At 59.5% G+C, this 115,343-nt stretch carries 103 protein-coding genes and 1 riboswitch (2 of these 104 running past the window's edge); of the genes, 48 read left to right on the top strand and 55 right to left on the bottom strand.

Annotated features, from left to right (window positions below):
- Both AAAX31_RS01080 and AAAX31_RS01075 read left to right on the top strand, forming a co-directional pair.
- Positions 1-1,053, top strand: partial view of a phosphoribosylformylglycinamidine synthase gene (locus tag AAAX31_RS01080; protein ID WP_349075882.1) — the end only. The gene continues 2,694 nt to the left of window position 1, outside the view; the window shows 1,053 of its 3,747 coding nt (coding positions 2,695-3,747); its start codon lies beyond the left edge, outside the window; it ends in the stop codon at positions 1,051-1,053.
- Positions 1,054-1,152: 99 nt separating this feature from the next.
- Complete coding sequence (locus AAAX31_RS01075; protein ID WP_117769797.1) at positions 1,153-2,088, top strand: DMT family transporter; 936 nt, start codon at positions 1,153-1,155, stop codon at positions 2,086-2,088.
- A gap of 189 nt (positions 2,089-2,277) precedes the next feature.
- Here the strand turns inward: AAAX31_RS01075 and AAAX31_RS01070 are convergent, their stop codons facing one another.
- The 4 genes from AAAX31_RS01070 to AAAX31_RS01055 all read right to left on the bottom strand — a co-directional run bounded on the left by AAAX31_RS01070 (position 2,278) and on the right by AAAX31_RS01055 (position 5,752).
- The gene (locus AAAX31_RS01070; RefSeq protein ID WP_117769798.1) at positions 2,278-3,420 is read right to left on the bottom strand and encodes a GGDEF domain-containing protein; all 1,143 of its coding nucleotides are present in this window, start codon (positions 3,418-3,420) and stop codon (positions 2,278-2,280) included.
- 189 nt (positions 3,421-3,609) lie between these two features.
- Positions 3,610-4,632, bottom strand: a complete 1,023-nt coding sequence (locus tag AAAX31_RS01065) for a 2-keto-3-deoxygluconate permease (RefSeq protein WP_117769799.1) — start codon at positions 4,630-4,632, stop codon at positions 3,610-3,612.
- 150 nt (positions 4,633-4,782) lie between these two features.
- The gene (locus AAAX31_RS01060) at positions 4,783-5,106 is read right to left on the bottom strand and encodes an AzlD domain-containing protein (RefSeq protein ID WP_117769800.1); all 324 of its coding nucleotides are present in this window, start codon (positions 5,104-5,106) and stop codon (positions 4,783-4,785) included.
- A complete protein-coding gene (locus AAAX31_RS01055) occupies positions 5,096-5,752 on the bottom strand; it encodes an AzlC family ABC transporter permease (RefSeq protein WP_255413486.1) in 657 nt (218 codons plus the stop codon). Before AAAX31_RS01055 ends, AAAX31_RS01060 begins: the two co-directional genes overlap by 11 nt.
- Positions 5,753-5,914: 162 nt before the next feature.
- On the opposite strand from AAAX31_RS01055, the gene AAAX31_RS01050 reads away from it, so the two are divergent.
- Positions 5,915-6,727, top strand: coding sequence for an HD domain-containing protein (locus tag AAAX31_RS01050; RefSeq protein WP_117769802.1), 813 nt, complete (start codon positions 5,915-5,917; stop codon positions 6,725-6,727).
- Here the strand turns inward: AAAX31_RS01050 and AAAX31_RS01045 are convergent.
- Genes AAAX31_RS01045 through AAAX31_RS01035 form a run of 3 tightly spaced genes read right to left on the bottom strand, consistent with a single transcriptional unit; the run spans position 6,724 to position 10,349 of the window.
- Complete coding sequence (locus AAAX31_RS01045; RefSeq protein WP_117769803.1) at positions 6,724-7,929, bottom strand: electron transfer flavoprotein subunit alpha; 1,206 nt, start codon at positions 7,927-7,929, stop codon at positions 6,724-6,726. The two genes, AAAX31_RS01050 and AAAX31_RS01045, sit on opposite strands and share 4 nt — an antisense overlap.
- Positions 7,930-8,745 (bottom strand): electron transfer flavoprotein subunit beta/FixA family protein, encoded by an 816-nt coding sequence (locus tag AAAX31_RS01040; protein WP_117769804.1) that lies wholly within the window; start codon positions 8,743-8,745, stop codon positions 7,930-7,932. It abuts the gene before it with no gap.
- 2 nt (positions 8,746-8,747) lie between these two features.
- A complete protein-coding gene (locus AAAX31_RS01035) occupies positions 8,748-10,349 on the bottom strand; it encodes an FAD-binding oxidoreductase (protein ID WP_117769805.1) in 1,602 nt (533 codons plus the stop codon).
- Between the two features lie 345 nt (positions 10,350-10,694).
- On the opposite strand from AAAX31_RS01035, the gene AAAX31_RS01030 reads away from it, so the two are divergent.
- The 9 genes from AAAX31_RS01030 (at position 10,695) to AAAX31_RS00990 (ending at position 20,442) form a co-directional block, all read left to right on the top strand.
- Positions 10,695-10,991: a hypothetical protein gene (locus tag AAAX31_RS01030; RefSeq protein WP_035137058.1), complete on the top strand. Its 297-nt coding sequence runs from the start codon at positions 10,695-10,697 to the stop codon at positions 10,989-10,991.
- Positions 10,988-11,497: a hypothetical protein gene (locus AAAX31_RS01025; RefSeq protein WP_117769806.1), complete on the top strand. Its 510-nt coding sequence runs from the start codon at positions 10,988-10,990 to the stop codon at positions 11,495-11,497. Before AAAX31_RS01030 ends, AAAX31_RS01025 begins: the two co-directional genes overlap by 4 nt.
- 89 nt (positions 11,498-11,586) lie before the next feature.
- Positions 11,587-12,186, top strand: a complete 600-nt coding sequence (locus AAAX31_RS01020; protein ID WP_117769807.1) for a hypothetical protein — start codon at positions 11,587-11,589, stop codon at positions 12,184-12,186.
- Positions 12,170-12,451, top strand: a complete 282-nt coding sequence (locus AAAX31_RS01015; protein ID WP_035137055.1) for a hypothetical protein — start codon at positions 12,170-12,172, stop codon at positions 12,449-12,451. The genes AAAX31_RS01020 and AAAX31_RS01015 overlap by 17 nt, the downstream gene beginning before the upstream one ends.
- 18 nt (positions 12,452-12,469) lie before the next feature.
- On the top strand, positions 12,470-13,900 hold the full coding sequence (locus AAAX31_RS01010) for a hypothetical protein (RefSeq protein WP_117769808.1): 1,431 nt from the start codon (positions 12,470-12,472) through the stop codon (positions 13,898-13,900).
- 118 nt (positions 13,901-14,018) lie between these two features.
- Positions 14,019-14,735, top strand: a complete 717-nt coding sequence (locus tag AAAX31_RS01005) for a DUF554 domain-containing protein (RefSeq protein WP_195363187.1) — start codon at positions 14,019-14,021, stop codon at positions 14,733-14,735.
- A gap of 88 nt (positions 14,736-14,823) precedes the next feature.
- Positions 14,824-16,584 carry a TerB N-terminal domain-containing protein gene (locus tag AAAX31_RS01000; protein WP_233504605.1) on the top strand — a complete coding sequence of 587 codons (1,761 nt, stop codon included), beginning with the start codon at positions 14,824-14,826 and terminating at the stop codon, positions 16,582-16,584.
- Complete coding sequence (locus AAAX31_RS00995; protein WP_349075876.1) at positions 16,577-17,881, top strand: ATP-binding protein; 1,305 nt, start codon at positions 16,577-16,579, stop codon at positions 17,879-17,881. Before AAAX31_RS01000 ends, AAAX31_RS00995 begins: the two co-directional genes overlap by 8 nt.
- A gap of 116 nt (positions 17,882-17,997) precedes the next feature.
- Positions 17,998-20,442: a DEAD/DEAH box helicase gene (locus AAAX31_RS00990; protein ID WP_271737579.1), complete on the top strand. Its 2,445-nt coding sequence runs from the start codon at positions 17,998-18,000 to the stop codon at positions 20,440-20,442.
- Positions 20,443-20,544: 102 nt separating this feature from the next.
- Here AAAX31_RS00990 and AAAX31_RS00985 read toward each other — a convergent pair whose 3' ends face one another.
- From AAAX31_RS00985 to AAAX31_RS00970, 4 genes are all read right to left on the bottom strand, one after another.
- Positions 20,545-21,420: a fused MFS/spermidine synthase gene (locus AAAX31_RS00985; RefSeq protein ID WP_117769811.1), complete on the bottom strand. Its 876-nt coding sequence runs from the start codon at positions 21,418-21,420 to the stop codon at positions 20,545-20,547.
- Positions 21,421-23,328 carry a tRNA uridine(34) 5-carboxymethylaminomethyl modification radical SAM/GNAT enzyme Elp3 gene (locus tag AAAX31_RS00980; RefSeq protein WP_349075874.1) on the bottom strand — a complete coding sequence of 636 codons (1,908 nt, stop codon included), beginning with the start codon at positions 23,326-23,328 and terminating at the stop codon, positions 21,421-21,423.
- A gap of 99 nt (positions 23,329-23,427) precedes the next feature.
- Positions 23,428-24,327: a DUF4097 family beta strand repeat-containing protein gene (locus AAAX31_RS00975; protein ID WP_117769813.1), complete on the bottom strand. Its 900-nt coding sequence runs from the start codon at positions 24,325-24,327 to the stop codon at positions 23,428-23,430.
- Positions 24,324-25,046 carry a helix-turn-helix transcriptional regulator gene (locus AAAX31_RS00970; protein ID WP_117769814.1) on the bottom strand — a complete coding sequence of 241 codons (723 nt, stop codon included), beginning with the start codon at positions 25,044-25,046 and terminating at the stop codon, positions 24,324-24,326. Before AAAX31_RS00970 ends, AAAX31_RS00975 begins: the two co-directional genes overlap by 4 nt.
- Positions 25,047-25,313: 267 nt before the next feature.
- Here AAAX31_RS00970 and AAAX31_RS00965 point away from each other — a divergent pair, with 267 nt between their 5' ends.
- The 3 genes from AAAX31_RS00965 to AAAX31_RS00955 all read left to right on the top strand — a co-directional run bounded on the left by AAAX31_RS00965 (position 25,314) and on the right by AAAX31_RS00955 (position 30,135).
- Positions 25,314-26,186: a hypothetical protein gene (locus AAAX31_RS00965; protein WP_055250686.1), complete on the top strand. Its 873-nt coding sequence runs from the start codon at positions 25,314-25,316 to the stop codon at positions 26,184-26,186.
- A 118-nt stretch (positions 26,187-26,304) separates the two neighbouring features.
- Positions 26,305-27,144 (top strand): methyltransferase domain-containing protein, encoded by an 840-nt coding sequence (locus AAAX31_RS00960; protein ID WP_349075872.1) that lies wholly within the window; start codon positions 26,305-26,307, stop codon positions 27,142-27,144.
- A 309-nt stretch (positions 27,145-27,453) separates the two neighbouring features.
- A complete protein-coding gene (locus AAAX31_RS00955; protein ID WP_117769816.1) occupies positions 27,454-30,135 on the top strand; it encodes a DEAD/DEAH box helicase in 2,682 nt (893 codons plus the stop codon).
- Positions 30,136-30,214: 79 nt separating this feature from the next.
- Here AAAX31_RS00955 and AAAX31_RS00950 read toward each other — a convergent pair whose 3' ends face one another.
- The 6 genes from AAAX31_RS00950 to AAAX31_RS00925 all read right to left on the bottom strand — a co-directional run bounded on the left by AAAX31_RS00950 (position 30,215) and on the right by AAAX31_RS00925 (position 36,294).
- A complete protein-coding gene (locus AAAX31_RS00950) occupies positions 30,215-31,972 on the bottom strand; it encodes a DUF2130 domain-containing protein (protein WP_349075870.1) in 1,758 nt (585 codons plus the stop codon).
- 150 nt (positions 31,973-32,122) lie between these two features.
- Entirely contained in the window at positions 32,123-32,668 is a 546-nt protein-coding gene (locus AAAX31_RS00945; protein WP_117769818.1) for a metallophosphoesterase, read from the bottom strand.
- A 66-nt stretch (positions 32,669-32,734) separates the two neighbouring features.
- Complete coding sequence (locus AAAX31_RS00940; RefSeq protein WP_117769819.1) at positions 32,735-32,914, bottom strand: hypothetical protein; 180 nt, start codon at positions 32,912-32,914, stop codon at positions 32,735-32,737.
- An 18-nt stretch (positions 32,915-32,932) separates the two neighbouring features.
- Positions 32,933-33,259, bottom strand: coding sequence for an HIRAN domain-containing protein (locus AAAX31_RS00935; RefSeq protein ID WP_117769820.1), 327 nt, complete (start codon positions 33,257-33,259; stop codon positions 32,933-32,935).
- Positions 33,260-33,684: 425 nt separating this feature from the next.
- The gene (locus tag AAAX31_RS00930) at positions 33,685-35,064 is read right to left on the bottom strand and encodes an aldehyde dehydrogenase (RefSeq protein ID WP_117769821.1); all 1,380 of its coding nucleotides are present in this window, start codon (positions 35,062-35,064) and stop codon (positions 33,685-33,687) included.
- A 9-nt stretch (positions 35,065-35,073) separates the two neighbouring features.
- Positions 35,074-36,294 carry an iron-containing alcohol dehydrogenase gene (locus AAAX31_RS00925; RefSeq protein WP_117769822.1) on the bottom strand — a complete coding sequence of 407 codons (1,221 nt, stop codon included), beginning with the start codon at positions 36,292-36,294 and terminating at the stop codon, positions 35,074-35,076.
- Positions 36,295-36,547: 253 nt separating this feature from the next.
- Here AAAX31_RS00925 and AAAX31_RS00920 point away from each other — a divergent pair, with 253 nt between their 5' ends.
- Positions 36,548-37,111: a ferritin family protein gene (locus AAAX31_RS00920; protein WP_070097113.1), complete on the top strand. Its 564-nt coding sequence runs from the start codon at positions 36,548-36,550 to the stop codon at positions 37,109-37,111.
- 241 nt (positions 37,112-37,352) lie between these two features.
- Here the strand turns inward: AAAX31_RS00920 and AAAX31_RS00915 are convergent, their stop codons facing one another.
- From AAAX31_RS00915 to AAAX31_RS00905, 3 genes are all read right to left on the bottom strand, one after another.
- Entirely contained in the window at positions 37,353-38,234 is an 882-nt protein-coding gene (locus AAAX31_RS00915; RefSeq protein WP_117769823.1) for a hypothetical protein, read from the bottom strand.
- 325 nt (positions 38,235-38,559) lie between these two features.
- Positions 38,560-38,703, bottom strand: a complete 144-nt coding sequence (locus tag AAAX31_RS00910; RefSeq protein WP_158556896.1) for a hypothetical protein — start codon at positions 38,701-38,703, stop codon at positions 38,560-38,562.
- A 67-nt stretch (positions 38,704-38,770) separates the two neighbouring features.
- Positions 38,771-40,216 (bottom strand): PLP-dependent aminotransferase family protein, encoded by a 1,446-nt coding sequence (locus AAAX31_RS00905; protein WP_117769824.1) that lies wholly within the window; start codon positions 40,214-40,216, stop codon positions 38,771-38,773.
- A gap of 139 nt (positions 40,217-40,355) precedes the next feature.
- On the opposite strand from AAAX31_RS00905, the gene pdxS reads away from it, so the two are divergent.
- Positions 40,356-41,246, top strand: a complete 891-nt coding sequence (pdxS, locus tag AAAX31_RS00900) for a pyridoxal 5'-phosphate synthase lyase subunit PdxS (RefSeq protein ID WP_117769825.1) — start codon at positions 40,356-40,358, stop codon at positions 41,244-41,246.
- 20 nt (positions 41,247-41,266) lie between these two features.
- Entirely contained in the window at positions 41,267-41,854 is a 588-nt protein-coding gene (pdxT, locus tag AAAX31_RS00895; protein ID WP_117769826.1) for a pyridoxal 5'-phosphate synthase glutaminase subunit PdxT, read from the top strand.
- 285 nt (positions 41,855-42,139) lie between these two features.
- Here pdxT and AAAX31_RS00890 read toward each other — a convergent pair whose 3' ends face one another.
- On the bottom strand, positions 42,140-43,051 hold the full coding sequence (locus tag AAAX31_RS00890; RefSeq protein ID WP_117769827.1) for a hypothetical protein: 912 nt from the start codon (positions 43,049-43,051) through the stop codon (positions 42,140-42,142).
- 152 nt (positions 43,052-43,203) lie between these two features.
- On the bottom strand, positions 43,204-44,619 hold the full coding sequence (locus AAAX31_RS00885) for an MFS transporter (protein ID WP_349075863.1): 1,416 nt from the start codon (positions 44,617-44,619) through the stop codon (positions 43,204-43,206).
- 204 nt (positions 44,620-44,823) lie between these two features.
- On the opposite strand from AAAX31_RS00885, the gene AAAX31_RS00880 reads away from it, so the two are divergent.
- Positions 44,824-45,234, top strand: a complete 411-nt coding sequence (locus AAAX31_RS00880) for a peptide deformylase (protein WP_117769829.1) — start codon at positions 44,824-44,826, stop codon at positions 45,232-45,234.
- Positions 45,235-45,309: 75 nt separating this feature from the next.
- Here AAAX31_RS00880 and AAAX31_RS00875 read toward each other — a convergent pair whose 3' ends face one another.
- Positions 45,310-46,791: an aminotransferase class I/II-fold pyridoxal phosphate-dependent enzyme gene (locus AAAX31_RS00875; protein WP_349075900.1), complete on the bottom strand. Its 1,482-nt coding sequence runs from the start codon at positions 46,789-46,791 to the stop codon at positions 45,310-45,312.
- A 201-nt stretch (positions 46,792-46,992) separates the two neighbouring features.
- Positions 46,993-47,850, bottom strand: coding sequence for a LysR family transcriptional regulator (locus AAAX31_RS00870; protein WP_233506171.1), 858 nt, complete (start codon positions 47,848-47,850; stop codon positions 46,993-46,995).
- 118 nt (positions 47,851-47,968) lie between these two features.
- Here AAAX31_RS00870 and AAAX31_RS00865 point away from each other — a divergent pair, with 118 nt between their 5' ends.
- Together AAAX31_RS00865 and AAAX31_RS00860 are read left to right on the top strand one after the other, a co-directional pair.
- Positions 47,969-48,880, top strand: coding sequence for a DMT family transporter (locus AAAX31_RS00865; RefSeq protein WP_117848246.1), 912 nt, complete (start codon positions 47,969-47,971; stop codon positions 48,878-48,880).
- A 139-nt stretch (positions 48,881-49,019) separates the two neighbouring features.
- Positions 49,020-51,269, top strand: a complete 2,250-nt coding sequence (locus tag AAAX31_RS00860) for a KUP/HAK/KT family potassium transporter (RefSeq protein ID WP_117848245.1) — start codon at positions 49,020-49,022, stop codon at positions 51,267-51,269.
- A 79-nt stretch (positions 51,270-51,348) separates the two neighbouring features.
- Here AAAX31_RS00860 and bsh read toward each other — a convergent pair whose 3' ends face one another.
- Together bsh and AAAX31_RS00850 are read right to left on the bottom strand one after the other, a co-directional pair.
- Entirely contained in the window at positions 51,349-52,314 is a 966-nt protein-coding gene (gene bsh / locus AAAX31_RS00855; RefSeq protein WP_117848244.1) for a choloylglycine hydrolase, read from the bottom strand.
- 131 nt (positions 52,315-52,445) lie between these two features.
- A complete protein-coding gene (locus tag AAAX31_RS00850; protein ID WP_035137017.1) occupies positions 52,446-52,865 on the bottom strand; it encodes a peptide deformylase in 420 nt (139 codons plus the stop codon).
- A 193-nt stretch (positions 52,866-53,058) separates the two neighbouring features.
- Between AAAX31_RS00850 and AAAX31_RS00845 the strand changes: the two genes are divergently transcribed.
- Positions 53,059-54,369: an NCS2 family permease gene (locus AAAX31_RS00845; RefSeq protein WP_117769832.1), complete on the top strand. Its 1,311-nt coding sequence runs from the start codon at positions 53,059-53,061 to the stop codon at positions 54,367-54,369.
- A 137-nt stretch (positions 54,370-54,506) separates the two neighbouring features.
- Entirely contained in the window at positions 54,507-55,172 is a 666-nt protein-coding gene (locus AAAX31_RS00840) for an alpha/beta hydrolase-fold protein (RefSeq protein WP_147332623.1), read from the top strand.
- 60 nt (positions 55,173-55,232) lie between these two features.
- Here the strand turns inward: AAAX31_RS00840 and AAAX31_RS00835 are convergent, their stop codons facing one another.
- From AAAX31_RS00835 to AAAX31_RS00820, 4 genes are all read right to left on the bottom strand, one after another.
- Positions 55,233-56,567: a uracil-xanthine permease family protein gene (locus AAAX31_RS00835; protein WP_117769834.1), complete on the bottom strand. Its 1,335-nt coding sequence runs from the start codon at positions 56,565-56,567 to the stop codon at positions 55,233-55,235.
- A gap of 123 nt (positions 56,568-56,690) precedes the next feature.
- Positions 56,691-57,824, bottom strand: coding sequence for a 5-methyltetrahydropteroyltriglutamate--homocysteine S-methyltransferase (locus tag AAAX31_RS00830; protein ID WP_233504606.1), 1,134 nt, complete (start codon positions 57,822-57,824; stop codon positions 56,691-56,693).
- A 155-nt stretch (positions 57,825-57,979) separates the two neighbouring features.
- Positions 57,980-58,876: a LysR family transcriptional regulator gene (locus AAAX31_RS00825; protein WP_117769836.1), complete on the bottom strand. Its 897-nt coding sequence runs from the start codon at positions 58,874-58,876 to the stop codon at positions 57,980-57,982.
- 10 nt (positions 58,877-58,886) lie between these two features.
- Positions 58,887-59,795 (bottom strand): HAD family hydrolase, encoded by a 909-nt coding sequence (locus AAAX31_RS00820; RefSeq protein ID WP_117769837.1) that lies wholly within the window; start codon positions 59,793-59,795, stop codon positions 58,887-58,889.
- A 163-nt stretch (positions 59,796-59,958) separates the two neighbouring features.
- Positions 59,959-60,069, top strand: a riboswitch (TPP riboswitch).
- Between the two features lie 51 nt (positions 60,070-60,120).
- On the opposite strand from AAAX31_RS00820, the gene thiM reads away from it, so the two are divergent.
- From thiM to AAAX31_RS00805, 3 genes are read left to right on the top strand one after another with little or no spacing between them, the layout of a single operon-like run.
- Positions 60,121-60,960: a hydroxyethylthiazole kinase gene (gene thiM, locus AAAX31_RS00815; protein ID WP_117769838.1), complete on the top strand. Its 840-nt coding sequence runs from the start codon at positions 60,121-60,123 to the stop codon at positions 60,958-60,960.
- 3 nt (positions 60,961-60,963) lie between these two features.
- Entirely contained in the window at positions 60,964-61,305 is a 342-nt protein-coding gene (locus tag AAAX31_RS00810; RefSeq protein WP_233504607.1) for a thiamine-binding protein, read from the top strand.
- On the top strand, positions 61,302-61,997 hold the full coding sequence (locus AAAX31_RS00805) for a thiamine phosphate synthase (protein ID WP_117769839.1): 696 nt from the start codon (positions 61,302-61,304) through the stop codon (positions 61,995-61,997). Before AAAX31_RS00810 ends, AAAX31_RS00805 begins: the two co-directional genes overlap by 4 nt.
- A gap of 112 nt (positions 61,998-62,109) precedes the next feature.
- On the opposite strand, the gene AAAX31_RS00800 is transcribed toward AAAX31_RS00805, so the two are convergent.
- Positions 62,110-62,979: a patatin family protein gene (locus tag AAAX31_RS00800; RefSeq protein WP_199411352.1), complete on the bottom strand. Its 870-nt coding sequence runs from the start codon at positions 62,977-62,979 to the stop codon at positions 62,110-62,112.
- Positions 62,980-63,303: 324 nt separating this feature from the next.
- Between AAAX31_RS00800 and AAAX31_RS00795 the strand changes: the two genes are divergently transcribed.
- From AAAX31_RS00795 to AAAX31_RS00765, 7 genes are all read left to right on the top strand, one after another.
- Positions 63,304-66,021, top strand: a complete 2,718-nt coding sequence (locus AAAX31_RS00795; RefSeq protein WP_117848240.1) for an EAL domain-containing protein — start codon at positions 63,304-63,306, stop codon at positions 66,019-66,021.
- A gap of 127 nt (positions 66,022-66,148) precedes the next feature.
- Positions 66,149-67,678: a diguanylate cyclase gene (locus tag AAAX31_RS00790; RefSeq protein WP_117769842.1), complete on the top strand. Its 1,530-nt coding sequence runs from the start codon at positions 66,149-66,151 to the stop codon at positions 67,676-67,678.
- Between the two features lie 74 nt (positions 67,679-67,752).
- A complete protein-coding gene (locus AAAX31_RS00785) occupies positions 67,753-68,376 on the top strand; it encodes a flavodoxin family protein (protein ID WP_117769843.1) in 624 nt (207 codons plus the stop codon).
- Positions 68,377-68,387: 11 nt separating this feature from the next.
- Entirely contained in the window at positions 68,388-68,729 is a 342-nt protein-coding gene (locus AAAX31_RS00780) for an ArsC/Spx/MgsR family protein (RefSeq protein ID WP_117769844.1), read from the top strand.
- A gap of 86 nt (positions 68,730-68,815) precedes the next feature.
- Positions 68,816-69,946 carry a GTP-binding protein gene (locus AAAX31_RS00775; RefSeq protein WP_117635529.1) on the top strand — a complete coding sequence of 377 codons (1,131 nt, stop codon included), beginning with the start codon at positions 68,816-68,818 and terminating at the stop codon, positions 69,944-69,946.
- A 95-nt stretch (positions 69,947-70,041) separates the two neighbouring features.
- The gene (locus AAAX31_RS00770; RefSeq protein WP_117769845.1) at positions 70,042-70,641 is read left to right on the top strand and encodes a tRNA (cytidine(34)-2'-O)-methyltransferase; all 600 of its coding nucleotides are present in this window, start codon (positions 70,042-70,044) and stop codon (positions 70,639-70,641) included.
- A gap of 315 nt (positions 70,642-70,956) precedes the next feature.
- Positions 70,957-71,886: an ATP-binding protein gene (locus AAAX31_RS00765; RefSeq protein ID WP_199411353.1), complete on the top strand. Its 930-nt coding sequence runs from the start codon at positions 70,957-70,959 to the stop codon at positions 71,884-71,886.
- Positions 71,887-71,925: 39 nt separating this feature from the next.
- On the opposite strand, the gene AAAX31_RS00760 is transcribed toward AAAX31_RS00765, so the two are convergent.
- From AAAX31_RS00760 to AAAX31_RS00745, 4 genes are all read right to left on the bottom strand, one after another.
- Entirely contained in the window at positions 71,926-74,421 is a 2,496-nt protein-coding gene (locus tag AAAX31_RS00760) for an excinuclease ABC subunit UvrA (protein WP_349075856.1), read from the bottom strand.
- A gap of 10 nt (positions 74,422-74,431) precedes the next feature.
- Complete coding sequence (locus AAAX31_RS00755) at positions 74,432-75,550, bottom strand: ATP-binding protein (RefSeq protein WP_117769848.1); 1,119 nt, start codon at positions 75,548-75,550, stop codon at positions 74,432-74,434.
- A 93-nt stretch (positions 75,551-75,643) separates the two neighbouring features.
- Positions 75,644-77,647, bottom strand: coding sequence for a TetM/TetW/TetO/TetS family tetracycline resistance ribosomal protection protein (locus tag AAAX31_RS00750; RefSeq protein ID WP_117769849.1), 2,004 nt, complete (start codon positions 77,645-77,647; stop codon positions 75,644-75,646).
- A 253-nt stretch (positions 77,648-77,900) separates the two neighbouring features.
- Positions 77,901-78,389 carry a GNAT family N-acetyltransferase gene (locus AAAX31_RS00745; RefSeq protein WP_349075898.1) on the bottom strand — a complete coding sequence of 163 codons (489 nt, stop codon included), beginning with the start codon at positions 78,387-78,389 and terminating at the stop codon, positions 77,901-77,903.
- A gap of 77 nt (positions 78,390-78,466) precedes the next feature.
- Here AAAX31_RS00745 and AAAX31_RS00740 point away from each other — a divergent pair, with 77 nt between their 5' ends.
- Positions 78,467-78,763, top strand: coding sequence for a hypothetical protein (locus AAAX31_RS00740; RefSeq protein WP_055310006.1), 297 nt, complete (start codon positions 78,467-78,469; stop codon positions 78,761-78,763).
- Between the two features lie 48 nt (positions 78,764-78,811).
- Here the strand turns inward: AAAX31_RS00740 and AAAX31_RS00735 are convergent, their stop codons facing one another.
- Positions 78,812-79,516 (bottom strand): class I SAM-dependent methyltransferase, encoded by a 705-nt coding sequence (locus AAAX31_RS00735; RefSeq protein WP_349075854.1) that lies wholly within the window; start codon positions 79,514-79,516, stop codon positions 78,812-78,814.
- Between the two features lie 435 nt (positions 79,517-79,951).
- Between AAAX31_RS00735 and AAAX31_RS00730 the strand changes: the two genes are divergently transcribed.
- The gene (locus AAAX31_RS00730; RefSeq protein ID WP_217107645.1) at positions 79,952-80,353 is read left to right on the top strand and encodes a hypothetical protein; all 402 of its coding nucleotides are present in this window, start codon (positions 79,952-79,954) and stop codon (positions 80,351-80,353) included.
- Positions 80,354-80,481: 128 nt separating this feature from the next.
- Here the strand turns inward: AAAX31_RS00730 and AAAX31_RS00725 are convergent, their stop codons facing one another.
- Positions 80,482-81,294 carry a putative RNA methyltransferase gene (locus tag AAAX31_RS00725; RefSeq protein ID WP_349075853.1) on the bottom strand — a complete coding sequence of 271 codons (813 nt, stop codon included), beginning with the start codon at positions 81,292-81,294 and terminating at the stop codon, positions 80,482-80,484.
- Between the two features lie 178 nt (positions 81,295-81,472).
- Between AAAX31_RS00725 and AAAX31_RS00720 the strand changes: the two genes are divergently transcribed.
- Positions 81,473-82,855: an MATE family efflux transporter gene (locus AAAX31_RS00720; protein WP_349075852.1), complete on the top strand. Its 1,383-nt coding sequence runs from the start codon at positions 81,473-81,475 to the stop codon at positions 82,853-82,855.
- A gap of 27 nt (positions 82,856-82,882) precedes the next feature.
- Here AAAX31_RS00720 and AAAX31_RS00715 read toward each other — a convergent pair whose 3' ends face one another.
- Both AAAX31_RS00715 and AAAX31_RS00710 read right to left on the bottom strand, forming a co-directional pair.
- Positions 82,883-83,335, bottom strand: coding sequence for a LysR family transcriptional regulator substrate-binding protein (locus AAAX31_RS00715; RefSeq protein ID WP_349075851.1), 453 nt, complete (start codon positions 83,333-83,335; stop codon positions 82,883-82,885).
- Positions 83,336-83,350: 15 nt separating this feature from the next.
- The gene (locus tag AAAX31_RS00710) at positions 83,351-83,749 is read right to left on the bottom strand and encodes a LysR family transcriptional regulator (RefSeq protein WP_349075849.1); all 399 of its coding nucleotides are present in this window, start codon (positions 83,747-83,749) and stop codon (positions 83,351-83,353) included.
- Between the two features lie 158 nt (positions 83,750-83,907).
- Here AAAX31_RS00710 and AAAX31_RS00705 point away from each other — a divergent pair, with 158 nt between their 5' ends.
- A complete protein-coding gene (locus tag AAAX31_RS00705; RefSeq protein WP_349075847.1) occupies positions 83,908-84,810 on the top strand; it encodes a DMT family transporter in 903 nt (300 codons plus the stop codon).
- 88 nt (positions 84,811-84,898) lie between these two features.
- Positions 84,899-85,624, top strand: coding sequence for a uracil-DNA glycosylase (locus tag AAAX31_RS00700; protein ID WP_349075845.1), 726 nt, complete (start codon positions 84,899-84,901; stop codon positions 85,622-85,624).
- 54 nt (positions 85,625-85,678) lie between these two features.
- Here the strand turns inward: AAAX31_RS00700 and AAAX31_RS00695 are convergent, their stop codons facing one another.
- The 3 genes from AAAX31_RS00695 to AAAX31_RS00685 form a co-directional block, all read right to left on the bottom strand.
- On the bottom strand, positions 85,679-86,359 hold the full coding sequence (locus AAAX31_RS00695) for an SDR family oxidoreductase (RefSeq protein WP_349075843.1): 681 nt from the start codon (positions 86,357-86,359) through the stop codon (positions 85,679-85,681).
- Positions 86,360-86,368: 9 nt separating this feature from the next.
- Positions 86,369-87,091, bottom strand: a complete 723-nt coding sequence (locus tag AAAX31_RS00690; protein ID WP_022093974.1) for a VUT family protein — start codon at positions 87,089-87,091, stop codon at positions 86,369-86,371.
- Between the two features lie 156 nt (positions 87,092-87,247).
- Positions 87,248-88,861 (bottom strand): peptide chain release factor 3, encoded by a 1,614-nt coding sequence (locus AAAX31_RS00685; protein ID WP_349075841.1) that lies wholly within the window; start codon positions 88,859-88,861, stop codon positions 87,248-87,250.
- 215 nt (positions 88,862-89,076) lie between these two features.
- On the opposite strand from AAAX31_RS00685, the gene AAAX31_RS00680 reads away from it, so the two are divergent.
- Genes AAAX31_RS00680 through AAAX31_RS00670 form a run of 3 tightly spaced genes read left to right on the top strand, consistent with a single transcriptional unit; the run spans position 89,077 to position 91,057 of the window.
- Positions 89,077-89,457 carry a GntR family transcriptional regulator gene (locus AAAX31_RS00680; protein ID WP_349075839.1) on the top strand — a complete coding sequence of 127 codons (381 nt, stop codon included), beginning with the start codon at positions 89,077-89,079 and terminating at the stop codon, positions 89,455-89,457.
- A gap of 23 nt (positions 89,458-89,480) precedes the next feature.
- On the top strand, positions 89,481-90,362 hold the full coding sequence (locus tag AAAX31_RS00675; RefSeq protein WP_349075838.1) for an ABC transporter ATP-binding protein: 882 nt from the start codon (positions 89,481-89,483) through the stop codon (positions 90,360-90,362).
- Entirely contained in the window at positions 90,359-91,057 is a 699-nt protein-coding gene (locus AAAX31_RS00670; protein ID WP_349075837.1) for an ABC-2 transporter permease, read from the top strand. Before AAAX31_RS00675 ends, AAAX31_RS00670 begins: the two co-directional genes overlap by 4 nt.
- A gap of 90 nt (positions 91,058-91,147) precedes the next feature.
- On the opposite strand, the gene AAAX31_RS00665 is transcribed toward AAAX31_RS00670, so the two are convergent.
- The 4 genes from AAAX31_RS00665 to AAAX31_RS00650 form a co-directional block, all read right to left on the bottom strand.
- Positions 91,148-92,452 carry a chloride channel protein gene (locus AAAX31_RS00665; protein ID WP_349075836.1) on the bottom strand — a complete coding sequence of 435 codons (1,305 nt, stop codon included), beginning with the start codon at positions 92,450-92,452 and terminating at the stop codon, positions 91,148-91,150.
- A 125-nt stretch (positions 92,453-92,577) separates the two neighbouring features.
- A complete protein-coding gene (locus AAAX31_RS00660; protein WP_349075833.1) occupies positions 92,578-93,111 on the bottom strand; it encodes a TIGR00730 family Rossman fold protein in 534 nt (177 codons plus the stop codon).
- Positions 93,112-93,146: 35 nt separating this feature from the next.
- Entirely contained in the window at positions 93,147-93,572 is a 426-nt protein-coding gene (locus tag AAAX31_RS00655) for a potassium channel family protein (protein WP_349075832.1), read from the bottom strand.
- Between the two features lie 396 nt (positions 93,573-93,968).
- Positions 93,969-95,081: an IS110 family transposase gene (locus AAAX31_RS00650; protein WP_349075830.1), complete on the bottom strand. Its 1,113-nt coding sequence runs from the start codon at positions 95,079-95,081 to the stop codon at positions 93,969-93,971.
- A 248-nt stretch (positions 95,082-95,329) separates the two neighbouring features.
- On the opposite strand from AAAX31_RS00650, the gene AAAX31_RS00645 reads away from it, so the two are divergent.
- Both AAAX31_RS00645 and AAAX31_RS00640 read left to right on the top strand, forming a co-directional pair.
- Positions 95,330-98,134 (top strand): transporter substrate-binding domain-containing protein, encoded by a 2,805-nt coding sequence (locus tag AAAX31_RS00645; RefSeq protein ID WP_349075827.1) that lies wholly within the window; start codon positions 95,330-95,332, stop codon positions 98,132-98,134.
- 42 nt (positions 98,135-98,176) lie between these two features.
- Positions 98,177-98,656 carry a pyridoxamine 5'-phosphate oxidase family protein gene (locus tag AAAX31_RS00640; protein ID WP_055286693.1) on the top strand — a complete coding sequence of 160 codons (480 nt, stop codon included), beginning with the start codon at positions 98,177-98,179 and terminating at the stop codon, positions 98,654-98,656.
- A gap of 69 nt (positions 98,657-98,725) precedes the next feature.
- Here the strand turns inward: AAAX31_RS00640 and AAAX31_RS00635 are convergent, their stop codons facing one another.
- The 4 genes from AAAX31_RS00635 to AAAX31_RS00620 form a co-directional block, all read right to left on the bottom strand.
- Positions 98,726-100,918 carry a response regulator gene (locus tag AAAX31_RS00635; protein WP_217107630.1) on the bottom strand — a complete coding sequence of 731 codons (2,193 nt, stop codon included), beginning with the start codon at positions 100,916-100,918 and terminating at the stop codon, positions 98,726-98,728.
- The gene (locus AAAX31_RS00630) at positions 100,915-101,784 is read right to left on the bottom strand and encodes a transporter substrate-binding domain-containing protein (RefSeq protein ID WP_349075824.1); all 870 of its coding nucleotides are present in this window, start codon (positions 101,782-101,784) and stop codon (positions 100,915-100,917) included. Before AAAX31_RS00630 ends, AAAX31_RS00635 begins: the two co-directional genes overlap by 4 nt.
- A 143-nt stretch (positions 101,785-101,927) precedes the next feature.
- Complete coding sequence (locus AAAX31_RS00625) at positions 101,928-103,142, bottom strand: aminotransferase class I/II-fold pyridoxal phosphate-dependent enzyme (RefSeq protein WP_349075821.1); 1,215 nt, start codon at positions 103,140-103,142, stop codon at positions 101,928-101,930.
- Positions 103,143-103,253: 111 nt separating this feature from the next.
- The gene (locus AAAX31_RS00620) at positions 103,254-103,991 is read right to left on the bottom strand and encodes a TrmO family methyltransferase (RefSeq protein WP_349075819.1); all 738 of its coding nucleotides are present in this window, start codon (positions 103,989-103,991) and stop codon (positions 103,254-103,256) included.
- Between the two features lie 141 nt (positions 103,992-104,132).
- Here AAAX31_RS00620 and AAAX31_RS00615 point away from each other — a divergent pair, with 141 nt between their 5' ends.
- Both AAAX31_RS00615 and AAAX31_RS00610 read left to right on the top strand, forming a co-directional pair.
- The gene (locus tag AAAX31_RS00615; protein ID WP_158556898.1) at positions 104,133-104,960 is read left to right on the top strand and encodes a TipAS antibiotic-recognition domain-containing protein; all 828 of its coding nucleotides are present in this window, start codon (positions 104,133-104,135) and stop codon (positions 104,958-104,960) included.
- A gap of 51 nt (positions 104,961-105,011) precedes the next feature.
- Entirely contained in the window at positions 105,012-105,257 is a 246-nt protein-coding gene (locus tag AAAX31_RS00610) for a glutaredoxin (RefSeq protein ID WP_117769871.1), read from the top strand.
- A 1,268-nt stretch (positions 105,258-106,525) separates the two neighbouring features.
- Here AAAX31_RS00610 and AAAX31_RS00605 read toward each other — a convergent pair.
- From AAAX31_RS00605 to AAAX31_RS00585, 5 genes are all read right to left on the bottom strand, one after another.
- Positions 106,526-107,479: a tRNA-dihydrouridine synthase family protein gene (locus AAAX31_RS00605; protein ID WP_117770483.1), complete on the bottom strand. Its 954-nt coding sequence runs from the start codon at positions 107,477-107,479 to the stop codon at positions 106,526-106,528.
- Between the two features lie 53 nt (positions 107,480-107,532).
- Positions 107,533-110,787, bottom strand: a complete 3,255-nt coding sequence (locus AAAX31_RS00600) for an ABC transporter ATP-binding protein/permease (protein ID WP_349075815.1) — start codon at positions 110,785-110,787, stop codon at positions 107,533-107,535.
- Positions 110,788-111,039: 252 nt separating this feature from the next.
- Positions 111,040-112,011 carry a TlpA disulfide reductase family protein gene (locus AAAX31_RS00595; protein WP_349075814.1) on the bottom strand — a complete coding sequence of 324 codons (972 nt, stop codon included), beginning with the start codon at positions 112,009-112,011 and terminating at the stop codon, positions 111,040-111,042.
- Between the two features lie 29 nt (positions 112,012-112,040).
- Entirely contained in the window at positions 112,041-112,943 is a 903-nt protein-coding gene (locus tag AAAX31_RS00590; protein WP_349075812.1) for a 4Fe-4S binding protein, read from the bottom strand.
- On the bottom strand, positions 112,936-113,082 hold the full coding sequence (locus tag AAAX31_RS00585; RefSeq protein ID WP_040219972.1) for a CD1871A family CXXC motif-containing protein: 147 nt from the start codon (positions 113,080-113,082) through the stop codon (positions 112,936-112,938). The genes AAAX31_RS00590 and AAAX31_RS00585 overlap by 8 nt, the downstream gene beginning before the upstream one ends.
- A 90-nt stretch (positions 113,083-113,172) precedes the next feature.
- Here AAAX31_RS00585 and AAAX31_RS00580 point away from each other — a divergent pair, with 90 nt between their 5' ends.
- The 3 genes from AAAX31_RS00580 to AAAX31_RS00570 all read left to right on the top strand — a co-directional run.
- Positions 113,173-113,847: a response regulator transcription factor gene (locus tag AAAX31_RS00580; protein WP_349075810.1), complete on the top strand. Its 675-nt coding sequence runs from the start codon at positions 113,173-113,175 to the stop codon at positions 113,845-113,847.
- Positions 113,844-114,995, top strand: a complete 1,152-nt coding sequence (locus AAAX31_RS00575; RefSeq protein ID WP_349075808.1) for an ATP-binding protein — start codon at positions 113,844-113,846, stop codon at positions 114,993-114,995. The genes AAAX31_RS00580 and AAAX31_RS00575 overlap by 4 nt, the downstream gene beginning before the upstream one ends.
- A gap of 249 nt (positions 114,996-115,244) precedes the next feature.
- Positions 115,245-115,343 carry the 5' portion of a LuxR C-terminal-related transcriptional regulator gene (locus AAAX31_RS00570; protein WP_349075806.1) on the top strand. Its footprint extends 906 nt past the window's final position, so the window shows 99 of its 1,005 coding nt (coding positions 1-99); it begins with the start codon at positions 115,245-115,247; its stop codon lies beyond the right edge, outside the window.

Genomic DNA, 115,343 nt, shown 5'->3' with positions numbered 1-115,343 from the left:
GCCGAGGACGCCGAGCTGCCCGAGGTCGCCGACGGCGTTGTCGTCGAGCCCCTGGGCACCACCGTCGAGGGCTATGTCATCGACACCGGCTCCGAGGTCATCGAGCTCGCCGAGCTCCAGGAGGCCTGGGAGAGCGGCATCGAGGGCGTCTTCACCTACCGCAGCGCCGGCGAGACCCCCGAGGTCGAGACCATCGACTTCCGCGCCAAGGATATCCACGTGTACGGCGGCGCCAAGATCGCCCGCCCGCGCGTGATCATCCCCGTGTTCCCCGGCAACAACTGCGAGTACGACAGCGCCCGCGCCTTCCGTGCCGCCGGTGCCGAGGCCGACACCTTCGTGATCAACAACCTCACGCCCGAGGCCGTCGCCGAGAGCACCCACGAGCTTGCCCGCCGCATCCGTGCAAGCCAGATCGTTATGATCCCCGGCGGCTTCTCGGGCGGCGACGAGCCCGACGGCTCTGCCAAGTTCATCACGGCGTTCTTCCGCGCTCCCGAGGTCACCGAGGCAGTCCGCGACCTGCTCAAGGCCCGCGATGGCCTGATGCTGGGCATCTGCAACGGCTTCCAGGCCCTGATCAAGCTCGGCCTGGTGCCCTACGGCGACATCGTCGACGCCACGCCCGATGCGCCCACGTTGACGTTCAACACCATCGGTCGCCACCAGAGCCGTCTGGTGCGCACCCGCATCTCGTCCAACTTGTCCCCGTGGCTGTCGCAGTGCAGCCTGGACGACCCCTACACCGTCGCCATCAGCCACGGCGAGGGCCGCTTTGTCGCCAATGACGAAGTGCTCGCCCAGCTGATCGCCAACGGCCAGGTCGCCACGCAGTACGTGGGCGAGGACGGCAAGCCCAGCATGGATCTCTCCGTCAACCCCAACGGCTCCGCACTCGCCATCGAGGGCATCACGAGTCCCGACGGTCGCGTCCTGGGCAAGATGGGCCATGCCGAGCGTCGCGGCGACAACCTGTACCGCAACGTGCCCGAGCATGTCCCCGGCGATAAGTTCATGCCGATCTTTGAAAGCGGCGTGGCCTACTTCGCTTAAACCTTTCCCATCGGGTACAATCCCTTCGGGTAACAACACCCGCCACCGACACATCCGGTGGCGGGTTCTTTTTTGCTTCGCGCATGCAGGAAGGACATCATGGAAAGCCACAAGCCGTATCTCGCCACCCTGCCCGGACTTATCCTGGGCTGTCTTGTTTGCTGTGCACTCTGGGGATCGGCCTTTCCCTGCATCAAGATCGGCTACGCACTCTTTGGTATCCCGGCGCACGATAGCGCCTCGCAGCTGCTCTTTGCGGGCTTGCGCTTCACGCTTGCCGGCATGCTGGTCATTGTTGGCATGAGCGTGGCCCAGCGCCGACCGCTCGTTCCGCAAACGCGCGATATCAAGCCCATCTGCATCTTGTCGCTCTTCCAGACCATCGGCCAGTACTTCTTTTTCTACCTTGGTCTCTCCCGTGCAAGCGCTATGTCGAGCTCCATCATCGAGGCCAGCGCCAACTTCTTGGCTATCCTCTTTGCCGCCCTGGCATTTCACACCGAGAAGCTCAATACGGCCAAGGTGCTTGGCTGTGCGCTGGGCTTTGCCGGCGTCGCGCTCGTCAACCTCTCGGGCGCAGATGGCACCTTTGGCTTCAGGCTCGATGGCGAGGGCTTTATCCTAGCCTCCACTGTCGCGGGTGCTCTTTCGACCTGCCTGATCGGCATCTTCTCGCGCAAGCACGACGGCGTCTTGCTTGCCGGGTGGCAGTTCTTGGTCGGCGGCCTGGTCCTCACCGCCATCGGCTTTTTGATGGGTGGCACGCTCTCCCCCACGACAATTGCCCCCGCCATCGCGCTCATCATCTACATGGCGCTTATCTCCGCGGTCGCCTACTCGCTGTGGTCGCGCCTGCTTGCCGTCAACCCCGTCAGCCGCGTCTCGGTCTTTGGGTTTATGAACCCGGTCTTTGGTGTGGTGCTGAGCGCGCTGCTGCTCGGCGAGGGCGCTGGCACGAGCCCCATTACCGTCATCGTTGCCCTGCTGTTGGTCTGCGGCGGCATAATCATCGTCAACAAACCCAAAAAAGCCTAGCGAGCTCACCTTTTTAGAGAGAGCCTTCACACACTTTAGCTTAATGGAATGCACTGGCTCTCGTTGATTTCGTACCGAGCCGCGGCGGCAGACGCTCGTCTTGCCGCACCGCGCCTGGGCGTTATGGCCGGTGGCCCCCGCAAACGCAAAAAGGGCGCACGACCATCGCAACGGTCGTGCGCCTTTTTTCTAGCGTATCTGGACGCCGGCTTTCTTTTTATCGGCCTTGACGCGGTAGAGCTCCGCATCGGCAGCGCGAAGCAAGTCTTGCCAGGTATCGACACTATCACCGACCCGTGCATAGCCGATGGACATCCGCAACAGATACGGCACCTCGGCATGCGCGAGCTCGTCGTTGATTGTCGCGCACAGATGCATGATATCCTGTTCCGCCGCTGCCTTTTGGAGCACCACGAACTCATCGCCACCATAACGCGCGATAAAGCCACCAGACGCCGAGCAGACTTCTTTGAGAGCAGCGGATATGACCTGAAGAGCATGGTCGCCCTCCACATGTCCATAACGATCGTTAATCTGCTTAAAGCCGTCAGCGTCCATCATAAGCAGATACACATCTTCGGCCTGATCCACATTTGAGAAGAGCGACAGGATATAGGTCTCAAAACGGTTGCGATTGTTGAGGCCAGTCAACGGGTCGGTCGAGACGAGCTGCTCCTGGCAGATAATGTAGAGCAGCAACATGCTAATCATTATGCCGACACAAAGGCCAGGCACCGAGTATACGATCTGAAAGGTACCGCCCACCAGGGCCGGAATGGCGAAAAATGCTAAGGTTCGATAGATAGCCTTCGTCTGCAGGCTCTCGACCCTGCGAGATTGCACAAACGCATGCAGGGACGTATGTATAACGTAACAGTAGCTGACAATGGGCTGGATCATATAGGCAAAGCCGCGACGATACACGCCCTGCGAATCGATATAGAACAAGGCGTGCGTCCAGTAACTGGTAAAAGCCAGCACGACCACCAGAGCCGTAGGCAACGTTACAAGCACCACCCTATAGCGCGAGGTCACAAGGCGAGAGCCCTGCATCGTCTCGGAATAGATAAACCAAATGAGACACGCGATGGCAAAGAGCGAAAACGAAACCGCGTTGGAAATCCAGTTGGCAGCAATACCCAACGTGCCGTCCGCACCATCCGAAAGCGTCCAGATCATATCGAATAATATGTACGCGGCAGAGGTGTAGCCAAGCATGCTAAACAATAGCTGCAGGGTGCTCGAGAACAAGGAGCGACGACTTCGCGCGGCAAGCCCGATAAGAACAATCATGCATAGCAGGAATATCTCAATCTTGAGTGCCTTAACCACTAGACGCCATCCCTTCAATATCCGAATGGTCAGAATCGCCCAATTCGAATCAGGGCAATAAACACCCCTTTACTCCGCAGGGGTAAAGGGAATCATAGCAAAGCGCCCGAACATCACTGCAAAACAGTTTCTGTTCGGGCGCTCAGACGGCGCGAATTGCACGCCGGAATCATTGATGGGTATCGATTGCTACTCGCCATCGATGTCGGTCGCGACGGCCTCTTCGATGGCCTCGACACCGGCAGGCGACAGGTCTTCCTTGCCCTGGCAGAACTTCTTATCGACCCAGCCGGTCAGAATCGGGGCCATGATTGCCGTGATGATGACGGCAGTGGCGATCTGCGCATACGCGGTGGGCGCAAGCTCGGCATAGCGCGGAGCGACCTCGGCGAGGGCGACCGGCGTGGTCATAGCCGTGCCGGCGATAGTGGAGCAGGCAACGGCCGCCTTGCCGTTACCACCGCACAGGCGCTCGAACGCAAAGGTGATGGGGCCGACGATAAAGAGCGTGACAAGGCCCAGCAAGATGCCGGAAATACCGCCGGTGATAAAGCTCGAAAGGCTCATGGACGCACCGAGCTGAAATCCGATAACAGCGATCGCGGGATTGGCGCCGGGAACCAGCAGGTTCTTGATAAACGGGAACAAGTTGCCCAGGACCATGCCGATAACAAGCGGCAGGATGGATCCGATGATGGTGCCGACGGGGATGTTGGCGAGACCCGAAACACCAAGGATGATCATCGTGACGGCGGGGCCGGCCGTAAAGAACAGGATACCGACGGCGCCCTGCTCGGACTCATCGCCGAACTCGCCCATGATGCCCGTATAGAGCGCCATGTTGCAAAACGTAATGCCGCCGATGATGGAAACCGAGCTCAGGCCTAAAAAGTTATCGTTAAAGAAGTACGCGACGCCCAGACCCAGCGCGGCTGCCACTACAAGCTTAGGAATCAGCACGACGATGCCGGTCTTGATGGCGCCCGGCGTGGACTTAAAGCTGATGCCGGCGCCCACAAACAGCAGGATCGCGGCGACGATGGTATTGGAGCCACCGCGGCAGGCAGCCGTAAAGAAGCCGCCGATCTCAAAAACCTGCGGGCAGAAGGTGTTGAGCAAAAGACCGACGATCATCGGATAGATCATGATGTCGCCCGGGATGCGCGGAACCTTGAATTTCTTTTGCTCGTTGGCGGTCGCTTCCTGTGCCATGAAACCCCCATTTCCGCTGACGCGGAACAAAAGCCCACGTCATGCTTTGCTACAGTAAAGTTTGACCATGGTACCAGAAGAAATAGACCAGCTCGGTGAAAAATTCGACAAGTTGGGATGGAACGAGATTCGGCGCCCGCGACGTCACCCCTATATAAGGCTCAAGACAATATAGAGTACGATGCCCGAGACGCAGCACCACAGCATCGATTTTGTCTTGACCGCCACGACCACGACGCCGACGGCCGCAATCCAGGGAACCAGGGCAGGCCAGAGTCCCGCGTCGAACGCGCCGGGACTCACCAAGTCGTTGGCGACCAGCGCGGCAAAGGCAGCGGGCGGGATATAGCTCAGGGCCTCGGTAATGCGGGGCGACAGGGTCCGCCCGCGCAAGGCGAACGCCGGCGCAATGCGAAAGAACGCGATAGCAGCCCACGACGACAGCCACAGAACCAAGAACTCGTTAACGGGCATCGCGGGCACCTCTTCCGTCAAATACAGCATCGCACGCCAACGCAATGGCAATGCCGGCCACGACGCTTGCCGGCACGGCAATATTCGCGAGGCCCAAGAACTTGCATACGGCGACGGACACCGCGCCCGAAACCGCCGCGACAACGTTGCCGCGCGACAGCCGCTGCGAAAAGAGCAGGCAGATAAAGAGCGAGGTGCAGACAAAGGCTGCAATGGCGGTGGGAACATCGACAACGGCGCCGACGATGGCGCCCATCGTACACGAAACGCCCCATGTTGCGATGAGGATCACGTTGAGCACAAAGGACTCGCGCGGGCCCCAATCCTCCCCTTCAACCAACTTGGCAAGCGAGATGCCATATGCCTCCTCGGTAAGTGTCGCGGCAACAGCCAGCGTCTGACGCTTCGAGGCACCCGTCAGATGCGGCGCGATCGATGCCGAGTAAAGCGCAAAACGCGAGGAGATGGCGGCAACGCTCGCGATAATCGAAGGTGCCGGTACGCCCGCCAGCCAAAGATTGCAGATCATAAACTGGCCGCTGCCCGTCACAAACGTGCTGCTCAGGGCAAAGACCATCCAGGGCTCCATTCCCGTCTGCCCCATGATCATTCCGCACGGCGCGCCTATTGCAACATAGGTAAGCATCACCGGCCAGACGGTTCTAACGATTTTGAACACCATACGCTTCTCATCCTGACAAGGTCTCCGAGCCGCATGTAGCGATACGGCAGAATCATCATCCGACAGCAACCGAGTTCACCTACAATTGCCACCGGATCGAAAGACACAACTTTTTAGGAAGTCATTATGACAGCTATCGATCGAGACCGGGCGCGCGCGGCCTTCAAAAGCTACACCGATGCCTACGACGCCACCAACCCACGCATCGCGCTCAAAATCGAGCATACGTACCACGTGGCCGAGGCATGCGATGCCGTAGCGCGCGAGCAGGGCTGGTCGTCAGAAGATATTGACCTGGCATGGCTTTGCGGCCTGCTACACGATATGGGCCGCTTTGAGCAGCTGCGACGCTGGGACACCTTTAAGGACGCCGAGAGCATGAGCCATGCGGCGCTGGGCATCGAGGTCCTCTTTGGCGAGAATCCCGCCGATGCACCCGCCACGACAAACATCCGTGACTTTATCGAAACCGGTGCGCATGACGAGCTCATCCGAGCGAGCATCGCCTATCACAGCGACTTTCGCCTGCCGGCACAACTCGACGAGCGTACACGGTGCTTCTGCGATATCGTGCGCGATGGCGACAAGATCGACATTATGCGCACCATCGCCGACAGCACCGTCGATACCATCCTCAAGGTGGATGAGGACGCGTTTCTAGCCAGTCGCTTCTCGGTACCGACGCTTGCCGCCTTTGACGAGCATCGGTGCGTCGCGCGCGACGAGCGCAACGAGCCGGCGGACTACCTGGTGGGACTCATCTGCTTTATGTTTGAGCTCGTCTATCCAGCGAGCCGCACGCTGGCGCGCGAGCAGGGCGATATCTACCGCCTGCTCGACGCGCCCTTTGGCATTACGCGGCCCTTTACCGACCCCGCCACGCAGGCGACTTGGAGCCGCCTTAAGGACGAGATGCGCGACTGGCTGGCGCGCGCCTAGCGCTCAAGCTGGGCCAGCAGTTCCTCGACGACCTCGACGGCATCGCCGACAACCTTGTACTGGGCAGCACCAAAGATGGGGGCATCCGGGTCCTCGTTGATGGCGATAATGCACTCTGCCCCACCGATGCCGGCAAGATGCTGGATGGCGCCCGAAACACCGATACTCACGAGAAGCTTGGGCGAAACCGATACGCCGGTCTGGCCAATCTGATGGCGACACTCCAACCAGCCGGCCTCCACGACAGGTCGCGTGCAACCAAGCTCGGCTCCCAGAGCCTCGGCGAGCCTTCGCATCAGGGGCAGATTCTTCTTGGAGCCAATGCCGCGGCCCACCACGACCAAGCGCTCGGCATCGGCGATCGAGGCCTGCTGCCTCCACTCCTCGGCGGGAATCGAGATCTCGACACGAGCCTTAGCATCATCCGCAAGCGATATCTGGGTGATCGTGCCGGAGCGGTCGTAGTCAAAGTCGGGCGCCTTAAAGATGCCGGGACGAACCGTTGCCATCTGGGGACGATGATTGGGGCAGACGATGGTGGCCATCAGGTTGCCGCCAAACGCCGGACGCGTCTGTTGCAGCAGCCCCGTCTCCGTATCCATCGAAAGTACGGTGCAGTCAGCCGTAAGGCCCGTCTGCAAGCGCACGGCAACGCCGGGTGCCAGTTCGCGGCCAAAAGCGGTCGCACCGTATAGGATGGCCTCGGGTTTGCGTTCGGCTACCAAATCGCAGATCAAGCGGGCGTAGACCTCCGCATCGTTTTGGCGCAGGCGCTCGTCGCGACAGGCCAGGACTTCGTCGGCGCCCGCGCAAACCAGATGCTCCAGGTCGCCGAGAGAACCCTCGGGACCCATACCGATCAGTGCCACCAGACGGCAGTCGCGAGCATCGGCAAGCTCGCGGCCCTTGCCCATAAGCTCATAGGCAACGGGAGTCACCGTATCGTGCTCGTCGGTCTGCGCGAATACCCAAATGTCTCGATATGCATCAAGGTCCACCGCACCAGCGGCCTCGTCACGCTCGATCGAGATAGCGTTGACAGGGCAGGCGTCGACGCACCCACCGCATAGGATGCAGCCGTCGGTTACGCGGGCGCATCGGCTGGGTCGCTCGCCTTCCACTACGATGCCGCCCGAGGCACAGGCGCGAACGCACCGACCGCAGCCGATACAGGCTTCGCTATCGATAATCAGTCCGCTCATCTATGCCATCCCCTCGATAATCTTGGCAAGCTTTGCCGCCTGCTCGGACGCCGTCCCCTCAACGGCCTCGCACGTTTGGTCACGGTCGGGCACAAACGAGCGCACGACCTGTGTCGGCGACCCGGCAAGACCGCAACGCGCGGGGTCGGCGTTCACGTCGGCGGCACTGACCACGCGCACGTCCGCCTCCTCCGCCGCGCGAATACCGGCAATACTCGGCATACGCAACTGGCCAATCTCCTTGGCAGTCGTCATCGCGCACGGCATCTCAAGGTACACCGTCTCCTCGCCGGCATCGCATCCGTGAACGAGCGCCAGCGAGCCACAGGTCGTAAAGCCCGCGCTCTGCACGCAGCTCACGTCGGTCACGCAGGGAATATCAAAGGCACCGGCAAGCTCGGGACCAATCTGGGCCGTATCGCCATCCACCGCCATCTTGCCGCAGATGAGCAGGTCGAAGTCCTCGTCGAGCGCCTCGATGCCGCACTTGAGGGCATAGGTGGTTGCCAGGGTATCGGCACCTGCAAAGGCGCGATCGGTCAGCAGCAGCGCATCGTCGGCGCCTCGAGCGATGCAGTCGCGCAGCAGCGACTCGGTCGCGGGGATGCCCATCGACACCACCGTCACGCGCACATCCATGCCAAAGCCGATAAAGTCGTCCTTCAGCGCCAGCGCGCATTCCAAAGCGCTCGCATCAAAGGGATTAATGACCGCCTGCTTGCCATCGCGCACGATGGTATTGGTCTTGGGGTCCATCTTGACCTCGGTGCTGCCCGGCACGGCCTTGACGCACACCACCATATGGAAATCGCTCATCTTCACGCGCCCCCTTTCTGGACGAGCTCATCCAAGAGCTTCTCCGAAAACAGGTTACCGCGACCCAGCTGCCCGGCAGGATCGAGCTGGAGCTTGAGCCGCGCCGACTCGACCATGGCCTCGTGACCGTACATCGTCTCCAAGAAGCCCGCCTTGATCTTGCCGACGCCGTGTTCTGCGGAGACGGCACCGCCCATGGCCGTGACCTCGGAAGCCCACTGGGCAAAGAGTTCTGCGCCGCGGCGATAATCCTGTGCATCGCGCGGCAGAATGTTCACATGCAGATGGTTGTTACCGATATGCCCCCAGGCGGCAGATTCAAGCCCACTTTCCGCCAGCGTGCGGCGATAGAGGGCGATAACATCGGCCAAGTGCGCGTTGGGCACCGACATGTCCGAACCCAGTTTGGTGATGGTGGGATCCATGCGGCGGCGCTCGTCGATGAGCATGTTGACGCTCTCGGGCACCGCATGGCGGAAGAATCGCTGACACTCGCGATCGACCTCGGTGCGCGCGACCCATGTCGCATCGTCACTGCCGCCCGCAAGCTCCAGTACCCACCCCAAGTGATACAGCTCCTCAGTCGCCTGGGCTTCGTCGTCGCAGTCGAGCTCCACGTAGACACAGACCTTGGCGTCTTTGTCGAGCGCAGGCAGCGAGGCAAACGCCGTCGACTGCTCGCGCTGGCGACGTAGAATATCCAGGGCGCCAGCATCGAAGTACTCGATGGCAGCCGCATGGGACAGGACGGGACGCACAGAATCGGTGAAGGACACGGCCTTGTCTTCGCTGTCGAAGAAGCAGCTCACGCCCCAAACGACCGCGGGTGCCACCTGCAGGGCAATCTCGAGTTCGGTGATGACACCGATTGTGCCACACGCACCGATAAACAGATCGATGGCATCCATATCGTCAGCAACGAAATAGCCCGAAGCATTTTTTGTCTTGGGCATGGTATAGCCGGGAAGATCGAGCTCGAGTGTACGGCCCGCTGCCGTCACGAGCGACAGGTGGCGGCCCTGGGCAAAAGCCTCGCCGCGCCGAAGCTCAAGCAAATCGCCATCAGCCAGCACGACGTGGAGTCCCGTGATATGTGGGCGCATGGGGCCGTAGGCGTAGCTGCGGGCACCGGAGGCGTTACATGCCGCCATGCCGCCCAGACAGGCAGACGCCTCGGTGGGATCGGTGGGAAAAAACTGCTCGGGAGCCTCTTGGAACTCCTCGTAGGCCTCAAGCGATGCCTGGTCCCAACCAGCGGTCGGCAGCACCTTCTTGCTCAGCTGCTTGCGCAGCTCCGAGAGCACAACGCCCGGCTCCACGCGCAGCAGAAATTGGCCTTGTTCATCGCGGCGAAGGCCCAAATAGCGATTCATACGGGAAGTATTGAGGATATGCCCGCCGTGGGGCACGGCGCCGGCGGCAAGGCCGGTTCGGGCGCCCTGAACCGTTACCGGAACACGCTCGGCATGGAGCTTTTCCAAAATGGCACGGACCTCGTTTTCCGTTGTCGGAAACGAGATGCTCGAGGCCTCGCCCGATGCGCGAGATTCATCGCGGCCATACTCTTCGAACTCGTCGGTGAAGGGTTTGATGGTTGCAGACACGCGAACTCCCCCTTTAGCTAACTACAGTGTTTGCAGGGAGATGTTACCGCATCGTTTCGTCGACGTGTTCGAGACCGTCTCCATAATTGGCGTTTTTTACGTTCGTGCAATTCGGCGAGCGGCTTGATTTCCTCGGCAGACGATGCTTTTGACACATATGGCCCCGCCGTCGCCGACCGCGCGATTGTCGCTCGAAAAAAGTTGGAGTATTTTTTGCCGCCTTTTACCTGCGGAGACGCCAATCCGTCAAGCATTTGGTCAGAAATTGGTCAAGTAGCGGCTGATAAGGTCGGCGTCGACAGCCAAAACCGATAGAAGTTTTGGCCCAGAAGCAGGGAGGTTCCCATGGCATATTACTGGCCCCAGTACGGCATCGCCATCGAAGTCGACGACGATCCCCATCTCCTGCCTTTCGACGAAGAGGCATTCCCCGATACGACGGTCTACCACGTTACCACCGATGTGATCTGCGACCCCGAGTCGTTCTCGGCGCTCGCCCACCACATCGCGCATATCCACGACATCGAGCTCCCTCCCGACTTCGACGAGCTCGTCTACTCGCGCCGTCTGATGCTTCACATGCTCTTTGGAGCGGACCCGTCCACCTTTGCGCGCGTCTATACCGCCAAGGATGCCGCATGAGCGCGAAGAAGCCGCCCCACTTTGCAGGTCTGGGGCATCGCAGGAAGCTCATCGTTGCCTGCTTGGCCATCGTCTGTGCCCTTGTCGCCGTAGGACTATACGCTTGGCAGTCGCAGCCCGTACCCGAGACGGGCGCTTCGGTTACGACGGCCGAGGGCAAAACGCGTCAGGAAATCCAAGATGAGCTCGACGCCATCGTCCGCGACAACATGATGACGATTTCGGTCGCACCGGTCGCTCAGCTGCAGGAGGACGGCAAGCTGCGCGTCAACGTGCAAAACGTCCAAGACAATAAATTTCCCCAGCGATTCCGCGTCATCCAAAACGACGAGACCATGTACGAATCCGGTGTGGTCGAGACCGGCAAGACAATCGAAACGTGCCCCGCCGGCGACATCAAAGAAGGCGAGGCGTACATCGAGATCCAGGCACTCGATGCAAAGACCCTCGACAGCCACGGCAATCCGACACGTGTCAAGGTACGGGTTGAGCAAGCCGAGAACTAGCTTTCCGGCCGACGCGGCACCGCACGTAATTCACCAGCATTCGTCCAATCATCGCGGGGACGGTCCGCGGCGAATAGAAAGGAACAACCATGGACATCATCAGGAACATGAACGGAGCCAGAGCGCTCGTCGTGGGCGCAGGGCTCGCGCTCGCGCTCGCAATGGGCGCGGCCCCGACGCCAGCTATGGCAGCCGGGCGCGTTGGAACCACGAAAGTAATGGTCAGGACCGAGATCGACAACGTTGAGTTCAAAGTTCCGACGGTTATTCCCTTCGTCGCCAAGGCCGACGGCACGCTTCAGGGCCCCTCAGAAGACGCGACCACCATCGACAATCATTCGGCCTACGGCATCCATGTCACCAACATGAAGATCGACGCCATGAACACCTGGACCATTGCTGCCGACGCCAAGGCCGGAACCGCACAGAACTCCATCGACTTTAAGGTCGGCCCCGACGGCGCACTCCAGAACGCCAGCGCCGCAATGCAGAAGACAGGCCTCGATCTTTCCAAGAACGCAGCCTTCGACATGGGCTACCAGGGCATTGCCGGCGGCACGGACAAAATTAAGCTCAAGACAAGCGGAAACGTCGCCCGCGTCACGCGCGACATCTTCCGCGTAACCGGCGAAGGTGATCAGGTTGCAACGATCACCTGGACGGTCGAGCCCGGTGCGCACACGGCATAAGGCCGTCGCCCTGGCCGCCGCCGTCAGCATCCTAGCGTTTGGGCCAGCCATGGCCTTTGCCCAGCAAGAACAGGCGCAGGCCGCCACGCAAGTGACGGTCGACCTCTCGGAGCTCGACCGCGGCGACCGCGAAGAACCGTTGGCGCAGACAGGCGACAGACGATGGCTCTTGGCAGCAGGCGCCACAGCAGCAGGCGCGGGAACCGCCGGCCTCGGTCTGCACATCAAACGTAGCCAGAAACAAAACACGGACAGGCCGCACTAAATTAGCTAAGGAGACCCCATGGCATCGAAGAACCTTTTGCCCGTCGTCGCACTCTGTGGCGCGCTCGCAACCGGAACGCCTGTCGCCGCTTGGGCGACTCCCGTCATGGCAGACTCCTTACCAGCAGCCCTAAGTTCCGCACCAAATCCGTCGAGCGCCATTGCGTGCAAGCGTTTTTCGATCGCACAGGCCGCGATCTCAACCTCGGGATGCCTTCGTCGTAATACGGACGGCTCGATAGTCGTGGATATCAAGCGTTCGAACAAGGCAAACGGCTCCCAGGCGGGGTGCGCCGTCTGCACGTGGCGCTCGGTTGTGCTCGATGCAGATGGCGATCCATGCAATTTAGAGCTGCGCATCGACATCGCTTCGGTCGATGACTCGGCGAACGGAGCGAAGGTCGCCTTCGACGGTACGTTTTTCGAGAAAGGAGGCGGTATATGTCTGGGCTGCGCCGCCGCGAATGCAGACGATGCGCAGCCCACCCTCTCATTCACGGCATCGTTGCGGCTGACCAAAGCCGGCACCGATGCCATCGCGGCGGGAGAAGCGTCCCTGCTGTTCTACGCCGTCAGCGCCAAGGACACAAACGCTCATTTCGAGAAGCCAGCCGGATCACTCAGTCTTACACGAGGGATAGAGGCAGGCCCTATTGAAATCGATGCCCACGCGCAAAGCAGGCAACGCATTCTTGCCGACCCGGCGCTTCTCGAAATGGAGTGGAACGGATCCGGAGCCATCGGAATTCTCCCCTCCGCGCTTGACGCCAAGACGCTCCCCCCAAACGACGAACCCATCAACACAACCATACAAGAGGAGAGCGCGGTCAAAGAAGCAGGTGCGGGCGACACGCCGTCGCCGACAAACGGCGTCCCAGCTTCTTTCGAAGCACCGAATGAGCCCGCTGCCGATCCAAACAATCCCGAGCTCGCGGACAGCCTGGGGCTTGCTGATCCTCAAGAGATCGATGAAGGTAACTGCTGCGTGCTTGCCGCGCTCGACCACACAGAGGTCATCGACGCTGCGAACATCGAAGTTGCCGCCGCCAATCAGCCCGTCCGCAAGTCGGCTATCATCGCATTTCCTGAATCCATCGAAGTCGTCTTTTTGCCATCGGGCGAGGTCGTGGCCCCAACACTGCTCACCTTGTTGGGCGCCAAGAATACTCGAAACGAAATTAAAAAGGTCACAGTTGTCGACCCTGCAACCACCGCCAAGCTGCGTCTATACGCCGTTGCCGCAAACGGAAGCAAGACCCTGGAATTCGATGGCGACACACTTCTAGCCTGGCGACGTCTGGACATTATGCAAGACGTCTCGTATCAGATCGAACTCGAAGGGTTTGATCGTGCCCGCGATGCCAATATCATCGCCGCGGCTATTGAATTCCCGCAGCGGCTTATGACACTGCGCTTTGAATACTATCCCTATGTCCCGACAACCACCTGAGGCTTAAATGCTGCGCATCATTCCTAACACCACTTATATAACGTATTAGATGAGTCGCGATGTGCCTCGCATTTCGTTCTGCTACGATTGCCACGTTGGCATCAATACAGGAGGGCTCATGCCGGGCTTGGGAACAATCATCAACGTTGTGCTTTTAGTTGCGGGCGGTCTTTTGGGATTAGCGGGCGGTCGCTTCATTACACCGCGCATCCAAGACACGCTCATGAAAGCATCGGGGCTGTGCGTCCTGTTTATCGGCCTGGGCGGCACCATGCAAAAGATGCTCATCATCGATGGAAAGGCGCTAGCGACCACCGGTACCACCATGCTCATCGTCTCATTTGCGCTCGGTTCGCTCATCGGCGAGGCCATCAACTTGGAGGCCGCCATTGAGAACCTTGGCGAATGGCTCAAGCGTAAAACCGGCAGCGAGGGCGATAACGAGTTCACCAACGCTTTTGTCTCGACTTCACTCACCGTGTGTATCGGCGCTATGGCCATTGTGGGATCGATCCAGGACGGCCTGCTCGGCGACTGGTCCACGCTTGCCCTCAAGGGCGCGCTGGACTGCATCATCGTCTGCACCATGACGGCGTCGCTTGGCCGCGGCTGCATTTTCTCCGCCCTGCCCGTCGCCGTGTTCCAGGGGACGATCACGCTGTTTGCCGGCGCACTCTCCCCCATCATGACTACGGCAGCCCTCGACAGCCTTTCGCTCGTAGGCTCCATGCTCATCTTCTGCGTCGGCGTCAACCTCATCCGTCCTCAGACCTTCCGCACGGCCAATATGCTCCCCTCCGTCGTCATCGCCGTCATCTACGCCCTCCTGTTCTAAATCTATCTACGCAGCAGTATCTCGAACACCTGTTTGATGCTGTGCTATGATATGAGGTCACCGAAGCTGCGTTAGGAGAGGAGAAGCGGTGGCCGACCAGGACATCAAGATGCTCATCGAGCGCATTATGGCCGAGGCCCGGACCCATCAGTCCGCCCGCTTCTCAAACGAAATCTACGCAGACGAGCCGATTCTCAAAACCGGCCGACAGATGCAGAATTTCCTCCCCGACCAATACCGCAAGATGCGCGAGATATCGCGCTGGCAGGATGACCCCAAGGGCGGCGCGGGCCGCTGGCTATCGGAGGCCGAGCTTTTCTACCGCCAAGGCTTGCTGATGGCCGACTTTGAGGACGACTGTCCCTACAACGGCACCTTTAAGTCGTACTTTCCCACCTACAACGCCATGAGCGACCGGCAGTTGCGCGGCTACTTTACCTGGCGTGCCCAAGTGCGCCGCGGAACCGTCGAGGAAACGTCTACGTCCTTTGCCTTTCTGTATCTCTATGAGCTGATTTGCAGCATTGGCGTAGATGACCCGCTCGATGGTTTTAACAAGATCAAGGCTTTTTGGGATGTCTATCGCGCCTTCGAGCCCGGCATCGACCGATTTGCACGCGTGTGGCTGCAGGATTACGCCGTATTCCACGGGCTCGACCCCAAGCTGCTTCGTGACTCTAAAACCGTCATGTTCGATAACGCCCTTATCGAGCTGCGACGCGCGGCACGAGACCTTGTCCCAGCACCGGCACCGTCCGGCCAGACCCCTAAGCGTCGCAAAACCTCCGAGCCCACGCTCCCCCTTCCGCCCGATGAGGTGCGCGAGGAGCGACTCATGGCTGCCATCGACGCACTCTCCACGTACAACCTAAGTAACTCGCGGCTCGACCGCAGCCACCACCGCGATCTGCGCCACGTGGCATGCGCCGTGTATGTCCGTATGGCGCGCTACTATGACACGCACCGAAAGACCGGCATCGTGGCGAGTTTATTTGGGGAGGAGACGGCCATGCCCTACACCATGTTTGCCTCGGCCGTATTCTTTGCGCCCGAGCGCCACGAGGACTGCGAATACCGCCTGGATCCTATCCATATCTACCGTTGCCAAAACGGCTTTTGGGAATGCATGCGTATCCACGGTAGTAGGCAAAAGAGCAGCAAGCTCGGTGAAATGATGCGCGCCTGCGACCAACGCCTGCGCCTGGCGCTGGACCCCGCCCATCCCCTTAAGGAAGAAAAGGTCCCCAAATATCTGGCCAAGATTATCGATGACGAGATTGTGGCATGGCTTTCGTGGGACGCCGCACACCAGCCCGTCAAGATCGATATCGATCTGAGTCAGCTGGGGCACATTCGGAGCGCCGCTGCGCAAACGCGCGAAGCGCTTTTGATCGACGAAGAGCGCGAGGACGACGCATCCGCAGAAGCCGAGGCAGCGGGCTCAGGGCAACCGGAAGCCGAGCCCGTAGCCGACTCGACGGTCGAGGCGGTCGCGGCACCCATTCGGCAGGACTTGACCGACGAGCCGAGCATATCCACCGAACAGTTTGGTGTCGTGGCACCGCTTCTTGCGCCGACGCCCGCGTTCGCAGCTGCTGCGCCCGCTGACGCCACAAACGAACTCGCGCCTGCCGCAAACGCCTATCTCAGCGCACTGCTCGAGCACAACGCAGTACAGGCGGAATCGGCGGTAGTGCAATCGGGGCAGAGCGAGGACATGCTCGTCGATACCATCAACGAGGCGCTCTTTGACCTGGTGGGCGACACCGTAATTGAATTTAGCGCGGCAGGGCCGCAGATTATTGAGGACTACGAAGCAGACGTGAGAGGATACCTAGACCATGAGTGATACCGCATCCGCAGCACCCCGCGTGCCCAAGCGCGTCGCTGCCGTCATTCTCAACTCGCTCAAGGGCGGCGTGGTCCCGCGCATCGGCCTTCCTTACATCACCGTAGGGCGCGAGGTCGAGATCCGCGCCCTGCTCACCGATCTGAGTCTCATTGCCGACGGTGGCGCAAGCTTCCGCTTTCTGGTCGGTCGCTACGGAGCCGGCAAGAGCTTTTTGCTCCAGACCATCCGCACGCACGCCATGGGCGAGGGATTCGTCGTCGCCGATGCCGACCTATCCCCTGAGCGCCGCCTGCAGGGCGGCCAGGGACAGGGCCTTGCCACCTACCGTGAGCTCATCCGTAACATATCGACTAAAACGCGCCCCGAGGGCGGTGCGCTCAACCTAATCCTCGATCGCTGGGTCGCCTCCTGTGCCGACGCCGACGAGTCTGCCGTCAATGCCCAACTGGCCCCGCTCGAGGAAATGGTCCACGGCTTCGACTTCACCCGCATGCTCCACCGCTACCGCGCGGCCGTATCCGAGGGCGACGAAGAAGCTATGAGCCGCGTGACCAAATGGATTCGCGGCGAATACCGCATCAAGAGTGAGGCACGCGCTGAGCTGGGCTCCTCGACCATCATCAGCGATGACGACTGGTACGACTACGTTAAGCTCATTGCACGCTTTTTGGTCTGCAGCGGCTACAAGGGTATGTTGGTGCTCATCGACGAGCTCGTGAATCTGTATAAGATTCCCAACGCCATCACGCGCCAGTACAACTACGAGAAGATCCTGACCATGTACAACGACACACTCCAGGGCAAGGCGCAGTACCTGGGCATGATCATGGGCGGCACGCCAACCTCCATCGAAGACCGCCGCCGCGGCGTGTTCTCCTACGAGGCCCTGCGCAGCCGACTCGCTCAAGGCCGCTTTGCACGCGAGGACCTTAAGGACATGCTCGCGCCCATCATCCGTCTGCAGCCACTCACCTACGAGGAGCTGCTGGTGCTGATCGAAAAACTCATGCAAATTCACGCCGGCTACTTTGGCTGGACGCCCACGCTTACCGAGAACGACTTGGTGGACTTCCTCAAGATCGAGTTCGGTCGTGTGGGAGCCGACACACATCTGACGCCGCGTGAAGTCATTCGCGACTTTATCGAGCTGCTCGACATCCTATGCCAGAACCCCGACGCCAACGTAGCCGAGCTGCTGCAAAGCGTCGGCGGCGACGCGCTGGCGCCGGCAGCAGCAACAGGCGACACCGGCACCGCAGGCGGTGACCGTAACTTCGCCGAATTCACCATCTAACCTGCCAAAAAGGGATAGGTTTATTTTGGCAGGTTTTATCTGGGCAAACGTTGAAGCGGTAATGCAGCAAGCCACTGCCCGCCGCGTTGAGAGATTCGCTTTTGAAAGGAGGCCTCGTGAACGCCTTTGACCGCTACGCCCCGTTTATCCAAGACTTCATCTACTCCCACGATTGGGAGAGCCTGCGCTCCATCCAGGTTGCGGCGGCAGATGCCATCTTCAACACGCAAGACAATGTGCTCCTGACGGCCTCCACGGCATCTGGCAAAACCGAGGCAGCCTTCTTTCCCATCCTGACCGAGTTTTGGGAGAACCCGCCCGCAAGCGTGGGCGCCCTCTACATTGGCCCCCTCAAGGCGCTCATCAATGACCAATTCGTCCGCCTCAACGATCTGTGCGAAGAAGCCGATATCCCTGTCTGGCACTGGCATGGCGATGTCTCGCAGTCGCACAAGGCTAAGCTCATCAAAAAACCGAGCGGCATCTTGCAGATTACGCCCGAGTCACTCGAGGCGCTCCTGATCCATAAGCACATGGCGATCCCTCGTATGTTCTGCGACCTGCGCTATGTGGTTATCGACGAAGTCCATTCGCTCATGCGCGGCGACCGCGGCGGGCAGACGCTCTGCCTTATCGAGCGGCTCTCGCGCATGGCAGGCGTGCAGCCCCGCCGCATCGGTCTGTCGGCAACCATCGGCGACCCCGAGCGCACGGGCGCCTTCCTGTCGCAGGGGACGGGACGCAACTGCGTCATCCCACGTTTTGAGGAGCCGCGCCGCGTGTGGCGCATCTCCATGGAGCACTTCTACAACTCGGGTCCCCAGGCGCAGCAGCGAGGATTCGCGAGTACAGGTCCGCAGGAAGCCGAAGTGCTCGCATGCGAGCGCATCGAGGCGGTGGCGCCCACGGCACTGCCCGCCGGCGCCCAAGACATGCGTCACAGCGGGCAGCTCACACAAGAGGAGCGCCGTCAACGTCGTGAGCGGGCACGGGGCAAGGCTGCCCCCAAGGACCGTCGCACTTCCTCAGCCCCCGAGGGCGAAGTCGACATCCCGCAGGCAACCGAACAGGCACTGCTCAACCCCACCGACACCGCACCCGACAACGCCGACCCCGGCATGGGCTACATCTTTGAGCATACCCGCGGCCGCAAGTGCCTGGTCTTTGCCAACTCGCGCGAGGAGGCAGAGGCCGTGTGCTCCATGTTGCGCAGCTACTGCGAGAGCCGGCACGAGCCAGACCGCTTTCTAATCCATCACGGCAACCTTTCGGCATCGCTGCGCGAGACGGCCGAGGAGCTCATGCGCGACGAAGAGCAGGCGCAGACGACCGTCACCACCTCCACGCTGGAGCTCGGCATTGATATCGGTCGCCTGGAGCGCGCGTTCCAGATTGACGCGCCGTTTACCGTCAGCTCCTTTTTGCAGCGCATGGGGCGCACAGGCCGTCGCGACCTTCCGCCCGAGATGTGGTTTGTCATGCGCGAGGAAGAACCCGAGCCGCGCACGATGATGCCCGAAACGATACCCTGGAAGCTCCTGCAGGGCATCGCACTCGTACAACTCTATCGCGAGGAAAAGTGGGTCGAGCCGCCCGAGCTCGATCGACTCCCCTACAGCCTGCTCTACCACCAGACCATGTCGACGCTCGCCAGCACCGGCGAGCTCACGCCGGCCGAGCTTGCTCAGCGCGTGCTCACGCTCAGCTATTTCCACCGCGTCTCGGCCGATGACTATCGCGTACTGCTGCGCCACCTCATCAAGATCGACCACATCCAGGTCACCGAGGGCGGTGGGCTCATCGTGGGTCTCGCGGGCGAGCGCATCATTAACAACTTTAAGTTCTACGCTGTGTTCCAGGAAAACGAGGAGTTCACCGTTCGCAGCGAGTCGGCCGAGTTGGGCACGATCGTCAATCCGCCACCGCCCGGTGAGCGCATCGCCATAGCCGGGCACTGCTGGATAGTCGAGGAAGTGGACTGGAAGCGACACACCGTCTTTGCCACGCAAGTCAAAGGTCGTGTGCCGGCATACTTTGGCGACTGCCCCGGCGACATTAACACGCATGTACTCGAGCGCATGCGCAAGGCGCTCAACGAGCACGCGGCATATCCGTACCTCATGGGCAACGCACGGGCACGCCTTGCACAGGCTCGTCATACCGCCGAGATTTCGGGTGCGGGGACCAAACCGCTCATCAACCTGGGTGGCGACACCTGGGTGCTCTTCCCCTGGTTGGGCAGCTACGCCTTTCTGGCGCTCGAACGTATGCTCAAGATTAAGTGTGCCGCGGAGCTGGGCCTTCGCGGGCTCGATCCGTCGCGTCCATACTTTATGCAGTTTAAGATGAAGGCCGACGAGGAGACGTTCTTTGAGGTGCTCGCAGCCGAGGCCGAAAAGGACTTCGACCCCATCGAGCTCGTCTATCCCGGCGAGGTGCCTTACTTTGATCGTTACGATGAGTTCGTTCCCGAAGAGCTCGTGCGCAAGGGCTTTGCCGAAGGCGTGCTCGACATCGAAGACATGAAGCAGCGCGTTCTCGGCTGGCGCGACCACGCCTAAGACCAGTCTTTTTTGGGACGGGGCTTGTTGAGCTACTTTGGGCATGACCAAGAAGTAGCTAAAAGAGCCCCACCACAAACAGACTGGTCGCAGGGAGACGTGCTAGTCGTGGAGAGCAGTGCCGAGGAAGTCGGTGTCGAAGGGCACAGCTTCGGCAAAGACATAGTCGCCGTCGCTGGCGATGAGCAGGTAGTTTTCCTCGCCGCCGAACTTCGCATCGCCACATGGGACCACCCAGGCATGGGCGAATACCTCGAGTGCCGTGGCAGCGCAGTCGCGCAGGAACGTCACGTCGCTCCCCTCGTTTGCGCTCACGATATTGGCGACGTAGACGCCACCAACATTTAGGCTGCCCCGCACTAAACGCAACGCCTCAACCGTCGCCAACTCGCGTACGGGCTCGGCACCGCCAAAGCAATCGCTCACGACCGCGTCATAGCGACGATGGCCCACGCTCGTCACACCCAGATACGAGCGAGCCTCAGCGGTTATCACCCGCAGGCGATCGCCCGCCGCGCGCTCCAGCTCGTCTAGGTAGAACCAGCGGCGCGCCAGGCGCGTAATCTCTCCGTCATACTCGATGACGTCCATGCGCAAGCCCTCGTGCGACATCAGGGCGAATTTAGGATAGGCAAACCCGCCGCCGCCCAGCATAAGAATGCGGTCGATACCGTGACCATAAGCGTCGCGCATCGCATCCTCGGCCTCAAACACGTCGTTAAACGCGCGATAGTACGCAAAGACGGGCTCCGCCCAGCGCTCACCAACGTAACTCGCGCTTTGGTAGACGCCGCCTTGCACCAATACGCGGACTTCGTCGCCGCCCTCGTCGTGCACGCGTTTCACACGCGCCAAGCCATTGCGGGTTCGCGCAACCTGCAGACAGGCAGCACGAACAGCGACGGCGGCCGCACCAAGCGCCGCGGCTCCCAGAGCAACGCCGGCAACGACGCCGGCAGAAACACTCGGCTTGTTCATCTAGAGCTCCTTTTGCAGATAAAGGCCATGGTCATAAAATCCAAGATGGCGATAGTACTCGCGCGTGCCAATCGCGCTAATCACGTTGATACGCGCATAACCCGCATCCCGGGCAATCTCGCACGCACGCTCTACGAGCAAACGCCCCAACCCGTGATGTTGCGCCGCCTGGCCCTGATCGCCCACGCGCGCCGCCATGCCATACACGTGCACCTCGCGAATCATCGCCTCGTCCGGCGTCGTCGGCAACTCGTCCGCATGTGCGGCAACAAACGAATGGTCGGGCAGCGACAACCGCAAAAAGCCCGCGATCTTGCCCCGCGGCGTCACCCACTGCAAAAAGCGCTCGTGAGTCACCGGCGTCTCGTACGCCACTTCCTCATCAAGAGAAAGCTCATCCAAGTCGGCACCCGCGGTACTGATCTCGCGATAGCGAATCTCGCGCACCACTGTGCCTTCTCCACGAGCCGCCAAGCGATTCTCGACGAGCTGACGCAGGTTGGGCTTCTTGTTGCCCACCATGATGTCATCGGAGCTAAAGTCGCGGATCATGCGACTGATGCGGCAGAACGCCGGCGTCACCACGATGTCATCGGCCAGTACATCGAGCAGCTCCTCCTCGGTATAGGGACGCCACTTGCCACGCTCATAGCAGCCCACCAGACGCGAGCCCTCGATGAGTGCACACGGATAGACTTTGACCTCGTCGGGCATAAAGGCCCCCTCGGTCACAAAGCGCTCGTAGTCGCGCTTGTCCCCTTCGGGCGTGGCGCCCAGCAAGTTGAGCATAAAATGCGCGTGAATCTTAAAGCCAAGCAGGCGCGCAAGCGAAAACGCCCGCTCGATCTGCGCCACCGAAATGCGCCGCTCGTTGATATCGAGCAGGTGCTGGTCGAGGCTCTGGATGCCCATCTGGATCTTGGTGCAGCCCAGGCGGCGGATAAGCGTGAGGGCCTTCGGCGTTACGGCATCGGGGCGCGTCTCGATAACGAGTCCCACCACGCGATGCTTCGCCGTCTCGTTGATGCGCTGTTGACGTTCAAGCTCCTCCATCGTTGCCGTCTGCCACTCGGCGACTTCGCCCCACGGCGTACCGGGGCCGTACAGACGACGCACCGCACGGTTGTAGCCGCCCACGGCAGCATCCACACGCCCCTGGTCGTCGGCAACGCCGGCAGCAAGCTCGACCTCGTCTGTCGCAATGCCGGCTGCCCGATAGCGCTCGCGACGCTCCGCTACCACCGGCGGCAGGGCATCGGCGGGAGCGTCATCGAGCAGGCGCCCCGCCTCGGCACGACTGATGCCCGGACGCGCCAACATGGGGTTTGCCGCCACGCCGGCGACGGCATCGTCATTGAGCGCACGGAAAAGCTCCGACATAAACCACGTCTGATACCCTTCCGGATAGTCGCTCCAGGTGCCACCGAGCACGATGAGCTCTATCTTATCGGTCGCATGCCCCATCTGCGAAAGCGCCGTCAAACGGGCGCTCACCTGCAGATATGGATCGAAGCAGTTTTGCTCTGCACGGGCGCACGCCGGCTCGGCGTGCAGATAGCTTTTGGGCATGCGCAGGTCGTTGGGGCAAAACAGGCAATCGCCCGAGCACGGCCACGGCTTGGTGATGACGGTAATGGTCGCTACGCCCGAAGCCGTGCGACGAGGCTTCATGCGTAGCACCTGCAGCAGTTGACGCTCTAGCTCGGCGTCGACATTCCATACCGTCCAACGAGCCGGCTCCTCGCGCTTCACCCGCTGGTAAAACGGCAGCAGGCGACGCTTGGCCAGATCGCGCTTGTCGGCACCCTCACGGCGTGCCTCGGCATGTATCAGTTTGACGAGCGCTTTGTCGTCCACGGTCTCGCCGCGACGCAGAGCCTCGAGTATGTTCAAGATAATCTGTTCCATGCCCCCATTGTAAAGGCAAAGGCGCCGAAGCCAATCTCGGCTTCGACGCCTTCACCAAACAGCGCGTCTATATCTTCGCCTAGGCTTTCGTCTGCCTCACTACTCCGAATCAAACGACATGTCGCCCGAACCGACCTCAAAACGATACGTGGCAGACTTATCGCCGTTATCGAATTCAAGATTCAAAACGGTCTCGCCGTCGTAGCCAAGCGGAAGGAAATCGCTCTCGAAGTCGCCGCTGCCCAAGGTGAGGCTCGCCTTAAAGCCCGTCGAGTTCGGAACCGTCATCTCCACATCGCCCGAGCCCACGCTCACGTCCATCGACTTCGCGGGGGCCTGGTAGAGCTCGAACGTCACATCGCCCGAACCGACCTCGGCATTCAGGGTATCGGTCACGGTACCCGTAAACTCGACGTCTCCCGAGTCCAAAGTCAGGTTGAGGTCATGACACGCAATGCCCGCGACCGTCAGATCACCCGATCCCACATTCGCTGTGATGCCCACCATGTTATCGGCAACATCGCGCGGCAGTTCGACGGTAACCGTGCGGTCAATGGCGCGCTCGTCATCGCAATCGAACTGGCGAATCTTGAGCGTAGAACCCTTGATTTCGGCCAGGTTCTGGGTTGCCGCATCGAAGGCAACGGTCCCCGTTGCCACGCGACCGCTTTCAATTACGCGCACTGGCCCGCCGGAGACGTGTTTGACCTCGACCGTGCCCGACGTCACGTCCAAATCAAGCGATGTGAACGCGTCGGCATCAAACGTTTCGCTCGAAAGCTGTTGAGGCCGAGCGGAATAGTTACCGCTATCCAAAAGATCGTCCTCGTCAAGCGCATCGTCCATACCAGACAAGCCGGATACAACATCGTCGAGATCCCACGGGCCATCAAAATGAATCAATGTCCGCGAAACGCCAAAGACAAGCCCAACAATGAGCACAAACGCTCCGATGCCAACACCCAGGCGTACCTTGGATTCATGCGAAAGCTTCATCATTCGTCACCCTCTTTGGCACATGGCTCAGCGGTGGTCGTGGTAGCCACGTCAGCATCGGGTTCCGCAGAAGCATCCTTCCCCTGGGCCTTGATCGCCACCGACGCCGGACCAACCTGAATATCCCCGCGCGCCCAATCACCATCGAGCGCACGCGCCACCCAGTGATAGATGGGAATCGTAAAGAAGATCAGCGCGGCAAAGGGGCCGGCACCAAACAGGAACATCAGCAAAAAGAACAGCAGCCAGCACACGGCCCAATACGGGAACGACTGGAACGGGCCCTTCACCGGAGTCGAGCCAACCGCGGTGCCACTCGTCGCCTGCGCCGTAGCGGCATTGGCGGCCTGCGCACTCCAGCTTGCCGCCTGCGCCGCCTTGGCTGCGGCATCACTTGCCTGCGTAGCTGCCTCCGTGGCGCGTGCCGCCGCCTCATGGGTGCGAGCACGCTCTGCCGCCTCGGCCTCGCGCTGACGGGCGCGGTCCTCGTTCTCAAACTCGATATCGTCCTCGATCTCGTCGCTCGGATTGAGCAGCTCGTCCAGGCTCACGCCATAGAGTTTGGCGAGCGAGATCAGGTTCTCGGTATCGGGCGAGCTCTCCGCGCGCTCCCATTTACTGACTGCCTGGCGCGACAGCCCCAGCTTTCGCGCCAGCCCTTCTTGGCTAAAACCCTTGCTGCGACGAAGGTCGGCGAGCCGCTGCGCAGTTTCTACATTCATGGTTCCTCCTATGTGATGCCAGCCGTGCCGCCGGACCGTTTTTGTTCTTAAGGCGCCTTGCACAGTTAAAAATCTATCCGCCACCGCCAAGAGCATGCCACCTATTCTAGTGAGATTTTTGACAACCGGCGGTTGCGGGCACATATGAGCTGCGGAAATGTGTCCAAACAAAGCAATGACCCGTAGCTTGGTTGTCCCCGTTGCGGCGTTAACGGTAGTATGGTCGTACTGTTTATTCCGCACCGCCAACGGAGGGAGTCCCGCGCCGTGAACCGCGATTTCGCCTCATCGCTCATCCAGCTCAACAACACGTTCTATCGCGAGCACTCCGCCTCCTTCTCCGATACGCGCCAGGCCCCGTGGCCCGGCTGGGTACGCACCATGGACATCGCGCTCGGGCAGCTCGACGTCGCCACGATCGAGCATCCCGTCCGCGTCTTCGATCTCGCCTGCGGCAATATGCGATTCGAGAACTTTGCAGCCGGCGGCGCACTTGCCGCCAAGGGTGTCGACGGCGCAAACCCCTCGGCAGATGCCAGCTGCCCGTTTGAGTTCTATGGCGTCGACTCGTGCCAAGACCTGGCCATCGATGCACATGGCCACGCGCTTCGCATTCCCAACCTGCACTTCCAGGAACTCGACGTGCTCGACGCCCTCATGAAGCTCAACCCCGCCGAAACACCCGACGTGCTTTTCGACGCCCCGCTCGCCGACATCTCGGTCTGCTTTGGCTTTATGCACCACGTGCCGTCGTGCGAGTACCGCGTACGCGTGCTCGACGCCCTGGTGCGGCAGACGCGCCCGGGCGGCATCATCGCCATCAGCTTTTGGGAGTTTATGAACGATGAGCGCATGGCGCGCAAGGCCGTTCGAGCCGAAGCCCGTGCCGAGCTCACCCCGCCGTTTGAGGGTTACGATTCCGCGCAGTTTGAAGCCGGCGACCACCTCATTGGCTGGCAAAACGACCGCCACGCCTACCGCTATTGCCATCACTTTGACGATCAGCAGATCACCGACCTGGTGCGCGGCGTCCGTACGTTCTACAAGAGCGGCGAGGTCCCCGTGCGTGAGCTTGAGCGCTTCCATGCCGACGGTCGTAGCGGCGAGCTCAACCGCTATGTGATTCTCAAGCGCCTGTAGGCATCGACGACTCGCCGCCGAGCCGCACCGCATCTTCCGGGCAAACTATGCCCGCCCTTTTTCAATCCATTGACGGAACGTGCAGCTATGCGTTCCATACTTATGACCAAGGAGCCTCATGGGAGCCGTCCACGTTCGCACGCCTAAGAACTTTGTGCTCGAGGAGCGCCTGGAACGCTACGCCGATGCGATTGAGACAAACCCCGAGGCTTATGCCGGAGATTGGCGCAAGGCCTGTGCGCCCGCAGGCAGCAAGCCCTTCGAGCACCTTCACCTGGATCTTGGCTGTGGCAAGGGAACGTACCTTGTAGAGCGCGCCCACCGCGAGCCCGATGCCCTCTTTATCGGCATGGACCAGGAGCCCATCTGCATCGCCTATGCCGCGCAGAAAATCTGCGAACAGGGGCTATCCAACGCACTCGTCCTGCCCCGAGGCACCGCATCGCTGCCACGGCTGTTTGCCGCAGGCGAGCTCGATGCCATCACCATTAACTTTCCCACGCCGCAGCCCAAGGCCAAGTACGCTAAAAAACGACTCGTCCATGTCGACCATCTGATGCTCTACCGCCCGCTCTTTGCAGCCGGCGCTACCGTCACACTGCGCACCGATAGCAAGCCGTTGCGCGATTACGCCCTGGGACAGTTTGCCGCGGCCGGCTACGATACGCTTTGGGTAAGCGACGACGTCCGCCGCGACCATCCCGAGCATCCCGAGACCGAGTACGAGCGCCGCACGCGCGAGATGGGTGCCGCCGTCTATGGCATTTGCGCTACGCCCGGCGCGGAACCCATCGAAGAGCAGCTCGCGGCGGGCCGCGCGCAGGAGCAAAGCCTTACCTGCTACCTGCCCGAAAACCTCGATGAGCTCACCTATGTACCCCTGGGCATGGAAGAAGCCGTCGAGATCTTTAGAAACCGTGCTCGCAAAGGCAAAAAACGCCTGCCGCAGGGGTCCTAGGGGCTTCTGATGGTCGCGGCGTCGGCAAACAAGTGAAAATAGGCGCCAGCGAACGACCCTCAAACCTAAGTGAGTAGACTTTTTTGCAATAGCCAAGCACAACCCGCATAACGAAAACTAAAACCGCAGGTAGAACCCTTGCGCAAAAGCCATGTGCTCGCGACATTGAAAAAAGTCTACTCACTTAGCTGGCGACTGCACCAAACGGCTGGGCAGAACGCCCATTTCCTGCATTTTCTCGCGCGCTGGCACCCCACGCCGCTGCTACGCCATAATAGTTGGCGGACAATCGCGAGAGAAAGCAAACACATGACACAGACCACGACAGATACCGCCGCCAGTACCGTCTCCGGCGCCGGGGCCGCCAGCTCATTCTCGGGCGGCACGGGAACCGAAGCCGAGTTCGGCTCGCTCGGCGCGCTCTCCCCCACCTGGTGGGAGCCCGAGGACGGCAGTGAGCCCGAACCGTGGCTCACGCCCGATCAGGCCTTCGAACGCTTCTTTGAATGGACGAGCAGCCGCGGCATCGAGCTGTGGGGTCACCAAGAAGAGGCCCTCATGGACCTGGCCGCCGGCGATCACGTCATTTTGGGCACACCGACCGGATCGGGTAAATCGCTCGTCGCGCTGGGCATGCTCTTTATGGGCATGGCGCAGGGCAAGCGCTGCTATTACACGGCCCCCATCAAGGCCCTGGTCAGCGAAAAGTTCTTCGATCTGGTACAGGTACTCGGCCGCGATAACGTTGGCATGATCACCGGCGATACGCACATCAACACTAAGGCGCCCGTCATCTGCTGCACGGCCGAAATCCTTGCCAACGATGCACTGCGCGAGGGCGAGGGCGCCGACGTGGGCTGCGTGGCCATGGACGAGTTCCACTACTTTGCCGACCCCGACCGCGGCTGGGCATGGCAGGTGCCGCTGCTCACCCTGCCCCACACGCAGTTTATGCTCATGAGCGCCACGCTCGGCGATGTCACCGCGATCGCCGCCTCGCTCGAGGAACACACCGGCGCTGCTTGCGACTTGGTTGTCGACGCCCCGCGTCCTGTTCCGCTGAACTACGACTATGTGACGACCTCCCTCGAGGGCACCGTCGAGCTCGCTATGCGCCGCGGCGAGGCCCCGCTCTATATCGTGCACTTTAGCCAGGATGCCGCCCTTGCGACGGCACAGTCGCTCGCCAATTTTGGCATCGCCAGCAAGGAGCAGCGCGAGGCCATCAAAGAGGCGGCCAAGGGCACGAGCTTCTCGACGGCCTTTGGTAAGATTCTCAAACGCCTGCTTGGATGCGGCGTCGGCGTGCACCATGCTGGCATGTTGCCGCGCTATCGCCTGCTGGTCGAGCGCTTGGCGCAGCAGGGCCTGCTGCCCGTCATCTGCGGTACCGATACGCTCGGCGTCGGCATCAACGTGCCCATCCACACCGTGGTGCTCACCGCGCTCACCAAGTTCGACGGCTACAAGATGCGTCGCCTGCGCGCCCGTGAGTTCCATCAGATCGCTGGTCGCGCCGGCCGTTCGGGCTTCGATACCGAGGGCATGGTCATCGCCGAGGCCCCGGAGCACGAGATCGAGAACGCTAAGCTCATGGCCAAGGCGGGCGACGACCCCAAGAAGCTCCGCAAGATTAAAAAGAAAAAGGCCCCCGAGGGCTTTGTCACCTGGAACAAGCAGACCTTTGAGCGCCTGATCGAGACGCAGCCCGAGACGCTCAAGCCGCGCCTTCGCATCACACACTCCATGGTGATTAGCGTGGTCGAGCAGGGCGGCGATGCCCGAGCCCGCGTACACGACCTCATCGAAACGAGCCTGCAGACTCCCGAGGAAAAGGCCAAGCTCGAGGTTCGCGCCGACGAAATCTTCGCCACACTCATCGATTCCGGCGTCGTCGTTCGCACCGAGGTGCCGCCCGCGCCCGACGCTCCGGCTGACGCCGCGCCGGACATCGACTACGCGCTGACGGTCGATCTGCCCGAGGACTTCGCACTCGATCAGCCGCTCTCGCCGTTCTTGCTTGCCGCGTTGGAGCTGCTCGACCCCGAGAGCGAGACCTATACCATGGATCTGATCTCAATGGTCGAGGCAACGCTCGAGGATCCCAAGCAGGTATTGCGCGCACAGGAGCGCGCCGCGCGCGACCGCGCGATGGCCGAAATGAAGGCTGACGGCGTCGATTATGAGGAACGCCTGGAGCGCATCCAGGATGTCACCTACGAAAAGCCGCTCGAGGACTTGCTCGATGCCGCCTTCGACAAGTACTGCCAGGAAGTACCCTGGGCCAACGACTACCAGCTCTCTCCCAAGAGCGTCCTGCGCGATATGCTGGAAAGCGCGAGCGATTTTAAGGGCTATATCCAAAAGCTCGGCATCGCCCGCTCCGAGGGCATTTTGCTGCGTTACCTGGCAGAGGCCTACCGTTCACTCGACCGCACCGTGCCCATCGAGAAGCGCGACGAGCGCCTGCGCGACATTATCTCGTGGCTGGGCTTTGTGGTGCGCTCGGTGGACTCGAGCCTGGTGGATGAGTGGGAGAACGCCGGCAACCCGACAGCCCTCGATGCTGCGCCGCCGCAGGGCATCGACGAGGTCGTGGCGGACCGTCGCGGCTGCACGCTATTGGTGCGCAACGCGCTCTTCCGCCGCGTGACCCTTGCCGCCCGCGAGCACGTTCGCGACCTGGGCGAGCTCGACGACGACTGGGGCATGAGCGAGATCCGCTGGCAAAAAGCACTCGACGCTTACCACGAGCAGCACGAGGAAATCCTCACCGACGGAGATGCCCGCAGCGCCGCGATGTTTTCCATTGACGAGTCCGACGAGAAGACCGCGCACATATGGCACGTGCACCAGATCTTTGCCGACGAGGATGGCGACCACGATTTTGGCATCATGGGCGATGTCGATCTGGACGCCACGCAAGACGGCGGCGAGGTCATCTTCAAAAACTACCGCGTCGGCTTTATCGAGGACCTGCTCGAGGACTAGCCGAACATGCTGGAACGAAACAAGCGGGGCCGTTGGCAATATCGCCAGCGGCCCCGTTTTTTGCGCGATACGCTATCCCCTACTCGGTATCCTCGACCTCATACGAATCCGCCTCGGCTGGCTCATCGTTTGTCTCTGTCGCAGCCCCGCGCGCCTCGTCAAACGCGGCCTTCATGGTCTTGTTGCCCCACGTGAGCTTGCGAATGGTAAGATCGTCGGCCTTCTTGTTGGCTAGGCGCAGATTGTTCTCGGAGGACAGCAACGCCTCCTTGGTTTTCTGCAGATGGCTAATCGTCTTGTCGATCTCATCAATCGCCGTTTGGAACTTGCGGCTCGCGATCTCGTAGTTGCGACCGAAATCATTCTTGAACTTTTCCATCTTGGCTTCGAAGTTCGTGACGTCGATATTCTGCTGTTTGTACTCCGCCAGTTCCTGCTTATAGCGCAGCGAACCCATGGCGGCGTTGCGAAGAAGCGTGATCATGGGAATAAAGAACTGTGGGCGAATCACGTACATCTTCTCGTAGCGATAGCTCACGTCCACGATGCCGGCGTTGTAAAGCTCGCTCTCGGGTTCGAGCAACGTGCAGAGCACCGCGTACTCGCAGCCTTTTTGGCGGCGATCGTGATCGAGCTTCTTAAAGAAGTCCTCGTTTTTGTGCTTGGTCGCAGTCTCGTCGTTCTCGTTTTTCATCTCGAACATAATCGAAATGACCTCGTTGCCGCTCGCGTCGCACTCGCGGAAGATAAAGTCGCCCTTGGTACCCTCGGACGCATCGTTATCCTTCTCGAAGTACGCGTTAGGAAACGCCGTCATGCGCAGACGGTTAAACTCGGTCTCACAGTGCTGCTCGAGCGACTCGCCCACCATCTTGGTGGACAGGCGGACCTTCATGTCCTTAAGGCGCTCGATCTCTTCATCCTTGTAGCGAATCAGGTCATCGCTCGCACGCTTGGCCTGCGCAAGCTCGAGCTCGTGTGCCGCCTTGGCCTGCTCCTCGCGAGAATCGCGCACTGCCAGCTCGCTCGTCAGTTTGGCACGTGCCTCATCGCGCTCACGCTCCGCCGCGGCGACCGCCTCTGACAGGTTCATTTTTGCCATCAGTTCCTGCTCGCGCAGCTGGGCACGCAGGCCCTCGGCCTCTTGCTCGGACTGAGCCTTTGCGGCGGAGAACTTCTCTTGCACCTTCGCGCGATAGTCAGTAAGCGCGCGCTCGGCCTCGCTGCGAGCGGCATCGAGCTCACGCTGCGACTCTGCCGCGGCAGCGGCAAGCGCCATCTCCTGGGCTTTGTCCGCCGCGGCGAGCCTGGCCTGCAGCTCGGCAATCTGAGCGTCGCGCGCAGCTAAATCGTTTTGAGCAGCGTTGCGCGCCGCCGACTCGGCAAGCTTTGCTTCGTCATCTTTGCGCCCAAGCTGCGCACGCAGGCTATCAATCTCACGCTGGAGTTCGGCATTTTCCTTTTGAGCATTGGCTCGTGCCTCTACCGCCGCGCGCTGGCTTGCACTCTCGCGCTCTGCGGCAGCGCCCTCGAGCTTAGCGCGCAGCTCGGCAAGCTCAGCATCGCGCTTGGCAACCTCTTGCGCCAGTTTCTGATCCGCAGTGTTCTTCTGCTCGACAAGCTGAGCGTTGCGCTGAGACTCTGCCTTTTGCAAGGCAGCCGTCGAACGCGAGCGCTCAAGCTCCAGCGCTTGCTCGCCCTCGCGCTGGGCTGCCTTCACACGCTCGTCCAGGTCGCGCGAAAACTCGGCATCGCGTACTTGCTTGACGATATCCGCATAGCCGGACGCATCGACCTTAAAAACTTCGCCGCAATGCGGGCACTTAATCTCGTTCATAGCAGCTCCTCGATGGACGCAAATTTCGACCGCCTACACTCTACCGCGCCGCACGGACAAAAAAGGCGCCGCCGCCATAATGGCAACGGCGCCAGAACCACCACAAAGGTGCCTGTCCCCTTTGTGGTGGTTTGAGTGACAGTTTGAAAATTACAGTCCAAAATAGCCGAGGATTTGATCACGACTTACGGGCTTGTAGTCATTGGCGTCGAGGCCCACATCGTAGCGGTAAATGGGGCGCTCGCGATCGCGGTTGCGTGCGTTGGTGCGGTCACCCCTGCTGTGGATATGCCCATGCAGCATAATGGCGCCACGTGCCTTGCCGTTCCAGCTGAGCATGGGGTAGTGGCTCATCACCAGACGATGACCCTTGGCATAGCCGGGAGCAATCTCCAGGTAATCGCGCACGTCTTCCCAAATTTGCGGGGCGTCGGGATCTTCCCAGTCGCCGTCATGGTTACCGCGGATGAGCGTCGCATTCTTGCATTCGATACGCTCGCGCAGGCGCACCGCCTCCGCCATGGGCAAGCGATACGTAAAGTCTCCCAGGATATAGAGGCGGTCGTCCGCAGCCACGCACTCATTGATGGCATCGATGACCTTGCGGTTCATCTCCTCGACCGAATCAAACGGTCGATCCATGTCGTGCAAGATATTCGTATCGCCCAGGTGCAGGTCGGCGGTAAACCACATCATCGTCTATGCCCTCATTTCGCAATGCATCCAACTCGTGCTAAGTATACAGACACAGCGATGCGGCGGTTAGCCAAAGAGCCCGCCGAACAGTCCGCGGCGGCACTCGTCCTTTTTATTCGAACCTTTGCCCTGGGCGTTCTTATCCTTTTGCTTTTTGCGATCCTGCTCCAGCTCATCGTCATCGAGTAGCATATCCCACTCAAACGGATCATCCGTCAAATCGAACAGGTCATCGTCGTCAAGCATGGCAGCCTCCCTTACCGATTAGCGGGCATCCACCACATAGAGGCCAACGCGCACCTGGTGCCACGGGCTGCGCTCGGGGGCAACCTGTTGCACGCGGGCCTCAAACACGTCCTCGTGGCCGTAATACATCATCAAGGACAGTGGACCGACCTCGTTTCCCGGAACGCAGCCAAGTTTGGTCTTGCCATAGTAGATCGCAACTGCCTCGGGATCATGGGGATTATCGCGCTCGGCACACAGTGTCAGTTTATCGCCCGCTTTAAGATCGCCTAGGACCAAAGCGCCGTCGGCATATTGAAATCCTGCGATATGAAACGACAGAAGAACACGCGAAGGCTCGTACATAGCAGCTCCTCTAACGGCCGGATAAACCGGTGTGTAACCTTATTGAGAAGTCTACGGTCCCGTGCGGACACAAATACATCCTGTCTGCGTCCTTCAATCGTTTGCCTCAACGCTTGCGCGACAGAACGCTTGCAGATAAGATAGGAACACGGATGGCACCCGTTGCCGCGGGTCTTGCCAACTCCGATACACGTTTTCATCGTGAGAAGTGGCCGTCTTCGCTTACGCGGGGGCGGCTATTTCATTCGGCCGATAAACAGACCGAGTTCGATAGCCGCAATCAACAACGCCAATAACGAAATAACATCGCTTACGTTCATACCAAATCCCTTCTAAAGGGAGTTGGCCCATCCGTGCTCCATAACAGTAGTCTAACGCAAAATGCAGGTAATAGGAACACTTGTTCGTATTACCTGCGCCCTTTTCTAATGCACAAACATGCGCACGAACTTGTGCTTCCAGCTTGCGTAGGGCGCATACCGAAACGGCACGTCCAGCCAAGTTGCCTTGTTCACGATACTCTTCTTGTGGCTAAACGTATCGAAGCTCTCGCGTCCATGGTACTGCCCCATACCGCTCGCGCCCATGCCGCCAAAGCCCATATGGCTCGTAGCCAAGTGCATGATCGTGTCGTTGACACAGCCACCGCCAAAGGGCACGTAACGCACGAAGCGCTGCTGAACTGCGCGGTCCTGACTAAAGATATACAGGGCCAGCGGCGTCGGACGATCCGTAATAAACGCTTCGGCCTCGTCTAGGCTCTCAAACGTCAGCACCGGCAAGATGGGACCGAAGATCTCCTCCTGCATCACGGCGTCATCGGGGGTCACGCCGTCTAGGATCGTCGGCTCAATCTTGAGCGACGACTCGCGCGCCGTGCCTCCCAGCACGACCTTATCGGGATCGATCAGCCCGCGCACGCGCGCAAAATGCTTAGCATTGACGATATGCCCGTAATCCTCGTTATCGAGCGGATGCTCGCCAAACATACGGCGGACCTCTTCCTTGATGAGGCCCAGCAGCTCGTCGTGCACGCGCGTATCGACCAGCAGGTAGTCGGGCGCCACGCAGGTCTGCCCTACGTTGAGCCATTTGCCAAAGGCGATACGCCGTGCCGCGACCTTCAAGTTTGCCGTCGCATCCACGATGCAGGGGCTCTTGCCGCCCAGCTCAAGCGTCACGGGCGTGAGGTTTTTACTCGCGCGCTCCATGACGAGCTTGCCGACCGGAACGCTACCGGTAAAGAAGATCTTGTCCCAGCACTCATCGAGCAACGCTTCGTTCTCGGCGCGCCCGCCCTCGACAACCGTCACCAGGCGCGGATCAAATGCCTCTTCACAGATTTGCTTGAGCACCGCGCTCGATGCCGGAGCATAGGCACTCGGCTTGATGACCACGGTATTGCCCGCGGCAAGGGCGCCGGCGAGCGGCTCGAGTGTTAGCAAAAACGGGTAGTTCCACGGAGCCATGATGAGCGTGACGCCATAGGGCACGGCTTGCGTTTTGCACGCGCTCACGGCGTTGGCAAGGTCACACGGACGCAGGCGCGGACGACTCCATCGAGCCACGTGAGCGATCTGATGACGAATCTCGGAAAGCGACGTGCCGATCTCGCACATATATGCCTCGTCATGCGACTTTCCCAAATCGGTCTTGAGTGCATGGGCGATATCGGCCTCGTGCGCCCGTACCGCATCGCGTAAACTCACGAGCGCGCGACGTCGGGCATCAACATCAAACGTAGCGTGCGTTTTAAAGTAAGTGCGCTGATCGCCGACGATGCGCGCAATTTCCTCGGTGTTCATGGCACCCTCCTAGTTCTCGTCCTCAAACATACCACCCGCGACGACCTCGTACATACGCTCGAGCTCCAAGCGGTCCATCAAAAGCGGAACGGGGTACAGCGGATTGGCCTCGGCATCGGCATGCGCCGCCATCTCGGGAATGTCGGAGCGGCGAATGCCCGAGACATATTTGGGGATTCCCAGGATCTCGTTCATGCGGTCGACCCAATCGATAAAGGCCTCGGCCGCAAGACTATCCTGCGCGGTAGCCGGCGCAATGCCCGCCATGCGAGCAAGATCGGCAAGCTTGGGGGCGGCGGCGTCACCATAAGCGCGAAGCATGTGCGGCAGGATGATCGCGTTGGCCAAACCGTGCGGAATTCCGTATCGGCCGCCCAGACTGTGCGCGATGGCATGCACATATCCGACATAGGAGCGGGTAAACGCAACGCCCGCCTTATACGCCGCCGAAAGCATATTGCGACGAGCGCGCATGTCGTCACCATGTTCATAGGCCTCGAGCAAATTGTCGTGGATAAGCTGCACCGCCTGTCGCGCCATCTTGCGCGTATAGGGCGTGGTGCTTCGCCCGATAAAGGCCTCAACGGCATGCGTCAGGGCGTCCATGCCCGTCTGCCCCGTAATGGAAGCGGGCAAGCCGCACGTAAACTCGGGGTCGTGGACTGCAAAACGCGGGATGAGCACAAAGTCGTTAATGGGGTATTTGTAGTGCGTCCCGTCATCGGTAATTACCGCCGCAAGCGTGACTTCGCTTCCCGTACCGGCGGTAGTGGGAACGGCGATGAGCAGCGGCAGGCGACGATGAATCCGCAGCAGGCCACGCATCTTGTTGATGGGCTTGTTTGGCTGCGCAATGCGTGCGCCCACGCCCTTGGCACAGTCCATGGCCGAGCCACCGCCAAAGCCGATAATGGCCTGGCAGGCGCTCTCTCGATACAGGGACGCCGCTTCTTCCACGTTTGAAACCGTGGGGTTTGCACGCGTTTCGGCATAGACCGTAACGCCAATCCCCCTGCATGCGAGCGCCGTCTCGAGCGGTGCCGTGAGCCCCAGACGGGCAATGCCGGGATCCGTCACGATAAGGACCTTCTGGATCGAGCGCTTTTGAAGCACCGCGGGCACATCCTCGGCATGCTCTAAAATGCGCGGCTCGGTATAGGGCAGGATCGGCAATGCAATGCGAAAAACCGTCTGATATGTTCGGCACCAGGCACGACGGGCTAGATGCATAAAGGAAACTCCTTCATTTGTTGATAGGTCAACATTTGCTCGCCCGATTGTACTCAGCGGCGGTCAAAGACGGCCTGCCAATCGTTAATCAATCAACATCTTCATATCTCAAAATTGTTTTATTAAAAATCATTCCTAATAGGCTTCACATTTGGTTGCATTTATGGATAATAGAACTCGTCAAGACGCACGTCCGGAGAGGGCCCTTACGGGACCGGACGAGCGCACAATCGCCATCGATCGAAAGGATCGAATCATGAAGTTTGTTTGCCCCGTTTGCGGTTATGTGGAAGAGTTCGACGGCGACCAGCTGCCCGAGGATTTTAAGTGCCCCCAGTGCGGCGTTCCCGGTTCTCGTTTCCTGAAGCAGGAGGAGGGTCAGCTCGAGTGGGCTGCCGAGCACGTCGTGGGCGTCGCCAAGATGGAGGGCGTCTCCGAGGACATCGTTGCCGACCTGCGCGCCAACTTTGAGGGCGAGTGCTCCGAGGTCGGTATGTACCTGGCCATGGCTCGCGTCGCTCATCGCGAGGGTTATCCCGAGATCGGCCTGTACTGGGAGAAGGCTGCCCACGAGGAGGCCGAGCATGCCGCCAAGTTCGCCGAGCTCCTGGGCGAGGTCGTGACCGACTCCACCAAGAAGAACCTCGAGATGCGCGTTGAGGCCGAGAACGGCGCCACCGCCGGCAAGACCGATCTTGCTAAGCGCGCCAAGGCCGCTGGCCTCGATGCCATCCACGACACCGTGCACGAGATGGCTCGCGACGAGGCTCGCCACGGCAAGGCTTTCGCCGGCCTGCTCAAGCGCTACTTCGGCTAAGCCAGCAACCTGAGACATAACCTCTAGCTCGATGAGGCCCGGACCGCATGGTTCGGGCCTTTTTCGTGCCTCATAAACTTGTTAACTACCTGAAATAGGACCGCCTTCGGCATCGGCTTCTCGTCAAAAACTAAGTGAGTAGACTTTTTGGAACTTGCCGAGCAGACCATCCATATCACTTTATAAAGCCGCAGGTAAATGCCTTGTTGCAAAACGACCTAGTCGCCAAAGTGCCAAAAGTCTACTCACTTAGATTCGCAGCCGTCCACGATCGAGCCATTTTGTGTCTAACGGGCATCTTTCCGTCGATTACTCCCAATTTTGTCCAGTCAACGAATAGTTCAGACCTGAGTAATGTCTCAGCCCTTTGCTCATCTGAGCTTTTATCACGATATTCAGCATCGAGCATCCTGCATACGGCCTTAACGATCGCGCGGAATCTATCCTCATCCGATATCTGTCTGTGTGTCAGGAGAAGCACATCGTAGCCCATGGCCTGAAGGGCCGTCATGCGGTCAGCGTCACGCAAGCCATCCCCTGCGCGTCCGTGCGAGGCCTTTCCCTGACATTCAATGGCCACCTGTCGCCTGCCGTCCGGCGAAGACAGAAGTATGTCGATATATACACGGGACTTTCCCACAATCGCTCGAGCACTTGTGCTTAGCATCACTTCAACATTAAGCTCTATGTCGCAAAAGCCTACGCCTCCCAGGGATCGCGGCAGTGCAAGTAGCAAATACGCCTCGACCTCAAAAGGCGACGCGGCACCCAATGGAACAAGTTGCGACACCGTCCTAAATCTATTGCCGTAACGTATCCCGCAAACATCTGAACAAAAACGGTCAAGGTCTCCGCCCAAAACCAAAGCGTCTCGACGCCATAAATTTGAAGCGGCGCCGCTCTCGGACGGGCAGCGCACCCAACCGAACGTTGTCGAAATCGCACCCGAATCAATTGCACGCGAAAGCTCCGCCTCGAGTGCCGTCGGCAGGGCGCACACCGCAAACAAGCCGCACATCTCCGCCAATACAAAAAGAAGTTGGAGATCCGTCAGATGCCGCGACATGATAAATGCCGTCAGTAGAGGAGACGTAACCAAAAATCCATGCTCCGTTTCCAGCACGGATTCCCTGGGGAGCTCACCAAGAAACAGCCGCTGCTTAATGCTGGCAGGGCAAGTCCGTTTGTTTCTCGTCCGAACCAATGTATACAACGGAAAACCGAGCGCAACCGCAGCTGTCGGGTTGCGGGCGAGATCATATCGCTGCCGGTCTTCTTCCGGTCGTGGAAGCGGCGGGCACAAAGCGCGGACTTGAGGAGGCAAACGCCAGTACCTAAAAGCCGATATGTCACAAAGTAGATCCTTCATAGGCACAGGAAAACACGGATTTCAACCCAGTCGGTCTCCCATTGGCGCAAACGCAACAAAAATGGCACCGAACGGACTGCTAAGTTTTCAACAGCCCTCCCCAACTGGCCAAAAGCTTGCCAAGAGCTGGACGAAGCCCTGTTGAAAACTCATTTTTTCTCATGCGGAAGCTTTGCACGGCAAGTGAGTAGACTTTTTGGAACATCCCGATCAGACCGGTCATCCTGCTTCTCAAAACCACAGGTAGATAGCTTGTGGCAAAACGGCCTGGTCGCCAAAGTACCAAAAGTCTACTCACTTAGATTGCAGAGCTCCCCCATTAGCTGCAATTCCAAGGTATTAAGCACTTTCGGACTCAGGTCGTCATACTGGACAAGAATTTGAGTTGAGTTTTCAGGAACAAATGCGCCATCGGCGCACCAATAACAGTCACTGATATCGATGAACGGAATGCCCGAGCGCGTGAGAGCCCGCGCAAAAGAGCTTCCGCCCGTTCCGCGCTCCGCAAATACAGTGCAGTAAAGACCCGCGTCTGCATGCTCAATCGAGACCTCCCCTGCCGGAAACGCTTTCCGCACAAGCGACGCCAGGCCATCACGCGCCTCGCGAGCACGAACGCGTACGCGGTTCGCATGTCGCTCGTAATCACCCGATTCCAGCAAACGAGCCAAAGCGACCTGGTCAACAGAACTCACCGACGAGGCGTAAAAACCAAGGTTGCGCCTAAACCGCTCAATTAGCTCATCAGGCAACACCATGTACGCTAGACGCAACGCCGATGAAAGGCTCTTCGAAAACGTGTTGGTGTAGATGACCGATTGAGCGGCATCGATCGACGCGAGCGCGGGAATCGGCTTGCCGGCTAGACGAAACTCGCAATCAAAGTCATCCTCAATGAGATACCGACCTGGTCGCTCGGCGGCCCAGCTCAGCAGCGCATATCGGCGCGCAATGCTCGTCACAAGGCCGGTCGGATACTGATGGGACGGCATCAGGTGAAGGACATCGGTCCCGCTTTTCTGCAGAGTGTTCAAGTCCACGCCCTCATCATCCAACGGGATATGTCGAACTTTGCAGCCCATAGCCTGGTAGATGCGCGTCAGACGCAAATAGCCCGGGTCCTCAACGGCATACACCTTGTCAGCGCCAAGCAACTGAACCAACATGGTATCGAGCAGCTGGGCGCCCGCGCCGATAACAATGTTATTAGGATCGATATTCATGCCCCTTGTCCCGCGCAGATGGTGAGCAATTGCGCGTCGTAGCCGAGCGGTGCCCTGTGCCGGTGCGGGCGAAAAGATCTCGCGTTCGTCTTCGGATGCCAGCGTCGCCCGTAGCGCGCTTTGCCAAAGTCGCGCCGCCTCCAAAGCGGAAGGAGAAAGTGCGTCGAATCGCTCGACCTGTCTGTTGACATCATGCGCGCTGGGGCCCACAGAGACGGCATCTCGGTCGATACTCCCCGTAGCCAAAGGCAAAACTGGTGCATCCGGAAGCTCGCAAGCGTAGTAGCCACGACGCGGCATTGAGCAAATATAGCCCTCGGCAAGTAGCTGGCTATATGCATTCTCGATGGTAATGACACTGATTCCCAGATGGCTGGCAAAGGCGCGCTTAGACGGAAGATGCTCCCCCGCCGCAATGCGCCCAGCAACAATATCGTCTCGAATTTGCTGGTAAACATATTCATAGAGCGATGCTTCGCCGCGTTTTTCCAAATTGTAGTCAAGCATGAGCATATCACCTGACCTTATTAAGCCATTCAATCTGGTATTAGTCTGACCTTGTTATTATCTCGAAAACTGAGTATTTCGCCATACCCAGCTCCCCGATAGGATGTTCCGTCAAGCAATGCACATGCCAACCAAGGGAGCAACCATGGCAGAACAGACCAGCAAGGCCGATCGCGTCAAACTCAATCGAGAGCTCGCGCAGATGCTCAAGGGCGGCGTCATCATGGACGTCACCACGCCCGAGCAGGCACGCATCGCCGAGGAGGCAGGCGCCTGCGCCGTCATGGCACTCGAGCGTATCCCGGCCGACATCCGTGCCGCAGGCGGCGTCTCGCGCATGAGCGACCCCAAGATGATCAAGGGCATCCAGGAGGCCGTCTCCATCCCCGTTATGGCCAAGTGCCGCATCGGCCACATTGTCGAGGCGCAGGTCCTTCAGGCCATCGAGATCGATTACATCGACGAGTCCGAGGTTCTCTCCCCTGCTGATGACGTCTATCACATCGACAAGACCCAGTTTGACGTGCCGTTTGTCTGCGGCGCCCGCAATCTGGGCGAGGCGCTACGCCGTGTTGCCGAGGGCGCCACGATGATTCGCACCAAGGGCGAGCCGGGCACGGGCGACGTCGTTCAGGCTGTGCGTCACATGCGCAAGATCCAAAAGCAGATCCGCGACGTTGTCGCTCTGCGCAATGATGAGCTCTTTGAGGCAGCCAAGCAACTGCAGGTTCCGGTCGAGCTGGTACGCGAGGTTCATGCCACGGGCAAGCTTCCCGTGGTGAACTTTGCCGCCGGCGGCGTAGCGACCCCCGCCGACGCCGCGCTGATGATGCAGCTGGGCGCCGAGGGCGTCTTTGTCGGCTCGGGCATCTTTAAGAGCGGCGACCCTGCCAAGCGCGCCGCCGCCATCGTCAAGGCCGTGGCGAACTTCACCGATGCCAAGCTCATCGCCGAGCTTTCGGAGGACCTGGGCGAGGCCATGGTGGGCATCAACGCCGACGAGATTGAAATCATCATGGAGGAGCGCGGGCGCTAGTCCAGCAGAAAGGATCGCACATGAGCGATTATGCAGACCAAACGGTCGCCGTGCTGGCGGTCCAAGGCGCTTTTGCCGAGCACGAGGCAAGACTATCCGAGCTGGGCGCACACTATATTGAGCTGAGGCAGGCGGCCGATTTGCGGCAGAACTTTGATCGCCTGGTCCTCCCTGGCGGCGAGTCCACCGTTCAGGGCAAGCTGCTTGACGAACTGGGGATGCTCGAGGAGCTTCGTGCCCGTATCGCTGAAGGCACGCCGGTCCTGGGCACCTGCGCCGGCCTGATTCTACTGGCTCACGACCTTGCCGCCCACGATGACAAGGGAACACCGCGCCTGGCAACCATGGATGTGCTCGTTGAGCGTAATGCCTATGGCAGACAGCTCGGCAGCTTTCGCACCAAGGGGTGGGTAGGAGGTATCGAAGGTGAAGTGCCGTTAACGTTTATCCGTGCACCCCGCATCGTCAAGGTGCACGGCAATGCCAAGGCCTTGGCCGAAGTCGATGGCCGTATCGTCGCCGCCCGTCAAGACAAACAGCTCGGTGTCACCTTCCACCCCGAGCTCGACGACGACACGCGCCTCCACGAGTTCTTCCTCCAAATGTAGGCAGAAAACAAACGAGCGTTGATTTTCGGACGCATAGCGATAGACGACCACATTTGCCCAGATAAAGCCGACCAAAATAAACCTGTCCCTTTTTGGCAGGTTTGGACTATGGGAACGCCGATGTTTTTGTACCGACAGCGAGCGCCGCCCAGGGCGAACAAGTTGGCATGAAAAAGGCGAGGCATAGACCTTCTGGTCATGCCTCGCCTTTTGAATGACAAATTGTCGCCCTGGGCGGCGCGCAGCGTCAACTAGTTACGCGGTTTGGTAAAATCGCGTAACTAATTAGAAACGGTTGCCGCGGAAGCCGCCGCCATTGCGGCCGCCACGATCGCCACCGCGACCGCCGCGGTCGTTACCACGGTTGCCGCTAAAGCCACCACGGTTGCCGCCGCGGTCGCCATAGCCACCACGGTTGCCGCCAAAGCCGCCTCGACCGCCGCGGTCGCCGCCACGGTCACCAAAGCCGCCGCGGCCGCCGCGATCGCCACCGCGACCGCCACGGTCGCCGCCACGGCCACCGCGATCACCAAAGCCGCCGCGACCGCCGCGGTCGCCGCCACGGCCACCGCGATCGTCACGGCCGCCGCGAGGACCGCGGTCCTCGTCCAGGCCCATGGCGACGAGCGGAGCGATAACCTTATCGAGAGCGGCCATCAGCTCGGTGGCCTCCTCGTAAGAAAGCTCGGGCAGGAGCTTCTCCTTCTTGTTGGCAAGCTCGACCAGACCCTCAGCGGCATCCTCGGCAGCGAAGACGACGATCTTGCGCATATCGCCCTCGGCGTCGTCGATGCGGCCGACCAGATCGGCAGCCTCGGCCTCGGCCATCAGACCATCGAGCTCACGAAGGCGCATGCCCAGCAGGTCGGACATTTCCTTCTGCTCCATCTTGGGCTTGAGGTCAAGGAGCTTGATGGCGCGCTCGATGTTCGCCATGCGCTCGGCCTTGGCCTCCTCCTCCTTGGAAATAGCAAAGCGACGGCTACGCAGCAGGCGGGCGGCCTTCTGCATCTTGTCCATCAGCTCTTCGTCATCGTAATCAGCGGCGGCCTCGACAACCTCGGCCTCCTCCTCGGCGGAAACCTCGTCAGCAGCCTCAACCTCGGCAGCTTCGGTCTCCACGGTCTCGACTGCCTCGACCTCGGCAGCCATGGTCTCGTTCTCGGTCTCGTTCATGATCTCTTCGTTCTCGGACATGAGACTCCTTCTTGGCCCTCTCGGGCATCATCGCCCCATTCGCGGGGCCCGTCGCGCACTCTTTGCGCTTTAAACATTCATGCCTCTCGGCAAAACGTCCATTAGTTTATGGTGTCGCCATCCAATCTAGCTGCAGAATCTATGTGCACACATTAATGCGACATGTGCGACTCGCGACGAGCGTACACCAGCGACGTCACGAACCCGACCACGGCAATTACAGCCGCCACACGTACGGCAGCTGCAAATCCAATCGCCTGGTCAACGTCCGTCGCAACGCCAGCGGCGCCGGCAGTCGCCGCAGAACTCGAGAGCAGACCGATAAACAGCGACGGGCCAAACGATGCGGCAATCATGTTCCACGTGTTAAGCAATGCCGTTCCGTGAGGATGCTCAGCGGCAGGCAGCGTCTCCAAGCCGGCCGTTTGCGAGGGACTCAGCACCAAACCGACTCCGGCATACACCACAACGGTCAGCGCCACGACGACGCCGATGTTCATGCTTGCCGCCGTCATCGAGATGGCAGTCTGTCCCACGGCAATCAGGGCAAAGCCGACCGGCAGCAGCGGCCATGCGCCACGGGCGTCCATCACGCGTCCGCCCACAATCGAGGTCACGGCGTTGCAGGCAATCGCCGGCAAAATGAGCAAGCCCGCAACAAGGGCGGTCATGCCGTATGCGCCCTCAAAATAGAGCGGCAACAAAACGCTCATCGAGAACGTCGTCATCATCGACACCACCACAAGCAGGCACGCAGGCCAAAAGCGAACGCTCGCCATGGGACGCACGTTAAGCACCGGATGTTCGAGCTTGAGCTGACGGGCCGCAAACAGGCCGAGCAGCACAATGGCGGCGAAAAGTGCCACGATACCGGCAATCAGATTGGTCGAGAACTCGCCTACGGAATACACAAATGCCGTAATGCCGGCCGCGAGCAAAACAACCGACAGAATATCAAGCGTGGTATTCGAGCGCTCTCCGACATTCTGGACATGCTTTACGCCCGCCGCAGCGACCACAATGCCGCCCACCAGCGGCACTACGAACACCGCCCTCCAGCCAAACAACGTGCACATAAGACCACTGATCACGGGTCCAAACGCCGGCCCCAACGTAATGCAGGCACCGACCAAGCTCAGATACAGGCCGAGCTTCTCGCGCGGAGCGCAAGACAGCACCACGTTCATCATGAGCGGGAACAAGATGCCCGATCCCGCAGCCTGCAAAATACGACTTGACAGCAAAACGCCAAACGACGGAGCGACCAGGCACAGAACTTCGCCGGCGACCATGCATCCGCATGCGAAAAACAGCAGCTTGCGCGTCGAGAAACGGCCGGACAGGAAGGCCATGATGGCCGTAAAGATCGACGTCACGATCATGTAGCCCGAAACGAGCCACTGCGCCGTGGTGGCACTCACCGAAAAGGCCGCCATAATGTCGTGCAACGCCACGTTAATGATGTTCTCGTTAAACGCGGCAACAAAGGCTGCAATATACATTACGACGAGAATTGCCGCAGTGGCCGATGGCGGTGCTTGAACTTGTTGCTGAGATTTGCTCCCCATGCATTTCCTTCCTCTTGGAACGACAGTCGCATCGCCCCAGAGGAACAGTCCAGGGCGAAAATGAGCCCTAGACTTACGCCAGACGCCGTACACGACGAGTCTGGCAACATGGTCCAACATTGAAAGATTGTAACGCGGACGCACAGCTTTCCTTCCGCGCTATTATTAAAAGTCCACGAAAGCATGAGACATGAGGAGCCCGCCATGATTAAGCCCATCATGAAATCCGAGTTCTTTTTGCGCCTGTCTTCCGAAGACGCGGGACCCGACGATGCCGCGACCGGGCAGGACCTCCTGGATACGCTCCACGAACATGAGCATGAGTGCGTGGGGCTCGCCGCCAACATGATCGGCGTACGCAAACGCATCATCTGCGTAAAGGACGGCAATAGGGCGCTGCTGATGTACAACCCTCAAATTCTTGAGCAGGTCAATGCCTATCAGACGAGCGAAGGATGCCTCTCGCTGATCGGCGAGCGTCCCTGCACCCGCTATCGCCGCATTAAGGTTGAGTATTTGGACGAGAACTTCGTCCACCGCATCAAAAACTTCTCGGGCTACACCGCCGAGATCATCCAGCACGAAATCGACCACTGCAACGGAATCGTTATTTAGTTCCGCCGATTCAAGAAAGCCCCCCGCAGCCAAGCAACTGCAGGGAGCTTTTCATAGTGCGGAGCTTCTATCCCACTAGTTCTGACGGTAGTGATCGAAGAAGTCGGCGAGGTCTTCGAGCGACTCTTTGAGCACTTCCATGCGCGGCAGGTACACGATGCGGAAGTGGTCGGGCTCGGCCCAGTTAAAGCCGCCGCCGCGCGTGATGAGGATCTTCTTCTCGTGCAGCAGATCGAGGGCAAACTGCTCGTCATCGGTGATGTTGAACTTCTTAACATCCATCTTGGGGAAGATGTAGAACGCCGCGCGCGGCTTGACCACCGAGATGCCGTCGATCTTGCTGAGCGCCTCATACACAAAGTTGCGCTGCTCGTAGACGCGACCGCCGGGGCGGATGTAGTCGTTGACCGACTGATGGCCGCCGAGCGCCGTCTGGACGATCGACTGGGCCGGCACGTTGGAGCACAGACGCATGTTAGAGAGCATGTTGACGCCCATGATGAAGTCGCTCATGCAGCGCTGGTTGCCCGAAAGCACCATCCAGCCAATGCGATAGCCCGCGATCATATGCGACTTGGACAGGCCGCTAAACGTAATGCAGGGCAGATCGGGAGCGAGCGAGGCAATCGAGACGTGCTCGTAGCCGTCCATGCACAGACGGTCGTAGATCTCATCGGCAAAGATCATCAGCTGATGCCTGCGCGCAACCTCGACGATGCCCTCGAGCACCTCGCGCGGATAGACAGAACCCGTGGGGTTGTTGGGGTTGATGATGACGAGGGCCTTGGTCGCGCTCGTGATCTTGGACTCCATATCCTCCAGGTCGGGATACCAATCCGCCTGCTCGTCGCATAGATAGTGCACGGGATGACCGCCGGCAAGGGTTGCGCACGCCGTCCAGAGCGGATAATCGGGGCTGGGGATCAGAATCTCGTCACCATTGTCGAGCAGCGCGTTCATCGAAAGCTGAATGAGTTCGGACACGCCGTTGCCCGTGTAGATATGCTCCATCTGAACATTGGGCAGCCCCTTGATCTGCGAGTACTGCATGATCGCCTTGCGCGCAGAGAACAGGCCGCGCGAGTTGGAATAGCCTTCGCAGTCGGGCAGCTGGTGGCGCATGTCCTTGATAACCTCGTCGGGCGTGCGGAAACCGAAGGGCGCCGGGTTACCGATATTGAGCTTGAGGATGCGCTCGCCCTCGTCCTCCATACGGGCGGCCTCGTCGACGACGGGGCCGCGCACGTCATACAGGACGTTATCGAGCTTGGTGGATTTAGAAAAAGTGCGCATGGTGGTGCTCCTTGCAATTTGAGCTGAGGGATGGGGTTCGGGCTTGGAATCGTTGCGGGGTGATGATGCCTCGCCTTGATCGGCGTCGCCGGCAAGCAGCCAGGTAACATCGACCTCCAAAATACGGGCGAGCAGCTCAGCCACATCGCGCCGCGGGATCGTCTTGCCGCTCACATATTGGCTCATCTGACTCTTGCCGAGTTTTTTGCCGAGCATCTCCGATGCGCGGATCACGTCCGACTGGCGAACGTCGCGATCGGACATAGCCTGTCGCAGGCGATCGCTAAACGTCTCTTGGGCCACTAGAACCTCCTTGCTGGCAAAGTTCAATTTATAGAACACGAATTGAACCAGGGTTCAATTTAGCAAGCAGTATAGCGCCGTACCTCATTCGAAAGTTCAATTTCATAAGAAAATGTATCGGACTCCGAGATTTGCCCAAAGCGAACAATGGTGTGTACACGTTTAGAGGTATTCGAGGAAACGGGCGGCGGCAAGCGAAACATCGGCCGTTCGATATATGGCGTTGATCTGCCGATGGGGATGTCCCTCGAGCGAACGCACGGCAACATCGAACTGACAACGGCGCAAGATGAGCGCGGGAAGAATGCTCACACCCAGGCCGTCCTCAACCATGGCCATAATCGCATAGTCATCCCAGGTCGACAGCTTGGAGCACACCGTCAGTCCCGCCCGACGGAACAGCGGCGTAATCTCGTCATCGGTGCCGCGTTCTAGCAGAATAAACTGCTCGTTGGCTAAATCGGCAAGAGAAACGACCTCCGCCGTGGCAAGCAAAGAGTCTGCCGGTACTACCGCCATCAACTCGTCGCGCACCAAAGACCGCGATGCCATGCCGTTTTCTCGGGGCTCACGCGGGATAAAGCCCAGGTCACAACGACCCTCAGCCACCCATTGTTCAATCTCTGAGTAATCGCCCATCAGCAGCTCGTAATCGACATCCGGATGATCGGCGCGAAAGCGCGCGATCACCGGCGGCAGTACATGAGTCGCCACACTCGAAAACGTACCGATACAGATCTTGCCGCGCATGAGCCCTCGCATCTCGTCCACGCGTCGCTGCAGGCGGCCAAACTCTTCGCATAACGCCTCGACTGCCGGCATGACCTGCCGCCCGTCGGCAGAAAGCACCACGCCCTCGCGGCTGCGATCAAGCACCTTAAAACCCCAGTCTGCCTCAAGGTCGCCCACCATGCGGCTCACGCCCGACTGCGAATAGCTCAGCCGCTCTGCAGCACGCGTAAAGCTGCCGGCACGCACCGTCTCGAGCAGCACTTGCATCTTTTGGATATTGGTCTCCATGGCACGTCCCCACCCTTGTATGAGTTTTTGTCATGTTTTCCATGCATTATATTCGCTTTTCTTCTAAAGCCAGTTCACCCATAGTGAACATGCTCGGATATAGAGGGGATGGAAGCGCATGAACAACGGACTGTTTACGTACTTAGCAGCATTGCTATTGTTTGGCTCCAACGGCATCATCGCCGCTGCCATCGCGCTGCCGAGCTCCGATATCGTGCTGCTACGCACGTTTTTGGGCGCTCTCTCGCTTGTCACTATCCTCGCCATCACCCAACACCATAAGTTGCAGGCGCCATCTCGTCCCCGCGAAGCCGCGGCCCTCCTCCTCTCGGGAGCTGCGCTGGGCGCCAGCTGGATTTTTCTGTTCCGCGCCTACCAGACGATCGGCGTCGGCGTATCCTCGCTGCTGTACTACTGCGGCCCCATCATTGTCATGGCGCTCTCCCCGCTCATCTTTGGCGAAAAGCTGACCGGCGGCAAAATCGCCGGCTTTGTCGCCGTTGCTTGCGGTGCTTTTCTCATTGCAGCGCAAGGTCTAGGCGGCAATATGCCCATTGCGGGCATCGTCTGTGGAATCGCCTCGGCCTTCTGCTATGCATTGATGGTCATCGCCAGCAAGGGTGCGCCGCACATCGAGGGCCTCGAGAACTCCGCGCTCCAGGTGAGCGCCGCCTTTGTGACCGCACTGGTCCTCACGCTCATCACGCAGGGCGCTCCCTCGTTCCTGTCCGCCGGCGTCGCCGCCAGTATTGATTGGCACGCCGTCGCTATGCTCGGCGTCGTCAACACCGGCATTGGTTGCCTGCTCTACTTTAGCGCCGTCGCCAAGCTGCCCGTCCAGACCGTCGCCGTCGTCGGCTACCTCGAGCCGCTTTCGGCGGTCGTGTTCTCGGCCGCCCTTTTGGGTGAAGCCATAACACCGGTCCGCCTGCTGGGCGCCGCGCTTATCATCGGCGGCGCGATTTTTTGCGAACTCGCCGGCAAACGCGCAAACGCCAAGGCTGGCATCGCCCAGACAGCACGTGCTTAAAAGCCCCTGCTTTGAAATGCTACCTGCGTAGATAAATAATCCCCAGCTGAGGATTATTGTCTAAAATAACCCGATGTGCCAAACTGCTCTTGTATGTATAAAGACGGCATAAAGTTTTTTGTCCTAGACAGATAACCGGATGTCTAAGGGAGTCCTCGTGGCACACAACAAACTGGAGGCAAACCTCCAAGGCCAGCATGGGCAGGGCGGGCACGGAGCCATTCCCCTCTCCGCTGGCATGCTGCTCGTAACGCTCGGCGTCGTCTATGGCGACATCGGCACGAGCCCCATGTACACCATGAAATCAATCGTCGCCAACAACGGCGGCATCGGTACCGTCAGCGAAGACATGATCTTGGGAGCGCTTTCGCTTGTCATCTGGACCATGACGCTCGTGACCACGGTCAAGTACGTGGTTATCGCCATGAAGGCCGATAACCACAACGAGGGCGGCATCTTCGCCCTATTCAGCCTCGTGCGCAAGGTGGCGCCATGGCTGATTCTCCCCGCCATGATCGGCGGCGCGGCGCTGCTCGCCGACGGCATCCTCACCCCCGCCGTCACGGTTACCACGGCCATCGAGGGCTTGCGCACTATCGAGTGGGGCCACGCGCTTTTGGGCGACGGCCAGACCAACGTCATCATCATCACCATCATCATTATCTGCGGCCTATTTGCCATGCAGCGCGCCGGTACCTCGTCGATCGGTAAGCTGTTCGGCCCGCTCATGACGCTGTGGTTCCTGTTCCTGGCAGGCGCCGGCCTGTTCAACATGCTCGGCAACCTATCCATCCTGCGCGCGCTCAACCCCATCCGCGGCATCATGTTCCTGTTCTCGCCCATCAACCACTCGGGCATCATGGTGCTCGGCTTTGTCTTCCTGTCGACGACCGGCGCCGAGGCCCTCTACTCGGACATGGGCCACGTTGGCAAGGCCAACATCTATGCATCCTGGCCGTTTGTTAAGGCGGCCCTTATCCTCAACTATCTGGGTCAGGGAGCTTGGCTGCTCGCCAATAACTCCAACCCCCAGATGCTCGCGATGGATATCGTCAACCCGTTTTATATGATGCTTCCCGAGCCCCTGCGCCCCTTTGCCATCGTACTTTCGGCCGTAGCGGCCATCATCGCCTCGCAGGCGCTCATCACCGGCTCGTTCTCGCTGGTATCCGAGGCCACGCGCCTCAACCTTATGCCGCATCTGCGCATCCACTACCCCAGCGACACCAAGGGCCAGCTCTATATTCCGCTCGTCAACAACATCATGTGGGTCGGCTGCATCTTCATCGTGCTGCTGTTCCAAAACTCCGAGCGCATGGAGAGCGCCTACGGCCTCGCCATTACCGTGACCATGCTCATGACCACGACGCTTTTGACGAGCTATATCGCTGGCATTCTCAAGCACAAGCTGGGCGCCTGCGTCTTCGCCCTGCTCTTTGGTGCCATTGAGCTGTGCTTCTTCGCCTCGTGCCTCACCATGTTCTTTGACGGCGGCTATGTGATGATCTTCCTGGCCGCACTGCTGTTTGGCCTTATGTACGTGTGGCGCCGTGGCACCGCCATCGAGCGCACGCAGACGATTCTGTTGCCCGTCTCCAAGTACATCGATCAGCTCAACCGCCTGCGCAACGACGAGACCTATCCCGTGCTCGCCGACAATCTGGTATTTCTCACCAACAGCCCCGACCCGCTCACGCTCGACCGCGACGTGCTCTATTCCATCCTGGACAAGCACCCCAAGCGCGCCAAGGCATATTGGTTCATCAACGTGCACGTTACCGACGAACCCTATACGCACGAGTATTCCGTCGAGACCTTTGGCACGGACTTTTTGTTCCGCGTGCGCTTGGACCTGGGCTTTAAGGTCAACCAGCGCATCAATGCCTACCTGCGTCAGATCGTTGGCGACTTGATGGCATCGGGCGAGCTGCCGCCGCAGCATCACACCTACTCCATCTACGAGACGCGCGGCAACGTGGGCGACTTCCGTTTTTGCATGCTGCGCAAGATGCTTGCTCCCGAGACGGACATCAACCGCAACGACCATCGCGTGATGGCCATCAAGTATGCCGTCCGCCGCGCCTGCGGAAGCCCGGCACGCTGGTACGGTCTTGAGAACTCGGCCATCATCATCGAGTACGTACCGCTCTTTGCCCGCATGCGTCCAGCAGTCAAGCTCGTACGCACCCAGGTGCCACTCGAGGTCCAAATCGAGGAAGCCGAGGAAATGGAAGTCGATATCTTCTCGGACGACCTGGTCAACGGCAACGAGGCCGGTAAGGACATGAACGTCGATCCCACCGAGCTGCTCGAGAGCGTCGCCGATACGCCCGAACAGCAACAGCTCGACGGCCTCGAGAGCGAACAACTCAACGACGCCAACTTCTAGCAACGCCACAAATCAACGACAGCGGCCCTGCGCCTCACGAGAGACGCAGGGCCGCTTTGCATTGCAGTAAAGCTAACGGCTACGAACGGCGCGGCTCGGGAACCACGAGCCTATCGGGGCTCGCGCCCTCGGCATCCATCAGGCTCACGTAGCGAATCGACGGATCCCCATACATCGCGTAGTAATAATTGCCCGTGCGCGCACTAAAGCATCCGGTGTAGATAGTCTTCTCGAACTTGCCATCGCCCATCCTGGACGCTCCCTCGATCATCACCACGCCCTCGAGCGAGCGGAACATGCGAACGACGTTTTCGGTCTCGCTCTCCTTTTGCGGGTAATTGGCATTGAGGTACGCCGCCTTTACAAAACGGCTCGGCGAATAGCAGTCACCCGGAATACCGCGCATGCCGGCACCCGCGCCATAGGGCTTGAGCTCGGCGCCACGCCATGTCGCCGTCTGCGGAAAATCGCTTGTGGCCGTGATATAGGTGCGCAGGTTTTCCATGTGCCACGGGAAGGTGGGCTGATTGGCAAGGGTATCGACCGGATCGTCGTATACATGCAGGCCGTCAGCCATCATCTCGACCACGATGCTGCGCTGGCTGTCGCCGATAATCCAATGGAGCAGCGACACGCCCAGCCCCTCTCCGGCAGATTTGGCGACAATCACCGTGTCGCGCAGCGCGTCCTCGACCTCATCGACCGTCGAGAACGTCGCTGCCACCCACAGGGGAAACTCATAGGCCGCGATATTGTTCTTGCCGTCGACAGGGCCCTCGGCATACTCGGCATAACCCGGGAAATTGAGACCCGCCACGGCGAGGCCCGCATCGTTGCCGCAGTCGAAAAACATGGGATAGTTCTTGTAATCGATGCACATACCAATCACCGCGTGTGCCGCTGTCGCGTCGTCGATAAACGAATACGGAATGTGGAACCCGCGCGGCATCACGCGAACCTGTTGGCCGTAGTCAAAGCTCCAGTCGAGGTTGCGGCCTAGATACATGTGGCCAGAATTATCGGTAAATCGAATGCTCGTACACATAGCGCCTCCTAGCTTTACGTTCCTGCTAAGGTTATTGTCACCAAACAAAAAGGCGCTAAACACAAAAGCCCGGACATGACAACAATGTCACGCCCGGACCAAAAGAGACGAAGTGTGGTGCTTTGTTCCCCTTAGACCAACTTTCCTAGACAGTGGTCAATCATGTGCTGGATCATCTGTGCCTCAAAGCCCGCGTAGTCGCGGCGGCACTCCTTCATCTTGCCGTCGACGATCTGATCAAAGGCGACCTTGCACTTGATATAGCGCGTGGACTTGGTGACCTCCTCGTGCGTCAGGCAGCTCTCCTCCATCTTGCTGGCGCCCAGGCCAAACACCAGACGGGGGTTGTAGAGCACGTGGGGCTCGCCGGCATCGTCCAGGTAGACGCAAACCTTCTTGGTAACGCCAATCTGGTTAGCGGCCAAGCAGCCGGCATCGTCGAGCGACTTGATGGTATCGATCAGGTCCTGAGCAACCGACTCGTCCTCGACGGTCGCAACCTCGCAACGCTGGGACAGAATAGCCTCGTCGTGGCAAAGCTCTTTAATCATACGTTCCTCCATAGGGGTCGTTGTAACCGCTTAAGTATACGGTACCCACACATTTTCATGCGAAAAATACCGTCCGTCTGCTACAAAGCGCCGAACATCAACATGCGAGGAACAACAGCGTCGTAAAGGGGCTATAGTGGGTGAGTTCGTGTCAATCGGCCTAAACTCGGGGCCGAGCAAGGAAAGGGTATGCATGGACGAACTATTTCACGTCAGCGAGCGCAAGTCCACAATCGGGACCGAACTGCGCGCTGGACTGACAACATTCCTGGCGATGGCCTACATCATCGCCGTCAACCCCGCAGTGCTCTCGGGCGCTGGCATCGATGCGGGAGCGCTCGCCTGCGCCACCTGCCTGGGCGCCGGCATCATGACCATCTGCATGGGCATCTTCGCCAACCGCCCGCTCGCCTGCGCGTCGGGCTTAGGCGTCAACGCGATGATCGCTGGAATCACCACCACCGTCTGCGGCGGTGACTGGCACGTGGCCATGAGCGTCATCTTCCTCGAGGGTATCGTCATCTTGCTGCTCGTGCTTTGTGGCCTGCGCGAGGCCATCATGGACGCCATCCCGGTTGTCCTGCGTCACGCCATCTCGGTGGGTCTGGGCCTGTTCATCGCCATGATTGGCCTGTGCGATGCCGGCATTATCACCGCTGGCGCCGGTACACTCGTCGGTCTGGGCGACATCACCTCCCCCACCTTCATCGTCGGCATCATCTCCATCCTGGTGACAGTCGCCCTCGCCTGCCGCAACGTCCCCGGCTCGCTGCTCATCGGCATCGTCGTCGCCGTCATCGCCGGTATCCCCCTAGGTGTGACCCATGCTCCGACCGGTATCATCGCCCCGCTCGACTTCTCGAGCATCGGTGGCCCCATCGCCGACGCCGGCGGCGTGCCCGCCATCGTCAAGGTCCTTACCGACCCCACGCTCCTCGTCATCTCGTTCTCGCTGCTCATGAGTGACTTCTTCGACACCATGGGCACCGCGATGGCCGTAGCCAAGCAGGGCGAGTTCCTCACCGACGACGGCAACGTCGAGAATATCAAGGAGATCCTGATCGTCGACTCCGCCGCCGCTGCTGTGGGCGGTTTCATGGGCGTCTCCTCCATCACCACCTTCGTCGAGTCCACTTCCGGCGCCGCCGACGGTGGCCGCACGGGCCTCACCTCCGTCACCACCGGCGTGCTGTTCATTCTCGCCGCGTTCTTCTCCCCCATCGTCACCATCGTTTCCAGCGCCGCCACCTGCGGTGCTCTGGTCTACGTCGGCTACCTCATGATGAGCGAAGCCTCCGAGATCGACTGGTCCGACGTGTCGCAGGGTTTCCCGGCGTTCATGATCGTCGCCGGCGTGCCCTTCACCTACTCCATCTCTGCCGGCATTGGCCTGGGCTTTATCGCCTACGTGATCGTCGCGCTCTTTAAGGGCGAGGCCTCCAAGATCAAGCCGCTCATGTGGATCGCAGCCCTTGCCTTCCTCGTCTACTTCTTCGTGGCGTAACGGCATAGTCTGCTAAAGCAGAACATCAAGGCGCGGAGTCGCATCGAGCGGCTCCGCGCCTTTCTTTTAGCGTCTGCCCCCGCGCCAGCGTGCGACAATTGAGGCTGTCAATATCACAACACCGAGAGAAGCCTGCCTTGGAAGCGCATCATAAGCAGATAACCGTTTATTCAGAGTGTGTGGAAGGCGCGCCCGTCATCTACCTTCCCGTGGTTATGGGCGACGGTAGTGAAGTCTACGAGCGCTGCCGAGAGCTCGACTGCCCGCCCTTCACCCTTGCCGCCATTGGAGGACTCGATTGGAATCGCGAGCTGAGCCCCTGGGAATGCGACGGAACTATACGAGATGCCGAGCCCTTTGGCGGACAGGCGTCTGAGTTTCTCGATGAGCTGCTGAATCAGATAATCCCAGAGGCCGAATCATCACTTCCCTGCCCGCCCACCTGGCGCGGCATTGCCGGCTACTCGTTGGCGGGTCTTTTTTCACTGTGGGCACTTTGGCAAACAGATGTCTTTGAGCGCGCGGCAAGTGCATCGGGGTCGCTGTGGTTCCCCGGCTTTATCGACTACGCGCGCGAGCGCACGATGACAGCCACGCCCGACGCCGCCTATCTGTCGCTCGGTAAAAAGGAAACCAAGACGCCCAACCGCATGATGCGGCACGTACTCGACGATACGCGTGCGATGGAAGAGCTGTTTATCGAGCGTGACATTCCAACAACGCTGGAGCTCAACCCCGGCAATCACTTTGCCCAAACTGACCTGCGCATGGCGCGCGGCATCCACTGGATACTGACGCATTAAAAATGGCGTCCACGCGTACATACGCATGGACGCCATTTTTAATTTGGCTGAACGCAGCTACTATTCAGCAGTCTCCTCAAGCTCGGAAGTATCAAACTCAAAGTCATTACCGGGCAGGATGGCGTTGAGCACAATGCCCACCAGCGAGCCCACGGCAAGGCCCGAAAGCGAAATCGTCACGCCGCCCAGCTCCAGCACGATGGCACCGGCGGTACTGTAGGCAATGCCGAGCGAAAGCACGAGCACCAGAGCCGCCACCAGCACGTTGCGGTTGTTCTGGAAATCAACCTGATTCTCGATGAGGTTACGCACGCCAACGGCGCTGATCATGCCGTAGAGCACGAGTGACACACCGCCGATAACGCACGCCGGCATGGCGGCAATCACCGCAGCAAACTTGGGGCAGAACGAAAGCACAATGGCGCAGCAGGCGGCAATGCGAATCACACGCGGGTCGAACACACGCGTCAAGGCAAGCACGCCGGTGTTCTCGCCATACGTCGTATTGGCGGGGGCGCCAAAGAGCGATGCCAAGATGGTCGCCAGGCCATCGCCGAGCAGGGTACGGTGCAGACCGGGATCGGCAATGTAATTGCGTTCGCAGGTAGAGCCAATGGCGGAGATATCGCCGATATGCTCGATCATAGTTGCAAAGGCCAGCGGCATGATGGTGATGATGGCCGTCGTGGCAAGACCGCTATCGAACTGCGGGCCAAAGAGCGCAAACACGGTGTTGTCCCACACGATGGGCAGACCGACCCACGGAGCGGCGGCAACGCCCGAAAAATCGACCTCACCCAACGCGGCCGCAACGGTATAGCTCACCACGACGCCCAGCAGGATCGGCACGATCTTGACCATGCCGCGGCCCCAAATATTGCAGATGACGATGACGGCCGCAGCGACAACGGCAACAAGCCAATTGGTCTGGCAGTTGGCAATGGCAGAGCTCGCTAGGATCAGGCCGATGGAAATGACGATGGGACCGGTCACCACCGGCGGAAAGAAGCGCATGACACGCTTGGCGCCAAAGGCACGGAACAGGGCCGCGAGCACCGGATAGAGCAGACCGGCGCAGGCAACGCCCAGGCAGGCGTAGGGCAAAAGCTCGGCCTCGCCGTTGGGCGCAATGGCGGCATAACCCGCGATAAAGGCAAACGACGAGCCCAGGAACGCAGGCACCTTACCGCGCGATAGAAAATGAAACAGCAGCGTGCCGATGCCGGCGAACAGAAGCGTCGCCGAAACGGAAAGGCCGGTGAGCACGGGCACGAGCACCGTTGCTCCGAACATCGCAAACATGTGTTGCAAACCCAACACGAACATGCGCGGGCGGCCGAGCGACGATGCGTCGTAGATGGCATCGGTGACGGCGGGCGTCGAGGATTGGGACATGGAAGTCCTTTCATGATGGAAGGGCGATCAGGCATATCGGATAACCTGCCCGAACGATACGATCCGAACCATTGTACGTGATACACCATGTCTCGCGCGCGCCGTCACCTGCAAGCGGTAACGTTACTTCCAAACGCGCTCAGCAATGCGCTTGACCAGCGCGATCTTTGCCCACTGTTCGTCCTCGGTCAGCTTGTTGCCAATCTCGCAGCTGGCAAAGCCGCACTGGGGCGACAGGTACAGGTTCTCGAGCGGCACATACTTTGCGGCCTCTTGGATACGTTCGACGATAACGTCCTCGTCCTCAAGCTCAGCCGCCTTGGTGGTCACCAGGCCCAGCACGACCTTCTTGCCGGGAGCAACGTACTTAAGCGGCTCAAAGCCACCGGCGCGTGGCGTATCGAACTCAAGGTAGAACGCGTCGACGTTCTCATGTGCGAACAGGTACGGCGCAATGGGATCGTAACCACCCTCGAAGGCATACGTGGAGTGATAGTTGCCGCGGCACACATGCGTGTTGATAACCAGATCGTCGGGCTTGCCCGCGATGGCAGCATTGTTGAGCGCCACGCCCAGCTCGCTCACCTTTTGCAGGTCAACCGGGCTCATGCCAGTCTTGGACACAAAGTCCGTATCGCAATAGATGCCCCAGGTGCAGTCATCAAATTGGATGTTGCGGCAGCCCGCGGCATACAGGTCGGCGATCACCGTGCGATAAGCGGCTGCAATGGCGTCGGCAAGTTCCTCATCGGTCTTGTAGACGGCGCGCAGACTCTCCTGCTGTCCATCGCAGCGGTCGAGCGTAACCTCCGAGAACGTCTGGATCGGCGCCGGAATGGTTTGACGCGCGACCTGGCCCTCCCCCTCAAGCGCCTTGACAAACTTAAAATGCTCGACGAACGGGTGGTTCTCGCCGCTAATGGGACCGGTAACCACGGCGGTGTCGGCCGTCGTCTCCTCGTCATGGAACATATAACCCGTGCGTGAGGTGCGGCGCTCAATGCCGTTAAGGCCCCACATAAAATCGAGGTGCCAGTAACTGCGGCGGAACTCGCCATCGGTGATCACCTGCAGGCCGGCGGCCTTCTGCTTGGCCACTAAGTCGCGGATGGCCTCGTCCTCGACGGCCTTAAGGCCGGAAGCGTCGAGTTTACCCGCGACATAGGCGGCACGGGCATCCTTTACAGCCTGCGGACGAAGAAAACTGCCGACGATATCGGCACGAAACGGCGCGTTCGGTTGAATCGAAGTGCTCATAGATATCTCCCTTTGCATTGGTTGCTTTACTGGGACAGAGTATGAGCGCTCATATGGTCATCGTAAAATATACGTTTATAACAGTTTGATATAGATGCTTCCTATATCAGTCTGGACTGTCATAAAGAGACTTGAACCGTGCGGAGCACAGCAGCCTAGATATGCTGACGAATCGCGTCGATATAGGCCCGACCGTAGCGCGTGAGCGTCGTGTTCTTGCGCGTGATGATGCCAATCTCCATGTACTCGTCCACGTCGAGCGGAATCGAGATAATGCCGGGGCCGTTGAGCTCGTGGCTGATCACGCCCGAGCATACCGTGTAGCCGTTGAGGCCCATGGCCAAATTGAACAACGTCGCACGGTCGCGCACGCGGATATTTTTGCGACGCTCGAACGTCGAGGTCAGCTCCTCGGAATAGTAAAACGAGTTGTAGCTGCCCTGCTCGTAGGACAGGAACGGGTAGTCTTCCAGATCCTCGAGCGTCACGCTGGAGCGGCCCGCCAGCGGATGGTCGGCGCAGACGAAGACATGCGGCGTGGCGCAGAAGAGCCCTTCGAACACGAGCTCGTTGGCGGCAAGCATGCGCTCGATGACCTCGCGATTGTGCTCCGACAGATACAGGATGCCGAGTTCGCTTTTCATATGCGCGACATCCTCGATAATTTCGTGGGTCTGCTCCTCGCGCAGGGTAAAGTCGTAGCGCGCGGCATCGAACTCGCGGATCACATCGACAAACGCATTAACGGCAAAGGAATAATGCTGGCAGCTCACACTAAAGTGCGGCACCTGCTCGGACGTGCCTTTGTACTTGCCCTCGAGCAGGTCGGCCTGGTCGAGCACCTGGCGCGCGTAGCCCAAGAAGGTCTCGCCTTCCTCGGACACAATGACGCCCTTGTTGGTGCGCTCAAAGATATGCACACCCATCTCGTTTTCGAGATCGCGAATCGACGCGGTAATCGAGGGCTGCGACACAAAGAGCCGGCGCGAGGCCTCGGTGATGCTACCGCATTCGGCAACCTTAACAACATATCTGAGCTGCTGGAGCTTCATAGCCTTCTCCCTAGACGTTCGTGACGCCAAAACCTGCCGCGTCCATTTGACGCATAAACGACGGCATCTCCCCCGTCGCGGCGCAGGCGGCAATCTGATGCAGAGCCCCGGCAACCGCATCATCTGCCGCAGCGCCAATATGCCAGCGTGCGGCAGCCGTGACGGCCTCGTTGGCATTGGCGACTGCAACGGAGTTAGGAACGGCATCGATCATGGGCAAATCGTTATCAGAATCGCCGAATACGGCCACCTCGTCGGGCGTCAGGCCCAAAGCGCGCGCCAGCTCCAGCGCAGCGCAGCCCTTGTCCCAACCAGCCGGAAGGATGTCGAACAGGCGCACTCGGTTGTTGGGAAACACAAGCGAGAGTTCCGGCACCTCAGCGGCAACGCGCTCACGTAGCTCCGCGAGCTCCTCACGCGAACGGGCACTCCAGATATTCGCCTTAAACACCGACGCGTCATCGACGACGGGACGACATGGGGCCTCTTCGCCTTTGAGCCACGCGTTGCCGCCCGACTCCATGGCGCGACGAACGCGCTCGGGGTCACTCGTCACACAATGGGCATCGTTGCCCCAAAAGTCATCGCCCAGGCTGTAGACTTTTAGAAATGTATCGTCGGTCTCTTGCTCCAGATAGTCGGCCAAACGCATCAGAGCATCGTTGTCGATTGCGCGCGAGGCGACTACTTCGCCGTCAACAAACATCACCTGGCCGTTACAGAACGCACCGGTCGAATAACACCCGGAACGGTTTTTGAACATCCAGCCCATCGCGGACGGCTGACGACCCGAAACCGGCCCAAAGTGCAAACCCGCCGCCTGCATGGCATGAATACCCTCAATGGCGTAGTCGCTGGCGCCGTCATGCCCGGCTGGAATCAGTGTATCGTCCATATCGGTCAGCACAAGTTTGATCATAGAGTCCCCTCGGTCATTCTTAATCCCATCTATTGTACCGACCTGCCAAAAAGGGACAGGTTTATTTCGGCAGGTTTCATCTGGGAAAACGCAAAGTCCCAGTTGTTACCTGCCAAAATAAACCTGTCCCTTTTTGGCAGGTGCGCTAGTATAGGGAACAACAGATTCGATGCGGGAGTGCCGGCGGTGCAAACCACAAGGCTGAGAGGGCATGGGGCCCAATCCTTTGAACCTGTCAGTTAATGCTGGCGTAGGGAGCATGCCGCCTTTACAGGGGCGCTGTCTATGCACAGCGCCCCTTTTCTATGCCAAGGAGGCATGTGCAGTGATTGATTCGGAACAGCTTAAGCAACATATGGTCAAGGCCGTGGAGGAGATTCGCACCACCAATCCGATGGCCGGCTCCATCACCAACACGGTGACGATCGACTTTGTCGCCAACGCGCAGCTCGCTGTGGGTGGATCGGCCGCCATGGTCTATCTTCCCGACGAGGGCGAGGCGCTCGTTGCCGGCGGCGGCGCCATCTATCTCAATATGGGCACGCTCTTCCCCATCTACGAGCAGACGATTCCCCGCGCGGCCAAGGCGGCACACGACGCCGGCAAGCCCTGGGTGCTCGATCCGGTGGGTCTGGGCATCGGCAGTCTGCGCACCCAGTTGGTAAACGAGCTTAAGCAGTACAAGCCCGCCATCGTGCGCGGCAACGCCTCCGAGATCATCGCGCTCGCCGGCCTGTGGGGTCTTGAGGGCGAGGCGGCCGATCTGAGCCGCGTGCGCGGTGTCGATACCACCGACACGGTCGACGCCGCCCGCGATGCCGCCGTGGCGCTCGCCCGCTACACCGGCGGCGCCGTTGTGGTCTCGGGCGAAGTCGACCTGATCACCGACGGCATGACCGTGGCCAAGTCCCACGGCGGCAGCCCGCTCATGTCCAAGATCACCGGTTGCGGCTGCTCGCAAGGCGGCGTGCTGGCTGTGTACGCCTGCGCTGCCGACCCGTTTACGGCCGCCGTCTGCGGCACCGCCGTCTACAACGTTGCCGGCTCGCGTGCCGCCGCTGTCGCCGACGCCCCGGCAAGCTTTAAGGTCGCCTTTATCGACGAGCTCTACCGCGCAACCGCCCAGGACATCGCCAACAACCAGCTCGACCTCGAGGAGGCATAGGCCATGTCCGAGCCCGCAACCGATGCCGGCATGAATACGCTCGTCGCCGTGGCCATCGCCCCGTGCGGCACCGGCGATGAGCTGTCCGCCGAGGTCGCCGAGGTCGTGCGCGTCATTCGCGAGAGCGGCCTTCCCAACCGCACCACCTCGATGTTCACCGAGATCGAGGGCGACTGGGACGAGGTCATGCAGGTCGTGCGCGACGCAACCTTTGTGTTGGCGAGCAAGGGCATCCGCACCGAAGTCGTGCTCAAAGCCGATATTCGACCCGGATTTACCGACACCATGACCGGCAAGCTCGAGCGCATGGAAGCTCAGATCAAAAAGCAGGAGGAAACACGATGAGTATCCGCGACAACCTTGATATCTCGGCCTATCTGGTGCTCGGCCCCGAAAACACGCTCGGGCGCCCCGTGGGCGATGTGGTGGCCCAGGCACTCGACGCCGGCTTTACCTGCATCCAGGTGCGCTCCAAGGTGGCAAGCGCCCGCGAGATCATTGCGCTGACCGGCGACGCCGCGCAGGCAATCGCACAGGCCGGCAAGACCGGTCAGGTCGCTTTGCTGATTGACGACCGCCTGGACTGCGTACTCGCCGCGCGCGAGCAGGGCATTGCTGTCGACGGCGTGCACGTGGGTCAGAGCGACATTCCCGTCGAGGTCTGTCGCAAGCTGCTGGGGCCCAACGCCATCGTGGGCCTTTCCGCCCGTTGCGAGGAGATGCTCGAGTACGTCAAGACCGCCGACATGAGCCTAGTCGACTACCTGGGCATCGGCCCACTCCACGAGACCGAGACCAAGCGCGACTGCGGACGCGCGGCCGACGGCTCTATCATCACCAAGAGCTTTGAGGACCTGGCCGCCCTCCACGCGGCAAGCCCCGTGCCCATCGTGGTGGGCGGCGGCGTCAAGACGGCCGACCTGCCACAGCTCAAGGCCACCGGCGTCGACGGCTTTTTCGTGGTGAGCGCCGTCTGCAGCGCCGATGACCCCTACGCCGCGGCCAAGGAGCTCGTCGACACCTGGCAGCAGGCGTAAGTCTAGGCCGAGCAGCTGATTCGCAGCCTCATATCTTCAGCAATGGAAAGCGCATCCCAGTTTGAGCCTCCATTCCGGGATGTGCTTTCCGCCGAGATGGCGGCAGCAGCCTCTACCCTGCCAGATATGCCTCCAGTGCCGGCAAGGTCGCCTCCGCATCGCGGCGACCAATCTGGTAGATGCGCTCAAGTTCATCGGGCTCGCGACACAGCGACGGCACCTTCACCGATTCGCTCGGACGCACCACAAAGATCTCGCCGGCAGCCTCGCGACGTGCCAGGTCATCGAGCGTGGCATTGTAGACCTCATGCCGATGCTCAAGCGCTGCGACAAACTCCGGATAGTGACGGAACACGCGCCGCAGCATGGGCATCACGCTGTTGGGCTGCTTCACAAAGCCCGCCGGCTGCGTGAGTACCACGATATTGCGGTCATACCCCTGCGCAAACAGCCACGCGCTGGGAATAGAATCAGCCACGCCACCATCCAGATACTTATGCCCGTCAATAGCAACGGGACGCGTCGCCACGGGAATTGCCGACGACGCCCGAATCCACTCGATATCGCGCTCGTCGCCATACGGCAGATCGTGATAGACGGCCTTGCCCGTCTCGATATCGGTACACACGCACGTAAATCGCATGGGACAGGTGCGATACGCCTCTAAGTCGATAGGATCGCGCTCGATAGGCACCTCGTGATAAGCAAAGTCGGCATTGTACATATCGCCGGTTCGCAGCCAGCTGGTCACGCTCGCATAGCGCTTGTCGGCGCAATAGGCCTTGTTATAGCGAATGGCGCGGCCGATCTGGCGCGATTTAAAGTTGTAGCCAAACGCCGCGCCCGCCGAGACGCCCACCATATGGTCGCAGGTCAAACCGTGCTCCATCCAAACGTCGAGCACGCCCGCCGTATACATACCGCGGTAGCCGCCTCCCTCGAGCGCCAGCCCCACCGTGCGCGTCATATTTGACTGTGCCATGCGACCATCTCCGTTCCTGCGTTTTAAAACGGGACAAGTATACCCGTCAACATATATCGTCCCAGTCGCATTTTTATCGAACATCGCATCGTCGCGCTACCGCTTGTCGAATAATAGCCGCCCACAGCATGTGCACCCATATATAATTGTGCACTATTGTTTACACTACTCAGCTGTTATCAACAGCGAACATTAGCCGACAAATTAACTCAACAACGCGGCAAGGCGGGGGCCTGGATACATGCAAAGCGCTGAGCAACGACGCGTGTACACAACGAGCTCGCCCGACGCAATCCGCCCCGACCTCAGAAAGTCGCTTAGAACATGGAAACTGTCAGCAATTACACCGAAACGCTCGAAAAGACCGTCCGCGACCTTCTCGAACGGCAGGAGGATCTGATCAGGACTGCCTTTACCGACCAGCTTACCGGGCTTGGCAACCGTGGCGGCTTTGCCCGTTCCCTCGAGGAGCTCTGGGAGCAGGACGCCCCCGTTACCATGGCGTTCATCGATATCGACAATCTCAAGCACTGCAACGACGTCTTTGGGCATGACGAGGGCAACCGCTATATCTTGCAGGTAAGTCTCTATCTTAAGCTGTATATGAAGGTGGGCGAAGCGGCGTTTCGCATAGGCGGCGACGAGTTTGCCATCCTATCTACGATTGCAACCGAGGACGACCTCGCCGAACGTCTGAAACACTGCCGAACGGTTCTGCTCAAAAACAACGATTCCGAGATGCCCCACTCGTTTAGCTACGGAGTGTCACATGCCGACCCCGCCCTGGGCGAAGCTTCCAATCGCATGACGCTCGATGCCGACCATCGCATGTACGACTACAAGCTACGTCATGCCATGCACCTCGATCGACGCAATATCACGCAAGTCCACGCCGACGACTTCGAAATAAGCGATCGTATTTTTGACGCCTTTTCGATGCTCAACGAGGGCCGTTATTTCTTTATCGAGAACTTGGACAAACATCGCACCCTTTGGTCACAAGGTGCCTTGCGCGATCTTGGCCTTCCCTCGGAGCACATAGACAACTGTCGCGATTACTGGAAAACGCGCGTCCATCCCGACGACCTTGAGGCCTGCATCAACGACATCGACCAAGTCTACAACGGCACCAAGCACCGTCGCGTCATGCAGTATCGTGTGCGCAACGCCGTCGGCGACTACGTCCTTTGCCGTGCTCGCGGGTTTCGTATCGACGGCGACGGAAATGTCCCCTCGCTCTATGTCGGCGAGCTCGTCAACCACTCACTTGCCGAAACCGTCGACGCTGCCACAGGCCTCGGAACGCAGCGCATGCTGGTCAACGCCATCGACGCCTGCCGCCGCGATCGTTGCGAGACAGGGCTTATAGCGGTGCGCGTTCGTGGCACGACAAAACTCAACGAGCTCTACGGGGCCGAGGCTGTCGACAACATGCTTGCCGAATACGCAGGCCGCATGCTGTCGATCACCCGCGGCAGGAGCCGGGTCTACCGTTCACGAAGCGTCCAGTTCGTCGTGCTCAGCAACGAACTAGACCACGAGGCATTCGAGCAACTGACCCGCCACCTTAAAGAAGCCGTTTTCGCTCCTGTTCGAATCGCAGGCGACACCATTACTCCCGTCTGCCTTGTCGTCCCGGCCTTTTACGAGCACTTAACCCATCAAGCGACCGCCGTTTTAGGCGAACTCGACCGTCGCCTTCGCACGGCCGGCGGGCTTGTTCCCAACGACAGCCTCCCCATACCCGAGGCGGAGCGCAAAAGCGCCATAGCTGAACGTATCGACTCGCTCACGGGCCTCTATCGACCCAGCGAGTTTATGCGGCGCGCCAACGCATTTCTCGAGGCAAGGCGCAACGGCACCTGGTGCATCGCCACAGTCGACATGGGCCACATGCGCCTGTTTAATGAATGGCACGGCCAGGCCGAGGGCGACCGCGTACTCGCCGATGTGGGCACGGTCCTCAAGGACATCGAGAATGCCGATATGGGCGTCGCAGGGTACTGGGGCCAAGATGACTTTTGTGTACTCATCCCCTTTAAGCACATCACCGTCCATCAAATCTACAACCGCGTTCGCGAGGCCGTAGCCAGACATGATGACGGCGTAGGTTTTTGGCCGTCCATGGGCGTTTACCCCATCGACTCCAATGAGGAAATCACCATCGATGCGCAGGCAAAGGCCATGTTTACCAATCGACGCGCAAAAAACGACTTTAAGGAGCGCATTGCTATTTTCCGCCCCGCGGAGTACGAGCGCGAAGTCGCGTTCCACCGCACGCTGACCGAATTCCAGTACGCGCTGTCAAATGGTCGCATCACGTACTATCTTCAGCCCCAGGTCGATATGGAAACCGGCGAGATTATTGGCGCCGAAGCACTCACCCGCTGGATTGACAAGGACGGCTCTCTCATTTCGCCCACAACGTTTATCCCCGCACTCGAGGAAAGCGGCTTTGTAGTGACGCTCGACAAGTACATTTGGCAGGGTGTCGCCATATGGCTTCGCGAGCGTCTCGATCGCCGTCTTCGCGTGGTTCCGGTCTCGCTTAATGTGTCGCGCGTGGATATCCTTGCCTGCGACGTTGCCGAACATATGGGGGCGCTCGCCGCCCAATACAACCTACCGCCCGAGCTCATGCGTATCGAGATCACCGAGACGGCTTATACGGGAGAATCCGAGGCCGTGGATAAGCTGACCGCAGATCTGCACACCCGCGGCTTCTCGACCTATATGGACGATTTTGGCACCGGTCAGTCCACGCTCGCGATGCTCAAGAACGTCAACGTCGACGTCATCAAGCTCGACCGCACCTTTGTGCCCACCGACCGCGATCAAGGCCGCAGCACGCAAATCATTTCATCGATGCTCGAAATGGCGCAGTCGCTCCATCTGCCCGTCGTGGTCGAAGGCGTCGAGACAAATGAGCAGGCAAACATGCTACGACAAATGGGCGCCCGCTACGCTCAGGGCTTCCTCTACTACCGCCCCATGCCTGCGAAGGATTTTGAGGCATTGCTCGATGGTGGCAATAACAACTGATACGCTCGCGCGCAAAACGCCACCGTCGAAGGGGGCATTTGTCTCCATTAGCTAACTTATATCCCCAATTCAAACCGAATTGGGGATATGATACAAACCGTTGTTCCGCCCAAGGAGGTTATCCATCATGAACGAGTCATATCGCCTGGGCGAGCAATCGATTATTGCCTATCTTCAGCGACTTGCGAACGGCGTCTCGACCGCCGAACTCGATGTTGCCGCGCTGCCTGCTGAGCTACGCGCCGTTGGTGAGCAACTGCAAAAGACGCATGCCATCCTGCAACAAGAGCGCCAGCTGCTTGAGCGCAACGCCTATATCGATCCGCTCACCAACTTGGGCAACCGCAACGGATTCGACCGTCACGTCGAGCAACTCTGGCGCAAAGGCGACCCCTTCACCTGCGCCTATATTGACATCGACCATCTCAAGCATTGCAACGATAGGTTTGGCCACGCCGAAGGCAATCGCTATATTCTGAGCATCTGCCGCACGCTCTCCGAAACCATGGAGCACGATGAGATGCTGTTCCGTATCGGTGGAGACGAGTTTGTGCTCATCTCGCCCTCCGCAAACGAGATTGAACTCGAGCAGCGCTTGGAGCAGGTACGTACCAGGCTGATCGAGGCGAGCTCAGGTGGCAAGGCGCCCATGATCGGCAGCTTTAGCTTTGGCTGCTCGCGCGTCGATCCACTTGCTGGCGACACGCGTCGCCAGATGACGATGGATGCCGATCGCAAGATGTATCGCTATAAGCTTATGCATCGTGTGCAGCAACCGAAAGACGATGACGCGCCGCAACGCCCAATCGTCGATCAGCTTCCCTGCAACGACCGGGTGTTCCAAGCGATCTCCATGAGCTCCGAGACGCGCTATCCGTTTATCCTCAATCTCGATACGGGAGAATCGCAATGGTCGGTTAACGCCGTGCGCGATTTTGACCTGCCCTCCCAGCACCCTTTTAACTCACTCGACATGTGGCTCGCCCGCGTTCATCCCGAGGACCGCGACAACGTACGTGCCGAGCTCGACATGGTGATAAACGGCACATGGCACTTCCACTACATGCAGTATCGCGTAATGGATGCCACCGGAAAATACGTGCTTTGCGACTGCACGGGCTACCGCTTGGACGGCACCGATACCGAGCCCGGCATGTATGTGGGCATTATCATCAACCGAAGCTTGGCAGATACGACCGATTCCGTGACCGGCTTGGGCGATATTCACGCCCTGGTCAACGCCATTGGAGAGATGCGCCGCGTGGCGCGCGAGGCAGGCTTTATTGCCATTAAGGTCGACGATATCGCCGAAGTCAATGCCCGCTTTGGATTCGATGCAGGCGACCGCGTGCTCGCCGAAAGCGCCGCCTGCCTCATGGACTGTTCGCGCGGCAAGGGTCGCTTGTTCCGCTCGACGGGACCAATGTTCGTGGCGCTTTTCGATGAGCTCGGCCCCGAGGCAATCGACGAGCTCGCAAACGAAATCGAACGATTCCTGGGTTCTCCCGTGCTCATCGGCTCGCTTGAATATCAGCCGCCCATTCGTGTGGCGACGCTTCATCTGGACGCTGTCAATCGACAGCCCGTTTCCATTTTGAACGAGCTCAAAGCGTTGCTCGGTAAAGCCGTGCAGGTGCCAGGTACCAAACTGGATTAGCACCGCGCCCGCACCGCCTCCCCCATCGTGCGATAATCCTCTGCAGAAGTCACCAACAGCAGAGGGAGTTTGTGATGAAGGTTCTTTTGGTCAATGGCAGTCCCAAGGCAAACGGCAATACCGCCCGCGCACTCGCCGAGGTCTCCGAGCAACTCAACGCCGAGGGCATCGATACCGAGGTGTTCCAGCTGGGCGCCAAGCCCATTCGCGACTGCATCGGTTGCGGCCAGTGCGGCAAGCTTGGCGGTCGCTGCACCTTTGACGACGACGTGGTGAACGAGCTCATCGCTGCCGCCGAGCAGGCAGATGGCTTTGTCTTTGGCTCCCCCGTCTACTATGCGCATCCCAGCGGACGCATCCTCTCAGCCCTCGATCGCGCCTTCTATGCAGGCGGGCATGCCTTTGAGCACAAGCCCGGCGCCGCGGTCGCCGTCGCCCGTCGCGGCGGCACGTCGACCACGTTCGATGTGCTCAACAAGTACTTCACCATTAAGCAAATGCCTGTGGTTGCCTCCACCTACTGGAACAACGTGTTTGGCCGCGTGCCCGGCGACGCCGATGGGGATGCCGAGGGCCTTGCCACCATGCGAAACATCGGCAAAAACATGGCCTGGCTCCTGCGCTGTATCGAGGCAGGACAGGCCGCCGGTATCAACGCACCCGAGGCAGATCGAGCAACGACCAACTTCATTCGATAGAGCGGCGGAGCATGAATATCCAGATTTTTGGAACCAAAAAGTCTTTCGATACCAAGAAGGCCCAGCGCTATTTTAAGGAGCGCCGCATTAAGGTGCAGTTTATTGACCTTAGGGAAAAGGAGATGAGCAAGGGCGAGCTCACGAGCGTGATGCAGGCGGTCGGCGGCATCGACAAGCTGCTCAACCCCAAGGCCAAGGACGAGGAGACGCTCGCGCTCATCCAGCACCTCACCCCTAGCCAGCGCTTCGACAAACTGCTCGAAAACCAGCAGGTTCTAGCCGAGCCCATCGTGCGCAACGGCAAAAAGGCCACCGTCGGTTATTGCCCCGATGTATGGGGAGCCTGGGAGTAGCCTGTGTTATTTGCCGGCGCGTGGGTATAAGAGCAGGCGTTTGGCATAAGATTCAACTGTAAGCCATGTCTAACAAAGGAGGGCACATGCCCAACAAACCCGTGAAGATCATCATGCTTACCGGATACCTCGGTGCCGGCAAGACCACGCTGCTCAACCACATCCTCGCTAACGACGGCGGCATCCGCGCCGCCGTGATCGTCAACGATATCGGCGAGATCAATGTCGACGCCAGCCTTATCGCCGACGGCGGCCTTTCCGAGACCGACGACCTCATCCCGCTCACCAACGGCTGCATCTGCTGCACGCTTTCGGACGACCTGGCCAACCAGCTGCAGGGCATTGCCGATTCGGGCAAGTTCGACTACATCATCATCGAGGCATCGGGTATTTGCGAGCCTATCCCCATCGCCTACACCATCTCGAGCTTCTGCGACGAGGCCAAGGTGGGCGGCGAGCCCAAGCTCGCGCTCGACAACATCGTGGCCGTGGTCGACTGCGCCCGCATGTACGACGAGTTCAACGGCGGTCGCGACCTGCTGGCTGAGGATATCGACGAGGACGACATCGAAAGCCTGCTCATCCAGCAAATCGAGTTCTGCTCCACGCTGATCCTTAACAAGACCGATACCGTAACGCCCGAGCAGATCGCCGAGCTCAAGGCCATCGTGCGCAGCCTGCAGAAGGACGCCGTGATCGTCGAGGCCCAAAACGGCGAGGTCCCCATGGAGGAGCTGCTCGATACCGACCGCTTCGACTTTATGCGCGCCTACAACTCCGCCGCCTGGATCGAGGCCATGGAGCATCCCGAGGAGCACGACGACCCTGAGGTGCTCGAGTACGACATCGAGACCTTTGTGTACTCGCGCCGCAAGCCGTTTGACCTGCAGAAGTTCACCGATTTTGTTGAGCAGGAGTGGCCCGACGAGGTCATCCGCGTCAAGGGTCCGCTGTGGCAGACCGGCGATCCGGACATGTGCTACATGTTCGAGCAGGCCGGCCACCAGATGCGCCTGATGGAGAACGGTCTGTTCGTTGACTCTGCGCCCGAGGGCGAGAAGCAGAAGATTATCGACGAGAACCCCGAGATCATGCAGATTTGGGACGACGAGACGGGCGACCGCATGACAAGCCTGTGCATCATCGGCCGTCACATGGACAAGGATGCGCTCATCGCCTCCCTCGATGCCTGCCTGACCGACTGGCACCGCGCCTAGGTTTATCCAAGCGGGCATTTTTCCGCCTACGTAACCGCCAAACCACCACGAAGGTGCCCTTCGTGGTGGTTTTTCGTTCTGAGCCAAGGAGATTCATGTTCAATATCGTGCTGTATGCGCCCGAGATTCCGGCCAATACGGGCAATATCGGCCGTACCTGCGTGGTCACCGGTGCCCATCTGCATCTGGTGGAGCCGCTGGGGTTTTCCCTCGATGACAAGACGGTACGTCGCGCCGGTCTGGGCTACTGGCAAAATTTGGACGTGACGACCTATGCCGGCTGGGAGGATTTCCTTGCGCGCAACGGCCTCTCCCCCGCCGATGGCCATCTGCATCTGCTGACCAAAAAGGCACGCCGCACCTATGCGCAAAGCACCTACCGCGACGGTGACTATTTGGTCTTTGGCAGCGAGAGCTCGGGCATTCCCGAGCCACTGCTTGCCGCGGCGCCCGAGCGCTGCGAGCGCATCCCGATGCTGCGCGATTGTGACTCACTCGATAACGCCGAGGCCTGGGAAGCTCACGAGGAATCGCTCGGACATACCGAGGACAGCCACGAGACCATCCTTCAGCAGGATATCTGCGGCAACTTCGTCAACCCGGACGACTACCGCATCAGCGCACTCAACCTCTCCAACAGCGCCGCCATCGTCCTCTACGAAGCCCTACGCCAAACAGGCTTTCCGGGAATGTGACAAAGGGACTGACCCTTTGTCACATTCAAGCGCCACGCCGACGGCACACACGCCTAATTGATGCTCTAGATAAAGAGCCATCACTTTTAATCAGAATTAACTAAAGTAAAATGAAGTTAAACGGCGGTGTGAAAGGAGAGCCTTGTGAAATATCTCGAGAACCCATTTACCCCCAGTTTTGGTGAGGTTCCTGCCCATCTCGCTGGCAGACAACAGATTATTCGGGATTTGGACCGTGCCTTCTTGAGCCAGCGCAGGCGCCCAGAATTAACATCGATCTTCTCAGGCGCGCGTGGAACCGGTAAAACCGCTCTCATGTCGTCGCTCGCGACAAGGGCGGAATCCCACGGCTGGATTGCCGTAAAGACGACCGCGCTCCCGGGAATGCTTGAGGAAATCGAGCTCGGGGCGAAACGTGCTGCCGGCCATCTTATCGACCCGTCCAACCACTTCGAAGTCACCGGTCTCGGAATTGCACCGCTCGGCAGCATCGAGGTCAATCGCGTTCACGATGCCTCAACCTGGCGTTATCGCATGAGCGACATCATCGACCAGCTCAACGAGGCGGGCACCGGTCTGCTCGTCACGGTTGACGAGGTGGACCCGACACTCAACGAGATGATTCAGCTCGCAGCGACGTATCAGCACTTTGTGACCGATGGGAAACGCGTCGCCCTGCTCATGGCGGGACTTCCCAACAACGTATCGACGCTACTGAACCACAAGACGGTCTCGTTCCTTCGCCGCGCCCAACAATATCATCTGGGCCGCATTGCCGACTATGACGTGCGCGAGGCCTTGATTCGCACAATCCAGGAAAACGATCGCCTGGCAGATGCTGAGGGAATCGATCGAGCCGTTCGCTCGATCTCTGGTTTTCCCTTCCTATTGCAACTCGTAGGCTACCGTGCCTGGGACCTCACAAGCGATTCGAAGGAGATCTCGTCACGCGACTTTGACCTGGGAATCAAAATCGCGCGCGACGAGATGGACGACCGAATCCTCGCGGCAACCTATCGGGAACTCACGGCAGAGGACAAGCGATTCCTCATCGCCATGCTCGATGACGAGGAAGAGTCCACCACCGCTGACCTTGTCGAGCGCCTTAAGCGTTCGCCGCAGCAGGTCTCCCGCTACCGACGCCGCATGATAGACGCCGGCATCATCGGGGAGCGAGGACGAGGGCTCGTCGCATTTGAATTGCCATTCTTCCGCGACTATCTCGCAGCTCAATGCGTGAAATAGAAGTCAATGCGACAAAGGGGTGCCCCTTTGTCGCATCGCCTATAGATAGCGGCCGGTAAAGCTCTTGGAGCAGGCCGCGATGTCGCCTGGCGTACCGGCGCAGACGATTTGCCCGCCGGCGTCGCCACCGCCCGGGCCCATGTCGATCACGTAATCGGCGTTACGGATAAGGTCGAGATCGTGTTCGATCACGATAACCGTGGCGCCTTTGGCAACAAGGCCGTCGAACACATTCAGCAACACCTGAACATCGAGCGGATGCAGGCCAATCGTGGGCTCGTCAAATACGAATACGGCATCATCCTGCACGCGGCCCATCTCGCTCGCAAGCTTAAGGCGCTGCGCTTCACCGCCCGAAAGCGCCGGTGTGGGCTCGCCAAGCGTGAGATAACCCAGGCCCAGGTCGTGCAAGGTCTGCAAGCGCGTCTGAACCTTCTTGAGTCCCAGTGTGGCGTCGAGCGCCTCATCCACACTCATATCCATAAGCTGCGGCAACGTAAGCAGGCTCCCGTCCTTGCCCTCGCGATGGATATGCGAGGCGGATTCCGCGTAGCGAGAGCCGCGACATGCGGGACAGACGATCTCGACGTCGGGCAAAAACTGCACGTCGAGCGATATCGAGCCCGTGCCGTCACACGTAGGGCAGCGCAAGGCGCCGGTGTTGTAGCTAAAGGCGCCCGCCTTGTAGCCGGCTGCCTTGGCCTCGGGCGTACGGGCGAAAGCGCGGCGCAGCTCATCATGGATGTCGGCATAAGTCGCTACCGTCGAGCGCACGTTGGCGCCGATGGGCGTAGCGTCAATCAGGTTTGCGCGGGCAATACCCTCGGCATCGACCCAACGCACGTGCCCCGGCAGGCGCTCGCCAGCTGCCTGCGCCTTGAGTGCCGGGATGAGCGTCTCGAGCACCAACGTCGTCTTGCCCGAACCCGAAACACCCGTAACCGCAACCAAGCGACCGCGCGGGATATCGACTTCGAGCGGCTTGACGGTATGGATGGCATCGGTCGCCATGCGGATATGGCCCTGGTCGAACATTTCGTCGTCAGTCACCTGCGGACGCAAGCGCTTGGGCTCGGCGCGCAAAAACGGCGCGATGCGACTGCTCTGCGATTGCTCGACCTCGTCTACCGTACCAGCGGCGATCACATTGCCGCCGCCTGCTCCGGCAACGGGGCCCATCTCGACAAGATAGTCGGCTTCCGCCAGTACGCGCGTATCGTGGTCGACAACAACCACGGTGTTGCCGTCATCCACCAGATCGCGCATCACGCCCACCAGGCCGTCGACATTGGCAGGATGCAAGCCAATCGAGGGCTCGTCCAGTACATAGAGCACGCCCGTCGAGCGATTGCGCACCACGCGGGCGAGCTGGACGCGCTGGCGCTCACCCGTGGAGAGCGTGGCGCCGGCGCGGTCGAGCGAGAGATAGTCAAGCCCCAGGTCGACCAAGCGACGAGCCGTGCTCAAAAATGAATCGCAGATATCCACTGCCATGGGCTGCATCTCGGCCGGCAAGGATGCGGGCACCCCGTGCACCCACTCAATCGCCTCGCCCAATGTCATGGCCGCCGCCTGTGCCAGATTGATACCGCGTACCTGGGGCTGGCGTGCGGCCTCGGAGAGGCGCGTGCCGCCACAGTCACGGCATGGCCCCTCGCGCAGAAAGCGCGCAACGCGCTTGAGCCCCTTGTCGTCCTTAACCTTGGCAAGCGCATTCTCCACGGTATAGACGGCGTTGTAATAGGTGAAGTCGAGCGGCGTGGCGCCCTCGCCGTTTTTGGGAACGTAGAGAATGTGCTTTTTGACCGCCGGACCATGGAACACGATGTCGCGCTCCTGAGGCGTGAGCTGGTTAAACGGCACGTCGGTGCGTACGCCCATCTCGCCGGCCACCTGCTTCATCAGATCCCACATGAGCGTGCCCCAGGGAAGGACCGCACCTTCGTTGATAGTCTTTGACTCGTCGGGCACCAGGCTCGCCTCGTCCACCTCGCGCATGACGCCGGTGCCACCGCAGGTGGGGCATGCACCACCGCTATTGAAAGCCAAATCCTCGGCACTCGGCGCGTAGAACTCGCGGCCGCATGTCGGACACGTGAGCGACAGGCCCGCAGCCACGTTAAGGCTCGGCTCCACACGCGCCCCGCAATGCGGGCACACGTGATGGGCACAGCGGCTGAAGAGCAAACGCAGGCTATTGTTGAGCTCGGTCATGGTGCCAAAGGTCGAGCGCACGCCCGGCACGCTCGGACGCTGGTGCAGCGCGAGCGCCGCCGGCACGTGCAGTACCTCGTCCACCTGAGCGTGCTCGGCCTGCGTCAGGCGACGTCGAGTATAGGTGCTGAGCGCCTCCAGGTAACGACGCGAGCCCTCGGCATAAAGAACCCCCAGCGCCAGAGAGCTCTTGCCCGAACCTGACACGCCGGCAATACCCACGAGCTTTCCCAGCGGAATATCGATATCGATGTCCTTAAGGTTATGGACACGTGCGCCACGTACCTCGATAGCCTGCGGGCTCATCTTCTGTTCCGTCACCTTTATCACCCTACTCATGCCATATAACTCGATCGCGAATGTACGCGCCCAGCATGGGCACGGTAAACCGGACGAGGCCGTATCCGGCAGCTTCGATGACGCGCTCGCGAATCAGGCTTGCGCGATATTTACTCGCCCAGCTCTGGGTACGCTCGCAGCGCTCAATGATATCCGCCATGCGCGTCGGTTTGCCCTCTTCAACCGCCATGGCCTCGATAAAGAGGCGCTGTGGACTGCGCAGCCCGTAATACAGAGGCGCGTCAACCGCTTCGTAGAACTCGGAGACGGCATCCGCATGGCCATCCTCGACATCGCGCCTTTCGATGACCTGCGAGCTACGCCGGACAGCAGACCGCCACATGTAATATCCCACCAGCTGAACCATATAGGGATGCCCCATGCTCTTGTGCGCCGCAAGGTCCGCTGTCTCCGCGTCAACGTAAAGACCAGCGTCTTTGACCGTCTGGATATACGAATCGCGTACCTTGGGCAAAGATATCGCCTCCAGCGTACGCTGCTGGGCACGCCGCAAAAACGTCACGCTCGGCTCTTCGAGCAGATCGTCAACCATACTGGGCAAGCCAGCGAACACCAGCGCAAGACCGCGCTGGTCGCTATCGGGCAAGCCCGTGGCATCCTGGTCTCCGAGCAACTGCTGATAGAGAACGGCAAGGGCCGCCAGTTCCTCGATAGACGCCGATTGTGCCTCGTCAATCGCAAACAGTATGCCCTTGCCTGGACCGAGCTTCTTGAGGCGCTCGTTGACCAGCCCTCGCAACGTTTCGCCCTTTGCTCGCGCCGCCTCGACCGACATCCGGCCAAACGACGGACCGAACTCCATTGACGTCACAACGGGCTTATTCGAGCGAAGCGCGTCGGCTAAGCGGTCGCATAAGCCAAGCGAAGCGGAATCGGAGATAACCGCCCATCCGCGCTCGCTGGCTAGACGTTGCAGCTCCCGCAGGAGAACCGTTTTGCCGCAGCCGCGGTTTCCCGTAATGAGCATGAGCCTACCCGGCGCTCCGGCGCCGTTGTCGAGTCCTTCCTCAAAATCTTCGATGACCGACTCTCGACCGATGAGCATCGGAGGCCGCTTGCCTGCCGTTGGCTTAAAGGGATTTGGATTCATGTCGGCCTCCTCGGATCGGTAAATCCTGGTAACAGTTATACCAACTTATACCGAGTTATACCAACTGAATCTGACAAAGGGGCTGCCCCTCTGTCACATGTGGCCGAAAAACTCGGCGTCTGCTGCTCGCCAGGGGCGGAAGGTGGCGGGATCGATCTTTACGTGCGCCGCGGCGGGTACGTCGTACCATTTGACCGTGTAACCAGCGCCGTGAGAGCAAAAGACCGAGTCGGGCGTGTTGGGCAGATCGGCCTCGGGCTCATAGGCGGCCGTCTCGATTACGCGCTCGGCATCATGGCAAGCCGCATAGCCGGCGAACTCCAGGTACAGATGCCCGCGACCGCTCGTGTAGGCAGCTACCTCCAGGGCATAGTCCTGCACCTCGGATGCCGGCACGCGACCCACAAGCTTCGCCCGGTCCCCCGTCATCGTCGGTGGCTCGTACTCGGCACCCATGCGCGTGGCATCCGAGAGCGCCCGGCCCACGCACTCCCCCGGCACCTCGAGCTCAAAGTGGTACCACGGCTCCAACAGCACCGCCGCGCCAGCCTCACGCGCCTGCATGAGCCCCTGGCGAATCGCGCGGTACGTGGCCTGGCGAAAATCGCCGCCCTCGGTGTGTTTGGCATGCGCACGGCCGCCCGTGAGCGTAATGCGCACATCGGTGATGGGCGAGCCGGTCAGCACGCCCAGGTGATCGCGCTCCATGGCGTTGGTGAGTGCCAGACGCTGCCAGTTAAGATCGAGCTCATCGGTCGAGGTCACGGTGCCAAACTGCACGCCCGAACCCGCCGGCAACGGCTCCAGACGCAGATGCACCTCGGCATAGTGGCGCAGTGGCTCAAAGTGGCCCACGCCCTCGACCGGCTGCGAAATAGTCTCCTTATAGAGAATGCCGCCAGACTCAAACGCAACCGAAAGGCCAAAGCGATCGGCCAACACCCGCTGCACGACCTCGAGCTGCACCGCCCCCATAAGCTGCAGATGTATTTGTTCAAGATGGGTGTTCCAGCCTACGCCGAGCATGGGATCTTCGTCCGCCAACTCAGTCAGCGCTTTGAACACCGCGTGGACATCGTGTTCGCCCGGAAGCACCGTATAGGTGAGGACCGGCGCAATGACGGGCGCATCGCACGCGGGTTCCGCGCCCAGAGCGTCCCCTGGGCGAACGTGCGCAAGGCCCGTCACGGCACAAATGCCGCCAGCAGCAACTTCTTGGGCAAGCTCATACTTCTCGCCGTTATAGATGCGTACCTGATCGACCTTCTGCTCCCATGCCTCGGCACCGGAACGTCCGTTAATCACCTGTTTGGCATGCAGCGTGCCGCCGGTCACTTTAACCCAAGCCAAGCGCTCGCCGCGGTCCCCGCGGCTGACGCGATAGACGCGGGCGGCAAACTCCGGGAGCCACGCCTGTTCGCGCATCAGCGCGCATATACCATCCAACAGCTCGTCCACACCTTGGTCCTTGAGCGCCGAGCCGGCAAAGCAGGGAAAGAGCTTGCGCTCAGCAACCATGCGCGACAGCGTCGCGGAGGAAAGCTCACCCGCCTCAAGAAACTCCTCGAGCGCCGCTTCGTCCAACGCAGCAGCGTCCTCCTGAACGGCGCCACCCGCCAGCAGTTCGTTGGCATCCAGGCACCCCTCAGAAAGACGTTGCCCAAGTTGTGCCAGCAAAACATCGCGGCCGGGATTCTCCAAATCGATCTTGTTGATAAAGATGAACGTCGGGATGTCATAGCGCGCAAGCAGGCGCCACAGGGTTTCGGTGTGCCCCTGTACGCCATCGTTGGCGCCTACCACCAGAATCGCGTAGTCCAGGGCACGCAGCGTGCGCTCCGCCTCGGCAGAAAAATCGACATGGCCGGGAGCGTCCACGAGCATAACGTGGGTGTCACCATGGTCGAGCACAGCCTGCGACGAGAAGATCGTGATACCGCGCTCACGCTCAATCTCGTTCGTATCCAGATGCGAGTCGCCATCGTCAACGCGGCCGCGCTTGCGAATGCGGCCCGCGTTAAACAGCATGGCCTCGGCCAGCGTGGTCTTGCCGGCATCGACATGCGCCAAGATTCCAGCGACCGCTTGCTTCGACATGGCTCTCCTCTTATTGCAAGCCCATCGCACGCGGCAACGGGCACCCTCGTTCCACACTGGATGATACAATTTACGGGCCGGCGGGCGAAGCGGGCCCTATCCCCCGACCGAGCTCATCGCCCCGCGTTGCCGCGCGGCGATTTTCGTAGGTTCGCGCCTTGCGAAAGCCGGCTTGCAAATCAGCACAGCGAACGAAAATGACCCCACCTGGGCCAGTTTCGTTCGCATGAATTATTGATATGAGGCGTCGCTCTTACGCCTCGCGCAGCCAGTCAAACGCAACACGCGGCGTACCGTCCGACACATATACGATACCGGCGCGCTTAAACCCGGCCTTGGCAATGGCTCCCTGCATGGGCAGGTTGTCCTGATGTGTGTCGATGCGCAGGTGATCGGCACGCTCCTTGGCAAAGGCAAACATCGCGGCCGCGATACCGTGCACGGTGCCGTCGGATGCCACACGGTGCAGCACGGCGTACGGAGTGTCGCTACGCCATTGACCGTCCTCAATTACGTCATAGCACTCGTCCGGGCCCGGTAAAAAGGCAAACGTCGCCACCACGTGACCATCGACTTCGCACACATAGCTGCCACCGGCGGCGATATCGGCAGCCAGCTGCTCGGCAGAAGGCGTGCCCTCGGGCCACTGCGTGGCGTTGCCATGCGCGCGCATAAAGGCGCGGGCCGCGTCATAGATAGCCATGACGGCGGGAATGTCGGTATCGAGGGTTTTTCTGATCATCACGCGGCGACCTCACGTTTATTGGTATCACTTTGATTGAGCAATGATACCAACGTTTGGAGAGGGGCGCGAAGCAGATGGGGAGCAAAAAGCGAGCCGCCTGGTCAAAAGCCAAAAGCGAGTTTTTGGGCGCTGCCACGGGCGGCGATATGAGCGACCTGTTTGCACGCGAAGACGAGCGCCGCGACGCATTAGACGCCGAGCGCGATGAAGCCTGGCGCTACAAGTCGTGCGAGCGCAAAAACCGTTACGACACGCGCGCCGAGGCCGAGGCAGTTATGGCCGACTGCGAAAACCGCGGACGGCGCGGCCTTGCCTGCTACAAATGCGAATACTGCGGCGGATGGCATCTGACGTCGCACCCTTGGAAATAGGCTCCGCATCGGCACGGCGCTGGCGAAGCGCCGGCCATCGCACGCAAGCTACGGGCGCGGCGGCACCAAAACATCGTAGCGAACGGCCTTGCCCGCGAGCTGATAGCTCGGCTTAATGCCGGCAAGCAGCGGCCCCTTCACCGGCCGCTTGATAACGACCTTGCGCGGCCGCACCGCAAGCGCAGCTTCGACCAGCGTCTCCTCATCGGCACACGGTTGTTCCAGATGATGCAAGAGTTGGAACTTCTTTTTCACCGCCGCGCTCTTGGTGCGCCCGGGAAACATGGGGTCCAGATACACCACGTCGGGGGCGGCAAGCTCGCCCCGCCCGATCAGCTCAGCCGTATGGCGAAGGCCGGTAATACTGTCCTCGCCCGCATGTAAGCGCATGCGCGCCACGGCTGTCGCAAGCGCCGGATCATCTGCCGCGCGGTCCAAGGCATCCTTGAGGAGCGCCGCAATCACGCAATCCTGCTCATACAAATCGACCGCAAAGCCCGCGGCCGCGAGCAGCAGCGAATCCTCGCCAAAGCCTGCCGTGGCGTCAATTGCCCACGGCCGCTCGATGCCTTTTGCACGCGCAGCCTTCACCAACAGCTCTTGCTGCAGACGGCCCTGCTTGAGTCGCGGCAGCATGCGGCCAAAATCGGCACGCAGCTCCATCGTGCCGTCGGTGAGCGTGAGGCCCTCGGGCTTCCCGGTCAGCTCAAGCCCCGCGGCCCGAGCAACAGAAAAGGGATCGACGACGCCCATGGGTACTCCTTAGCAAGCAAAACGAATACGTGGGCGCCGTTCATGACGACACCCAACCGTCCGCTATTGTCCCACATGTGACATGGCCCACAGCATCCCAATGCAAAGCACCGCCATCAATCCCGTGCACACGGCAGCGATCACGGAATCACTCATGCGCCTTCCCAACGACCGCGGCTCACGCACTTGCCCTGCTCCGTACATCATGGCTCCTCCTTGAGACCAGCTCCTTGTTACGACCTCATCATCGCAGCGCCGCACATGGGCTGCCATCGATTTGGCTTACGTCCAGCTTTCCTTTTTGAAAGGTTGGACCGTACAGGCAAGAGACGCTTTCAAACGCATGCATCGCCGCGTTGAACTACAATGTGCTTCACCATATGTGCAGTACATTGGGTGCGCCAAGTTGGCGTACTCGTATCGAAAGGACCAGCCATGAGCTTCACTCGCAAGACTCTCAAAATCCTTGCTCTCATCTACTTTGTTTTGGGCATCGCCAGCCTCGTCACCGCCGGCGTCGGTATCGCCACGGGCGGTCTCGATTCCACGTACGGTTCGTACGCCACGCTCGCAGCGGTCGTGCTTATCGCCAAGGGTCTCGTCGACCTTGCCGCAGGCGTCGCCGGTATCAAGGGCGCCAACAAGCCTTCGCAGGTGGACGGCGCGTTTAAGCTCGGTATTGTTGCCGCGGTCGCCACGCTTGCCCAAGCGGTGCTTACGCTTCCCGCGTTTGGCGGCGACGCCATCAACTTTGGCGCCTTTGTCGTCGTGGTGTACGACCTGTTCTTTGTTCAGCAGGCACACGCCGTTAAGGCCGAGAACAAGGACCGCCTGTAAGCGCCCGCTTCTCATAACCTCTGTTTCAGCCAAGCAACTAAAAAGGGCCGATCGCGCATCTCCGCGGTCGGCCCTTTACGTTTGCCCAGATAAAACCTGCCAAAATAAATCTGTCCCTTTTTGGTAGGTTAGTGGCGGTACTCGGCGATGATGAAGTCGATGTCGGTTTGAAGGGTGTCCAAATTTGCCAGGCGTTCTTTGTCGGAAGGGCGCGTACGGTAGTAGTACGGCGTCATCTGGAACACTGCCTCGATGTCGGCCTGGGTCTGAAGCGTAATATTCGCAGACACCCGCTGCATTCCGACTAACTCGAGCTCGGTGGTCTTCGGCAGCTTCTCATCGTTAAGGTACGGCGTGTCGTAGAGCACCTCCTTAAGCCCAAAGAGATGACGGGCGCCCGGCACCACGGTGTAGAGCGAGCCCTCTGGCGCCAGCACGCGGGCAAATTCGCGCTCGTTAAAGGGAGCAAAGAGCTCGGTCACCATATCGAAGGTGCCATCGGCCACGGGGATGTCCTTCATGTTGGCCACGAAGTAGGTCGCATCGCCGCGCTTGGCGGCAAGGCGCACCATCTCTTTGCCCAGGTCAAAGCCGTAAGCATCCACGCCCGGCACCGCACCCATGGCGCTGGTGTAGTAGCCCTCGCCACAGCAAATATCGAGCAACGTCATGGGGCAGTTCGTAGACGCGGCACGTCCAGACACCCGCTCGCGCACCAGCTCGACCATCGCATCGCGCAACGGCGCATAATAACCGCGGTTCAGAAAGTCGCGACGGCTGCGTGCCTGCGACTTGGGATCGCCCATGGAGTCACCGCTCTTGGACGAGCGCAGCAGATATAGATAGCCCTCGCGCGCTCGGTCGAACCGGTGTCCGCCCGTGCACGCAGCACCGCGCTCGTCGTCCACCAACGGCTCATGGCAAACGGGACACAACAACATGGCAACTCCTTAGCGCGAACAACACAACGCCCACTATTGTCGCACGCCTCCCCCACCTAGTCATTGGAGACGTTCTTGAATGACCAGTCGTTTAAGAACGTCCCCAACGACTAGCCAATTAGGAGTATCATCGTCTGCGCAAATAAGCACGAAATAGCATGTTAGAGATTGAGAGCGCATGGCTGACACCGTATCTAAGCACATTGACATGACCACCGGCTCGCTGTGGCGCAATATTCCCCTGTTCGCCTTCCCCGTGGCCGCCACGAGCATCTTGGAGCAGCTGTCGAACCTCATCGCCACGGTCATTATCGGTAACTTCTCGGGCGACCAGGGAACCCTCGCCATGGCGGCGGTCGGCTCCAATGTTCCGCTTACCAGTCTTATGCTCAACCTGTTTATTGGCATGTCGCTTGGCTCCAACGTGGTCATCGCCAACGCTATCGGCCGCAACGACCAAAACATGGTCAAACGCGCCGTCCATACCTCGATTTTAATGGCGCTCGTGGGCTTTGTCGTCATCGCGCTGGGCGAGATCTTTGCCGAGCCCATGCTCGCCGCCCTCAACGTTCCCTCCGAAACCATGCCACTCGCTTCGCTCTACCTGCGCGTTTTTTTGCTCAGCCTGCCCTCAATCTTGCTCTACAACTTTGAGGCCGCGATCTTCCGCTCCGTCGGCATCACCCGCATGCCGCTGCAGGCGCTTGCCGTGTCCACCGTCCTCAACATTGGCCTGGACCTCATCTTTGTCCCCGTACTCCACTGGGGCGTCGCGGGCGTCGCCATCGCCACCGCCATCGCCTACACCGTCAGCGCCGCTACGCTCTTTATCCGCCTGCTCAAGACCGACTCCGTCGTCCGCGTCACCCTACGCGACCTGGCTATCGACCCCGTCGCCCTCAAGCGCATCGTCAAGATCGGCCTGCCCGCCGGCATCCAAAGCGCCGTCTTTGCCGTCGCCAACATCATCATCCAGTCTGCCATCAACAGCCTGGGCACCGAAGTCATGGCGGCATCGAGCGCCGCCATGAGCCTGGAGTACGTGTGCTACAACCTGCTCAACAGCTTTAGCCAGGCTTGCACCACCTTTGTAGGACAAAATCACGGCGCCCGCCAGATCGACCGCTGCACCAAGACGCTCAAGGTCTGCCTGGTCGAAGGCGGTATCGTTGCACTCACCACGATCATCGTTATTGTCGGCCTAGGACGCGAGATCTTGTCGCTCTTTAACAGCGATCCCAACATCGTCTCGATCGGCTATATCCGCGTGTGTTCGATCTTCCCGGCGTACGCCTTTAGCATGTTCTACGAAAACATGTCAGGCTACCTGCGCGGCTTTGGCATCTCGCTCACGCCCGCCCTCATCACCATGATCTGCGTCTGCGGCATCCGCTTCTATTGGGTGTTCTGCGTGTTCCCGCACTTTCGCACCTTTGCGAACATCATGATGGTCTACCCCATCAGCCTGGGCACCACGGCGTTCTTTATGGTCGTGGCGGTGCTACTCTGCCACCCGGCACGCACCTATCGTGTCACCCAAGCCAAAGCGACAGCCCGCTAAACACAGCACTCAACGCCACGCCAGTCATTAATTGACAATATGCGAGCTCATATAGTCGATAAAGCGCCTCGTGGCGATGGGCATGGTGTCCCAGCTGCGCCAGGCAGCCACCACATCGCGTGAGGGAGCATGCACGATGGGCCGCACACGAATATCGGCTTGCATGCCCTCTACAGTACGACGGTAGAGCATGCTCACGCCCAGGCCCTCCTCCACCATCGCCATGATGGTGTAGTCGTCGGTCACCTCACTCGTCACGTGCGGCGACAGGCCATACGCCGCGAATGCATCGAGCACCAGGCTCTGTTCGCCCTCATCCAGCAGCACAAACGGCTCGGACGCTAGGTCGGCGAGTGTCACCTTTTCCTTTGCCGTCAGCGGATGCGCGGCCGGCAACAATGCTACCAACTCGTCGTGATAGACCACACGCTTCTCGAGCCCAGCGGTAAATCCGCGCGCCGTAAAGCAAAAGTCAACCACGCCATCGTGCACCCATTAAGCGTTGCGCGTGTAATCGCCCTGCTTGAGGGTAAAGCGTACGCCCGGGTGCAGCGCACCAAAGTCGCGAATCACGCGCGGCAATACGGTGCGGCTCACGTTGGTAAACGTCGCGATACGAATATCCGTCGAGGAGAGCCCCAGCAACTCCTGACGTTTGCCCTCAAGCTCGGCCTCGGCAGTTACGATCTGTCGCAGATACGGCAGGTACTGCTTGCCGTCGCGCGTAAGCGACACGCCCTGCTTGCCGCGCTCGATAATCGTAGTGCCCAGCTCGCGCTCGAGTGCCTTGACGGCCTGGCTCACCGCACTTTGTGTATAGCCCAGCTCATCGGCCGCGCCCTTAAGGCTGCCGCGATCGACTACCATACAAACAATCTGATACCGCGATGCCATCGTGCCTCCACATCGATGTAGCTATAAAACGTTTTGCCAGGGCTTTTTCTGCCAACATTAGTATTTCTTAATCATACTGAAGATACATTCGCTTTACTACATCCACATCTGGGAGCAGAATCCTTGTTACGAAACCGTTCCGTAACAAAAGGAGTCCCATGGATCGCAAAAAAGCAATCGCGCTCTCATTTTCCGTTCCCGTCGCATGGGGCTTTTCGTATCCCCTCATGAAGATCGGCATGGACAGCATGAACGCCACGAGCATCGTCGCGCTACGCTGCATCATCGCCTTTGTGGCCTGCCTGCTGCTCTTCCACAAACGCGCGTTCCGCATCAACCGCGACCTTATGGTTCGCGCCGCCATCATCGGTGCCATTATGGCAACTGAGCTCACCTGCATGTGCCTGGGCTCCAGCCTCACCTCTGCCTCCACTGCCGGGTTTTTGCAGAGCCTGACGGTCGTGATCGTGCCGTTTGCCAACGCCGCCCTGCTGCGCCGCGCTCCCGAGCGCAAGGTACTCATCGGCACCGCCATCGTCACCTGCGGCATGCTGCTGCTCTCGGGCGCCGACTTCACCAGCCTGAACCCGGGCGCGCTCATCATGCTGCTCTCCGCCTTTGTCTACGCCGGACACATCATTGTGGCCAAGCGCTTTGTCGAAGAAGTCGACCCGCTGGCTCTGGGCGTTTGGCAGCTGGGCTTCGGCGGCTTATTCTCGGGTATCGCCGCATTCACCCTTGGCGGTTTCACGCTTCCCGGCACGCCCAGCGAAATCGTCGTTGTCGTCGCGCTCGCACTCATCTGCTCTGCCTACGGCTTTATCACCCAGACGCTCGTGCAGCCCCACGTGCCCGCCGAGACCACCGGCTTTGCCTTTTCGCTCGAGCCGGTATGCTCCGCTGTCTTCTCGTTCTTCCTGGTCGGCGAGGTCCTGAGCCCCATCGCATTCTTTGGCGCCGCCCTCATCCTCGCCGGCGTCATGGTGGCAACCGTCGAGCTTCCGCGCCTCCGCGCACATGGACAGGCTCACATGGCAGGAGCGCCCGAGCGCGTCTCGTAATCCCCACTCCTTATGCAGCCGCGGCATAAAGGCAACCGGTGCGCCTTTACAATAGATGCCAACAGAGCATCTGTCATAAAGGAGCCCCATGGACACCGCAACCCGCGACCGCAACATAGCAACTTGGTTGGGCGATGCGCCGCAGCCGGTACGTGACACTACGAACCAACTGCTCGAGCGCATCGCCCTTTTGCGCACCGAGCAGACCATCTACCCGGCACAAGACGACATCCTCAACGCCCTCGCCTACACGCCGGCCGACCAGGTCAAAGTTGTCATCTTGGGTCAGGACCCTTATCACGGGCCCAACCAGGCCATGGGGCTGTCGTTCTCGGTCCCCACGACGCAAACCAAGTTGCCGCCGAGCCTGCGCAACATCTATAAGGAACTTAAAGCCGATCTGGGTTGCCCCATTCCCGCCACGGGAGACCTAACCCCATGGGCACAGCAGGGCGTCCTGCTCCTCAACACCACGCTCACCGTGCGCGAGCATGCCGCCAACTCGCACGCCAAACTGGGCTGGAGCACGCTCACCGACTACGTTATCGAACGCTGCTGCCAGCTGCCCCAACCGGTAGTCTTTTTGGCATGGGGCCGCTTTGCCCAGCAGATGGTCGAAGGCAAGCTCGCCGCGACCGGCGCGGGCAAGGCAACCGACAAGTTCTGCCTGGCCTCTACGCATCCCTCGCCGCTTTCGGCCAACCGTGCCACGGCAGAACTCCCCGCCTTTATGGGGTCGCGCCCCTTCTCGGCAGCCAATCGGCTACTCGAACAGCACGGCTCGACCCCCGTCAACTGGACTTGCCTCGGCTAAAAATCGATACATCAAAAACGCGCCCGACGGCAATCTTGCCATCGAGCGCGTTTTCTATTCGGGCCATATAAATTGTGTGCGACCGGCCTCGCCGCCATCGATCAACAGACTCTGTCCGGTCATAAACCGGTTGGTCACGCCCACAAAGTAGATCCACTCGGCGATCTCTTGGGCGGTGGCCCAGCGTTTAAGCGGCGTGAGCTCCATAATCTGGTTCCACAGGTGCTCGTCTTCCATCACGCAACGGTTGAGCGGCGTGATAACGCCGCCCGGGTCCACACTGTTGGCGATGGCCTGCGGTGCCAGGCGGTTTGCGAGGTTCTTAGTGTAGGCGATAACGCCGCCCTTGCTGGCGGCATAGGCGGGAAACTCCGATCCAGTATGCCCGCTCGCCGACCCCACATTGACCACGGATTTGATAGCCGGCGCAGGCTTGGCGGCGAGCCCCTCCCCCACAAAGGCGTAGCGCTCGGTCACGTTAATGGTGCCGCACAGGTTGGCGGCGACGTCGTCGGCCGAATCCTGCGTACCGGCAACGTTCACGATTACCTGAGGCTCAAGGTCGCTTGGAAACGAGTCCGGCTCGCGGACATCAACGATCAGATGGCGGTAGCGCTCGTGTTCGATAGCCGGCGACAGCAGATCAAAGCCCACGACCTCGTGGCCCTCATCCAAAAAGCGCTGCACGCACGCGGCTCCGATACCGCCCGAAGCGCCCGTGATCAAAACCCGCATACTTGCTCCTTAGGCGGTTGCGTGGCGCTCGAGGTACTCGGAGCCCACATTCTCGCGCTCCCAGCCGCGCACGACCTTGTAGCCCACGGGGCTCAGGAAGACCTCGCACAGCAGCTCGGCAACAGCACCGGTCAGCGAGCACATGAGGACCTGCACCCAGGTCCAACCAAAGAACGTGTGGCTCACCACAATGGCAAAGACCAAGTTGTCGATAAACTGGCCAACACCCGTGGACACATAGGAACGGAAGGCAAAGCTCGCAAAGTTATTCTTCTTGAGCATACGGCCGAGCGACTGGTTGAGCGTGGAGTTAACCACGGCAGAAACGAGCATTGCCAGCGAAGAGCCCAGCACCACGTACCAGGTGCCGCCGATGGTGGCGTTAAGGGCGGTGTTGACCTCGATCATGCCCGTGTCGTAGTAGGCGCCCCACATGCCGGGCGTGAGCGAACATGCCCAAAAGCACAGGCTCACGGCCAGATTGACCAGTAGCGCGAGGATGGAGATTTTGATGGATGCCTTGGCGCCAAAGCGCTTGCAGATCATGTCCTGGCACAAAAACGAGACCCAGCTCACCACAAAGCCGCAATCGAGTGCCAGATACGGCAGGCTGATGAGCTCTTTGTTGGCCAGCAGGTTCATCATGATGACACTCACGAAAAACAGCGAAACCGTTGCCGCGGGAATGCTCCGCAACAGGACCTTGTAGTCCTCCATGACCTTCTTGATCATTATGTACTCCTTTGGTTTTAGGTTTAACGAGCAGGATATCGGACCCGAACTGCTCGGACGTCTCGGTCTTGAGACGACGGTGGGTATGATAGCCGCTCACACGGCATCAGGCAAGTAAATGGCGCGGCAGCCCCGCAGGACCACCGCGCCGATGCGTTAAAAGGCTACGTTGCCAAACTCCGACAGGATCAGGTCGGGGTTGTGGTCGGTTGCCCAATCCACGTTCCACGGGCTCGTGAACAGCAGCAGCTTACCGCCGCGCATATCCTCGACACGCAGCGTGTCGCGCGTGAGCGAAAGGCCCGGGATATCGATAGTGTCGGGGTCGTTCTGGATCCAGCGGATGTCCGTATAGGGCAGCGGCTGGCGACGAACCTCAACACGGTACTCGGCCTTGAGACGGCGCTCGAGTACCTCAAACTGCAGCACGCCGACCACGCCCACGATGACGCTCTCCATGCCGGCACCCAGTTCGCGGAAGATCTGGATGGCGCCCTCCTGGGCAAGCTCCTCCATACCCTTAACGAACTGCTTGCGCTTGAGCGTGTCGACCTGCGTAATGCGAGCGAACATCTCGGGAGCAAACGTCGGGATCTGCGGATACTGCACGTGGCGCTTGCCGGAGCACACGGTGTCGCCGATGCTAAAGATACCCGGATCGAACAGGCCTACGATATCGCCCGCGTACGCCTCGTCCACGATGGCGCGGTCATCGGCCATCATCGAGGTACCCGTAGCGAGCTTAAGCTTGCGGTTGCCCTGCACGTGGAAGGCATCCATGCCGCGCTCGAACTTGCCCGAGCAAATGCGCACAAAGGCGATGCGGTCGCGGTGGTTCTTGTCCATGTTGGCCTGGATCTTAAACACAAAGCCGCTAAAGTCGTCGCGGCAGGGATCGACCGGTTCGCTGGTGAGCGTATCGGTATAGGCGCGCGGCGTCGGGGCCAGACGCAGGAACTCCTTCAGGAAAGGCTCCACGCCAAAGTTGGTAAGCGCCGAGCCAAAGAACGCCGGGCTCAGCTTGCCACAGGCCACGGCATCCAAATCGAGCTCGTCGCCGGCACCATCGAGCAGCTCGATATCGTCCATCAGGTTCTTATGGTTTTCTTCGCCGATGAGCTCGTCCATGGAAGAATCGCCCAGTTCGGCCTCGACCTCGGCGACCTTCTTGGTGGCGTTGGCGTGGCCGTCGCCCTCAAAGGCGATAACGCGACGGGTCTGACGGTCGAACACGCCGCGGAAGTTGCGGCCGCTGCCGATCGGCCAGTTCATGGGATAGGTGTTGATGCCCAGAACGTTCTCGATCTCTTCCATGAGCTCAAACGGATCGCGAGCCTCGTGGTCGAGCTTGTTCACAAAGGTGAAGATGGGAATGTGGCGCAGCGTACAGACCTTAAAGAGCTTCTTGGTCTGGGCCTCGACGCCCTTGGCGCCGTCGATAACCATGACAGCGGCGTCGGCAGCCATAAGGGTACGGTAGGTATCCTCCGAGAAGTCCTGGTGACCGGGGGTATCGAGGATATTGACGCAGGCGCCGTTATAGGTGAACTGCAGCACCGAGGAGGTAACGGAGATACCGCGCTCCTTCTCGATGTCCATCCAGTCCGAGACGGCATGCTTGGCCGAGCTCTTGCCCTTGACCGAGCCGGCGGTCTGAATGCTGCCGGTATAGAGCAGCAGTTTCTCGGTAAGCGTGGTCTTACCGGCGTCCGGGTGGCTGATGATCGCGAATGTGCGGCGCGACGAGATTTCATCCGACAGGCTTGCCATGCGGATCCTTTCTTGCATTGAGTGCATTACGTCGATGTAACCGCCCTATTGTAGCCGCGAAATCCCGCTCTAGAGCGCCTATCAGGACAAATTCATCAGTTGGGGCCTGGGTAGCCGGCCCAATCCGTATTTACCTCTTGCATAACTGTGCATAGTGTATATATACTGTGCTTACCGGTTATATACACGTGTAGCCCAACAGCTAAGGAGCCGCTGTGGACATCATCCTATCCAATTCGAGCGACAAGCCCATCTACGAGCAGATAACCTCGCAAGTCAAAGCTCAGATCTTATCGGGCACGCTCGCTGCGGGAGCCAAACTCCCCAGCATCCGTGCACTCGCGAGCGATCTTGGCGTGAGCGTCATCACCACCAAGCGCGCCTACGCCGACCTGGAGCAACTCGGGTTTATCTACACCGTGCAGGGCAAGGGCTGTTTTGTCGCCGAGGGCAACCAGGAGCTTTTGCGCGAAAACCAGCTCTGCCATATCGAAGAGCTGCTTGCGAAAGCGGCGAGCCAAGCCGAAACCCTGGGCGTCACGCGCGACAAACTGCACGAGATGCTCGACTTGGTAGCCCCCGAAACCATGCAGTAGCCATCTGCAAGAAAGGCTATACCATGCAAAACTTGTTAGAACTCAAAGGTGTCTCACGCCGCGTGAGCGACCGTTTTTCGCTGCGTGATGTCGCGTTCGCCGTGGAGCCCGGCCAGATTGTTGGCTTTGTGGGCGCTAACGGTGCCGGCAAGACAACGACCATTCGCGCCGCGCTCGGGCTTATCAAGCTCGATGCCGGCGAGGTGCGCCTGTTTGGGCAGCGCTGTGGCGCCGACGCGCCCGATGAGACACAGCGCTGCCTGCGCTCCCGCGTCGGTCTCGTCCTGGACACATGCCCCTTCCCTTCAACGCTCAAGGTGGGCCAGATCGAGGCACTCGTAGGCCAGGCGTACCCCACGTGGGACCGCAAAACGTTCGCCGGATTCATCGACCGATTTGGCCTCGATCCCAAGACAAAGGTCAAGGACCTCTCCCGCGGCATGGGCATGAAACTGCAGCTTGCCTGTGCACTCAGCCATAATGCCAAGCTACTCCTTTTGGACGAAGCCACCGCGGGCCTCGATCCCATGGCGCGCGAGGAACTGCTCGATGAGCTGCTTGCTTTTGTCGCCGACGGCCAGCACAGCGTGCTGCTCTCGAGCCACATTACGTCCGACCTCGATCGCGCCGCCGACCGCGTCATCTGCATCGATAACGGCTCGATTGTGTTTGACCTGCCGCGCGAGGACATTACCGACCGAGCCGGCATCGCCCACTGCACCCAAGCGCAGGCCGCCGAGCTTATGGCTTGCGTCGAAGGTGCCCATGCCGCCCGCCACGCCTACAGCGTGGACGTGCTCGTGCCCAACCGTCGCGAAACGCTCGAGGCCTTTCCCGAGATTCCCTGCGATCGGGTAACCATTGACGACTATCTTCGCCTCACGCTGAAAGGGGCTTCAAAATGAAACGCGCCTTTATGTCCGAGCTCGCCATCGCTCGCACGCTCATCCCGAGCATTGCGGGCGTCGGCCTATTCATCTTCGTCGTGCTAACCCTTGCCAACGCATCGGACGGCGATTCCGGTATGAGCGCCGGCGCCTGCGCGGTCAGCGCCATGTCACCCATCATAATCATGAACTCACTGGCTGGCTACGATAACCAAAACGGTTGGGAGCGCTATCGGGCAACGCTGCCGTTCTCGCGCAAAGACATCATCTGCGCACGCTACCTGTGCATTATTGCTTTCTCGGCCGTCATGGCATGCGCCGCCGTGCTTTTGAACATCATCGCCCTTCCGTTCTTCGATCACACGGGCATTCCCTCGACGGGACAGACCGTCTTTGAGATCACAATAGCCTCCGCCGCATCGATGCTCATCTCCCTCATGATGGTGTTTTTAGCACAGCCGCTGTTCTTTCGATTTGGACACATGGAGGCGCTGCGCCTTTCCGTCGGCCTGTTTGCCCTGATGGGCTGCGGTACCATGGCAATGCTGAGCTCTTCCAACCCCATTAGCAACTGGCTCATGTCGATTGCCGGAGCGAATCCCGATCCTGCCGTTCTGGGCTGTCTGTGCGCAGGAATTGCCGTGCTGGCCCTCGCGCTATGTGCAATCAGCTGCACCGTCAGCACCAAGGTCTATCGAGCACGCGATCTGTAGCCACGCGAGTCTCAATCCACGAAGGGCGCGATCGCCGCCTCTCCCCGCAAATCCGTGGCAAACGGCATGTCCCTGGCGTGCGCCACCGTACTACTTGCACAGCGGCTTGGGTAGCGGGATACCGGCGGCGATGACAGCCGCGATGATCATGCAGACGATACCCTTGAGTGGGAAGCACATGAGCAGCAGGCCCACGACCATGACCGGCTGGCGCATGACCGCACCCATCGTCGATGCCGTGCAGACAGCGACGCAAAAGACCGGATCGGCGCCGGTGAGGATGGCAAGGCCGTAGCCCAGGCTCACACCCGAGAAGATAACCGGGAAGAAGTGGCCGCCGCGCCAACCAAGGTTGATGAGGGCGGGCGTCAGCATGGCCTTAACAAGACCGGTCGCGATAAGCACGCCAGCGGGAATGGTCAGGTAGGTTTCCATGAGCACGTCGGCCTGGGTCTCGCCGGCAAACATGGTGTAGGGCAGGACCGTGCCGCAGATGGCGAGCGCCAGACCGGCTAGCATGGCCTTGACGACAGGACGCTCCCCTATTGCATGAGACAGTGCCTCGCTCGCATGTTCAGAGACAAAGTACAGCCATCCGCAGATTGTTCCGATCAGCGACAGAGGGATGAGCCAGACAAGTTCCAGGTTGCCCACCACGGCAGCCTCGAACCTCGGCATGCCCATGCCGCCGCCCATGAGCTGGCCGAGCAGCAGGTAGGTGCCCAGACCACCGGCAATCGCAATGCCGTAGACCACCGTCTTTTGCGCCTTGGGCAGCTTGATCGTGATCTCGTCGGACGCGGACTCATCGTCGGCGTCTTCGCCCTGGCCGTCAGTACTTCCGGCAAGCGGCGCCACAAAGCCAAACACGGGCGCGGTAAAGAGCGCCGTCAGAGCAGCCTGGGTGCCCAGCAGCGTAAGCTCCCTAAACTCGGCACCAAAGCGGCGCATGCGGTCGCCGACCCAGCTGCACAGGCCCGCGATGACGCCGGTCAGACCGGCTTCCGGTCCAATACTTCCGCCAAACAGCAACGGCAGCAGCGCCGCAATCGACAGCTTGCCCAGATTGTCGTACGGGTAGCGACCGTCTTGCTTTACCTTGGCCATCACCTGGTTGAGGTCATCGGTCTTGGTGCCCGTCGTCTTTTCGTACAGACCGATCAGCAGGCCGCCCAGCAGGCAGACGAAAAACGGGTATGGCAGAAAGCCAAACGGGCCGCTGGCAAGCTCGGGCGAAGCGACGCCCAGCGCGTGTGGAATCTCGGTCCATAGATAGTCGATGCCGTGCTCCATCGCAAAGAAGAACAGCCAGACTGCGGCACCTGCGAACGCACCGGTCACGGCAACGCTAACTAAAAACAGCGCGCGGTTTGTGGGTTTGGCAAGGTTATCCATCGGGTCCTCCCGCGGTCAAAGTCGACATAGATACGTTTTATTGTAGAGCGAGTGTGGCCCAGACAAGCCAACCGTCTGCGCCGCAAACGGCACCATTGGGAGCCATAGTGGGGCAGGCTCAAGGCTTATCCGTTGATAATCGAGGCAATCTCGCGCAAATCGTCGGCAAAGTAGATGCCGTGCTGGCGCTTCAGGCTCGAAAGCCCCTTATCAATCATGTGCCCGAGCAGCGCCTTGAGGTCGTTGTAGTAACCGTTCAGGTTGTACAAAATGCACGGCGCATCGAGATACCCCAACGACACGGCGGACATGACCTCGGCAATCTCCTCGAGCGTGCCCGTCCCACCGGGAAAGGCGATGAACGCATCGCCGAGCTCAATCATCTTGGCCTTGCGCTCGGCCATATCGCTCGTCACGATAAGGTCGTCGATACCGTCATGCTGAAACTCGGCCGCGATAAAAAAGCTCGGCTCCACGCCCGTCACATGTCCGCCAGCATCGAGCACGCTATCGGCGAGCGCGCCCATCAGGCCCGATTTGGACCCGCCGTATACCAGCGCGTGGCCGTTGGTGCCAATCCAGTTGCCCAGCTCCTGTACCGCAGGTAAAAACGCCGGGTCATTACCGACGCTGGCACCCAGATACACGGTGATATTCATTTCAGTCCCCCTCATCGTGACGCGCGGCGCCCGTTCTAGCGTTGGCGGCGACGATATTCGCGCACGCGGCGCGACAGATCGGCGAGCTCGTCACGATCGAGCTCTTCCAAATGCTCAAGATCGTCCATAAAGCGCGCCATGGTGTCCTTTTGGCGCAGCTTGATAAGCGTATTGCAGTAGTTCACCGCCACGCCCGTAAGCATGGCGATATAGAAGATACTGATGACGCTTAGGATGACGGTAATGCCGCGGGCAACCGGCGTTTCTGCCGGGATATCGCCAAAGCCGATCGTCGAGACCGTCTCAAAGCTAAACCAGAGACCATCACCAAAGGCGAGGGTCGTAGGCTCGGACAGCCAGACAGCCGTCGAGCACAGCAGGTAAAAGATAAGAAACAGGCCCGTGATGCGTGCAAAGCCAGCCTGTCGCAGCACATCGGCAAGCGTCCTCAACCTGTTCATCGCGACCCTTTCCACGGACAACCAATCACGTTCGCTCGGTATTGTCCCACAACCGGCAGTTAGGGACGTTCCTTTTAATATGAGCAGGACATTGTCAAGAGGCAAAATCGGGCCTGGCCCCAACGATATGGGGTCAGGCCCTCTCCCTATATCAGCCCGTCCGCGGCGACCTCGGCGTGTCTTACCGACGCTCGTCTTTGCAGTTTAATATCCGCCCGCGGCGATCTCTCGCTGGGCAATCCGTTGCTACGGCTGAGGCTTCTACGTCGAACCGACAGTCTGTGCACGCGTGTGGCGCCCTGGGCGCTCGCAGAAAAGGGACCCGAGGTTCGCCTCAACGGCTTCGGATCGAACCGCTTCCGGGGTGATCGGCTTATGTGCGGGGGACCGCCCCCCCTACGCCTCCTCGGCCATGAGGCCGACCGCCCATACCCAGCAGGCGAGCTCGCGCGCCGTGGCCACGTTCGCCTTGTTGCCGTGGACCCCGCGCGCGAGCAGCGCCTCCCGCCTCTCGACCAGCCTCCGCACGCCCTTGGCGGCATGCCTGCGGGCGACCCGGTCCGGGGCCTGGCCCTTGGCGAGGTCCTTCGGCCGCCCCGAGCACGTCAGGTAGTGCCACGCGGCCTCGACCAGCGCCTTCCTCAGGTGCTTGTTGCCTGCCTTGGTGATCGCGCCCCTGCGGTCGCTCTCCCCGCTGGAGTGCTCGGAGGGCGTCAGGCCGACCCATGCGGCGAACGACCGGGCGTTCCCGAACCTCGAGAACTCGCCGGCCTCGAACACGAGGTCGGCGGCGGACGCGGTGTCTACGCCCTTGAGGCAGCGGAGGGAGTCGACCCTCCTCCTCCACCTGGGCTTGCGGGCCTCGGCCTCGACGAGCCCCTCGAGCCTCGCCTTCTCCTCCGCCGCCCGCCTGACCGCGTCGACGTAGTAGGCGAGCACGTCGTTGTCGGCCCCCTCCGCGAACCTTATCGACTCGATCCAGGACCAGTGCGCCCGGGTCCAGTTGCCCTTCCTGCGGCCGGTGGGCGTCCTCTCGTCGAAGGCGAGCCCGTGCCTTAGCAGGAACTTGGAGAGCCGCTGCTTCGAGCGCGAGAGGTCGTCCCTCGCGTCCTCGAGCGCCCTGGTCAGGTCGCGGGCGGCCTCGCACTCGTCGTCGGGGACCCACACCTCGACCACGTTGCCGACCGACAGCATGCGGGCGAGGAACTCGGCGTCGTTGCGGTCGTTCTTCCTGCGCCTGTCCGCGCTGGGCTTGATCATCTTCGAGACGGCGCCGACCACGCAGTCGACACCCAGGCCGGAGAGCCTCTTCTGCAGGTCGAAGCCCGTGACCCCGGACTCGTACACGCACCTGGCCCCGGGGTCCACGGAGCGGACCCACTCCGCGACGGCGCCGGCGTCGTAGCCGAAGGTCGCGGCGCGCACCTCCCCGGTCATGACGTCGAGGGAGACGGCCTTTATCGAGCGGGCGTGGACGTCGAGGCCGACGAAGGTGTTAGTATCGAGCATGGGAGCCCCTTCCATGAATGCGGCGTGGCCGCCACGGTTGGATTAGACACTCACCATTGTCGGCCTAATCCGCGGTCTTTCATGCAGCAGGGGCTCTCAATGTTTTTATGTCCTGCTCATATCGTCTGTGCCGGCAGAAAGGGACTGTCCCCAACTGCCGGGCGGGACCGTTTAGCGGTGCAGCTGCCGACTGGGCAGGCTGAGCTGGTATCCTTATGCGGTAATGTCTCGATTCGTTAGGATTGCATGTGAGAGCTTCCGCTGTCCTTCGTTCAGTTATATATCGCACCCTGGCCGTCGCGCTTGCCGCACTCGCCATACTGAGCACCATCATGCCCGCCCCCGCCTATGCCGCCAATACCGATCAGCAGGTCAAAACGGTCCGCGTTGGTTGGCTCGTCAACAACGAGGGCTTCCAGGACGGCGCCCCCGGCGAGCGTCTCTCGGGATGGGGCTACGAGTACCTCCAGACCCTCTCGTACTACACACCCGGCTGGCAGTACGAATACGTCTCCGGCACCTTCACCGAGCTTATGGAGAAGCTCGAAGCCGGCGAGATTGACCTCATGCCAAACATCTCCTACTCCGAAGAACGCGCCCAAAAACTGCTCTTCTCATCGAACCCCGAGGGCACCGAACGCTACTACATCTATGCCAGGCCCGAGCGCGACGATCTGGCCAAGGGTGACCCCCGAGCGCTCCAAGGCCTTACCATCGGCTGCAACCCCGGCGTTATGCAAACCTTCGTTGGCCAGCAATGGCTCGCCAACGAAGGAATCGCCTGCACATACAAGGAGTATGACGGAAACTCCGTTCTCTTTGATGCGCTGGCAAACGGCGAGGTCGATGCCGTCATCATGAACGACACGACCTCGTCGCCCAGTGCCTCCCCCATGTTCTACATTGGGTCGAGCGACTACTATTTTGCCGTCCCCAAAAGCCGCCCCGACCTGATGGACGACATCAATGCCGCCATGACAGCAATCGCCCGCGTCAACCCACGCTATAACGACGAAGTCAAATCTCACTACTCGGCCCAAAACAGCGGTTCATCATCGCTCAACAGCCCCGAATGTTCCTGGCTCAAAGCAAACAACAACACCATCACGCTCGGCTACATTACGGGCAAACTCCCCTACTGCAACGAAGACGAAGACGGCAAAATGGAAGGCTCGCTCGCATCGCTTGCGACGACGCTACACGATAAATTTGGCATTACGGTCAAAACCGTCGCCTTTGATAGCTACAAGATGATGTCAAAGGCCCTGTCAGAGGGAAGCATAGACGTTGCGCTGCCGGCATACCGAGATTACTGGTTTGCCGAGCAATCAGGCGTTATGCAGTCGGTATCGTTGGGGACCATGTCCCTCACCGCCATCCACACCGGCAGTAACCTGAAAAAAGACCTTCAGAACATCGCCTGTACCAAATCATCGTTTGTCAACAAAAATGCACTTGAAAGTCTATTCCCCACAGCGACCGTAACCGAATACCAATCCGACGATGAAGCGTTCGACGCCCTCAGGAAGGGAACGGCGCGCTGCATCGTCGCTCCCAGTTCACGCGTAAAAACCATCGGTGACCGTTATGATCTCGAGGACTGCGAGACGGTCGAGCTCCCTGACACCTGTGACCTCGCGTGCTTGATGTCGCGCGGCAAGCCCGAACTGCTGGGAATCATCAACAAGGGCATCATCAATGCCGGAGAATCGCTCTCCGCAAGTAATTACTCCTCCACGTCGTACACGGCCCAGGAATCCAACACGCTTCAATTCCTTTATCGCAACCGCACCGCCATTGCAGCTACCCTCATCGGTATGTTGTCGGTCGGCATCGTCCTGCTCATCTGGGCGCTCGTGCGCGCTCGAACCGAGCGCAAAAAAGCCGATGCTGCCAACGCCGCTAAGACGGCATTCCTCACGCGCATGAGCCACGACATCCGTACGCCGCTCAACGGTATCCTGGGCCTTATCGAAATTGAAGAATTGAAGGAAGGCGATATGCAAGTCGCCCGCGAGAGCCGTGCCAAGGCGCGCGTTGCCGCCAATCACCTGCTCTCGCTGATCAACGACATCCTCGAGATGGGAAAAATCGAAGACCGCAAGCTAACACTGGAACATGCGCCTTTTAACCTCAAAGAGCTTTGTGACGATACGCTGGTGCTGTGCAAGCTCCGCGCGTCCAGTAACGGCATCACAATGCAGGACAATAGTCTGCCGTACGCCACGGGGCCATACATGATCGGCAGTCCCACCCATATCCGACAGATCATGATCAACCTGTTAGACAACAGCATTAAGTACAACAAGCACGGCGGCTCCGTCACCTTTAGTTCAAAGACCAAGCCACTCGATAACGGGCGCGCGCTCTTTTGCTTTAGCGTTTCGGATACCGGCATTGGCATGGCTCCCGAGTTTTTAAAGCATATCTATGAGCCGTTTGCCCAAGAAGGTGACGATGCGCGCAGCAAGTTCCAAGGAACCGGCATGGGCATGCCAATCGTCAAGTCGCTTATTGAACTGATGGGCGGCACCATCGAAGTCAGCAGCGAACTCCATGTGGGCACCACGTTCTACGTGGAAATTCCGCTCGATATCGACAAGAACCCCCGGGCGCGGGCGAATACGGTCGAGAGGGCGCTCGACTGCTCGCTCGCCGACATGAACGTGCTGCTCGCCGAAGACAACGAATTGAATGCCGAGATTGCCCAGACGCTGCTAGAATCCGAGGGCGTCGTGGTCACCCGCGCCGTCAACGGCAACGAAGTCGTCGATCTGTACCTGTCTCATCCCGCCGGCAGCTTCGATGCGATCCTGATGGACATTATGATGCCGGACATGGACGGTTACGAGGCAACCCGCGCGATTCGCCTGAGCGAGAAGGTCGATGCAGCCGATATCCCCATCATCGCGCTCACTGCCAATGCCTTTGCCGAGGACGCCAAGGCGGCACACGACGCCGGCATGAACGCCCATCTGTCCAAACCGCTCGACTTTAACAAGCTCAAAAACATACTCGCCCGCATCAAGAAAAACGGATCCGTTTCGCTATAGTTTGTGCTCAACCACCACGCACGACCAGAAAGGAAGCCAACGATGTTTAGGCCCTTACGTCGAAAGAAACGCGCCATCACTGACGAGGAAGCGCGCGAACTGCTCGCTACCTGCAAGCGCGGCGTCTTTGCCGTCAACGGCGACGATGGCTACCCGTACGCCATTCCCGTCAACTACTTCTTTGACGCCGAGCACGACAAGATCTATTTCCATGGCGCCAAAGCCGGCCACAAGGTCGACGCACTCAAGCGCGATGACAAGGTCTGCTTTACCGTATACGGCAACGAGTGGTACCAGGACGGTGACTGGGCTCCCTACGTTATGAGCACCGTCGTCTTTGGCCGTTGTCGCCTGGCGAATGACACCCCCGCGTTTATCGAGGACAAAGTCCGCCAGCTCGCCCTTAAGTACTACCCTTCTGCCGAAGAAGTCGAAGAGGAAATCGCCAAGGACATCAAGGGCGTCCAGCTCTACGAGATTTCGATTGAGCATCTTTGCGGCAAGCAGATTCAAGAAAAGTAAGCCCCTCAGCAGGCCTCATCAATAACAATATGGCCCAGTTTCAACCCACCTTGGAACCGGGCCATATGCTTATGAAGCGTCGGCGGCGATGTGCGCTAGCGCCTCGACGAGCTCTTGCGAGCTCACGGGTTTACTTAGGTGCGCGTTCATGCCCGCCTCACGCGAAAGCCTACGGTCGTCGGCAAAGGCGTTGGCGCTCACGGCGATAATCGGCGTGGTCGCGGCATCCTCGCGATCGAGTGCTCGAATCTGACGCGTGGCCTCAAGGCCATCGATGCCAGGCATCATGATGTCCATCAACACCACGTCGTACTCGTGCGGTGCGCTCGCGGTAAACATCTCGACGGCAGACTCACCATCCTTAGCATGCGTCACGATGGCACCGGCACGGCTGAGCGTAAACTGCGCGATCTCGGCATTCAGATCGTTATCCTCTACGAGCAAAACGCGCAAGCCCTGGAGCGCATCGCCGTCTCCCGCATCCGCGGGAACTGCCTGAGGAATCTCGGAGCGGTCGCACTTCTCGAACGGCAGGCGAATGGTAAACGTCGTCCCCTGCCCCAAGACACTCGTAAAGCTCATGGTTCCGCCCATAAGCTCGACCAGCTGTTTTGCGATAGGCGCGCCCAGGCCAGTTCCCGACGAAGCGCCTTCCACCTGCTGCTCCTCGCGGCAAAACGGCTCGTAGAGGTGCTTTTGGAACTCCTCGCTCATGCCAATACCGTTGTCGGCGATCGTGTATTCATAGACGGGGACGCCATCCGCTGGCTCCACCTCGCGGCACACCAGGCGGACATAGCCGCCCTGGCGGTTGTACTTGACGGCATTGCCGGCAATATTGAGCAACAAACGCTTGAGGTGCGTCACGCTCACCCGCGCATAGGGATGATTAAGCGTCTGCTGGTCGGAGATAATTGTCACCAGACGCTCCTCGGCCTGGCGCTCCAGAATATCGCGCACTTCACAGTTGAGGGCCACCAAATTTATGGGCACGAGGTTCAGGTCGACCTGCCCGCTCTCCAGGCGACTCATATCGAGCGCCTCGTTGGCAAGGTCGAGCAGCAGTCCCGATGCCGTCCAGATTTTTGAGCGGCACTCAGTCTGCTTTTGCAGATCGTCCGCATTGGCATCGCCAACCTCGACCATGCCGCGAATGCCGTTGATGGGCGTGCGCAGATCGTGGCTCATGCGACGCAGAAACTCCGTCTTTGCCGAGTTGGCAGACGAGGCCTCACGCGCCGCCTTTGCCAGCTTGTCGCCATAGTCGCGCTCCTGCTGCAGCAAGTCCGTCAAACGTCGACGATCAGCGCGGCGACGCACCGTCACAACAACGGCTATAACACCGCCGTAGAGCACCAGCACGCCGGCGGCAACAGCCGCGGCGACCTCAAAGTAGCGCTGCGCCGAGGCATAGGTGTACACATAGAATTTGTGCGCTTTTCCAAATGTGCCCAAATACCACTCGCCGTCGGCGTTAACCAATCTGACCTTACCAGCCAGGCATCGATCCTTAATACCGTCGACAATAAAGACATCCGTCGCAGGCAGATCGAACACGCCCAATACGGTGGGTTCAACGGCATTGGTCGCAACGACCTTGCCGTCGCTTTCGATCACGATATTGCCGCTATCGATGGTTTCATAGCCATCAAGCAAGCTCTGCAGTTTGAGTGTATTGCTTGCAACCGCCTTCGCGCTCTGATGCCTTACCGCGATAACGATGCCCTCGCCATCCTGCCGAGTCACGCAGCCAATGTCTGCGACCGAATCATCCGCAAGCGTGATGCGGGCGGTATAGGACTTAAGCGGATGAGCTGCCACCTCCAGCACGGGTGATCCTTTGAGATACGTAGCGAGCGACTCGTAGCCCACGTCATCGGTCGAGGACTCGGACACCAAATTGCCCGATGCGTCCGTCACGATCAGTGCGCTCACGTTGAACTGGTCGGCATATTGCTCCAGCGTGGCGTTATCCACCGAACCGTCGCGCTCCATATCGCGGGCAGCCTCTCCGGCGATCTCCATAACGCGAATCAGGTTTTTGGTCGTATAGGCGCTGTTGAATGCATCGTAGGAAAGGCTCTGCGTCGCCACGTAATCGACAACGTCGGCAAAGCGCTGCTCGGTTTGGGCCGTCATGTAACCGTAGCTCATCATGCCGGCAGCAACCGAGAGCGCTATCCCCAGCAGAGCGACAAGGAGCCATGCCCCTGCCGAACGATTGCCCCGCTCCTGAGCGGCGTGGTCGAGCGCATCGATCATGACAGGCCCTCCACATTCAAAAATGGCGAAGGGTCATCGAAGTACTTTGACACCAGGCGTTCCATGGTGCCATCGGCAAGCATTTCTTGGTAGGCATGAGTGAGCTTAACGTCGATGCCGCGCGTTTCGTTGATATCGAAAGCGGTGCCCAAACCGACCTCTAGCAACGGCTCATCCAAAATGCGATACGTTACGCCATAGTCTTTTTCGTAGGTGAGCAGCAAGGACTCATGCGCGGCGATGGCGTCGACCAGGCCCTCGACGAGCGCCGGGTTCAGGCACGAACGGTCCGAAAAGCAGTAGAGTTCCTTGATCTGCGGAACGTTTTCATTTGTGCGATTGAGCAAAATGCCCTCGGGCTTGGTGGTGGACTGAACCGCCACGATCTTATCCTCAAGATCGGCAAGCGTGTAGATATCGCTCTGGGGATCGACCGCGACCACCTGGCGACTCGCAAGGTACGGACCAGCCCAACGATACTCGTTTTCGCGACCAGTCATGCTAAAGCTGCCCATGACACAATCGAGTTCGCCGCTCGCCAGCAGCTCTTTCTTCTTTTCCCAATCGATCAGCTGGTATTTTGGCTTGTAACCAATGCGGGCCAAAGCCTCGGTTAATATCTCGACATCCAGGCCAACGATATCGCCGTACTCGTCGGTATACACAAACGGTGGATAGAGGTCGCTGCCGACGTTGAGTGTCTTAAGGTCGTCGTCTTTGACCTGCGAGGCGTCCGGACCTTTTGATGCAGACGTCGAGGCTCCGTCGTTCGACCCGGAACAGCCAGCTATCGCTACGACAAAGGCACTCGCCACTGCAAGCGCAACAAACAACGATATGGCAACCGAGCGACGGGGTCTTTTCATCGAGCTCCAGAAGATCCTGTTTACAGACTGAAATGCTAAAAATAATAGCAAATGAAACCACTCAAGCGCCCAATGGTTACAGACGCATTACCATGCGGGACCTTCTAGCCGACTTGGCAGAAGGCCCCGCATGCAGCGCACACTTACCGTGCATTAAAAACGTAGCGGTCCAAGCGGTCGCACGCTTCCCTTACGCGCGAAAGCGGCAGCGCCAGATTCACGCGAATGTGGCAGGGCCCATGGAACGGACGGCCGTCCTGATACCCCACGCCCACGCGCGCCCCCTCGCCGAGCAACCACTGAATATCGCGGCTATGCTCGCGGCACCACTCGGTGCAGTCCAGAAACACCATGTACGTGCCCTGCGGACGCGAATAGGACACGCCCTCAAAATGCTCGTCCACGTAATCGCAGAAGTACTCGATATTGCCGGCAAGCACCTGGTTGAGCTCGTCCACCCACTCGTAGCCTTGCGGCTGATAGGCACCGATAAGCGCATGCATGGAGAGGACGTTCATCTCGTTGTAGTGGGTCTTGTTGGACACGGCGCACACGCGGTCGCGCAGCGTCTCGTTGTAGATAATGTGGTAGCTGCCGACCAGACCCGCCAGGTTAAACGTCTTACTAGGCGCGTAGAGGGCAACCGTGCGCATGCGGGCATCCTCGCTCACCGACTGCGTCGGGATATGCTTGTGACCCGGCAGGATGATATCGGACCAAATCTCGTCCGATATCACCACGCAATCGTGCTGGCGATAGATGTCCATGGCACGTTCGATCTCGTCGCGCTCCCATACGCGGCCGCAGGGATTGTGCGGCGAGCAGAACACCGCGGCATGGATATGGTTTTGGGCGAGCTTTTGCTCCATGTCCTCAAAGTCCATACGCCACACGCCTTGGTCGTCGAGCCTAAGCGGGCTGTGGACAATGCGATAGCCCGCAGCCTCGATGGACTTGGTAAAGCCGATGTAGGTGGGGCTGTGGACCAGCACCGCATCGCCCGGCTGGACATATGCGCGCAGCGTGGACACGACGCCGCCCAGCACGCCGTTTTCGTAGCCGATATGCTCCGGCGCCAAGCCCTCAACGCCATTGCGACGGCTCTGCCATTCGATGATGCGGTCGAAGTACTCGGGACGCGGATTGAAATAGCCAAACATGGGGTGCTGGGCACGCTGAATGATGTACTCCTGGACCGTGGGCACCGTGGCGAAGTTCATGTCGGCCACCCACATGGGAATGCGGTCGAAGCCCTCGTCGGGTGCGTTCGGGGCCATACCGGGGATCTCACCCCAAGAGTCAACAGCGATAGAGTCCATGCCGTGGCGGTCGATAAGCGAGCTAAAGTCGTATTTCATGCTGAGCTCCCGTGCAAAGTGATTGTTTTGGTAGGCGTTATTGTCCACCAGCGCGGGCGGTTTTGGCATGGGGTTTGACGTTGTTTTTGACGGATACGGACGGATGGCCGGTTAGTCCCGCGCATCGCTGATGGCGGCTACCGTCAACCTGGCGCCGTCGACCGTAAACGATATATCAAGCCCGGCGTAAGCCAAATGGTAAACGCGGTTTGGCTCGTGCTTGCTGCCCGCGCGGCGCGGATCTTGGCGAAGGACCTCGACCAAACCAGGGAGCTTTGCGGGCGGGACCATATCCTGCAGCGCTTGTGGGAACTCGACGTCGAGCTCTTGCCACGGAGTACCCTCAATCCAGCCGCCCGTCGCATCTGGGTGACAGTCGGCAAATGGAATATAGGGCTTAATGTCGTAGATGGGCGTGCCGTCACGCAGGTCGGCCCCCAGCACATGGATGATGGGACCATTGTCGGTGAGCTCGACGCGATCGAGCTTGACGCAGGTAAGACCGATGGGATTAGGGCGAAACGGACTGCGCGTGGCAAACACGCCCACGCGCTTGGCTCCACCCAACCGCGGCGGGCGCACGGTTTTCGACCATTTTGCGTTGGTGCCGGACCTGTCCTGCGTCTTGGCATCGGCAGCTATGTCCTTAGCCGTGCCGCCGGGCGTTCCGTTTTCGAAGCGCCACAGCAGCCATAGGTGAGAGAAGGAGTCCAGACCCTCGACCGCCGCACTGGAGGCAAATTCCGGCTCAAACACGATGCGTCCCTGCAGATGGGGCGCCAAAAAGCTGTTGCGCGGAATGCCAAACTTCTGCGGCAGATCGGTATGTATGTGTGCAATAGGTTCCATGCCGGTCATTGTACGGCATGGAGGTGTGGGGCGTTGCGCGCAATTCTTCGCCGCGGTTCCCCGTCGTGCAACCAACGGTTGCTTGGAAGGGCACCTGCTGCCGCGTATGCTTAAGCCATCAACCAGCAGAAAGGAACCGCTATGGCCTTTGCAGAAAAGCTCATTGCTGTCCGTCGCGTCCATCACCTTACCCAGGAGCAGCTCGCCACCAAGCTCTTCGTCACACGCCAAGCCGTCAGCCGTTGGGAACGCGGCGAGGTCACACCGGGCATCGACATGATGAAGCTCATCGCCGCCGTGACCGGCGAGCCCCTGTCTCATCTGCTCGAAATGCCCGAGCGCTATTGCCAGAGCTGCGGCATGATACTCACGCCCGACGACTGCGGCACCGACGCCACGGGCGCCACGACCGACCATTACTGCAAGTGGTGCTACGACCACGGTAAGTACACCTACGACACCACCATGGAGGCGATGATTGAAGATTGTGCCCCGCGGCTGGCACAAAACACCGGTATGTCGCTCGACGAAGCCGTCTCGCTCATGGGAGCCGTGCTGCCACAGCTGGAGCGCTGGCACACCGTGCAGGAAAACGAGGAGCGCTACGGTGCCGAGGCGCGGTCGCGCTATGGCGATGAGGCTATCGATGCAGCAAACGAAACGTTACTGGACATGAATCCTCAGACATGGAACGACATGAAGGAACTTGAACGCGCTATTCTGGGTCAGCTCTCGATTGCCATGGGCGACGGCGATGCGGATGGAAGCGAGGCTCGCAAGCTCGTCGCGATGCATCACCGCTGGATAGCTCTCAACTGGGGCAGCGAGCCCCAAGACGAGGCCTATCTGGGGCTCGCCCACGGCTACCTCGCCGATCAGCGCTTTATCGACTACTACGACAAGCCATGCGGCACCGGAGCCACGGCGTTTCTAGTTCAGGCCATCGAGTCGTCGTTGACGCGCGCATAGACCGCGGCGGCTTTGGGTATTTCAATCAAAACCTCAACCGATTGGAGACCCATGGCTACTAATCATGAGCTCGCGCTGTACGTTATGACCGGCTGCCCGTATTGCATAAAGGTCAAGCGTTTCCTTGCCGATAACGGCGTGACCATTCCCGAGCGCAATATCTCGACCGATACCGATGCCGAGCAGACACTCATCGCCGTCGGCGGAAAACGCCAGGTTCCCTGCCTGTTCATCGACGGCAAGCCACTCTACGAATCGAGCGACATCATCGCGTGGGCGCAGGAGAACCTGCTCTAGCGTTCTATTGCGGTCGGCTGGCCCCAACCCATACGACCCAAACATGTACACCAGCATCCAAAATCGACATTTTTCGACATCTTTGGATGCTGGTGTACAGTTTTTTGCATGGGTAGTCATTGGGGACGTTCTTAAATGACTGGTTGTTTGAGACGACCTTTGGATTATGGCTGTTTGAGGCCATCTGACATCTCTGGAAAGGGCTCCTTAGAGGACCGTGTTCAAAAAATGGCAAATATGAGTACTGCTACTTGTTTAGTAACAGCGATTTTAATCATTTCAGGGATCATTCAACGCCCCAAGCGCCCGCAGACGGCGTTATTCCTCCCCATATGTTCAATAAAAGAGACGCCTAATGGTATTAAATCTCATCAGGGACCTCATTTTTGAAAAAAATAAATGCAACCATAATGGCAACAGTACTCATATTTGCCCTTTTTTGCACACAGCCCTCCAGAATAGTCGTTAGGGACGACTCAAAATGGCAATTCTGGCACTTAGACACTCTTTTCTTGAATGACTAGTTGTTAAAGAACACTCAGCGACTACTCCAATTCGCGACACACTGTGTCGCGAATTGAGCTGTTCTCACCACCGAAGACCGGTGAAAGCTCCTGACCAGAATCTCGATAGTTTGTTAAAGTGCCCCCTCTGCAGGTTCAATGAGCGCTCATGTTCCAGACTGGAAAGCGAAGAAATATCGAAGCCATCGATGCTCATTTCCTATCGAAAAAACTAGTCAATACACGCTAATTAGCTTGATAAACTGCTTGTATTTTTGTCTACAAAACTGTATACAAAAAGAGATTCCGAGAACCAGCGCTCGACATTATGTCAATCGATAGGGGGCGCTATGGACGCTAAGCAGCTCGAAAAGATGATGGGGTTTGCCCCCCGGAGAGTTGGAGAAAGCCGCGGAGGCATACGAAAAAGATAAGTGGCCGAAGGGTCGCACCATCAAGCTGGGAAGACCGCCGATCTCTGATGAGCCAAGCATTGTTTTATCGGCACGTGTGGGTGAGTCGGTTCTTGATGCGTTTGACGCAAAAGCAAAGCGCCATGGGCAGACACGCACAGAGCGACTCAGGGAGCTCATCACGATCGATGCAATGATTGCCTAGTTATCCACCGAGCCCAAAGACGTACGCCAGCATCCAAAGTCGACATTTTTCGACATCTTTGGATGCTGGCGTACGGTATTTTGCAACATAGTCATTCGGGACGTTCTTTTAAATGACTAGTCGTTAAAGTGCGTCCCCAACGACTAACTAGCCGTGGAAGCGTGCTATGGGCGCAAGTGGCTGTTCGCGAAAGACGCGCTCGACGGCGGCGCGGTATTCGTCGACCTTTTTGGTCTTGCGTACGAGCTTGTGAACGGTAGCGGGGTCGGCGAAGGCGCATTTGGCGTAGAACCACCACTCCTTCATGCGAAAGACCGCATTGCCGCCAATCTCTTCTGCATAGGCCGCAAACAGCGTGTCGTGGAAGCGCTGCAGCTCAGCAGCCGTTGCAGCAGGGCCACCCTTGACCATGCGAGCGAGCGCGGGATTCGCAAGCAAGCCACGCCCCAGCATTACATGGCGCGTGCCGGGATAGGCCTCCACCAGCGCGTCCATATCCTCAAGATCGAAAATGTCACCGTTATAGGCCACGGGGAACGGCGCGCGTTCCAGCGTCTCGCCGTAAAACTCCTTGCGCGGCGATCCCGTATAGCGGTCCTTTTGCACGCGCGGGTGCACGATCAGCTCTGCCAACGGCATGCGGCAATACAGATCGAGCACACGCTCGTATTCGTCGTCGCTCTCAAGCCCCAGCCTGGTCTTGACCGATACCGGCAACGGTGACCGCTCGCACACATCGCTCAAGAACACCTCGAGCTCGTCGAGGTTGCGCAGAAAGCCCGATCCTTTACCCTTGGCAACAACCGTACCCGAGGGGCAGCCAAGGTTGAGATTGACCTCGCGGTAGCCCATGTCGGCGAGCACCTGTGCCGCCCACACAAACTCGTCCGCGTTCTTGGACATCAGCTGAGGCACTACGTTGAGCCCCTGGTTATTGGCAGGATCGATCTCCTTAAACGCCTTGCCGCCAAAGCGATTTCCCACCCGCGGCGGCGGCAAAAACGGCGTGTAATAGCAATCGAGCGCACCGAAGCACTCCGCATGCACGCGACGGAACACATGCCCGGTAATCCCCTCCATAGGGGCCAACGATAGAATCATCTACTCTTCTCTCATATCAACGAACGTGACAAAGGAACTGTCCCTTTGTCACATTATTCGGAGCGCAGGGCTTCGACGGGGTCCTTCTTGGATGCGCTGCGGGCAGGCAGCAGGCCGGCAACGACCGTCAACAGCACCGAAATCGCGATGAGCACCAGCGCATCCCGCACGGGCAGGCTCATCAGATTGGGTACCTGTTTGGCCGCAAGCGCCCAAGCATTGACCGGGAAGCTCACGGCCACCACGACGACAATGGCAAAGACGCCGGCGATGAGGCCTTCGATAAAGGTCTCGGCATTGAATACGTTGGCCACGTTGCGCTTCGACGCGCCAATCGCACGCAAAATGCCAATCTCCTTTTTGCGCTCCAGCACGCTGATGTACGTGATGATGCCGATCATGATGGAGCTCACCACCAGGCTGATACTCACGAATGCGATGAGCACCAAGCTGATGGTGTTCACGATGTCGGTCACCGAGCCCATGATGATGCCCATGTAGTCGGTGTACGAAATTGCCCGATCATCGTGGCCAGCAGCTTTGACCTGCTTGTTGTACGCATCGATGTGATCGAGTACGCGCTCCTTGGCCTCAAAGTCGCGCGGGAAAATCTTAACCGAGATGGGGTCCGCCTCATCCGCATAGTCCAGCGTGGTCAGGTTGTTGTCGTAGGTGAGCTTCGACGCCTTGGCATAGCTCATCATGAGCGAACTCAGGTCCTCGGCGTCCATGTTGAAATGGATGGCACGAGCAAAGGCGCTCGCATCCACGTGCATGGCGCTCGCCAGGTTGGTAAAACTCGAAGACATCTGCGTCGCCATCTGGTCCATAAGCCCCGCTGCGCCCGCCTTGAGCTGGGACGATACCGTCGACGCTATCTGCTCGCTGATCGACTTCATCACCTGATCCATAGCCTGCTGCAGATACGGAGCCAGCTGCTTTTGCACATAGTCGGTCATCGCCTGTTGCAGGCGCTCGGCCAGGGCATCGCCGCCGAGCGCCTTCAATTGAGCCAGGCATTGCTGGGCTGCGGCATCATTCTCAAGATACGTCGAGAATGCGGCAGCGAGCTTTGACGCGTCTTTAAGATCTTCGGGCGACAGCGCCTTAAACTGATCAGACTGCAAAAAGCCCTCAAACAGTTGGTTGGCAAGTATTCCCACCTGCTGCATTTGCTCGGGCGTGAGCTCCAGACCGTCAAAGATGCCCAAGAAATCTGGAGCCGGTGCTTTTGCCATGATGTCACTGAAGTCGATATCCTTGCCAACGCCCGAAAGGTCAATGTCCAGCCCGGACAAGTCAAGACCCGACAGGTCCATACCGCCGACAACACCCGAGAGCGCGGAGGTATCGAACGAGAACGCGCCCTTGAGCGCCGCCTCGTCCACACTGAACATGCTGCCCAGATCCACTCCTTGTTTGGCCTCGCCTTGTAGCTCATCGAAAGACTTGCCCGTAAAGACATCTATCTCGGGGTGAGCGAGCTGCTCCTGCACAATCTGCGAATCGGCGGCGCGCTCCATAAGCTGACGAGTCAGCGCATGCGTATAGGCAATACCCGGGGTCAATGCGCTCGCATTGGCCGTCTCGTTAGGTCGCACCACGCCCACAATGTGCACGTCAATACCGTCGGCAACCTTGGCCGTCATAAAGTCGGCATCGTCAGACATGTCAGTCCACATGCCAGTCTCTTCGTTTTTGCGATACGCATCAGCCGGCGACAGCACCTTAAACGTGGTAGACAGCGCATCGTCGTAGGTAAAGTCGGTGCCGGTCTCGGGCGTTTCGACCCCACCGTCGGCCGTCATGGCACTGTTTACCAGATCGTTGAGCTCATCGATATCCAGCGCACCGATGCTGTAGAGCGTATAGTCGCCCACCGTACCGCGGCTCGAAAGCACCATTACGGCTTCGTTAGCAGACGTGGGCCAATGACCGGCGACGACATCGTACTGGCTGTCGAGCAGACTCTGGTCGTCAATCATCTCGTTAAAGACCGAGGTTCCCATGGATTCCATGCTCACCGTTGCCGCCGAGCTCGCGCCTCCGCTCATGGCCTCGGTCATGGCGTTGGGCACCAGCCGGACAGGCTTCTCATCGCCCTTGCCGGCACGATAGACAACCGGCGATACACCGTAGCCGTACTGAATGGCGTTGACCTCTTTATCGATGCCGTCGCCACCGGCATCGAGCCATGCCTTAAAGCTCGTCATGTCGTTGGACTTAACGCTCGCAAACATATCCTTTACGGCCGTGACCACAGGAATCCTATCGGTTCCCTTAGCCTTGCCGCCGGCACTGTCGTCGGACGAATCCACGTTTTCAGGCGAGTCATCATCCGCAGCCCCCTGCCCGCCCATCATGGACGACAGGTCGTAATCCTGCTTGGAAATGGTGAGCGGGTAGCTCGAGAGCGTATCCTCCTCGACCTTTTTGATGTAGCCGTTTACGCCATTGGACAGCGCCAGAATCGCCGCGATACCGATAATGCCAATCGAGCCCGCAAAGGCCGTCATGGCCGTGCGGCCCTTCTTGGTCATGAGGTTTCGGGCAGAAAGCCCCAGCGCCGTCACAAAGCTCATCGAGGTTTTGCGCGTAGGCTTAGCCTCGCGACGCGCGGCCTTGGCAACATCAAAGGGGTCGGAATCGTCGGTGATCTTGCCGTCCGCCAGGTTGACGATGCGTGTGGCGTACTGGTACGCCAGCTCGGGATTGTGCGTGACCATAATAACCAGACGGTCGCGCGCCACGTCCTTGAGCAAATCCATGACCTGCACGGATGTCGTTGAGTCCAGGGCGCCGGTCGGCTCGTCTGCCAGCACGATTTCGGGATCGTTGATCAGGGCGCGGGCGATGGCCACGCGCTGCATCTGTCCGCCCGAAAGCTGGCTCGGACGCTTGTTAACGTGCTCCCCCAGGCCGACTTTCTCCAACGCCTCGCGCGCACGCTGGCGGCGCTCGGCATGCCCCACGCCCGTGAGCGTGAGCGCCAGCTCCACGTTTTCCAAAATGGTCTGATGCGGAATGAGGTTATAGCTCTGGAAAACAAAGCCGATGCGGTTGTTGCGGTAGGCATCCCAATCGCGGTCGCGGAAGTCCTTGGTCGAGATGCCGTCAATCAGCAGGTCGCCAGAATCAAAGTGATCCAGTCCGCCGATAACATTGAGCATCGTGGTTTTACCCGAACCCGAGGGACCCAGAATGGCCACGAACTCGTTATCGCGAAAAGACAGGCTCACGCTGTCGAGCGCCACCTGCGTAAACGACTGCGTGACGTACCTTTTGCAAATTCCTTTGAGCTCCAGCATGGACGGCAACCTCTCCCGCGCGGGCGCCCCGCCCGCTCTCCCCCGCCGTTCGTATTCGACGCGTTTGTCCTACTCTATCCCCATTTTTTGCCGGCACCAGTGAAGAATGTAGGGAACCGCACCAAAAAACGAACGGGACGGCGCCTAAAAAAGAGGTCCCGAGCGGGACCTCTATATGGTGGAGATTATCTTGAAAGGCAGCGGACGACTCCGCACGGCGGCGCACGATCCTCGCTGTGCTTTACGCGTTTTCTACTGCTCGCTATTCGCAATCGCCTGGTCGATAAGCTTGTCGAGCGCTGCGCGCTGCTCGGCAGAGCTGATGGCTCCCACGATTGGATCCCCTACGATGTTGCCATTCTGATCGATGACATACGTTGTCGGGAACGAGAACAAATTTGACGTAAACTTACCGGCCTCGCTATCCGACTTGAACCAGATGTTCTTATATGTCACGCCCTTCTTGCTCAGCACGTCCTTGGCATCTGTAATCTCGCCCTTGTTGCCATCGAGCGTAAAGGAATTGACGCCCACGACCTGGCCGCCCTTCTCGGCGAGCTCCTTATTCAAATTCTCAAGATCGCCCAGCTCGCCCACGCACGGCTTGCAAGTAGTGAACCAGAAGTTCATGACGGTGACCTTGTTCTTAGAGAACAGCTCGTCGCTGCTCACGTCGTTGCCATCCAGGTCTTTGCCCGTAAAGCTGGGGAACTTCGTCGCCTCGCTCGAAGCATTGGCACCAGCCGTCATGCCAGCGGTCGAAGCGTCGACGCTCTCGCCTGCGCTCGGCGTGCTTCCACAGCCGGGGAACTCCTTCTCCAAGCTCTCGAGCTTGTCCTCGATCTCCTTGATCTGCTGTGCACCGGCCTTGAGTGTCTTAAGCTCATCCGCCGTGAACTCATCCTTGGCGCCGTCGATGGTCTTGAGCAGGAAATCGCCGTAATTGCTGCCGTCCTCAATCATTGCCGAGTCTTTATTTGCCGCATTGAATACCTTTTCCCACAGCGCGTTATCACTCGAAAAGATATCGTTCTCCTTCTGCATGAGTTTTGCATACAACTCGGCGGCCTCGTCGGCATTGGTCGGCTTCTGCGCAGTGAGTTCTGCGATCTTAGAATCGGAGCCCGCAGATTCGCTCGCATTGCCGCCAGGTGCCGAGCACGCCACAAGACACAAGGCCAGCACCGGCACCATAAACAGGGCCGCAATCTTAGAAAGCTTCATAGTCATTCCTCCGTTTTGTCGAAGCTTGTTTACTTTTTATCGGCGGTCAAGGGGAGCTTTTCCGCCGACACATCCAGGCCATAGCGATAGCTGATGGCATCGACGGGACAGGCCCCGATGCACTTTCCGCACCGGATACATTCGGCATGATTGGGCGCGCGGGCCACATCAACGTCCATCTGACAAACCCTTGAACACATGCCGCACGAGACGCATTTGCACGCGTCAACCTGAATCCCCAACAAGGACACCTTATTCATGAGCGCATAGAATGCGCCGAGTGGACAAATCCATTTGCAGAAGGGGCGGTAGAACAAAACGCTCAGCACTACCACGGCAATGAGAACGGCAAGTTTCCAAGTAAAGAGATGTCCCAACGCAGATCGAATGCCGGCGTTGGCAATGGCCAGCGGAATGGCGCCCTCGAGTACGCCCTGCGGACAGATGTACTTACAAAAGAACGGGTCGCCCATGCCCACGTCGTTAACCACCAAGACGGGCAGCAGCACCACGGCAAACAACAGCACGACGTACTTGATGTACGTGAGCGGCTTGAGCTTTTTCGTGGAGAACTTTTTGCCGGGAATCTTATGAAGCAGCTCCTGCAGCCAGCCAAACGGGCATAGAAAGCCGCATACAAAGCGTCCCAGCAGCACGCCGAGCAAAATGAGCGTACCGGTGACGTAGTAAGAAAAGTTGAACTTGGATGAACCCACCACCGACTGGAACGACCCGATGGGGCACGCACCCGATGCCGCGGGGCACGAATAGCAATTAAGTCCAGGTACGCAGACTGTTTTTCCCGCGCCCTGATAGATGCCGCCTTTGGCAAAGTTTGGCAGGTGAATATTGGTGACCAGCGTCGCCGCCGCCTGAACGAATCCGCGAAATCGGGCCAAAACATGCGACGCAGTGTTTTCTCTTTTATCCAATTCCGATACACTCCAAGCACAGCCTAATCGCTTTGGCCAGCACGGCATCCGCCTCGCCACGCATAACGCCAAAGCACACCATGGCAATTCCGACGATCAACAAAGCGACCTGTACCACGGGTTTTACCGCTTTGAACAACACGACCACTCCTTTCGTTACGCGACCATTGGACCATATCGACTATAAAATCCGTGTTAAGCGCGATTTGAAATGTGCAAGGAGACTGTTATGCGTATTTTGATCGTCGAGGACGAGCGGGCGCTGTGTGACGCAATCGCGCGCAGCTTGCGAAACTTGGCGTACAGCGTCGACTGCTGTCACGACGGACAGGAGGCGCTCGACCTACTGGACGTTGAGGCCTTCGACCTCGTGGTACTCGACCTCAATCTCCCCCGTATCGACGGCATGACTGTGCTCAGGGAACTTAGGAAAACCGACTGCGAGACCAAGGTACTGATTCTGTCCGCACGTGGCGGAGTATCCGATAAAGTCGCCGGACTCGATGCCGGCGCCAACGATTACCTCACCAAGCCGTTTCATCTGGACGAGCTTGCGGCAAGGATTCGCAGCCTTACCCTCAGACGCTTTACACAAAGCGGCATAGTTTTAACCTGCGGAAAGCTCCGCTTTGACACCAAGGCGCGCATCGCTTCTGTGGACAGCGAGGCTTTATCTCTTACGCGCAAGGAAACGGGAATCTTGGAATACCTGATGCTCAATCAGGGGCGTCCGGTAAGTCAAGAGGAGCTTATAGAGCACGTTTGGGATAGCAGCGTAAACAGCTTTAGCAACGCAACCCGCGTTCATATCTCGTCACTCCGCAAAAAGCTACGCATTGCTTTGGGATACGACCCGATTCGCAATCGGATTGGAGAGGGCTACGTTATGGAGGGTGGAGAATGAAAGGGCTTTCGCTGCAATGGCGCATAACGATTATGACGGCACTGCTCACGTGTGCGGCATGCGTGCTGACGAACTGCCTGGTCGGTTATACGGGCATGCGCTACATGGATGCCATCGGCAGTGACATCTCGGCCTTTAACGCAACCGGCGAAAATTCGCCCCAGGCGTTCGACCCAACGAAAGCGGCCCTCGATGACAAGGTCACGATCGTCGTAAACGACGCACAGGAGTCTTTTGGCACGACAGCCTGGTACATCACGGCTGGAGTCACACTCCTTGGCGGCGTGCTGGCATACTTTGTGAGCGGCCGTGCGCTCAAACCACTACGGGCTTTTGCAGCCCAGGTTGAGCGTGTGCAGCCTGACAACCTAAGCGAAATCAGACTCAGTGAAGATGTGCCCGCCGAGCTACAACGATGCAGCGCCTCTTTCAACGACATGATCGCTCGTCTTGGCGAAGGGTTCTCTGCACAGCGTCAGTTTACCGGCAACGCCGCACATGAGCTGCGCACCCCGCTCGCCCTTATACAAGCACAGATTGAACTATTCATCTCCGAGCACTCCGGTTTGCAACCCGAAACAGCCGAGTTGCTTAGCCTGTTACAAGAACAAACCGAGCGCATGTCTCGAATGACCAAGGTATTGCTCGAGATGAGCGAGCTCCGCAGCGTTCCTTGCGATGACGATGTTGAACTTGGCCCCTTGTCCGAAGAGGTCCTCACCGACCTTGCGCCACTTGCCGAAAATAAGGGCATAGCCCTCAATTGTGCTGGAGACGCTTTAGTAATCGGGAGCGACACGCTCCTCTATCGGCTGGTGTTTAACCTGGCTGAAAACGCCATCCGTTACAGCCGCTCCGACTCGACTGTCAACGTCTCCATCAGCGACAGCGACAGCCGCGTGCTCCTGCGAGTCAAAGATGAGGGCCCGGGAATACCCAAGCAGTACCGAGAGAGCATCTTCCAGCCGTTCTTTCGTCTAGACAAATCCCGCAGCAGGGCATACGGCGGCGCAGGACTCGGACTAGCGCTTGTTTGGGAGATTGCAGCGCTTCACGGTGGCACGGTAGAGGTCGAAGCAAGTTCCGAGAACGGGACCACCATGCTCGTAAGCCTTCCAAAGAGATCTGCAGCGTTAACCGAACAGTAAAACGAAAGGGGTCCCGCACACGTTTGCGCGGGACCTCCTCTCCGTCAATGCAATTCGCCCAAAAGAGTAGAAGCTTACTCCCACTCGACCGTGCCGACGGGCTTGGGCGTAAGGTCGTAGCACATGCGGCAGATGCCGGGGACCTCCCTTTATACGTTCGGCACAATCGTAGGCGATACCCACAAATTCCAGTCCCGAGCAACAGGAGTACAATTGCTGCTATTGTTGCCAGCTGTTGGGAGATGGAAGATGGACTGCGATGGCTACCCACGCGTTCCCATGCCGTTGATGTGCACCGCCTTTGTGCCGGGGCAGATTGACGCTGCGGTTGCAAGCATTTCCGACCCC

This window comes from Collinsella sp. CLA-ER-H5 (assembly GCF_040092375.1).
Taxonomy (GTDB): Bacteria; Actinomycetota; Coriobacteriia; order Coriobacteriales; family Coriobacteriaceae; genus Collinsella.
This window is presented reverse-complemented; position numbering and strand designations above follow the sequence as displayed.

Bases quoted from the DNA above. Each gene is read 5' to 3' on its own strand.
- AAAX31_RS01025 (WP_117769806.1), top strand. From the start codon at position 10,988: ATGAGCGCGAAGAAGCCGCCCCACTTTGCAGGTCTGGGGCATCGCAGG.
- AAAX31_RS00765 (WP_199411353.1), top strand. From the start codon at position 70,957: ATGTCGTCGCTCGCGACAAGGGCGGAATCCCACGGCTGGATTGCCGTA.
- AAAX31_RS00960 (WP_349075872.1), top strand. From the start codon at position 26,305: ATGGGAGCCGTCCACGTTCGCACGCCTAAGAACTTTGTGCTCGAGGAG.
- AAAX31_RS00825 (WP_117769836.1), bottom strand. From the start codon at position 58,876: ATGAAGCTCCAGCAGCTCAGATATGTTGTTAAGGTTGCCGAATGCGGT.
- AAAX31_RS00615 (WP_158556898.1), top strand. From the start codon at position 104,133: ATGGCCTTTGCAGAAAAGCTCATTGCTGTCCGTCGCGTCCATCACCTT.
- AAAX31_RS00640 (WP_055286693.1), top strand. From the start codon at position 98,177: ATGTTTAGGCCCTTACGTCGAAAGAAACGCGCCATCACTGACGAGGAA.
- AAAX31_RS00755 (WP_117769848.1), bottom strand. From the start codon at position 75,550: ATGAATCCAAATCCCTTTAAGCCAACGGCAGGCAAGCGGCCTCCGATG.
- AAAX31_RS01040 (WP_117769804.1), bottom strand. From the start codon at position 8,745: ATGAGCGATTTCCATATGGTGGTGTGCGTCAAGGCCGTGCCGGGCAGC.
- AAAX31_RS00975 (WP_117769813.1), bottom strand. From the start codon at position 24,327: ATGATGAAGCTTTCGCATGAATCCAAGGTACGCCTGGGTGTTGGCATC.
- AAAX31_RS00910 (WP_158556896.1), bottom strand. From the start codon at position 38,703: ATGACCGGTCTGATCGGGATGTTCCAAAAAGTCTACTCACTTGCCGTG.
- AAAX31_RS00745 (WP_349075898.1), bottom strand. From the start codon at position 78,389: ATGATCAGAAAAACCCTCGATACCGACATTCCCGCCGTCATGGCTATC.
- AAAX31_RS00875 (WP_349075900.1), bottom strand. From the start codon at position 46,791: ATGTCCGATCGCGACGTTCGCCAGTCGGACGTGATCCGCGCATCGGAG.
- AAAX31_RS01055 (WP_255413486.1), bottom strand. From the start codon at position 5,752: ATGCTTACCTATGTTGCAATAGGCGCGCCGTGCGGAATGATCATGGGG.
- AAAX31_RS00605 (WP_117770483.1), bottom strand. From the start codon at position 107,479: ATGATTCTATCGTTGGCCCCTATGGAGGGGATTACCGGGCATGTGTTC.
- AAAX31_RS00695 (WP_349075843.1), bottom strand. From the start codon at position 86,359: ATGCGGGTTTTGATCACGGGCGCTTCGGGCGGTATCGGAGCCGCGTGC.
- AAAX31_RS00955 (WP_117769816.1), top strand. From the start codon at position 27,454: ATGACACAGACCACGACAGATACCGCCGCCAGTACCGTCTCCGGCGCC.
- AAAX31_RS00890 (WP_117769827.1), bottom strand. From the start codon at position 43,051: ATGTCCGAGAACGAAGAGATCATGAACGAGACCGAGAACGAGACCATG.
- AAAX31_RS00800 (WP_199411352.1), bottom strand. From the start codon at position 62,979: ATGGCACAGTCAAATATGACGCGCACGGTGGGGCTGGCGCTCGAGGGA.
- AAAX31_RS00995 (WP_349075876.1), top strand. From the start codon at position 16,577: ATGAGTGATACCGCATCCGCAGCACCCCGCGTGCCCAAGCGCGTCGCT.
- AAAX31_RS00835 (WP_117769834.1), bottom strand. From the start codon at position 56,567: ATGTCCCAATCCTCGACGCCCGCCGTCACCGATGCCATCTACGACGCA.
- AAAX31_RS00985 (WP_117769811.1), bottom strand. From the start codon at position 21,420: ATGAACAAGCCGAGTGTTTCTGCCGGCGTCGTTGCCGGCGTTGCTCTG.
- AAAX31_RS00970 (WP_117769814.1), bottom strand. From the start codon at position 25,046: ATGAATGTAGAAACTGCGCAGCGGCTCGCCGACCTTCGTCGCAGCAAG.
- AAAX31_RS00625 (WP_349075821.1), bottom strand. From the start codon at position 103,142: ATGAAATACGACTTTAGCTCGCTTATCGACCGCCACGGCATGGACTCT.
- AAAX31_RS00730 (WP_217107645.1), top strand. From the start codon at position 79,952: ATGAGCTTCACTCGCAAGACTCTCAAAATCCTTGCTCTCATCTACTTT.
- AAAX31_RS00980 (WP_349075874.1), bottom strand. From the start codon at position 23,328: ATGGAACAGATTATCTTGAACATACTCGAGGCTCTGCGTCGCGGCGAG.
- AAAX31_RS00940 (WP_117769819.1), bottom strand. From the start codon at position 32,914: ATGCTTGACGACGATGACCTGTTCGATTTGACGGATGATCCGTTTGAG.
- AAAX31_RS01030 (WP_035137058.1), top strand. From the start codon at position 10,695: ATGGCATATTACTGGCCCCAGTACGGCATCGCCATCGAAGTCGACGAC.
- AAAX31_RS00620 (WP_349075819.1), bottom strand. From the start codon at position 103,991: ATGGAACCTATTGCACACATACATACCGATCTGCCGCAGAAGTTTGGC.
- AAAX31_RS00600 (WP_349075815.1), bottom strand. From the start codon at position 110,787: ATGCTGGAGCTCAAAGGAATTTGCAAAAGGTACGTCACGCAGTCGTTT.
- AAAX31_RS00830 (WP_233504606.1), bottom strand. From the start codon at position 57,824: ATGAGCACTTCGATTCAACCGAACGCGCCGTTTCGTGCCGATATCGTC.
- AAAX31_RS01065 (WP_117769799.1), bottom strand. From the start codon at position 4,632: ATGGCACAGGAAGCGACCGCCAACGAGCAAAAGAAATTCAAGGTTCCG.
- AAAX31_RS01010 (WP_117769808.1), top strand. From the start codon at position 12,470: ATGGCATCGAAGAACCTTTTGCCCGTCGTCGCACTCTGTGGCGCGCTC.
- AAAX31_RS00865 (WP_117848246.1), top strand. From the start codon at position 47,969: ATGAACAACGGACTGTTTACGTACTTAGCAGCATTGCTATTGTTTGGC.
- AAAX31_RS01075 (WP_117769797.1), top strand. From the start codon at position 1,153: ATGGAAAGCCACAAGCCGTATCTCGCCACCCTGCCCGGACTTATCCTG.
- AAAX31_RS00655 (WP_349075832.1), bottom strand. From the start codon at position 93,572: ATGAACAGGTTGAGGACGCTTGCCGATGTGCTGCGACAGGCTGGCTTT.
- AAAX31_RS00930 (WP_117769821.1), bottom strand. From the start codon at position 35,064: ATGAACACCGAGGAAATTGCGCGCATCGTCGGCGATCAGCGCACTTAC.
- AAAX31_RS00735 (WP_349075854.1), bottom strand. From the start codon at position 79,516: ATGGGCGTCGTCGATCCCTTTTCTGTTGCTCGGGCCGCGGGGCTTGAG.
- AAAX31_RS00670 (WP_349075837.1), top strand. From the start codon at position 90,359: ATGAAACGCGCCTTTATGTCCGAGCTCGCCATCGCTCGCACGCTCATC.
- AAAX31_RS00575 (WP_349075808.1), top strand. From the start codon at position 113,844: ATGAAAGGGCTTTCGCTGCAATGGCGCATAACGATTATGACGGCACTG.
- AAAX31_RS00690 (WP_022093974.1), bottom strand. From the start codon at position 87,091: ATGATCAAGAAGGTCATGGAGGACTACAAGGTCCTGTTGCGGAGCATT.
- AAAX31_RS00595 (WP_349075814.1), bottom strand. From the start codon at position 112,011: ATGAAGCTTTCTAAGATTGCGGCCCTGTTTATGGTGCCGGTGCTGGCC.
- AAAX31_RS00850 (WP_035137017.1), bottom strand. From the start codon at position 52,865: ATGATTAAAGAGCTTTGCCACGACGAGGCTATTCTGTCCCAGCGTTGC.
- AAAX31_RS00790 (WP_117769842.1), top strand. From the start codon at position 66,149: ATGAACGAGTCATATCGCCTGGGCGAGCAATCGATTATTGCCTATCTT.
- AAAX31_RS00750 (WP_117769849.1), bottom strand. From the start codon at position 77,647: ATGTCGAAGCAAGCGGTCGCTGGAATCTTGGCGCATGTCGATGCCGGC.
- AAAX31_RS00820 (WP_117769837.1), bottom strand. From the start codon at position 59,795: ATGATCAAACTTGTGCTGACCGATATGGACGATACACTGATTCCAGCC.
- pdxS (WP_117769825.1), top strand. From the start codon at position 40,356: ATGGCAGAACAGACCAGCAAGGCCGATCGCGTCAAACTCAATCGAGAG.
- AAAX31_RS00635 (WP_217107630.1), bottom strand. From the start codon at position 100,918: ATGATCGATGCGCTCGACCACGCCGCTCAGGAGCGGGGCAATCGTTCG.
- AAAX31_RS00885 (WP_349075863.1), bottom strand. From the start codon at position 44,619: ATGGGGAGCAAATCTCAGCAACAAGTTCAAGCACCGCCATCGGCCACT.
- AAAX31_RS00705 (WP_349075847.1), top strand. From the start codon at position 83,908: ATGGATCGCAAAAAAGCAATCGCGCTCTCATTTTCCGTTCCCGTCGCA.
- AAAX31_RS00945 (WP_117769818.1), bottom strand. From the start codon at position 32,668: ATGATGTGGTTTACCGCCGACCTGCACCTGGGCGATACGAATATCTTG.
- AAAX31_RS00925 (WP_117769822.1), bottom strand. From the start codon at position 36,294: ATGCATCTAGCCCGTCGTGCCTGGTGCCGAACATATCAGACGGTTTTT.
- AAAX31_RS00675 (WP_349075838.1), top strand. From the start codon at position 89,481: ATGCAAAACTTGTTAGAACTCAAAGGTGTCTCACGCCGCGTGAGCGAC.
- AAAX31_RS01020 (WP_117769807.1), top strand. From the start codon at position 11,587: ATGGACATCATCAGGAACATGAACGGAGCCAGAGCGCTCGTCGTGGGC.
- AAAX31_RS00935 (WP_117769820.1), bottom strand. From the start codon at position 33,259: ATGTACGAGCCTTCGCGTGTTCTTCTGTCGTTTCATATCGCAGGATTT.
- AAAX31_RS00710 (WP_349075849.1), bottom strand. From the start codon at position 83,749: ATGGCATCGCGGTATCAGATTGTTTGTATGGTAGTCGATCGCGGCAGC.
- pdxT (WP_117769826.1), top strand. From the start codon at position 41,267: ATGAGCGATTATGCAGACCAAACGGTCGCCGTGCTGGCGGTCCAAGGC.
- AAAX31_RS00650 (WP_349075830.1), bottom strand. From the start codon at position 95,081: ATGCTCGATACTAACACCTTCGTCGGCCTCGACGTCCACGCCCGCTCG.
- AAAX31_RS00780 (WP_117769844.1), top strand. From the start codon at position 68,388: ATGAATATCCAGATTTTTGGAACCAAAAAGTCTTTCGATACCAAGAAG.
- AAAX31_RS00700 (WP_349075845.1), top strand. From the start codon at position 84,899: ATGGACACCGCAACCCGCGACCGCAACATAGCAACTTGGTTGGGCGAT.
- AAAX31_RS00805 (WP_117769839.1), top strand. From the start codon at position 61,302: ATGAGTATCCGCGACAACCTTGATATCTCGGCCTATCTGGTGCTCGGC.
- AAAX31_RS00665 (WP_349075836.1), bottom strand. From the start codon at position 92,452: ATGGATAACCTTGCCAAACCCACAAACCGCGCGCTGTTTTTAGTTAGC.
- bsh (WP_117848244.1), bottom strand. From the start codon at position 52,314: ATGTGTACGAGCATTCGATTTACCGATAATTCTGGCCACATGTATCTA.
- AAAX31_RS00720 (WP_349075852.1), top strand. From the start codon at position 81,473: ATGGCTGACACCGTATCTAAGCACATTGACATGACCACCGGCTCGCTG.
- AAAX31_RS00660 (WP_349075833.1), bottom strand. From the start codon at position 93,111: ATGAATATCACCGTGTATCTGGGTGCCAGCGTCGGTAATGACCCGGCG.
- AAAX31_RS00725 (WP_349075853.1), bottom strand. From the start codon at position 81,294: ATGTTGTTGTGTCCCGTTTGCCATGAGCCGTTGGTGGACGACGAGCGC.
- AAAX31_RS00785 (WP_117769843.1), top strand. From the start codon at position 67,753: ATGAAGGTTCTTTTGGTCAATGGCAGTCCCAAGGCAAACGGCAATACC.
- AAAX31_RS00775 (WP_117635529.1), top strand. From the start codon at position 68,816: ATGCCCAACAAACCCGTGAAGATCATCATGCTTACCGGATACCTCGGT.
- AAAX31_RS00740 (WP_055310006.1), top strand. From the start codon at position 78,467: ATGGGGAGCAAAAAGCGAGCCGCCTGGTCAAAAGCCAAAAGCGAGTTT.
- AAAX31_RS01045 (WP_117769803.1), bottom strand. From the start codon at position 7,929: ATGAGCGGACTGATTATCGATAGCGAAGCCTGTATCGGCTGCGGTCGG.
- AAAX31_RS00905 (WP_117769824.1), bottom strand. From the start codon at position 40,216: ATGCTCATGCTTGACTACAATTTGGAAAAACGCGGCGAAGCATCGCTC.
- AAAX31_RS00685 (WP_349075841.1), bottom strand. From the start codon at position 88,861: ATGGCAAGCCTGTCGGATGAAATCTCGTCGCGCCGCACATTCGCGATC.
- AAAX31_RS01050 (WP_117769802.1), top strand. From the start codon at position 5,915: ATGACAGCTATCGATCGAGACCGGGCGCGCGCGGCCTTCAAAAGCTAC.
- AAAX31_RS01005 (WP_195363187.1), top strand. From the start codon at position 14,019: ATGCCGGGCTTGGGAACAATCATCAACGTTGTGCTTTTAGTTGCGGGC.
- AAAX31_RS00860 (WP_117848245.1), top strand. From the start codon at position 49,020: ATGTCTAAGGGAGTCCTCGTGGCACACAACAAACTGGAGGCAAACCTC.
- AAAX31_RS00845 (WP_117769832.1), top strand. From the start codon at position 53,059: ATGGACGAACTATTTCACGTCAGCGAGCGCAAGTCCACAATCGGGACC.
- AAAX31_RS01060 (WP_117769800.1), bottom strand. From the start codon at position 5,106: ATGCCCGTTAACGAGTTCTTGGTTCTGTGGCTGTCGTCGTGGGCTGCT.
- AAAX31_RS00630 (WP_349075824.1), bottom strand. From the start codon at position 101,784: ATGAAAAGACCCCGTCGCTCGGTTGCCATATCGTTGTTTGTTGCGCTT.
- AAAX31_RS00795 (WP_117848240.1), top strand. From the start codon at position 63,304: ATGGAAACTGTCAGCAATTACACCGAAACGCTCGAAAAGACCGTCCGC.
- AAAX31_RS00810 (WP_233504607.1), top strand. From the start codon at position 60,964: ATGTCCGAGCCCGCAACCGATGCCGGCATGAATACGCTCGTCGCCGTG.
- AAAX31_RS00610 (WP_117769871.1), top strand. From the start codon at position 105,012: ATGGCTACTAATCATGAGCTCGCGCTGTACGTTATGACCGGCTGCCCG.
- AAAX31_RS00950 (WP_349075870.1), bottom strand. From the start codon at position 31,972: ATGAACGAGATTAAGTGCCCGCATTGCGGCGAAGTTTTTAAGGTCGAT.
- AAAX31_RS00870 (WP_233506171.1), bottom strand. From the start codon at position 47,850: ATGGAGACCAATATCCAAAAGATGCAAGTGCTGCTCGAGACGGTGCGT.
- AAAX31_RS00770 (WP_117769845.1), top strand. From the start codon at position 70,042: ATGTTCAATATCGTGCTGTATGCGCCCGAGATTCCGGCCAATACGGGC.
- AAAX31_RS00580 (WP_349075810.1), top strand. From the start codon at position 113,173: ATGCGTATTTTGATCGTCGAGGACGAGCGGGCGCTGTGTGACGCAATC.
- AAAX31_RS00880 (WP_117769829.1), top strand. From the start codon at position 44,824: ATGATTAAGCCCATCATGAAATCCGAGTTCTTTTTGCGCCTGTCTTCC.